This is a genomic window from Ensifer sp. 38_S197 (assembly GCF_056924495.1).
In genome coordinates this window covers 796,659-895,000 of the sequence record NZ_JBXOVZ010000002.1, presented here as the reverse complement: position 1 = coordinate 895,000, position 98,342 = coordinate 796,659, and the positions used below count along the sequence as shown (strand labels likewise).

Below are 98,342 nucleotides of genomic sequence, written 5' to 3'. Positions count from 1 at the left end.
CGACGCCTTGCCCTTGGCTGGGCTATTGCCGTAGTTGCGAACTGTTCGCCCTGCCCGACATGACGATCCATGCAGCGGGGCAGACCAACAAATATGGTTATGCACGTGCCGGCGAATGCGGCCGGCCGCACGCGGCGCCATCATTCATAGAGGGGCGGAGATCCAGACGTGACGACACAGCTTCCTGCGCTTCCGGTTCGCGAGGTGCTGCCCGCACTGGCACATGCACTGACCGCCGGCCCCTCCGCGGTGCTCTCGGCCCCGCCCGGCGCCGGCAAGACCACGCTTGTTCCTCTCTTCCTGCTCGAACAGGACTGGGCAAAAGGCGGCAAGATCATCCTGCTCGAACCGCGGCGGCTGGCGGCGCGCGCGGCGGCCGGCCGCATGGCGGAGCTTCTCGGCGAGAAAGTCGGCGAAACCGTCGGCTATCGCATGCGCCTCGACAACCGCATCTCGGCCAAGACTCGCATCGAGGTCGTGACCGAAGGCGTGTTCGCCCGCATGATCCTTGACGACCCGGAACTCAAGGGCGTCGCGGCCGTGCTGTTCGACGAATTCCACGAGCGCTCGCTCGACGCGGATTTCGGCCTCGCACTGGCACTCGACGTTCAGGCGGCACTGCGCGATGATCTCAGGATCATCGTCATGTCGGCAACGCTCGATGTCGAACGCGTCGCCGAGCTGCTCGGCGGCGCACCTGTCATCGAGAGCCGGGGCCGCAGCTATCCGATCGACATTCGCTATCAGGATCGCGGCGGTGAGAGTGTCGAAGATGCCATGGTGCGTGCCATTGTCGAGGCGCATCGCACGGAAGACGGCTCCATCCTCGCCTTCCTGCCCGGCCAGGCCGAGATCACCCGTGTCGCCACGCGCCTCCAGGATCGCTTCGATGCCGGCACCGCGATCGTGCCGCTTTATGGCAACCTGACCCAGAAAGAGCAGGATGCGGCGATCCGTCCGGCGCCAAATGGTACCCGCAAGATCGTGCTCGCCACCTCGATCGCCGAAACCTCGATCACCATCGACGGCGTGCGCATCGTCATCGACAGCGGCCTGCAGCGCCTGCCGGTGTTCGAGGCGGCGACAGGGATTACCCGGCTGGAAACGGTGCGGGTTTCGCGTGCCTCCGCCGACCAGCGCGCCGGCCGTGCCGGACGAACCGAGCCCGGCATCGCGATCCGTCTCTGGCACAGCGGCCAGACGGCGGCACTTGCCGCCTTCACGCCGCCGCAGGTTCTGGCCAGCGACCTCTCGGGCCTGCTGCTCGACTGCGCCCATTGGGGCGTCAGCGATCCGACGACGCTTGCCTTCATCGATCCGCCGCCGGAAACGACGCTTGCGGAAGCACGGAAACTGCTGAGCGCACTCGGGGCACTGGACGAGGCCGGCGCACTGACGGCGAAAGGTCGCAAGATCCGCGATCTGGCCCTGCCCCCACGCCTGGCGGCGATGGCGGTCGCCGCGGCCGAAGAGGGCCAGGCCGAGGCCGCGTGCCTGCTCGCGGTCATGCTTACCGAACAGGGCCTCGGCGGCAACGGCATCGACCTCGAGGATCGGCTGCGCCGGTTCCGCCAGGAGCGCGGCGACCGCGCCGAAGCCACGCGCAATCTCGCGCGCCGCATGGCGGCCGAGTTGAAGGGCGCACCAAGGTCGAGCGAACCGATCCAGCCGGGCGCCCTGCTGATGCACGCCTTCCCCGATCGCATTGCGCTTCAGCGCGGTGGCCGCGGCCGATACGTGATGGCGAACGGACGCGGCGCGGAAATCCCGGAGACGGAACGGCTGGCGGCCGCGCCGATGCTTGTCGTCGCCGACTTGACCGGCCGGGCCGGCGGCCAGCGGGTGCTGGCAGCCGCCGAACTGACACGTGCCGAGGTCGAGGCGCATATGCCCGAGGCGATCACCCGCGAAGACCAGAGCTTCTTCGACCGACAGAGCCGGCAGGTGCGCGCACGCCGTGTGACGCGGCTTGGCGCGATCATCTTCGAGGAGGCGCCTCTCGCCAGGCCGACCGGCGAAGCCGCCGCGCGGGCGCTTGCCGATGGCGTGCGCCAGCTCGGCCTCGCGGTTCTGCCCTTCTCAAAGGAGGCGATGCAGATGCGCGACCGCATCGGCTTCCTCAACCGCTCGATCGGCGACCCCTGGCCGGATGTCTCCGATCAGGCCTTGCTCGACCGCCTCGACGATTGGTTCGTGCCCTTCCAGCATGGCGTCACCGCGATCGCCGACATCAAGGCGTCCAACCTGTCGGACGGCCTGCTCTCTCTCATTCCGCACGAGCGGCAGCGGGAACTCGCCAGGCTTGCGCCGACGCATTTCGAGGCGCCGACCGGGCAAAGGCACCCGATCCACTATGACGGCGACGAGCCGCTTCTGTCGATTCGCGTGCAGGAGCTCTTCGGCCTCAAAACCCACCCTGCGATCGGCGACGGCCGCCTGCCGCTGCTGCTCGAACTGATTTCGCCCGGACATCGCCCAATCCAGACGACGCGCGACCTGCCCGGTTTCTGGGCGGGCTCCTGGCGCGACGTGCGCGCCGACATGCGCGGCCGCTATCCGAAACATCCATGGCCCGAAGATCCGGCCAATGCGATGCCGACGACACGGGCAAAGCCGCGTGGTACATGAAGCGGCACGATCGACGACCGGAATGCAGGAACGAATGACCACAGTTTCGCTCGAACACAACAACGATCAGACCAGCAACCGAAGCCTGCGCCTGCAGACGCTCGTTCGCCTGCGCTGGCTTGCCGTCGGAGGCCAGTCAATCGCCGTCCTCATCACGGCTTTCTGGCTGCAGTTTCCGCTGCCGCTGATTTCCTGCCTGGTGCTGATCGCGAGCCTCGCACTGGTCAATGCCTATGTAACGCTGCGCTATCCGCCGACGCACCGACTGCAGCCCCCGGCCGCCTTCGCGCTGCTGGGCCTCGATCTCGCGCAGATCACGGGGCTGCTGTTCATCACCGGCGGGCTGACCAATCCCTTCGCACCGCTTCTGTGCGTTCCCGTCATCATCTCCTCGGCGTCGCAGCCGAAATCGCACAGCATCATCCTTGCCGGCCTCGCGGTGATCGCGATCACCGCGCTTGCCTTCTCGCCCTTCCCACTGCCCTGGTATCCCGGCACGGTTCTCCTGATGCCGCGGGTTTTGACCGCCGGCATCTGGTTCGCGATCGTCTCGATGACGGCCTTTGCCGCCTTCTATACCTACCGCGTCTCGCTGGAAGCGAGCGAGCTTTCGGAAGCCCTGACGGCAACCGAACTGGTGCTGCAGCGGGAAAAGCACCTGTCGCAGCTCGACGGGTTGGCGGCGGCGGCGGCACATGAGCTCGGCACGCCGCTTGCGACGATCAGCGTCGTCGCCAAGGAAATGGAGCGCGAACTCGGCAACGACCCGCGTTTCGGCGAGGACGTGCATCTGCTGCGCAGCCAGAGCGAGCGCTGCCGGGATATTCTCAAAAGGCTGACAACGCTCTCCTCCGAGAGCGAGGAACACATGCGGCTGCTGCCTCTGTCCTCGCTGATCGAAGAGGTGATGGCGCCGCATCGCGAGTTCGGCATCCACATCAACCTCATCGAGAAAGGCGACCGCACCACCGAGCCGGTCGGCAACCGCAATGCCGGCATTCTCTACGGGCTCGGCAACCTGCTCGAAAATGCGGTCGACTATGCCAAGAAGGAAGTGACGGTGACCGTGGAACATACGGCCGACCGCGTGAAAGTGACGATCGAGGACGATGGCGACGGCTTCGCCCCGGATATCCTGCAACGCATCGGCGAACCCTATGTGACGCGGCGCCAGAAGGACGACAGCGCCGGCGGCCTCGGGCTCGGCCTCTTCATCGCGAAGACGCTGCTCGAACGTTCGGGCGCGCGCCTACGCTTCGAAAACGGCGGACCGGACAGGCCGGGCGCCCGGGTCAGCGTCGAATGGCCGCGCGCCCTGATGGATACGAAACTGGCGAAATGACATTTCGCAGTTTATTGAACGAGGCTACCGCATAATTTTTTAGATCGGAATCGATTTAGGGGCAAAATTATGCAGTAATTCAAAGTGCTACAGTGACCTTTGCGCGTCTTTTAAGACGCGCGGCGCTGTAGAAGAAACCTATGATCTCGGCGAAAGCGCAAGTTTTCGCTCAAGGATTGCCAGAATGACTGACAAATCGACAGCTTCGCCCAGCACACCCGCACAGGACGCCGAACTGATCGGACCGGACCGCACCCTGCTGCTCGTCGACGACGACGCGCCCTTCCTCAGGCGCCTGGCCCGCGCCATGGAAGCCCGCGGCTTTTCGGTCGACATTGCCGAATCGGTCGCAGAAGGCATCGCCAAGGCCAAGGGCAACCCGCCGAAATATGCCGTCATCGACCTGAGGCTCGGCGATGGCAGCGGCCTCGACGTGATCGAAGCGATCCGCGGGCGGCGCGACGACACGCGCATGATCATGTTGACCGGCTACGGCAACATTGCCACCGCCGTAAACGCCGTGAAGCTCGGCGCTGTCGACTATCTCGCCAAGCCGGCCGATGCCGACGACATCTTCGCGGCGCTCGTTCAGCGCCAGGGCGAGCGCGTCGAGCCGCCGGAGAACCCGATGTCGGCCGACCGGGTGCGTTGGGAGCACATTCAGCGCGTCTATGAGATGTGCGAGCGCAACGTGTCGGAGACGGCACGCCGGCTCAACATGCATCGCCGCACCCTGCAGCGCATTCTCGCCAAGCGCGCGCCGAAGTAAGCGAATCGCCTCAACCGATTCGGGGCTAAAAACCGCTTCACACTTCTGGGATTGCTCTTGATTAGGTGGAGCAATCCTGGTCGGAAAGCCGCTCTGGACGTTTCCTCAATTGCTGCGGGATCAGTCGCGGCCGCCGGAGAGAATGTCGCCGATCGAATCGCCGAGCTCGCCGCTGCGCTCGGCCGCCCATTCGGCCAGCATCAGCCGCTGCGCCGCCGTGCGGGCAAAGAGCTGCAGGACGGATTTGCGTGTGGCCGGCGGCAGCTTGTGCTCGGGCGCCTCGCGAACGATGTGTCCGTCGTAACCGTCGGAAAGCAGCAGGCCACAATCCTCCGGGAAGATGTCCAGCGGCACGCCGGCATGGGTCGCGAAAAACAGCCGGTCGCAATGCTGCCGGTATTCCGGCCATTTGCGGTCGACTCGAAAATCCTCGATCGAGGTCTTGATCTCGACGATCCAGATCTCGCCCTTGGCCGACAGCGAGATCAGGTCGGCGCGCCTTCCGCTCGCGAGCGTCAACTCGGGCAGCACCGAATGGCGGAGTTCGGCAAAAAGCCGCTGCACACCGCGGCGCACCATCATCGCGCGATTCGATTGACGACCGTCAATCAGGGGGTTGTCGCCATGGATGGAGAGGATTGTCATCTGTCCGGGCTCCCTTTGAGCCGGCCATTTTGTTGCAAAAAAGCAAGCGTCATGGAATTTGCACTTTCTAGCCAAATTGTGGCCGCGCAATCTCTTGCATAGCACAAACTAATCGAAAATAACCGGTCTCACTGTTGGTCGCGGCGACCCAGTTTTACTTCGCTTCTTTTTAAGAGACCCCCATGCGCTTCCGCAATGCCTTCCTCTTGTGCAGCCTCGCGGCGACACTGGCCGTTGCCGGCTGCTCGACGACATCGTCCAAGCCCGAGACTGCTGCCAACGAACCTGCTCCCGTAGCGGAAAAGATCGCTACGAATCAGATCTTTAACGGCGAATATGGCGCAGTTGAGGATCACGGCTATGCGCTGCCGGCCATTCCGATCAACAAGGTCGACAGCCGTTACCATCGCCAGATCGTCGACTACACCACCAGCGAACGCCCCGGAACGATCGTCGTCAACACGCCGAATCGCTTCCTGTACTACGTGCTGCCCGGCGGCAAGGCCGTGCGCTACGGCATCGGCGTCGGCAAGGCCGGCTTTGCATGGGAAGGCGAAGCCTACATCGCCTGGAAGCAGGAATGGCCGATGTGGCATCCGCCGAAGGAAATGGCCGAGCGCAAGCCGGAAGTCGCCAAATATGTCGAGGAAGGCATGGGTCCGGGTCTCAAGAACCCGCTCGGCGCCCGCGCGCTCTACCTCTTCAACGATGAAGGCAAGGACACGCTGTTCCGTCTGCACGGCACGCCGGAATGGTCCTCGATCGGCACCGCCGCATCGTCGGGCTGCATCCGCCTGATCAACCAGGACATCATCGATCTTTACTCGCGCGTTCGCCCCGGCAAGAACGCCCGGGTGGTCGTCCAGCAGTAACCGAATCACACCAGCGCATCCGAAGCCGCCGACAGCCGTCGGCGGCTTTTTTCGTCGGCACTCAACCACCATTTGCCGGCATTGCGATGCTGCAACGAAGCGCGTCAGCCACGCACAGTTGCCGTTCGAAAACGCCCTCAAATCAGGGTCGCGAAGACTGGCCGACGTGACGCGGAAAAGTTCAATTTCGACCTGAATTCAGTCCCTTATTAAGTAAGCGTTATCTAAACAATAGAAACAGTGTGCCCAAGAAATTCCGCTCGGGAGGGACTGGCATGCTGATCAAGACCAAGCTTATCGGCGCGATTGCGCTTCTATCATCCATTGCCATCGGCATCGCCACCTACAGCCAGAGCACGCTGTCGAAAACCAGCGGCATGATGGATGCGGTCTATGCTGATCGCATCGTGCCGCTAAAGAACCTCAAGGCGACTTCCGACGCCTTTGCAGTCTCGATCGTCGATGCCGCCCATAAGGTTCGCAACGGCAACGAATCGATGGAGAGCGGGCTTGCCTCGGTCAATGCCGCACGGGAAACGATCAAGTCCAACTGGGATGCCTATGCGGCGACTTCGATGACCGACGAGGAACGGAGACTCGTCGACAATGCACGGAGCCAGATGATCGTTGCAATGGATTCGATCACGGCGCTCACTCAAATTCTGTCCAGCAAGGACCAGAAGGCACTCGATACGTTCGTGCGCGACAAGCTCTACGCGACGATCGATCCGTTGACGGCGACGATCTCCAAGATCTCGGACCTGCAGGTCGAACTTTCCGGCACGGCCTTTGAAGCCAAGCATCGCGAGTTCGAGACGGTGCAAACGCTCAGCATTGCCATCATCGTTCTCGTCATGGCGCTTGCCGCCGCCACCTTCCTTGTCGTGCTGCGCGGTGTCGTCGGACCGCTCGGCCGCCAGATTGCCGCCATGCGCCGGCTGATCGACGGCCACGTCGAGGATGCCGACGAGCCGGTGAACGGCAAGGACGAGGTCGCCGACATGGCCCGCGCCATCCAGTCCTTCCGTGAGGCCGCGCGATCGAATCTGCGACTGCAGGCGGAGGCGGAAGAAACTCGCCGCACCAGCGAGGCAGAGCGCATTCGCGTACAAAGACAGGCGGAACAGGACGCGCAGCAGCGGCTGACGCAAGCGACCGCCGGTCTCGGCGGCGGGCTGCAGCGGCTTGCCAATGGCGATCTCGCCGTCCGACTGCATGAGCCCTTTGCCACCGAGTTCGAGCAGTTGCGGCATGACCTCAACAAGGCAGCCGAACAGTTGAACGACGCGTTGCTGGCCGTCGCCGACAGTGCCGGGAACATCGGCATGGGTACGCGCGAGATCAGCCAGAGTGCCGACGACCTATCCAAACGGACCGAACAGCAGGCCGCGTCGCTCGAAGAGACGGCCGCGGCACTGGACGAGATCACCGCCAATGTCAGCAACTCCTCCAGACGCACGGAAGAGGCGCGCGATGTCGCCGGCGAAGCGAAGACCAGTGCGGCCCAATCCGCCGTCGTTGTCGCCAATGCCGTCGAGGCGATGCGGCGGATCGAAGAATCGTCGAGCCAGATCTCCAGCATCATCGGCGTGATCGACGAGATCGCCTTCCAGACGAATCTTCTGGCGCTGAACGCCGGCGTCGAAGCGGCGCGGGCCGGCGAAGCGGGCAAGGGCTTTGCCGTTGTTGCCCAGGAAGTGCGCGAACTCGCCCAGCGCTCGGCCAAGGCGGCAAAGGAAATCAAGGATCTCATCCGCACATCGAGCCAGGAGGTTGAAAACGGCGTGCGTCTGGTGCGCGACACCGGCGAGGCGCTGCAGACGATCGAGGCGCATGTGATCACCATCAACGAACATATGGCCGCAATCGCCACGTCCGCCCGGGAACAATCTGTGGGGTTGAGTGAGGTCAACACTGCCGTCAACCAGATGGATCAGGTGACGCAGCGGAACGCAGCGATGGTCGAAGAAGCCAATGCCGCCTCCGCCACCCTGGCGCAGGAGGGCACCAATCTGCGTGACCTGATCGGACGCTTCATCCTCACCGGCGAGACGCAGGCAAAGGCCGGATCGAGGCCCCCTGCCCCGGTAGCTGCTCCAGCCGCAATCCGCGACCAGGCCCGGCCCGTTGCCCAGGCAACACGGCGGCCAGCCGCCTATGCAACACAGGGCAACGCCGCGCTCGCCACAGACGGCTGGGCCGAATTTTAGACCCCGGCGGAGACGACTGGGCGGGCGTATCTAAGCCGGGACCGCGCTTGAAAAAAGAGCCGTGCGTTCGCACGAACACACGGCCCTGGTCCGATATTTAGACGCCAGTGGCGAATCAGGCGGCGTTGCGCGCCTTCAACTCCAGCCGGCGGCGATGCAGGACCGGTTCGGTGTAGCCGTTCGGCTGCTCGCGCCCTTTGAGAACGAGATCGAGCGCCGCCTGAAAGGCGATCGAGCCGTCGAAGTTGCCGGCCATCGCCACATATTGCGGGTCGTCGGCATTCTGGCCGTCGACGACGGCGGCCATACGCTTCATCGTATCGACGACCTGGCCCTCGGTGACGACGCCATGATGCAGCCAGTTGGCCATGTGCTGAGCGGAAATGCGCAAGGTCGCGCGGTCTTCCATCAGGCCGACATTGTTGATGTCGGGAACCTTCGAGCAGCCGACGCCCTGGTCGACCCAGCGCACGACGTAACCGAGGATGCCTTGCGCGTTGTTGTCGAGTTCGCGCTGGATTTCCTCCGGCGTCCAGTTCGGGCGAACCGCGACCGGCACCGACAGGATGTCCGAGAGCTTGGCGCGGCTCCGGCTCTTCAGGCTTGCCTGAACTTCGGCAACGTTGACGCGATGGTAATGGGTCGCATGCAGCGTCGCCGCGGTCGGCGACGGAACCCAGGCGGTGTTGGCGCCGGCCTTCGGATGGGCGATCTTCTGCTCGAGCATCGCCGCCATCAGGTCAGGCATGGCCCACATGCCCTTGCCGATCTGGGCATGGCCGGAGAGGCCGCATTCCAGACCGATATCGACATTCCAGTTCTCGTAAGCCGCGATCCAGGCGGCCTGCTTCATGTCGCCCTTGCGGATCATCGGGCCTGCTTCCATCGAGGTGTGGATCTCGTCGCCGGTGCGGTCGAGGAAGCCGGTGTTGATGAAGACGACGCGCTCGCGGGCGGCACGGATGCATTCCTTGAGGTTGACCGTCGTGCGGCGCTCCTCGTCCATGATGCCCATCTTCATGGTGTTGGCGGGCATGCCGAGGGCCTTTTCGACGCGCGCGAAGATCTCGCAGGCGAAGGCGACTTCTTCCGGCCCATGCATCTTCGGCTTGACGACATACATCGACCCTTCGCGGGAGTTCATCCGCCGGCCGCCCTGACCGATATCGTGCAGGGCGATCAGAGCCGTGACCATGGCATCCATGATGCCCTCGGGCACTTCCTTGCCGTCGCGATCAAGGATAGCCGGATTCGTCATGAGGTGGCCGACATTGCGGACCAGCATCAGCGAGCGGCCGGGGAGCGACAGCGTACCGCCGCTTGCTGCCTCATAGGTACGGTCGGCATTGAGGCGACGGATGAAGGTCTTGCCACCCTTGGCAACTTCCTCCTCGAGGTCGCCCTTCATGAGGCCGAGCCAGTTGCTGTAGACGACGACCTTGTCCTCGGCGTCAACGGCGGCGATCGAATCTTCGCAGTCCATGATCGTGGTGATCGCCGATTCGAGAATGACATCGGAGATGCCGGCCGGATCCTCCTTGCCGATCGGCGTGGAGGTGTCGAGAACAACGATCGCATGCAGATTGTTGTGCCGGAGAACGATCTCCGACCGCGCGCCTTGCGAACCGGAATGGCCCGCGAACTGGGCCGCATTGCGCAGCGCCGTGTCCGAGCCGTCCTTGAGCCCGATCGTCAGCGCGCCGCCCGCAACCTTGAGCGAGGTGACGTCGGCCCAACTTCCCTTCGCCAGCGGGGCGCTGGCATCGAGGAAATCGCGCGCCCAGGCGATAACCTTGGCGCCGCGCTTGGGATTGTAGCCGCGGCCCTTTTCCGCGCCATCGGCGTCCGAAATCGCGTCCGTGCCGTAAAGCGCATCATAGAGCGAGCCCCAGCGCGCATTGGCGGCATTGAGCGCATAACGCGCGTTCATGACGGGAACGACGAGCTGCGGGCCGGCGATCGTCGCGATCTCCGGATCGACATCGGCGGTCGAAACGCTGAAATCACCGCCTTCCGGCAGCAGGTAGCCGATATCTCGGAGGAAGGCCTGATAGGTTTCGATGTCGCTGGGTGCGCCGTTCTGCTTGTACCAGGCATCGAGCTTGGCCTGGAGATCGTCACGCTTGGCAAGCAGCGCCCGGTTCTTCGGGGCCAGGTCGTGCACGAGAGCGGAAAACTGCTCGAAGAAATGCTCGGCATCGATGCCGGTGCCCGGCATCGCCTCTTCCACCAGAAAGCGATGGAGACCCGCATCTATCTTCAACCCAAACTTCTCAATGCGGTCCATCTGCCAACTCCTTGAAATAGACGAGAGGAGCGCCACCGCTCCCAACGGATGCGATGAACGCCCCGACATGTGTCGATCTTGCGCCTGAAGCCGATCGCGGACCAGCCCAGACGCATTGCGCGCGTGAAACGGCGGCAGTTTCTCACCAATTCATTCCCTGTCAATTCTGCAAGGATGCGAAGAATTGTTTCCGGAATGGAAAAGATCAGCCGTGGGCGATGCGGGGTCGGCCGCTGGCGGACGCGATGAACCGGGCCTCGATCAGCTTGCGGCTGCCCTCGACTTCCGGTGCGTCTATTTCCTCGCGCAGCAGCGATGCGGGATCGTCCGCTCCATTGGTGCGCGCCGTCTCCAGCGCCACCGCCTCGGCCCGCCGACGAGCGGCACCAAAAGCCTGCTCCTGATCGATAAAGCGTTCACTGGTCCCGGCGCCGTTGACGACGAAGATGCCTTCCTCCGGCATCGTCACAAAGACCGTGACCGTAGCGCTGACCTGGCCGACCACGGCGCCAACGGCATTGGCGACGCCGGCCTCCTCGGGAATGGCGGCTTCCGTTCCGAGCATCTCGGCGATATCAGGGTAATAGACTGGCGCCGAAGCACCGAGGCCGACGAGCGGACGGTCGAGACCGAGCGAGAAACGGACGATGCCCGGCGTGCGGGTAAGCGCGCGGTCGACAGCCTGCGAGACGGCGGGATCAATGGCACCGGCGCCATCTTCGCCAAGGCAGGCCTGCAGGATGACTTCGGAGGATTGCCGCGTCAGCCGGTCGACGATCATCTGCGCCATCGCTTCCGGCGAGGACGCGATGGGTTGGCCGGAGCCGTCGCGCGTGCGCGCCGCAAGCTGAATGCCAAGGTCCGCCGCCTCGAGGTTCCACTGCGATTGCCGGCCAAGCACGTGCATGGCGTCCGACGGCGTGAGACCACAGATATGGACGAGGCCGCGCCCCACCAGGCGATCGAGCGTCGCCTTCTGCGGGGTCGAAACCAGCAGCGTCTCCAGCGCAACGGGCACGGCGCCGATTCGCTCATAAAGCGCCTGCTCCTGCGGCTGCAGGCCGCTCGCGAGATAGTCCGGCAGGCCGGTGCGAACCGCAAATCGGCCATTGTGGCGCCCGCTATGCTGGGCGCGCATCTGTTTTTCGAGCACCGAGATGACAGCGTCGCCATGCAGCGCGGCCGCCAGGCTGAGCGGCATCAGCCGGCGCGGACCGAGGTCGATCTTTGCCTTCAGGCCGCGGTCGTTGATGCGCACTTCCGAATCGCCGCCGAGGCCGTAGGTCCGCATCGCCACCGCCTCGACCATGGTGCGGAAGCCGCCGACAACGGCGCCTTCGGCGTCAAGCCGCGGCCGACCGCCTTCGAGAACCGCGACGTCGGTCGTCGTGCCGCCGATATCGGAAACCACGGCGTTGTCGAGGCCGGTCAGGTGCCTTGCGCCGACGAGGCTCGCGGCCGGGCCGGAAAGGATCGTCTCGATCGGGCGCAGGCGCGCTTCTTCCGCCGAGATCAGGGCGCCGTCACCGCGCACCACCATCATTGGCACGTCAATGCCGCGCGCCTTCAGGAAACCTTCGCAGGAGCCAATCAGCCGGTCGATCATCGACACCAGCCGGGCATTGAGCAGCGTCGTCAAGGCACGGCGCGGGCCCCCGAGCTTCGAAGACAGTTCATGGCTGCAGGTCACCGGCAGATGCGAAACTTCGCGAATACGGTCGCGGACGCGCTTTTCGTGATCCGGATTCCGGACGGCGAAATAGCCGGCAATGGCGAAGGAAGAAACCTGTGCGGCGAGCACCGGCAGGGCAGCGTCGAGCTCACTCATGTCAAGCGGGGTTTCGCCGCCGTGCACATTGTGCCCTCCGGGCAGGAAGATCACCGGATCGGAGCCGAGCGCCTCCAGCAGGCCGTCGCGCTTCAGATCGTCAGGGCCAAAGCCGATCATCACCAATCCGGCGCGGCCACCCTGCCCTTCGACGAGCGCATTGGTGGCAAGCGTGGTCGACAGCGAGACCATGCTGATCGCGGAAACCGGCACTTTCGCCTGATCGAGAACCGCCTCGACCGCGCCGGAAATTCCGACCGCAAGATCGTGGCGGGTGGTGAGTGCCTTGGCCTTGGCGACGACCCCTTGCGTCTCCGAGAAGAGAGCGGCGTCGGTATAGGTGCCGCCGGTGTCGATGCCGAGAAGAAAATGAGAGGTCAATTGGCGCAGTCCGGAATTCGCGCGGGGCGCAAGGCCCCGGGTTCAATGGGGATCGATGCGGTGATATGACATATTTCAAGAGAAAACCATCGTGCCGCAGACATCGATGATCAACTGGGCGACACGGATCAAAAGATCGGGACACCTGCGCATGCTCAAAGGCCGCCGTCTGTCTGTTTTCGTCTGGCTCCTGTCGGCCGCTTTCATCTGGCTTCCGCTGAACCTCGCCCAGGCGCAGGACGCGGAGGAAGAAGAATACAAGCCGCAGCTTCCCGACGTCGCGATCTACAAGGCGATGCTCGACGCCAACAAGCAGACCGGCTGGGTGCAGTTCCGCAACTATGACGACCGGCAGCTTATCTATTTCACCGCCTTGCAGACGATGCATTGCCGGCTATCGGAAATCCGCTATTCGATCAATTCGGACGCGCTCGACCGGCGCTTCCCGCTGGCGAAGTGCAACCCGCAGATCCCCTTCAACCTGCCGGCCGACGAGACGGCGGAGTATGTCTATATCTCGTTGCCGGCGGATACCGCGAAGTCGCTGACGATCCAGGCGGTCTGGGATGATGGCGCCGGAAGCGAGATCGTCGTTTACAAGCCGTGCGACAATGTCGGCGACGCTACTTGCGCCCAGATCAAGACGATCAAGAAACCGTCGAAACAACTGCAACAACCGAAGCCGGCCGATTCGCCGGTGCGCTCGGTCCAGGCGCCGATCCCGGGCAAGACCTTCAGCGAGCCGACACCCTCATCGGCAACCCGCCCCGCGGTTGAGTAGTGAGCCGCTGCACCGGCCAGGGGTTCGTCTCCTCGGTCGGGTCGAAGCGGTAGCGGTGCATCAGCACCGCGAGCGCGATCACTGCCTCCTGCAGGGCGAAGGTGGCGCCGATGCAGACGCGGGGGCCGGCGCCGAAGGGCAGATATTGGTAACGATGAAGCTTCTCACGGTTTTCCGGCAGGAAACGCTCGGGCATGAATGCGCGCGGTTTGTCCCAGTAGAGCACGTGGCGATGCAAGGTCCACGGCATGATCAGCACCGCGATGCCCTTGGGTATACGCACCCGCTCGCCTGACGGAGAGGTCCACTCGTCTTCCTCGATCGCAGCGCGGTTGATCGAAGGCGCCGGCGGATAGAGCCGCATCGCTTCCTCGAAGGCGGCAAGCACATGCGGCATCAGGCCGAGCCATTCGACCGGATCGGCACCGCTCGCGATCGCGGCGTCGATTTCCGCCTCCATCGTCTCGCGATAGGCGGGCGTGTTGGCGATGCAATAGAGCGTCCAGGCGAGCGCGCGGGCGGTCGTCTCGTGCCCCGCACCGATGAAGGTCAGGATATTGTCCTCGATCTCGGCTGTCGAAAGGCCCTGGCTGCCCTCGATCTCCAGGAGCAGGGTCAGAAAATCCTTCGGCGTGCCTTCGGGGTCCGCCGCCATCTTGCGGCGCCGAAGCGCCATGGTCTCGGATACGATCGAGCGAAAACGGTTCATCACCCGCTTGCCGCCGATCCGCGTCGGGCGCGGCACCCATTCCGGCGCCAACAGAATGTCCATCGGATCGACGCGTCCCATGCGGTGCAGGAGTTCCTCGACGCTCTGGACGAACCCGTCCCGCTCGACGGCGACTTCGCCGGAAAACAAGGTCTCGGCAAGGATGTCGAAGGTCAGCTCCGTCATGTCGTTGGCGATGTTGGTCGTGAACGGAGCCGTCTTGGCGCCGGCATAGCGCTCGACGAATGCTTCGGCGCTTCGCAACATCTGGCCGGCGAAACCCTTGGCGTGGCGCGGGGTGAAGACCGGCGCCATGGCCTTGCGCGAACGCTTCCAGACCTCGCCTTCGGCCGTCAGCAGGCCGTCGCGCAGGATCGGCCTGAGGATCAGCCGGCGAACCTTCGACATCTCGTAGTTGCCGACATTGTCGACGAGGATGTGGCGGATGAGACCGGGATCGTTGACGATCAGCGTGCGCTGGGTGACGAACTTCGTCTCGATCCAGGGCAAGGTGTAGGACGGCTCACCCCACAATTCGAGTGGATTGCGTAAGACCGTCCTGATGATCTTCAGGTAGGAAGGGATGCCCACTCGAGGAACGGGAGCCGGCGGTTCGAAGGGCTCCGGACGCATGTCCATGGTGATTGCCTTTCTCGATTGCGCCAATGATTTCAGGTTTTTACGGCGCAATCAAGGAAAGTGCTTCACGTGAATCACAGCAGGTTTTCGAGCTCCGCAAGCTTGTCGTTGACGAGCCAGCCGTAATAGTTTTCCTCCGGCCATTGCGCCTGGCCGCTCTGGATCTTGGCGGCGAGGGCCGCAGCGCGGCCGTCCGGATTACCGACATTGTAGAGCGTCGCGGTGATGCCGGGATTGCCAGAAATATCGAGGCCGGCGATCGACTTGTAGGCATCGATCGAATGGCGGATCGAAGCCGCCATATAGGCGAGCGAGACGTCCGGATCCATGATCGCCTCGTAGACGCCGGCGGCATTGTTCTCGTCGAGACGGTCGTAGCCCGAGGTCTTCGCGACCATGTCGGTCAGCATCAGCGCCGTCAGCGGGTTGATCTGGCCGAGGCCGAAGGTCTGGCCGGCGAAGAAGGGCTGGAAGAAAACGGCGCTGAAGCGGTTGTTCGGGAAGGACTTGCCGCCGACCGATTTGCCGCGGAAGTCATTGTCCCAGACGCGCTCGCGGCAGCTCCAGAGCGCATAGGCGCCCTTCTTGGCGCCACACTCGGAAAATTGCGGCCGGGTTACGAACTCCGCGACCGTCTCGCCGTCATAACCGAACTGGAAGCTGTTGCCGGCGTAGGCAGCCGCCTTGACGTAATAGGACTGCAGCCGGTCGTAGGCGTCGACATTATAGGTGTGCTCGCCGACGATGGCGCCGACCATATGGATCGGCGCGATGCCATAGGCGCGCGACACGGACTTGATCTTGCTGATCAGTTGCTTGTCGGTCGCCAAGAGATCGCGGACTTTCTCGAACTTGGCATCGAAGGAGGTGCGGCCGGCCTTGGTGCGGCGCACGGAAGCGCCGGGAATGCCGGGCTGCTCGACATTGCGGTTTCCCGGCGGAACGGCGGTCGCTGCGATTGTCTGGCTTGCGGTCAGGCAAAACGTGGCGATAGCGAGCATGCAGGCGGTGAAACGCACGATCTCTTCTTCCTGTGAATGGTGGAGGCGGCCTCGGTCGGCGGCGCGGCTCCTACGCCAAGATCATGTCGGAAAAATGCCCGGACCACGATCAATATGCACGTCCGTGTTAGAAAAAATGCAGGCGCCTGTCGAGAGACAGGCGCCTGCATATTCAGGGTTGCGGGCGTTTGCCCGCGCCTTCGACCCAAATGTCACAGGATGTAGCGTGACAGATCGGTGTTGGCGGCGAGATCGCCGACATGCTTGCGCACATACTCGGCGTCGATCGTCACCTCCTGGCCGCCGCGATCGGGCGCGTTGAACGAGATCTCGTCCAGCACGCGCTCCATCACCGTCTGCAATCGGCGGGCGCCGATGTTCTCGACTGTGGCGTTCAACTGCACGGCCACATCGGCGAGCGCGTCGATCGCGTCGTCGGTGAAGTCGAGCTTGACCTCTTCCGTGTCCAGGAGCGCCTTGTACTGTCGGATGAGGCTGGCTTCCGTTTCCGTCAGGATGCGGCGGAAGTCTTCCTTGGTCAGCGCACGAAGCTCGACGCGGATCGGCAGGCGGCCCTGCAATTCCGGCAGGAGATCCGAGGGCTTGGCCACGTGGAAGGCGCCGGACGCGATGAAGAGGATATGGTCGGTCTTGACCGGCCCGTACTTGGTCGCAACCGTCGTGCCTTCGACCAGCGGCAGCAAGTCCCGCTGCACGCCTTCGCGTGACACGCCCGCCCCCATGCCGCCTTCTCGTGAGGCGATCTTGTCGATCTCGTCGAGAAAGACGATGCCGTCGTCCTCGACTGCTCGGACCGCCTCGCGCTGGATCTGCTCATTGTCGAGCAACTTGTCCGACTCGTCATTGATCAGCAGCTCATAGGAAGCCTTGACCGTCGTCTTGACCTTTTTCGTGCGGCCGCCCATGGCCTTGCCGAACATCTCCGAGAGGTTCAGCACGCCGATGTTGGCGCCGGGCATGCCCGGGATCTCGAAACCGCCGGGTGTACCGGTGTCGGCAAGGTCGACCTCGATCTCCTTGTCGTCAAGCTCGTTGGCGCGCAGCTTCTTGCGGAAGGAATCGCGCGTCGCCGGCGAGGCCGTCGCGCCGACCAGCGCGTCCAGCACGCGCTCTTCGGCGTTCTGGTGGGCCTTGGCCTTGACTTCGGCGCGGCGCTTCTCGCGAACGAGACCAATGCCGACCTCGACGAGGTCACGGACGATCTGCTCGACATCGCGGCCGACATAGCCGACCTCGGTGAACTTGGTCGCCTCGACCTTGACGAAGGGCGCGCCGGCGAGTTTGGCCAAGCGCCTTGAAATCTCGGTCTTGCCGACGCCGGTCGGGCCGATCATCAGGATGTTCTTCGGCATCACCTCGTCGCGCAGCTCGTCGCCGAGCTGCTGGCGGCGCCAGCGGTTGCGAAGCGCGATGGCCACGGCGCGCTTGGCGTCCTTCTGGCCGATAATGTAGCGATCGAGCTCGGACACGATCTCTCTGGGTGAAAACGTACTCATCTAGTCCTCTCAAACTCGGTCCGTGTCAGCTCCATCAGGAGCGTGCGACCGGACGCATCTATCCATTCTGCGTAGGGCACGAAGCCGGCCTTGGTGTAGGCACTGACAGCTCTGCGGTTGCCTGCATCGGGGTCGATCACGATTCGCGAAGCGCCGGCGGCAAAGAGCCTTCCGGCGAAGGCTTTCAGGACGAGCGACGCGACACCCCTGCCCGTCATCTCGGGCGGGCCAATGAAGATGTCGACGCCGGGCACATCGGCCGGCAGATCCCTTGCCCAAGGCTCCTCGTCATATTGCGAGGGGGTCCAGGACTGGATGTAACCGGCCGGCTTATCGGCCAGATGGAAGATGAAGCCTTCCACTTCTCCGGTCGCGCAACCTTCGCGGATCAGCTCCACTTCCTTGTCCGGGTCGCCCCACCATTGCCGCACATGCGGTTCGCTCAGCCAGGCATGCAGCATCGAGAGGTGACCATCGGCCACCGGCACGAAGCTGACATGCGGCTGGTCATTCGGCATCCAGCGTCTCCACCACGATATTGTGGTTAGTATAGACGCAGATGTCACCGGCGATCTGCAGCGCCCGCCGGGCGACATCCTCGGCCGATTTGTCGCTGTCCATCAGGGCGCGCGCCGCGGCCAAGGCGTAATTGCCGCCGGAACCGATGGCGATCGTGCCATGCTCGGGTTCGAGAACGTCACCGTTGCCGGTGATCGCCAACGTTATCGACCTGTCGGCAACCAGCATCATCGCTTCGAGGTTGCGCAGATACTTGTTGGTGCGCCAGTCCTTGGCTAGCTCGACGGCCGCGCGCATGAGCTGGTCCGGATATTGCTCAAGCTTGGCCTCAAGCCTTTCGAGCAGCGTGAAGGCATCGGCGGTCGCGCCAGCAAAGCCGGCAATGACGTCGCCCTTGGCGAGGCGCCGCACCTTGCGGGCGTTGCTCTTCATCACGGTCTGGCCGAGGCTCACCTGGCCGTCGCCGGCCATCACCACCTTGCCATCCTTGCGTACCGTGATGATGGTCGTCGCATGCATCGTTCCGTAGGGATTGTGTTCACTCATGAAGATACCTGTCGGCCCCAGACATTTAGGGCGTTTACTTGGGGGCGTTGCGGCTCGTGACACGAGCCTGGTTGCTTGAGGCCTATGTAAGTACGGCAGACACATTTGCAAATGGCAACTGCCGCAGGCGCAATCTTCGTTCGGGGCCCGGTGTCGGATGATTCGAATCGGGCGCTCAAGTTCTGGATATTTGAGCATTTGCCTGATAAGGAGCGGCCCAGATCGCAAGCGAGCGCGAGAGGAGGAGACCGCACGGACTTTCCTCATCGCACTGGCGCATACAGGAGAGCCTGATGGCAGAAGCCACGTCCAGCCGCACCGCACAGGTTTCGCGAAAGACCAACGAAACCGCGGTATCCGTATCGGTCAACGTCGACGGCACCGGAATCGCCAAGATTTCGACCGGCATCGGCTTCTTCGACCATATGCTGGACCAGCTCGCCCGCCATTCTCTGATCGACATGGAGATCAAGACGGACGGCGACCTGCATGTCGACGACCACCATACGGTCGAAGACACCGGCATCGCCATCGGCCAGGCCATTGCCAAGGCGCTCGGAGACCGGCGCGGCATCACCCGCTACGCCTCGCTCGACCTTGCCATGGACGAGACGATGACGCGCGCAGCGGTCGACGTTTCCGGCCGGCCGTTCCTCGTCTGGAACGTGACCTTCACCTCGCCGAAGATCGGCACCTTCGATACGGAACTCGTGCGCGAATTCTTCCAGGCGCTCGCCCAGCATGCCGGGATCACGCTGCACATCCAGAACATCCACGGCGCCAACAACCATCATATCGCCGAGACCTGCTTCAAGTCCGTCGCCCGCGTGCTTCGCACGGCAACCGAAATCGACCCGCGCCAGGCCGGCCGCGTCCCCTCGACCAAGGGGACCCTTGCCTAAGCGGCCAGAGCGGGATGAGGAAAAGTGTGTGCGGTTTTCCGCCCGCATCCCGCTCTAACCTGTTAGAAGCGACCACGTTTATGATCTTGGGTCGAGTCGACCCAAGATCATCGTGATCTAGTCACTGGCTGAACTCATGGCTTCTTACATGATCCTGACCCCACCGGGTGCACGCGCCAATGACGAGCGTGCGCGTTTCGTCGCCGATGGCTTTTCCTGGATGGCCTTTCTGTTTCCGGCGCTCTGGCTTCTCGCCAAGCGGCAATGGATAATCGGAATCGCAGTTGCCGTTCTGCAGATTTCGTTAATCTCGCTCTCGAACGTCGCAGGCGGTTTCCTCGCATCGGTGCTGGTACAGTTCGCGCTGCGGCTGCTCGTCGCGCTCGAAGGACCGGTTCTGGTGGCGCGCAGCCTGACGGCCCGCGACTGGACGCTGCGTTCCATCGTTCCTGCTCCGAACCTGGCGGCGGCCGAAGAGATCTACTTCACGAGCGTGGCTTCGAGCGAGAAGAAGCCGGCCCCACCCTCCCCGGCCGACTGGACCGCACGCAAGCCTTCGAACGGCGGACCCGGTCTCGGCCTTTTTGATACCTACGGAGAACGCTGATGCGCGTCGCCATCATCGATTACGGCTCGGGCAACCTGCGCTCGGCCACCAAAGCCTTCGAACGGGCCGCTCGCGAAGCCGGCATTTCGGCCGAGATCGACCTTACCGACAAACCGGAACAAGTGGCGAGCGCCGACCGCGTCGTGCTTCCGGGTGTCGGCGCCTATGCCGATTGCCGCCGCGGCCTTGCCGCCGTCGACGGCATGGAGCAGGCACTGACCGAGGCCGTGGAACAGGCGGGACGGCCGTTCCTCGGCATCTGCGTCGGCATGCAACTGATGTCCTCGCGCGGGCTGGAAAAAACCATCACGCACGGCTTCGGCTGGATTCCCGGCGACGTCGTCGAAATGACGCCTTCCGACGCGTCGCTGAAGATCCCGCAGATCGGCTGGAACACGCTGAAGCTCAAGCGCGAGCACCCGCTGTTTGACGGCATCCGGGTTGGCGAAACCGGTCTGCATGCCTATTTCGTGCATTCGTACCACCTGGCGGCCGAGAACGCCGACGACGTGGTGGCCGAGGCGGACTACGGCGGTCCGGTCACGGCCTTCGTCGCCAACGGCAACAAGGCGGGCTCGCAGTTCCACCCGGAAAAGAGCCAGGCGCTCGGCCTCGCCCTCATCTCGAATTTCCTGCGCTGGAAGCCCTGAGCTTTCGCACGACTGATTGGACAGACCCATGATCCTTTTTCCCGCGATCGACCTGAAAGACGGGCAATGCGTGCGCCTCAAGCTCGGCGACATGGACCAGGCGACGGTTTACAACCCCGACCCGGCAGCCCAGGCCCGCGCCTTTGAAGAGCAGGGCTTCGAGTGGCTGCACGTGGTGGACCTGAACGGTGCCTTTGCCGGCGAGACGGTCAACGGGGCTGCCGTTGACGCGATCCTCAAGGCGACCCGCAATCCGGTGCAGCTCGGCGGCGGCATCCGCACGCTCGAGCATATCGAAAACTGGCTGTCGCGCGGGCTCGCCCGCGTCATACTCGGCACCGTCGCCGTGCGCGACCCGGCGCTCGTGATCGAAGCCTGCCGCAAATTCCCGGGAAGGGTCGCCGTCGGCATCGACGCCAAGGGCGGCAAGGTCGCCGTCGAAGGCTGGGCGGAGGCCTCCGAGCTCGGTGTCATCGAGCTTGCGAAGAAGTTCGAAGGCGCCGGCGTCTCCGCGATCATCTATACGGACATCGACCGCGACGGCATCCTGACCGGTATCAACTGGGCCTCGACCTTGGAACTCGCGGAGGCGGTTTCCATCCCGGTGATTGCGTCGGGCGGTCTCGCCTCGATGGACGATATCCGCCGCATGGTCGCGCCGGAAGCACGCAAGCTCGAAGGCGCCATTTCCGGCCGCGCACTCTACGACGGCCGCATCGACCCGCAGGAGGCGCTGGACTTGATCCGCGCCGCGAGAAAGGCGTGAAACCATGACCCTCAAAGCCCGCGTTATTCCCTGCCTCGACGTCAAGGACGGCCGTGTGGTCAAGGGCGTCAACTTCGTCGACCTGATCGATGCCGGCGATCCGGTGGAAGCGGCACGCGCCTATGACGCCGCCGGCGCCGATGAGCTCTGCTTCCTCGACATTACCGCCTCCTCGGACAATCGCGAGACGATCTTCGACGTCGTCGCCCGCACGGCCGAGCAGTGCTTCATGCCCCTGACGGTGGGCGGCGGCGTGCGGCAGGTTTCGGACATCCGCAAGCTGCTGCTCGCCGGTGCCGACAAGGTGTCGATCAACACCGCCGCCGTGAAGAACCCGGAGTTCGTCGCGGAAGCGGCCGACAAGTTCGGCAACCAGTGCATCGTCGTCGCGATCGACGCCAAGAAGGTATCGAAGGACGGCGAAGCGGACCGCTGGGAGATCTTCACCCATGGCGGGCGGCAACCGACCGGCATCGACGCGCTCGAGTTCGCCCGCCGCGTCGTCGACCTCGGCGCCGGCGAGATCCTTTTGACCTCGATGGATCGCGACGGCACGAAGAGCGGTTACGACATCGCGCTCACCCGCGCGGTCGCCGACGCCGTTCGTGCGCCGGTCATCGCGTCCGGCGGCGTCGGGACCCTCGACCACATGGTCGCGGGCATCCGCGATGGCCACGCAACCGCCGTGCTCGCCGCCTCCATCTTCCACTTCGGCACCTATAGCATTGGCGAAACCAAGCGCTATATGGCGGAGCATGGCATCGCCATGCGCCTCGACTGAGCTTCAGGATCTTCCATGGCTGATTTCACACTTTCCGATCTCGAAGCCATCGTCGCGACACGCGCGAAGGCCGCGCCGGACGAATCCTGGACGGCAAAACTGGTGGCGAGCGGCCAGCCGAAGGCGGCCAAGAAACTCGGGGAAGAGGCGGTCGAGACGGTGATCGCCGCCATCAGCAACGACCGCGCGAATCTCATCGCCGAAAGCGCCGATCTCATCTATCATCTAATGGTCGTATTGAAGATCGCCGACGTTCCGTTGCAGGATGTGCTGAACGAACTTGCGCGGCGGACGAAGCAATCCGGCCTGCAGGAAAAGGCAAATCGGCAGAATCCATGACGATAGCGGCGAAAGACATCGAAGCGGCCGACCTGCCCGACAACCCGCAGAAGCGGGATTATTCGCCCTATCATTTCTTCACCGCCGAGGAATGGTCGCGCTTTCGCGCCGACACGCCCTTGACGCTGACGGCCGACGAAGTGCAGCGGCTGCGCTCGCTGAACGACCCGGTCGATCTCGGCGAAGTCCGGCAGATCTACCTGTCGCTGTCGCGCCTGCTCTCGACCCATGTGGAATCGTCGCAGATGCTCTTCGAGCAGCGCAAGCGCTTCCTCAGCATGTCGGACGAAACCAAGACGCCCTTCGTCATCGGCATCGCCGGGTCGGTTGCCGTCGGCAAGTCGACCACGGCGCGTATCCTCGCGCAGCTCCTGTCGCGCTGGCCATCGAGCCCGAAAGTCGATCTGGTGACGACGGACGGCTTCCTCTACCCGAATGCCGTGCTTCAGCGCGAAAACATGATGGACCGCAAAGGCTTTCCGGAGAGCTACGACGTCGGGGCGCTCCTGCGCTTCCTGTCGGCGATCAAGGCGGGACAGCCCAACGTCAAGGCGCCCAGCTATTCGCACCTGACCTATGACGTGCTGCCGGATCAGTTCACGGTCATCGACCGCCCGGATATCCTGATCTTCGAAGGCATCAACGTACTCCAGTCGCGCAACCTGCCGGCCGACGGCAAGATCGTGCCGATGGTCTCGGATTTCTTCGACTTCTCGATCTACATCGATGCCGAAGAGAGCCTGATCCACAGCTGGTACGTCAACCGCTTCATGCGGCTACGCGAAACCGCCTTCAAGAACCCGGAATCCTACTTCCATCGCTACGCCACGATCAGCGAGGATGCAGCCCGTGCGATTGCCGAGGGCCTGTGGCACAACATCAATCTGAAAAACCTGCACCAGAACATCCTGCCGACGCGCCCGCGCGCCGACCTGATCCTGCAGAAGGGGCGGAACCACCTGACGGAAAAGGTAGCCCTCAGGAAGCTGTAGGCCATAATTACGCAATTCCGAACGGAAAGCCCGCTTCGCACTTTTCCTGGAATTGCTCTGAGCGTTCGACCGATGGTCAGGGATTGACGCGCCGCAGCGTCAGATTGACCCGGCCGCCATTCTTCAGCAGCGTCGACGTGTTCGGGTAGATCCGGTCGACGCCATGGAAGGCGAGCCGGCCTTCCCCGCCCAGCACCACGACGTCGCCGCTTTCGAGCCGGAAAGACATGGTCTGCCCGCCGCGCTGGTTGCCGCCGACGCGAAAGAGGCAGCTATCGCCGAGCGAGATCGATACGACGGCCGTTTCGAGATCGCGCTCGTCGCGGTCCTGGTGCAGGCCCATGCGGGCCTCCTCGGAATAGAAGTTGACCAGGCAGGCTTCCGGCGTCTTGTTGCTGGCGGAGACCGCTCGCCAGATCTCGAGCAGTATATCCGGCATCGCCGGCCAAGGCCGGCCGGTCACCGGATGCTGAGCCTGGTAGCGATAGCCGCGATCGCGATCCGTGACCCAGCCGAGCGAACCGCAATTGGTCATGCGCACCGACATGGGTTTGCCCGTCTTCGGCATTTCCGGCACGAACAACGGCGCTTCGGCAACGACGAGGCGGATCGCCTCGACGAGCTGCTCCTGCCGGCTTCGGTCAAGAAAGCCTGGAATATGTCTGATTCCTTTCGGGAGCACCTGCATGGATGACAGTCCTCTTATTCGCGGCCGAGAAGCGCTGCCGGTACGCCATAGCGAAGCGGCCAGCCGGCATAGGCGACATCCGTCGGCCCGACGACGTGGTCGATCAGGTTCCAGCGGCCGTTCTGGAAACAGACCAGAGCGGGATAAGGAAAAGTGTGCGCGGTTTCCGCCCGTATCCCGCTCTAACTTAAAAGAACCGATCACGTTTATGATTTGGGTCGCTCCGACCCAAATCATCGTGATCTTGTGCAAACACCGTCCGACCATCCATCATATCGGCCTCGTCGCGCAACCCGGTTTGCGCAAGATCGATCGCGCCGCCGCCAGGACGCTGCGGCTCCACCTGCACGAAGGCCCAGTTGGGCGAGGCGCGCATCGTCGTCACGACGAATTCGACAGGGCCGCGCATCTCCGCCTCGACCGCCGGGCGGATCGCGTCGAGGATCGCGGCACGTTCGGCACTGCCCTTGGCGGGCTCACGGAAAGGCTGTGCCATTGAAGCGCCGGCAAGGCAGAGGCTCGCCAGCGCGGCGATTGACAGGGAGCGCCAGACCGACACGCTCAAGCGGCGTCCAGATCCGGAATGCGCAGAACCTGGCCGGGGTAGATCTTGTCCGGATGCGTCAGCATCGGCTTGTTGGCTTCGAAGATGGCCGTGTGCTTGGCACCCTTGCCCTTGCCGTATTGCGCTTCGGCGATCTTCCAGAGGTTGTCGCCCTTCTTGACGGTATAGAAAACCGGCTCCTTCGCCGCAGCAGGCGCAGCGCCGGCATCGGCGACCTTGAGCTCCGAGGCCTCGACCGCCGAGACACCGAGCGTGTTGCCGACGGCAACGACGGCCTTTTCGAAGACGCTCTGGTCCTTCACGACACCTTTCAGCACGACCTTGTCACCGGCCACTTCGACCTGCACGTCCTTGGTGCCGAGATCGTGGGACGCAAGCTCCTTCTGAACGCTTTCGGCATCCGGAGCATCATCGTCACCGCCGATGCCGAGCTTCTTGCCGGCGTTCTTGATAAAGCTGAAAAGACCCATGAATATCTCCTTTTGCCAAAACACTGCCGATAAGAGAGGGCGCCGCCTGCCAAAGGCAAGGAGCGGCAAAAAAGAAATCAGTCTCCGGCCGGCCGCCCCCGAAGCTTCTTGATCTCACCGCGCCCGGACTTCTCCTTGAGGCGCCGCTCGACGGAGCCACGGGTCGGTTTCGTCTTCTTGCGCGGCGGCGGCGGCGGCTCCGCGGCCTTGAGAATCAGTTCCTTCAGCCGCTCGCGCGCATCCTCGCGGTTGCGCTCCTGGCTGCGAAAACGGCTGGCCTCGATCATCAGCACGCCCTCTTTCGAGGCGCGGCGACCGGCGATCTTCAGCGCATTGGCCTTGATGCGATCGGAGAGAGCCGGCGAGGCCAACACGTTGAAGAACAACTGGACGGCGGTCGACACCTTGTTGACGTTCTGCCCGCCCGGCCCGCCGGCCAGCACGAATTGCTCCGTCAGCTCCCAGCCGGCAATCACGATGTTGTCGTTTATGTAAAGCGGGTCGCTGGCCATGATTCACCTCGCCCCGATCTATGGCACAGAGCGAACCTCTTGAAAATATTACCGCGAAAACGAAAAACCCGGCCGTGGGAGGCCGGGTTTCACGTGAATCATAGCCGACGATCTTTATTCGGCGGCGATTTTCGTGCCGGGAGCCGCGTCGCGAACGCTGCCGTCCACATGGCCCTCGAACTTGGCGAAGTTCGCGATGAACATGTCGACGAGGCGGCGTGCCTGCGCGTCGTAGGCTGCACCGTCGGCCCAGGTCGAGCGCGGATCGAGAATGCCGTCTTCGACACCGGGGACCGAGACCGGAACGGCGAAGCCGAAGTTAGCGTCGGTGCGGAGCTCGGCAGCATTCAGCGAGCCATCGAGAGCGGCGGCAAGCAGAGCGCGCGTCACCTTGATCGGCATGCGGCTGCCGGTGCCGTAGGCGCCGCCGGTCCATCCGGTGTTGACCAGCCAGCAGGTGACGCCGTTCTTGGCGATCAGGTCCTTCAGGAGGTTGCCGTATTCCGACGGATGACGCGGCATGAAGGGCGCGCCGAAGCAGGTCGAGAACGTGGCTTCCGGCTCGGTGACACCTTTTTCCGTACCGGCGACCTTGGCAGTATAACCGGAGAGGAAGTGATACATCGCCTGTTCCGGCGTCAGCTTGGCGATCGGCGGCATCACGCCGAAGGCGTCGGCCGTCAGCATGATGATGGTGCGCGGCTGCGGCGCAGTGCCGGTGGCGCTGGCGTTCGGGATATAGTCGAGCGGATAGGCGATACGGGTGTTTTCCGTCAGCGAGCCATCGTCGAAGTCCGGAACGCGGCGCTCATCGAGCACGACGTTTTCCATCACGGTGCCGAAGCGGCGGGTCGTCGCGTAGATTTCCGGCTCGGCAGCTTCCGACAGACGGATCGCCTTGGCGTAGCAGCCGCCTTCGAAGTTGAAAACGCCCTGTTCGCCCCAGCCATGCTCGTCGTCGCCGATCAGCGTGCGGGTCGGGTCGGCCGAAAGCGTTGTCTTGCCGGTGCCGGAGAGGCCGAAGAAGATTGCCGTGTCACCGGCCGGGCCGACATTGGCCGAGCAGTGCATCGGCATAACGCCCTTCTTGGGCAGCAGGTAGTTGAGAACGGTGAAGACCGACTTTTTCATTTCGCCGGCATAGGAGGTACCGCCGATGAGGATCAGGCCGTTGGTGAAGTCGCAGGCAATGACAGTCTCCGTACGGCAGCCGTGGCGCTCCGGGTCAGCCTTGAAGCTCGGCAGATCGATGATCGTCAGCTTCGGCAGGAAGGAGGCGAGTGCCTCGCGGGCCGGACGGATCAAGAGATTGCGGATGAACAGCGAATGCCATGCATATTCGGTGACGACGCGGGTCGGAAGTGCGTTGTCGGCATCGGCGCCGCCGACGAGGTCCTGCACATAGAGCGACATGCCCTTGGCGTGATCGAGCATGTCCTGGCGCAGCAGGGCAAAATGCTCGGAAGACATTGGCTTGTTGTTGTCCCACCAGATCTGATCGTCGGTGTTCGCATCGCGAACGACGAACTTGTCCTTCGGCGAACGGCCGGTGTGCTGCCCGGTACGGGCGACGAGGGCGCCGTGTGCCGTCAGCTCAGCCTCCCCGCGGCGAAGAGCCTCCTCATAAAGCTCTGCGGCTTCGAGGTTGTACCGAACCTTTTCCAGGTCGATAAAGCCGAGTTTTTCCAAGCCGTTCGCGAGATTGCGAGTGCCGAGTTGCTCCATGGTCAAGCTTCCTTCGTGTTTGGCCATTGGCGTTGAATTTCGCCGGACCATACTTGCATGCTCGCTCAAAAACAAGGCGGCGTCAAAAAAAGAATAATGATTTCAGTATATTAATCGATTTAAAGAAAATTATCGTTTTTTTAATCGGTTGAATTGGACCTGCCAAACACCGATGTGACAGGGCCTATCCTATCGTCACGACAGGTGCTTTTTGCCCTTCGCCACAATTTGTTCCACCTTTATACTCACTAACGCACCCGTGACTCGCGAATGCCGGAGTTTTCGGGGACGAGACCGGCACCTCAAAAGACGGAGTTGAACACGATGCAGACCATCGCGCTTGTCGATGATGACCGGAATATTCTGACGTCCGTATCCATCGCCCTTGAGGCAGAGGGCTACAAGGTCGAGACCTATACCGACGGTGCTTCCGCGCTCGAGGGCCTGCTCGCCCGGCCGCCGCAACTGGCGATCTTCGACATCAAGATGCCGCGCATGGACGGCATGGAGTTGCTGCGCCGCCTGAGACAGAAGTCCGACCTGCCGGTGATCTTCCTCACTTCGAAGGACGAAGAGATCGACGAACTCTTCGGTCTGAAGATGGGTGCCGACGACTTCATTACCAAGCCGTTCTCGCAGCGCCTGCTGGTCGAACGCGTCAAGGCGATCCTGCGTCGAGCCGCAAACCGCGAGGCCGCGGCCGGCAACTCGACAACCACCGTCAAGGCATCCGACGCGCCGTCGCGCTCGCTCGAGCGCGGTCAGTTGGTGATGGACCAGGAACGCCACACCTGCACGTGGAAGAGCGAGCCGGTCACGCTGACGGTGACGGAATTTCTCATCCTGCATTCGCTTGCCCAGCGCCCGGGCGTGGTGAAGAGCCGCGACGCGCTGATGGACGCGGCCTATGACGAGCAGGTCTATGTCGACGACCGCACCATCGACAGCCACATCAAGCGGCTGCGCAAGAAGTTCAAGATGGTCGACAACGACTTTGATATGATCGAGACGCTCTATGGTGTCGGTTACCGTTTCCGGGAGACCGCCTGAGCCACAGGGGCTTGCCATCGCTCCCAGAGTGGCGCATTCAAGGCGGCGCTATGGGAGCATGGCCGACGGCCTCCTTTGAAGCTCGCAGCGATCTCCGCCGTCTTTGGACCGGACCATAGAAGACAGCGACGATGCGACCGGCCCCGGCTGGCAGCGACGTCGTCATCGAACGAACGTGAAGGCAGTCCGCGCGGGAGCGGGACATTTGGTAGAAGTCTTGCAAGGCGACATCGAAGACAGCGACGGGCGTGCGCAGGCGCAGAACGGCCAACGCCGCTGGGCACATCCCTTCACGCTGATTCGTCGGCTCTTCGGCAACGCCGTCTTCTCGAGCCTCACCCGCCGCATCGTCTTCTTCAACCTCGTGGCACTCGTCGTCCTGGTCGGCGGCATCATGTATCTCAACCAGTTCCGCGAGGGCCTGATCGACGCACGTGTCGAAAGCCTGCTGACCCAGGGTGAAATCATCGCCGGCGCGATCTCGGCTTCCGCCTCGGTCGACACCAACTCGATCACCATCGACCCCGAAAAGCTTCTGGAACTGCAGGCGGGCCAGAGCATTACGCCGCTTCCGAGCGACGAGGATCTCGACTTCCCGATCATCCAGGAACGCGTCGCTCCGGTTCTGCGCCGCCTGATCTCGCCGACGCGCACCCGCGCCCGCCTGTTCGATGCCGATGCCGACCTGCTGCTCGATTCCCGACATCTCTATAGCGGCGGCCAGGTGCTGCGCTTCGACCTGCCGCCGATCGAACCGGAATCGACTGGCATCGGCGAAAAGCTCAACAGCTGGCTGAACAAGCTGCTGCAGCCGGGCAATCTGCCGCTCTACAAGGAACCGCCGGGTGGCAACGGCTCGATCTATCCTGAGGTCACCAACGCACTGACCGGCGTGCGCGGCTATGTCGAGCGCGTGACCGAGAAGGGCGAACTCATCGTTTCGGTGGCCGTTCCCGTCCAGCGTTTCCGCGCCGTGCTCGGCGTGCTGCTGCTGTCAACGCAAGCCGGCGACATCGACAAGATCGTCCAGGCGGAGCGCCTCGCCATCATCCGCGTCTTCGGCGTCGCTGCCCTCGTCAACATCATCCTGTCGCTGCTTCTGTCCTCGACGATCGCAAATCCGCTCCGGCGCCTGGCAGCGGCGGCCGTGCGTGTGCGCCGCGGCGGCGCCAAGGAGCGCGAGGAAATCCCCGATTTCTCCTCGCGCCAGGACGAGATCGGCAACCTTTCCGTCGCGCTCCGCGAGATGACGACCGCGCTCTACGATCGGATCGCGGCGATCGAGAATTTCGCCGCCGACGTCAGCCACGAGCTGAAAAACCCCCTCACCTCGCTGCGCAGCGCCGTCGAAACCCTGCCTTTGGCGCGCACCGACGAATCGAAGAAGCGCTTGATGGACGTCATCCAGCATGACGTCCGCCGCCTCGATCGCCTGATCAGCGACATCTCGGACGCCTCGCGGCTCGACGCCGAACTCGCCCGCAGCGATGCCAAGACCATCGACCTCGAAAAACTTCTGGGCGACCTCGTGGACATTTCGCGCCAGGTCCGCAGCAAGAAGAAGACGGTGCTGCTCGACTTCGTCATCGACCGCAAGGACAGCCCGAAGGCCCGCTTCGCCGTCAGTGGCTATGAATTGCGCATCGGCCAGATCATCACCAACCTGATCGAGAACGCCCGATCCTTCGTTCCCGAAGACGGCGGGCGGATCGTCGTGCGCCTCACGCGGTCGCGATCGCGCTGCCTCGTCTATGTCGAGGACAACGGCCCCGGCATCCAGGCGGAAGACATCGACCGCATCTTCGAGCGCTTCTACACCGATCGGCCGGAAGGCGAGGATTTCGGCCAGAACTCCGGCCTCGGCCTGTCGATCTCCAGGCAGATCGCCGAAGCGCATGGCGGTACGCTGAAGGCGGAAAACATCGTCGCGCAGGATGGCCACGTCAGCGGCGCGCGCTTCATCCTGTCGCTTCCCGCCGAGCCGCACGCATGACGGCCGGCTGCGCCAATGTCCACGGCACCGCCATCGTGCTCGGGACGCGCGGCTTCCTGATCACGGGCCCTTCAGGCATCGGCAAGTCCAGGCTGGCGCTTGCATGCATCACGGCCGCACGACAAGCCGGCCACTTCGCGGCTCTCGTCGCCGACGATCGGGTGGATCTGAGCCTGGAACACGACAGGATCGTCGCACGCTGTCCGCCCTCCATTCACGGCCTGATCGAAATCCGTGGCGCCGGCATCAGCAAGATCGAAACCGTGCCTGCCGCGGTGATGGATTGGGCCCTGCTGCCGGTCGGCGCTCCTTTCGACCCGCGCCTGGCTCCGGAAGACGAGAGGCTGCCCTTGCCATTCGGGCGAGCACTGCCGATTGTTCGCGTTCCCGTTGAAGAGGGGGCGCAGGCTCTCAATATTCTGCGCATGCTGATCGCCGAAAAATTGGGTTTCTAGCCCGATTTACCGTCAGTGCGGCTGGTTTTTCAGCATTTTTGGCTTGCACTTCCCCTTTTCCTTGCCAAGATGGCCGCCCCAACAGGTGGACGAAATTGCTGCATTGCGATATCTGGCCATCAGTGAATTGCGTGTGCAGTTGGAGCGAAGATACCCATGATCGGACTTGTGCTTGTCACCCATGGCAAGCTGGCTGAGGAATTTCGACTTGCGCTCGAGCATGTCGTCGGTCCGCAAAAAGCTATAGAGACCGTCTGCATCGGCCCCGAGGACGACATGGACCAGCGTCGACAGGATATCCTCGATGCGGTTACCAATGTCGACGAAGGCAACGGCGTCATCATCCTGACCGACATGTTCGGCGGAACCCCCTCCAACCTCGCCATCTCGGTGATGCGCAGCGGTACCGTCGAAGTGATTGCCGGCGTCAACCTGCCGATGCTGATCAAGCTCGCCGGCGTACGCGGCGAGAGCGACATGGACAAGGCGCTGGTCGAAGCCTCGGAAGCCGGACGGAAATACATCAACGTCGCCAGCCGCGTTCTGAGTGGTAAGTAATGGATCATCGCCCCGACATGTCGCTGACGCGCGAACTGCTGATTATCAACAAGCGAGGCCTGCATGCGCGGGCATCGGCGAAGTTCGTGCAGACGGTCGAGGCCTATGACGCCGAGATTACGGTGTCAAAGGACGGCATGACGGTCGGCGGAACATCGATCATGGGATTGATGATGCTGGCTGCCAGCACCGGCTGCAGCGTATGCGTGACCGCAAGTGGCGCGCAGGCCGAAGAGGCGCTGAACGCGCTCGACGCACTGGTCGCCGACAAGTTCGGCGAGGAGATGTGACTGACAATATAAAGATATAAAGACTTCTTTATATCGATATTGCCCTCTCTCCTGATTCCTGATAGATCGATCGCACTCTCACCGCGTCGCGCAGGCGCGGGAGGCATAATCGCGCCGCAGTTCGGTTGAAGCCATGCGGCTTGAAGAGATCAGCCCGGAGAATTCCATGACCACCACTCAGGACTATATCGTCGCCGACATCGGTCTCGCCGATTTCGGACGCAAGGAAATTGCGATCGCCGAAACGGAAATGCCGGGCCTGATGGCCTGCCGCGAAGAGTTCGGCGCTGCGAAGCCGCTGAAGGGCGCGCGCATCACCGGCTCGCTGCACATGACCATCCAGACCGCCGTCCTGATCGAGACGCTGGTTGCCCTCGGCGCCGACGTGCGCTGGGCGTCCTGCAACATCTTCTCGACCCAGGATCACGCAGCCGCCGCGATCGCCGCAAGCGGCGTTCCGGTCTTCGCCGTCAAGGGTGAAACGCTCGAGGAATACTGGACCTACACGGACAAGATCTTCCAGTGGGCCGACGGCGGCGTTTCGAACATGATCCTCGACGACGGTGGCGACGCCACCATGTACATCCTGCTCGGCGCCCGCGCCGAAGCCGGCGAGAACGTGCTCTCGAACCCCGGTTCCGAGGAAGAGGAAATCCTCTTCGCGCAGATCAAGAAGCGCCTTGAGGCTTCGCCGGGCTGGTTCACCAAGCAGCGCGACGCCATCAAGGGCGTGACCGAAGAAACCACCACCGGCGTCAACCGCCTCTACCAGCTCCAGGCCAAGGGCCTGCTGCCCTTCCCGGCGATCAACGTCAACGACTCGGTCACCAAGTCGAAGTTCGACAACAAGTACGGCTGCAAGGAATCGCTGGTCGACGGCATCCGCCGCGGCACCGACGTGATGATGGCCGGCAAGGTCGCCGTCGTCTGCGGTTACGGCGACGTCGGCAAGGGCTCGGCAGCGTCGCTCGCCGGCGCCGGCGCCCGCGTCAAGGTCACCGAGGTCGACCCGATCTGCGCGCTGCAGGCCGCCATGGACGGCTATGAAGTCGTTCAGCTCGAAGACGTCGTCTCGAGCGCCGACATCTTCATCACGACCACCGGCAACAAGGACGTCATCCGCATGGACCACATGCGCGAGATGAAGGACATGGCGATCGTCGGCAACATCGGCCACTTCGACAACGAGATTCAGGTCTCGGCGCTGCGTAACCTGAAGTGGACGAACATCAAGCCGCAGGTCGACATGATCGAGTTCCCGAAGGGCAACCGCATGATCCTGCTGTCGGAAGGTCGCCTCTTGAACCTCGGCAACGCCACCGGCCACCCGTCCTTCGTCATGTCGGCCTCGTTCTCCAACCAGGTCCTGGCGCAGATCGAGCTCTTCACCAAGGGCGAGAAGTACAAGAACGAAGTCTACGTCCTGCCGAAGCAGCTCGACGAGAAGGTCGCTCGCCTGCACCTGAAGAAGCTCGGCGCCAAGCTCACCGAGCTTTCCGAAGAGCAGGCCAGCTACATCGGCGTGAAGACGCAAGGCCCGTTCAAGGCTGAGCACTACCGGTACTAATCGTTACCCGGGCAATCCACAACATCTTGTGGCCGCGTTCTTGACAAGAGAGCGCGGCCGCTTTTTTGGGCCTCTCCCTTCCCGACGATTCGACTAGGAAGTATGCTCTAACCCATTGATTCGTGATGCCGGTGCGGACCTTGGGCATCGCGGATGGGATGTCTTGTCGATAAGCGGCAAACAGACGGAGACAGACCGGGGATGCAATCGGAACTGACGCAGGCCCTTGACCAGGGCCTCGGTGGAACTGTGCAAGGCGCAACAAGGCCGGCAGCACCCTTCGGGCAGACGGGGATGGCAGCGCCATGAACAGAGACCAAACAGCTATTCCGGGCACCCGCCGCAAGGGCCCGAAGTTCCTGCGCCACCTTTTGGCCGGCACCGCTCTTTTTGCAGCAACGGATGCCCTCGCCCAGGTCGCGCCGCAGAAGGCCAACATCTTCGGCTCCTCGGAAGTCGTCACTTTCTCCGTGCTCATCGGCGTCATTTCCGCGGCGATGATCTCGGCCATCTGGCTGATCCGCCAACGCGGCAACATCGAAGCGGAAAACCGCGAATTGCGCTCCGATCTGTCGGACGCGAACCAGCGCCTTTCACGCTATCAGGCGCTCGTGGCCGATAAGAACCGCCGGATCGTCGTCTGGGACGGACTGCTTGAGCGGGCCGAACTGCTCGGCCAGCTTCCGCCCGAAACCGGCGCGCCGGCAGACGACCGCGAGTTCCTGGCCTTCGGCCGCTGGATCAAGGCGCAATCCGCCGGGGAACTGGAAAAGGCGATCGATGCGCTGCGCACCGAGGCGCGCAGCTTCGACCTGGTGCTCGAAACGCAGCGCAACGAAGTCCTGGAGGCCCAGGGACGGGTTTCGGGCGGGCGGGCTTTCGTACGCTTCATCGCGCTCAACAACATGCGCGCGGAACTCGCCGAACTGAAACTTGAGCACGACCGGCTCAATTCAGCGCTCGTCTCCTTCCGCACCCTACTCGACGCGATCGATCTGCCGGTCTGGCAGCGCGGCACGGATGGCGCGCTCACCTGGGTCAACGAAGCCTATGCCGATGCGGTCGAGGCTCCTGACGTCGCGATTGCGGTCGCCGAAGGGCGCGAGCTGCTTGCGACCGTCGCGCGCGAGAAGATCCGCGCCGTCTCCACTTTCGACACGCCGTTCCGCGACAAGGTTTCGACCGTCGTCAAGGGCAACCGCACCTTCTTCGATGTCGTCGATGCCCGCAGCCCTGCCGGTTCGGCCGGCGTCGCCATCGACGTCTCCGGCATCGAGGCCGTGCGCGAGGAACTCAACCGCACGCTCAAGAGCCATGCCGAAACGCTCGATCATCTTGCGACCCCCGTCGCGATCTTCGACGGCAATCAGCGCCTGCAGTTCTACAATCAGGCTTTCCAGCGCCTGTGGAACCTCGACATCGGCTTCCTGGAGCGCAAGCCGGACAACGGCGAAGTGCTCGACCGGCTGCGGGCCGGCGGCCAGTTGCCGGAACAGCTCAACTGGAAACAATGGAAGGCGAACGCGCTTTCCGTCTATCAGGCGCTCGACACGCAGAGCGACCTCTGGCACCTGCCGAACGGCCAGACGCTGCGCGTCTTCGCCACCGCCCGCCCACAGGGCGGCGCCACCTGGGTGTTCGAGAACCTGACCGAGAAGGTCGATCTCGAAACGCGCTACAACACGCTGGTTCAGGTCCAGGGCGAGACCATCGACCATCTCGCGGAAGGCGTGGCGGTGTTCGGCCCCGACGGTCGCATTCGCCTTTCGAACCCGGCCTTCCGTGCGATCTGGGGCATCAGCGAGGCGGAAGCCAAGCCCGGCACCCATATCCGGGCGATCGAGCAGGCTTGCCTCATCTCCTACGACCAGCCGGACGGGTGGAAGCGTTTCACCCACATCATCACCAGCTTCGACGATGAACGGCCCTCGAGCCGCGGCATTCTCGAGCTTCGAACCGGGCTGATCCTCGACTACGCCGTCATCCCGCTGCCGAACGCGCAGACGATGCTGACCTTCGTCAACATCACCGACAGCGTCCGGGTCGAGCGGGCGCTCACCGAAAAGAACGAGGCGCTGCGCAAGGCGGATGCGCTGAAGAACGATTTCGTGCACCACGTTTCCTACGAGCTGCGCTCGCCGCTCACCAACATCATCGGCTTCGCCGACCTGCTGAAGACGCCGGCCTTCGGCGACCTCAACGAGCGGCAGGCGGAATATGTCGACCACATCGCCACGTCCTCGTCGCTGCTGCTGACGATCGTCAACGACATCCTGGATCTGGCGACCGTCGATGCCGGCATCGTCCAGCTCGACATGTCCGACATCAGTCTCACCGACTTCCTCGATGACATCGCCCACCAGATGGCCGACCGGCTGCTCGAAAGCGGCGTGACGCTCAGGATTACCGCCCCTGACAATCTCGGCCGCATGGTTGCAGACCAGCAGCGGCTGAAGCAGATCTTCGTGAAGCTGCTCACCAATGCCGCAAACTTCGCGCCGGATGGCAGCGCCATCGAGCTGAAGTGCCGCCGCGAGGGCAGCGACTTCATCTTCTCGGTCTCGGACAGCGGCCCCGGAATCCCGCAGGATGTGCTCGACACCGTGTTCAATCGCTTCGAAAGCTATGGCCAGCGCGGCGGCGCAGGTCTCGGGCTTTCGATCGTCGAGAGCTTCGTCAGCCTGCACCACGGCACCGTCTCGATCCGCAGCAAGGAAGGTGAAGGCACGGAAGTGACCTGCCGCATTCCCTCGGCCGAAGTGCCGACGATCGTCGCGGCCGAATGATGTCGACGATCGAGCGCTTCCTGACGGGCGAGGCGGCAACGATCGAGCTCGGCGAAGATCTGGCGCTGGCCCTGAAGCCCGGCGACTGCGTCGCGCTCTCAGGCGATCTCGGGGCGGGCAAGTCGACCTTGGCGCGCGCGTTCCTTCGGGCGCTTGCCGATGACGACGACCTGGAGGTTCCGAGCCCGACGTTCACCCTGGTCCAGACCTATGACCTTCGCATTCCGGTCGCGCATTTCGATCTCTACCGGCTGGCTGATTCCAGCGAACTGGATGAGCTCGGTTTCGACGAGGCGCTATCGCAAGGCATCTGTCTCGTCGAATGGCCGGAACGGGCGGACGACGCTCTCCCCGCCGGCCGCATCACGCTGACGATCGCCCATGAAGGCGATGGGCGCCGCGTCGAAATCTCCGGTCCGGACGAAAAGCTGCAGCGCATCGCCCGCACGCTCGCAATCCGTGACTTTCTCGACCACAACGGTCACCCGAAGGCACGGCGCCGGCACCTGAGCGGTGACGCCTCGATCCGGGCCTATGAGCGCATTTACCCGGCGGACGGTTCCGTTAGCCGGATTCTCATGGACTCGCCGCGGCACAAGCCCGGTCCCATCCTGCAGGACGGCAAATACTACCAGCAGCTCGCGCATATCGCCGAAGACGTCGTTCCCTTCGTCGCCATCGACCAGTTGCTCATTGCACGCGGCTTTGCGGCGCCGGCGATCTACGCCCGCGATCTCGGCCAGGGCATCCTGCTGATCGAGGACCTGGGGTCGGATGGCGTGCTCGATGCGGCGGGAGAGCCGATCGCCGAGCGCTATATCGAAAGCGCGCGACTGCTCGCCCGCCTCCATGCCAAACAGACCGACAAGGAGATCATCGTCGATCCGGCGGTCAGCCACCGCATTCCCGACTTCGACCGGACGGCGATGAAGATCGAGACCCGGCTCTTGACCGACTGGTACCTGCCCTGGAAACGCGGCGAGCCGGCAAGCGACGACGAGAAGCGCGAATATGCCGACATCTGGGATGGCCTGATCGATCTCCTGCAGACCTCCGAGACCAACCTGCTCTTGCGCGACTTCCACTCGCCGAACATCATCTGGCGTGGGGACCGCCAGGGTCTCGCCCGAATCGGCCTCATCGATTTCCAGGACGCGATGATCGGTCCCACCGCCTATGACGTGGCGTCGCTGGTGCAGGACGCACGCGTGACCATCGCGCCTCCGCTCGCCAGCCACATGATGGAAACCTATCTCGCGGAACGGCGCGCAAGCGGTAGCTTCGAGGAGGAGACTTTCCTGCGCGACTGGCACCTGATGTCGGCCCAACGCAATTGCAAGCTCGTCGGCATCTGGGTACGGCTGATGCAGCGGGACGGCAAACCCGGCTATATGAAGCACATGCCACGCACTTTCGCCTATCTTCAGGCGGCGCTCACACATGAATCGCTGAAACCCTTGTACGACTGGTGTATGAAGACCGGAATCCTCGTTTCCGAATCAGCGAACTGACAGAGAAGCAATGTCGATCAGCAATGCGATGGTGCTCGCCGCGGGCCTCGGGACCCGGCTCCGCCCGATCACCAACACCATGCCGAAGCCGCTCGTGGAAATCGCGGGCAAGCCGATGATCGACTATGTGCTGGATCTGCTGGTGGAGGCCGGCATTACCAGGGCTGCGGTCAACGTGCACCATTTCGCCGATCAGATGGAAGGGCATCTCAGCCGGCGGAGCGCGCCCGAGATCCTGATCTCGGACGAGCGCGATGCGCTGATGAATTCCGGCGGCGGCGTGGTGAAGGGGCTGAAACTTCTGCCGGATGGCCCGGTTCTGGTGATGAACGCCGACCTCTTCTGGGTCGGCGAACCCTCTGGGGTACCGAGTAATCTGACGCGGCTCGCCGCAGCCTTCGACGCTGATCGCATGGACATGTTGCTGCTCTGCGTGCGCGACGAGGACACGACCGGGCACAACGGCAAGAAGGACTTTTCGCTCGGCGCCGACGGTAAGCTGACGCGGTACAAGGAAGGCCTGCCGAACCCGGTGGTCTATGCCGGCGCGATCGCGCTTCACTCCCGGCTTTTTGCCGATGCGCCGGATGAGGCCTTCAACCTCAACATCTACTTCGACCGTGCGGCCGAGAAGGGGCGCCTTCACGGCATCCTGCTCGAGGGTCACTGGATGACGGTCGGCACGCCCGAAGCGATCAGCGAAGCGGAAGCAGCGATCCGCCGCCACCAGCCGGGAGGATGAGCGTGAGCGGCCGCCGGTCCAACGTCTTCACGATCCCGCCCGGCCTCCCTTTCCTGAAGACGCTCGCCGAAAGGCTTTGCGACGGTAGCCTGACCCCGGACTTCCGCCACGATCCGGCCGATCCCCTGCCGCTTGCAGGCGTGACGATTTTCGTGCCTACGCGGCGCTCGGCCCGTGTGCTCAGATCCGAATTCGTCGACCTGCTCGGCGGCCGCTCCACCATCCTGCCCACCATCAAGGCGCTCGGCGAGACCGACGACGACAGCGGCTTCTTCGACGCCGAGGTGCCGGCAATCCTCGATCTGGCCCCGCCCCTGCCTGGCACGGCGCGCCTGATCGAGCTTGGACGGCTGATCCTTGCCTGGCGCAACCGGCTGCCGAAGGTGGTGCTCGACATTCATGCGGAGAGCCCGCTGATCGCGCCGGCAAGCCCGGCGGATGCGATCTGGCTCGCGCGCAATCTCGCCGAACTCATCGATGCGATGGAGACGGAAGAACTCGATTGGGACGAGCTCGATCGGCTCGATGCCGGCGAGCATGCGCTGTGGTGGCAGCTGACGCTCGAATTCCTGAAGATTGCCCGCAGCTACTGGCCGGAGCGGCTGGAAGAGCTCAAGCAATCCTCGCCCGCCCGCCACCGCAACGCCATCCTGCAGGCCGAGACGCAGCGCATCGCCGGTGGCAAGATCGAGGGCCCGATCATCATCGCCGGTTCGACCGGCTCGATTCCCGCGACCGCCGCATTGATTGCCGCCGTGCAGAGGCTTCCAAACGGCACGATCGTGCTGCCCGGTCTCGACCAGACGATGAGCGATGCCGAATGGGACATGATCGTCGCCGACTCAGCCCTTGACGGCAGGCCGGACCCGGCAAGCCGCAGCCATCCGCAATACGGCTTCTACCGGCTGCTGAAGCGCATGGGCGTCATCCGGTCGGACGTGACCACCCTGGCCGACGCCGAGACGGACCTCGCCTTCCGCGCCGAGCTCCTCTCGCACGCCCTTCTGCCGGCGAAGGCGACCAATGCCTGGACCGAAAGGCGCAGCAAACTCGATGGCGAATCGCTGCAGGCCGCCTTCAAGAATGCGGCCCTCATCGAGACCGCCAACGAACGCGAGGAGGCCGCTGTCATTGCCGTTGCGCTGCGGCTGGCACTCGAAGGCAGCGAGGATAGCCAGGCGGCACTGATCACGCCGGACCGAAATCTCGCGCGACGGGTCGGCGCCGAGCTTGCCCGCTTCGGTATCGAGGCCGACGATTCCGCCGGCACGCCGCTGTCTTCGACGCCTCAAGGCAGCTTCATGCGCCTGCTTCTGGAGGCTAGTCTGCGGCCCGGCGATCCCGTGCCCTTCGTGGCGCTGCTCAAGCACCCGCTGGCGCGCTTCGGGCTATCGCGTGAGACGATGCGCCAGGGCGCCGACGCACTCGAACGCATGGCGCTGCGCGGCAGCACCGCAACCGTCGATATCCTCGCTCTGGCGCCTCTGCTCGACGCGGCCATTGCCGGCCACAAGGTCGATCGCCACCCGCCGGAATGGCGCGTCGGCATCGGCGCCGAGGAGCTTCAGGCAGCCCGCGACCTGGCGATGAAGATCGGCCTCGCAGTGGCGCCGCTCGCTTCCGCGCTGAGCCGCAGCAAGGACGGTAGCCGTGTTTTCTCGGAGGAATTCACCTTTGCAGACTGGGCGACGCGGACCGGCCAGGTTCTGGAAGCGGCCTCGGCCGACGAGCGCGGCGATCTGAGCGGGCTCTGGTCCGGCGAGGCGGCGGATACGCTGGCGACCCTGCTTCGCGGCATCATCGAAACCGATGGTCAGATGACGGCGGATGGGCCGCAGTGGTGCGATGTCATGGAGGCGCTCGCCGCCGGCGCAGCGGTCAAACCGCGTTCCATGCGCCATCCGCGGGTCTTCATCTTCGGCGCGCTGGAATCACGCCTGCAGAGCATGGATCTGGTGGTGCTTGGCGCCATGAACGAAGGCAATTGGCCCGGCCAGACCGCCAACGATCCGTTCCTGTCGCGCATGATGAAAACGGGCATCGGTCTCGAACCGCCGGAGCGACGCGTCGGCCAGCTCGCACATGACTTCCAGATGGCCTGCGGCACACGGCGACTGATCTTTACCCGCTCGATGCGCCAGGGCGCAGCACCCACCGTCGCCTCGCGCTGGCTGCAGCGCCTGCTGGCGCTTGGCGGCAACCGGCTGGTCGAGGCCTTGCAGGCCAATGGTGCGGACTATCTGACCTGGGCCCGGATGCTCGACGATGGGGGACGGCAGCCGCTTGCCGAACGCCCCGCGCCCAAGCCGCCGGCGGACCTGCAGCCGCGCAAGTATTCCTTCAGCGAGGTCTCGCGGCTGCGGCGCGACCCATATGCGGTCTATGCTCGGCGCATCCTTCGCCTGCATCCGCTGCTGCCGTTCAACAGCGACCCCGGTCCGGCCGAACGCGGCACGCTTTATCACCAGATCGTCGAGCGTTTCGTGCGCTCCGGCGTCGATCTGATGTCGCCCGCAGCCGAAGAGCGGATGCATCGGCTGCTGAACGAGGCCTTCGACGAGGCGCGGCTGCCGACGCATATTGACACGATCTGGCGGCCACGCTTCGCCGCCGTCGGCGCGGCTTTCATCAAGTGGGAGCGGGAACGCGCGCGCTTCATCCGCCGCTCGCGCACCGAGGTTCCGGCATCAATGGAACTGGGCATCGCCGACATGCGGCTGACCGGCATCGCCGACCGGCTCGATATGCTGACCGACGGCAGCGTCGAGATCATCGACTACAAAACCGGCTCCAGCCCATCGGCGACGGAAGCCCGCGTGCTGCTTGACCCGCAGCTCGCCCTGGAGGCGGCGGCGCTCAAGGCCGGCGCCTTCAAGGACATACCGCCGAGCCATCCGCAGTCGCTGCTCTATGTCCGGCTCAAGCCCGGCTCACGCTTCAAGTCGGATGCGGTCAACAATGAAGGCAGCAGGTCGAAGGAGACCAGATCCGCGGACCAGCTTGCCGACGAGTCCCTTGCCGAGCTCAGAAAACTGCTCAGCGCCCTTCTTTCGGGAAAACACGGGTTTGCTTCCCGGCTGATTGTTCAGAAAGAGCGCGATTACGGCGGCGAATATGACCATTTGGCACGCGTAGCCGAATGGTCGACGGCCGACAGCGAGGAGGAGAACGGCGATGAGGGATGACAGCCTCGGCCCCGAGCAGGCGACGCCGCAAGCCTGGCTCGACTGGACCTCGCGCCGGCAGTCGCTTGCCTCCGACCCCGCGCGTTCAGCCTGGGTTTCGGCCAATGCCGGATCCGGCAAAACGCACGTGCTGACCCAGCGCGTGATCCGGCTGCTGCTTGCCGGCTGCCGGCCGTCCGCCATCCTTTGCCTGACCTATACCAAGGCGGCGGCGTCCGAAATGTCGAACCGCGTCTTCGAACGGCTGGCGGAATGGGTCACGCTCGACGACGCGACGCTTGAAAAGCGGATCGAGGCGATCGAGGGCGAGCGGCCAGGCCTCCTGAAGCTGCAGGAGGCGCGCCGCCTCTTTGCCCGTGCGCTGGAGACGCCCGGCGGCCTGAAGATCCAGACGATCCACGCCTTCTGCGAGGCGCTGCTGCATCAGTTTCCGCTGGAAGCCAACGTCGCCGGACATTTCTCGGTCCTCGACGACCGCGCGGCCGCGGTGCTGCTTGCCGATGCGCGCCGCATGCTGCTGACGGCGACGGCAGCCAAGGACGATCCGGAACTGGCGCGCGCCTTTGCCACCGTGCTGGACCTTGCCGACGACACCGGGCTTGAAAAGCTGCTCGCGGCGATCGTCGAAAACCGGACTTCGATCCAGACCTTTCTCGAACATGCCGCCGCGCTCGGCGGCACAGAGGCTGAGCTGCGCAGGGCCCTGAAGCTTACGCCGGATGAAAGCGTCGACAGCGCCATGGCCGCGATCTGGCCGTTGGCGGGACTGAACGGCGCGGCCCTGGAACGATATTTCTCGCTTGCCGCAAGCGTCGGGGGAACAAAGGTGCTCGACTTCGCGGAAGGGCTCCGAACCGTCTCCAAGCTCACCGACGTGACCGAGCGCTATGACGGCCTTCGGCACCTGTTCTTCACCAATACCGGTAAAGCCCGGGCACAATCCACCTTCCTCAACAAGGCGATGCAGCAGGCCGCACCGGATCTCGTAGACCTGGTGGACGAAGCCTACCGCCATGTCGTCGCCTGTATCGATCACATCAGCATTCTCAAGATGTTCGAGGCGACGCTTGCAGCGCTGACGCTCGCCGAAAGGCTCAACGTTGACTACGAGGAGCTCAAGCGACGACGCAGCCAGCTCGATTTCGAGGACCTGATCAATCGCACGGCAGCGCTCTTTGCCCGCGGCGACGTCAGCGCCTGGGTGCATTACAAGCTCGACCAGGGCATCGATCACATCCTCGTCGACGAGGCGCAGGATACCAGCCCGGCGCAATGGACCATTATCCAGGCGCTGGCCGCCGACTTCTTTTCCGGCGAAAATGCCCGCGGCGCCAACCGCACGATGTTTGCCGTTGGCGACGAGAAACAGTCGATCTATTCCTTCCAGGGCGCACGGCCAGAGCGGTTTTCGCATGAGAGCCAGGAAACCGAACGGCGGGTGCGCGACGGCGGCAAGGCCTTCGAGCCCATCCGCCTGCAACTCTCCTTCCGCTCGACCGTCGACGTGCTTTCCGCCGTCGATACCGTCTTTACCAATCCGGCGCATGCACGGGGCCTCAGCGCCCGCAGCGAACCGGTCGTTCATGCTTCGAACCGCATTGGCCATCCCGGTGCGGTCGATATCTGGGATGTGATTGCCGCCGAACCGATGGATACGGACGAGGAATGGACGGCCGCCTTCGATGCGACGCCTGAGAGCGCGCCGGTCAATATCCTCGCCCGGCGGATCGCCGGCGTGTTGGAGAGCTGGATCGAGAAGGAGACCATCGTCGAGAAGGGTGTTCGCCGGCCGATGCGTCCGGGCGACGTGATCGTGCTGGTCCGCAAACGCGACGCCTTCGTCAACGCGCTGACCCGGGCGCTCAAGCGTCGCAACAACATTCCGGTCGCCGGCGCCGACCGCCTGGTGCTCACCAAACATATTGCGGTTCAGGACCTGCTTGCCCTCGGGCGCTTCGTCCTCCTGCCGCAGGACGACCTTTCGCTTGCCGCGCTCTTGAAAAGCCCGTTGTTCAACCTCGGGGAAGACGCGCTGTTCGAACTCGCGGCGCGCCGCAAAGTAGGCGAAAGCCTGTGGCAGCGCCTGCAGGCCGAGGCGGCCGAGGGAATCCTGTTCCACCAGGCGGCAAGGGCGCTGAAAAGCTATGTGGCGCTCGCCAACCAGCTTGCACCGCACGATTTCTATGCGCGCATTCTTGGCGTGCATGGCGGCCGGGCGGCCTTCCTGGCGCAGCTCGGCACCGAGGTCAGCGACATTCTCGACGAGTTCCTCACCTTCGCGCTCGACCAGGAAAGAAGCGGCCTCCCCGGGCTGCAGGCCTTTGTTTCGACGCTGGAAATGGAAGCGCCGACGGTCAAGCGTGAACAGGACAAGGAACGCGACGAAGTCCGGATCATGACCGTGCACGCTGCCAAGGGTCTCGAAGCGCCCGTCGTCTTCCTCGTCGATGGCGGCGGCGCACCTTTCAGCAACCAGCATGTCCCTTCTCTCCGCTTCCTCGAGCTTCCTCGAGCGGATGGCGCAGCCTTGTCCTTGCCGGTGTGGCGGGCTCCGGGCTCGGAGTCAAACTCACTGATCACGGCCGACAGCGAACGTCTGAAGACCCTCGCCGAGGAAGAATATCGGCGCCTGCTCTATGTCGGCATGACCCGGGCCGCCGACCGTCTGGTCGTCTGCGGCTACCGCGGACAGCGGGCCGTCGCCGATACATGGCATGCTATGGTTCAGGCGAGCCTTGCCGGGGACGAAAGCGGCCGCGGCCGTCCGACGACCTTCCATGCCGGCGGCGAGGAATGGTCCGGCCATGCCTGGCGCGAGAGGCAGCTTGAGCGCGACCTTCCCTCGAAGGAAGCGCCCTCGCTGGATGCGAACCGCCCGGCGGCCGGCCTGCCGAAGGCGCTTTCGACACCATTGCCACCGCAGAAGCGCCTGCCACGCCCGCTCAGTCCTTCGGGCGTCGGTATCGCTATCGACGAAGACGACGGCGATGGGCTCGTCGGGTCCGCCCTGTTTTCGGAAAAAGCACCGGCAAATCTCTCGATGTTGCGCGGCGCCATCTTGCACCGCCTGCTGCAGGTCCTGCCCTCCATTGCGGGCGATGATCGCCGCGCCGCAGCCGAGCGCTATCTCGTGCGTTCCGTGCCCCGTTGGTCGCCCGAACAGCGCGCCGCGCTGATTGCCGGTGTCGAGAATGTGCTCGACCACCCCGATCTTAACGCGCTCTTCTCGGCCGGCAGCCGCGCCGAAGTCTCGGTCATGGGCACGCTCACGCTCGGCACGCGCGACCACGCGGTATCCGGGCGCATCGACCGGCTCGCCGTCAGCAACGGGATCGTGACCATTGCCGATTTCAAGACGAACCGGCAGGTGCCGGCTTCGCAGGAGGATATTCCCTTCGCCTACAAGGCACAGCTGGCGATTTATCGCGAACTCTTGCGGCCGCTCTATCCCGGGCACAGATTCCGATGCGTGCTGATCTTCACCGAGGGGCCGGCAATCCACGTCGTTGCCGATCAGGCGCTCGACAGGAGCCTTGAAGACCTCGCGACAAAGTGAGATACCGGATATTGAAAATCCAGCAGCGCCCTCTCACATGAGGCACAACATCTGGATACTGCCATTCCGAACGCAAGGAGCAGCCTATGGCTACTGTAAAGGTCGATACGTCCAATTTTCAGCAGGAAGTGCTGAACTCCGCCGAGCCGGTGGTTGTCGATTTCTGGGCTGAATGGTGCGGCCCGTGCAAGATGATCGCACCGAGCCTCGAGGAAATCTCCAACGAGCTCGCCGGCAAGGTCAAGGTTGTTAAGCTCAACATCGACGAAAATCCGGAACTGGCTGCCCAGTACGGCGTTCGCTCGATCCCGACGCTCGCCATGTTCAAGGCCGGCGAAGTGGCCGACATCAAGGTTGGCGCCGCACCGAAGACGGCCCTTTCCTCGTGGATCTCCACGGCGGTCGCCTAAGACCTTCGCTGACTACCGCAGCAGAAAGCCCGGCATGCCGGGCTTTTTTCTTGTCTTGCATCTGGTACCGGGATGGCGGCGCCGCCTTCGGATCACTTCGGCGGCGTGCCGTTGTCGGCGAGAACGTCGCCCACCAGATAGAGCGAGCCGCCGATCAGGATGCGTGGCGGCGCCGGGTCCTCGTCGACCAGATTGGCAATGATCGTCAGCGCTTCGGCAACGGAAGAGACGGCAGAGGCCTCAAACCCGACGGCAGCCGCATCGCTTGCAAGCGCCACCGGATCAAGGCCTGCGTCGGAACCCCGAATCGGAACGGTGAAGACCTGTTCGGCAAGATCGAGAAACGCCCGGAAATAGCCGACCGGATCCTTGGTATTGATCATGCCGATGATCAGGAAGAGGGGCCGCGATTCGCGTTCTTCGAACGTCGCCATCGCCTCGGCGATCACCTGGCCGGCACCCGGATTATGGCCACCGTCGACCCAGATTTCCGCGTCGGCCGGGCCATAATGCGTCAGCTTGCCGCTGGTCAGGCGCTGCAGGCGTCCGGGCCACTCGACCCCGGAAAGACCTCTCTCGATCGCCGCTTCGGAAACGTCGAAGCCTGCGGCCCGCACCGCACGAATAGCCGCGGCGGCATTTGCATATTGATGGCGTCCCGGCAGTTTCGGCAGCGGCAGATCGGCAAGTCCGCTCTCGTCTTGATAGACAAGGCGGCCGAATTCTTCATGCGCCATGAAGTCCTGGCCGTAGACGAAGATCGGGCAACCGAGCCGCTCGGCCGTCGAGATCAGCACCTCGCGCGCCGTTTCCTCTTCCTGTTGGCCGATCACCACCGGGCAGCCGCGCTTCATGATTCCGGCCTTCTCCGCGGCGATCAGTTCGACCCGGTCGCCGAGATAGGACTGGTGATCGAGCGAGATCGGCATGATGACCGAGGCTGCGGGGCGGACAATGACATTCGTCGCGTCGAAGCGACCGCCGAGGCCTACCTCGACGATCGCGACATCCGCCGGATGCTCGGCGAAGAGCAGGAAGGTGACAGCGGTCAGGATTTCGAAGACGGTGATCTTCTCGCCGCCATTGGCTTCGGCGACGCGGCGCACGGCATCGGCCAGAACGGGATCGCTGACGAGCCGTCCCCTGCCACCCTTGACGCCCAGGCGGTAGCGTTCGTGCCAATTGACAAGATGCGGCGACGTGTGGACGTGGACACTGAGACCGGCGGCCTCCAGGATCGCCCGCGAGAACGCGGTTGCCGAGCCCTTGCCATTGGTGCCGGCGACGTGGATCACCGGCGGCAGGCGGTCCTGCGGATTGCCGAGCGTGGCAAGAAGCCGGGTGATCCTGTCCAGCGACAGGTCGAAGCCCTTGGGGTGGAGGGCAAGGAGTTTTTCGATCTCATAGCCCGCTTCGCTGGCTTCCACCGCTGCCATCTCTTACCCCGCCCCGACAAGCTCGACTGCCAAAGCATCTCCGCGTGGAGATGCTTCATTTTGTTCTATGTAGCTCCGGTTACCCGAGCTTTTTCAAGCGCTTGCCGCAACCGGCAAGGCAGCCGGCTGTGTGCCGCCGTTGAGTTTCGAGGCTTCCGCCGGCTTCTTCATCAGGATCTTCAGAACCCGGGCGAGCGTTGCCGGCAGATCATGGCGCTTGACGACCATGTCGACCATGCCGTGCTCCAGCAGGTATTCGGAGGTCTGGAAGCCTTCCGGCAGCTTCTCGCGCAGCGTCTGCTCGATCACGCGCTTGCCGGCAAAGCCGATTTCGGCGCCAGGCTCGGCCATGTGGATATCGCCAAGCATCGCATAGGAGGCGGTGACGCCACCGGTCGTCGGGTTGGTGAGCACGACGATATAGGGAAGGCCGGCTTCCTTCAGCATGTTGACGGCAACAGTGGTGCGCGGCAGCTGCATCAGCGACAGGATGCCTTCCTGCATGCGGGCGCCGCCCGATGCCGGGAAGATGACCAGCGGGCACTTCTCGGCGATCGCCCTTTCGAAAGCCTTGATGATCGCCTCGCCGGCAGCCATGCCGAGCGAACCACCGATGAAGTTGAACTCGTGCACGACGGCGACGAGCTTGACGCCCTGGACGCGGCCGAGGCCGGCGACGATCGTGTCTTCGAGTTCGGTCTTGGTGCGGCTGTCGCGCAGACGGTCGACATACTTCTTGGAATCGCGGAATTTCAGCGGGTCCTGAGCAACCTTGGGCTGCGGGAACGCCTCATAGATGCCGCCGTCGAACAGGTCCTTCAATCGCGCCTTGGCCGGCATCTTCATGTGGAAACCGGACTGCGGGATGACCCACTTGTTTTCCTCGAGATCGCGGTGGAACACCATCTCGCCGGTTTCCGGGCACTTGATCCAGAGATTTTCCGGAACTTCCCGGCGGCCCAGCATCGAGTTGATCTTCGGCCGAACGTAGTTTGTGATCCAGTTCACTTAGTAACTCCTGAAGATTTCCTTCGGGTTGTGCGCGCTAATATAGGCAATTATTCGGCTGCTGCGAGGCGTGCGGACCGCACGCCTGCCGAGAGCCCTCTGACCAGCGCTTCAACACCCGGAACCGTCGCATCGGTCGCCTTGCCCTCTTCGGTCAGGCTCGACGCGATCTGGTTGACGATCGCCGTACCGACGACCACGCCATCGGCGGATGCTCCGATGGCCCTTGCATGTTCTGCCGTCTTGACGCCGAAACCGACGCAAACCGGCAAGTTGGTGTGCGCCTTGATACGGCCGACGGCACCGGCAATCAACGACGGATCGGGCAGAGCCGAACCGGTGATGCCGTTCATCGACACGTAGTAGACGAAACCCGAGGTGTTTTCGAGCACCTTCGGCAGGCGGCGGTCGTCCGTGGTCGGCGTCGCCAGGCGAATGAAGTTGATGCCCGTCTCAAGCGCCGGAACGCAGAGCTCGTCGTCCATCTCCGGCGGCAGATCGACGACGATCAGGCCGTCGATACCGGCGGCAAGCGCATCCGTCAGGAAGCGGTCGACGCCGTAGATGTAGATCGGGTTATAGTACCCCATCAGCACGATCGGCGTGCGCTGGTCCTCCTCGCGGAAGCGGCGCGCGATCTCGAGCGTCTTGGCGAGCGTCTGACCGCCTTTCAGCGAGCGCTGACCGGCAAGCTGGATCGCCGGACCATCGGCCATCGGATCCGAAAAGGGCATGCCCAGCTCGATGACGTCGGCGCCAGCCTTCGGCAGCGCCTTCATGATCGACACCGACGTCTCGAAATCAGGGTCGCCGCCCATGAAATAGGTGACGAGGACCGGACGTCCCTCGGCCGCAACATCGGCAAATCTCTTGTCCATGCGTGCGGTCATGATCTTACTGCCCCATTCCCAAAATCTTACCGACGGTGAAGATGTCCTTGTCGCCGCGGCCGGAGAGGTTCATCAGGATGATCTCGTCCTTGCCCATCTTCGGTGCGCGCTTGATGACTTCGGCAAGCGCATGCGACGGCTCGAGCGCCGGGATAATGCCTTCGAGGCGGGTCAGCGTCTGGAACGCTTCGAGCGCTTCGTGATCCATGATCGGCACGTATTCGACACGGCCGACATCGTTCAGCCAGGCATGTTCCGGGCCGATGCCGGGATAGTCGAGACCGGCCGAAATCGAGTGGCCTTCCTTGATCTGGCCGTCGCCGTCCTGCAGCAGATAGGTGCGGTTGCCGTGCAACACGCCGGGCGAACCGGCGGTGATCGACGCGCAATGCTCGTCGCCCTCGATGCCCTTGCCGCCAGCTTCGACGCCGACGATCTTGACGCTTTCATCATCGAGGAACGGATGGAAGATGCCGATTGCATTGGAGCCACCGCCGACGGCGGCAACGACGAGATCCGGCAGCCGGCCTTCGGCGGCGAGCATCTGCTCCTTGGCTTCCTGGCCGATGACGGCCTGGAAATCGCGGACCATTTCCGGATAGGGATGCGGGCCGGCAGCCGTGCCGATCAGGTAATAGGTGCTGTCGACATTGGTGACCCAGTCGCGCAGCGCCTCGTTCATCGCGTCCTTGAGCGTGCCGCTACCGGCGGTTACCGGCTTCACCTCGGCACCGAGCAGCTTCATGCGGAAAACGTTGGGCGCCTGGCGCTCGACATCGGTCGCGCCCATGTAGACGACGCAGGGAAGGCCGAAGCGGGCCGCGACGGTCGCCGAAGCCACACCGTGCTGGCCGGCGCCGGTCTCGGCAATGATGCGCGTCTTGCCCATGCGCTTGGCAAGCAGAATCTGGCCGATGCAATTGTTGATCTTGTGCGAGCCGGTGTGGTTCAGCTCTTCGCGCTTGAAATAGATCTTGGCGCCGCCGAGTTCGGCCGTCAGCCGTTCGGCAAAATAGAGCGGACTCGGCCGGCCGATATAATGGGCGCCGAGATGTGCCAGCTCCGCCTTGAAGGCCGGATCGTCCTTCGCCGTGTTCCACTCGTCCTGCAGGTCGAGGATCAACGGCATCAGCGTCTCGGCTACGAAGCGTCCGCCAAAAATACCGAAACGACCGTCTTCATCCGGGCCGCCCCGGTAGGAATTCAACTTTGGCGCCTGGTTCACGTCCTGCTCCCTGACCGTGGCATGCCCGCCTCCGCCTGGCGAACGGCATTGAAAAACGATTCCATGAGCTTCAAATCCTTGACGCCCGGCGCGCTCTCGACGCCGGAGGAGATATCGATGGCGCGGGCGCGGGTCTGCGCCATGGCCTCGCCAATGTTACTGGCGTTAAGACCACCGGAAAGCATGTAATCGACGCTTCCGTCAAGCGCGTCGAGCAGCTTCCAGTCAAAGGAAACGCCGTTGCCGCCGGGCAAATCGGAACCTGCAGGCGGCTTGGCATCGAAGAGGAAGCGATCGGCGATGCCGATATAGGCGTCGATCTTTTCGAGGTCCGAGGCCTCGCGGACCGAAAGCGCCTTCATGACGGGAAGGCCGTACATCGCCTTGACCGTCAGCAACCGTTCCGGGCCCTCGCTGCCGTGGAGCTGCAGGATATCCGGATTGAGCGCCGAGACGATCTCGTCGAACTCGTCGTTGTCGGCATTGACCGTGACGGCAACGATCTTCGCCCGACCGCGAATCCGATCCGCCAGCCGGCCGGCATCGTCAGGCTCGATGTTCCTTGGGCTCTTCGGGAAAAAGATGAAGCCGGTATGGGACGCCCCGAGCGCGACTGCGCGCTCAACCGCTTCCGCGGTGCTCAGCCCGCATATCTTCACTTCGGTTTTCATGAGAAGCGACCTTGCATGAAATGTCGCGCGAGTCGAGCCAAAAACCGACGCGCGGCCTACCAGCCAGCGCCCCCGGCGCCTAAGCCCCGACGGGTGCGCGCCCCTTGCGCGACCGACGGGCTTTCACCATATGCATTTTACCATAACGGAGAGACAGATGCGCCTGTTGCTCGCGCTTATCCTGCCCTGGCTGCAGTTTTTCACGATCGGCCGTCCCTTTGCCGGCCTCATCTGCCTGATCCTGCAGCTCACGCTCATCGGTTGGGTTCCGGCGGCGATCTGGTCGGTCTATGCGCTCAGCCAATACAAGACCGACGAGAAGATCCGCGAAGCGCTGCGCCACCGCGCGTGATCTCCGGCTGCCCGGCTCAGTCGAAGTCGATTGCGTGAAGCATCGTGCCATTGCGGCGGAGCCAGCGCTTGGCATCGTCGGTATCCGGGCACAATTTCCCGCACAGCGCCCAAAAATCAGGCCCGTGATTCATCTCCTGCAAATGCGCGACCTCGTGCGCTGCGAGATAGGCGATGACCTTCGGCGGCGCCATGACGATGCGCCAGGAAAAACTCAGCGCCCCATCTGCAGAACAGGATCCCCAGCGGCTACGCGTGTCCTTGAGCGACAGCGACTTCGCTCGCCGGCCGATGCGACCGGTGTAGATCGCCACCAGACGATCGAGATCCTGGCGGGCCTCTTTCTTGAGAAAATCGACGATGCGCCGCTTCAGATGCTCCTCGCCGCCGCTGACGCGCAACACCGGCTCGTCATCAAGCATGATCGCTTCCGTCAGGCCGCGGATCTTGCCGGTGCGCTCGATGCGATGGGAGATGCCGCGGATGAGGATGGAGCCGCCTTCCTCGATCTGGCTTTCGCCGGAGAAGCGAGCAAGCTTCGTCATCAGCCAGCCCCGATGGCGGCTGAGAAAGGCATTGACCTCGCGCTCCGGCAGACCCTGAGGGATCGTCATCTTCAGTGCCCGACCGCCGGGCTCGATGCGAAGCGTCATGCGGGTCGCGCGCGCGTTCTGCTTGATCGTCAGCGGCAGGGACTTGCCGGCGACCTCGATCTGCCGCGTCGTGGCGGGTGGTGCAGGTTGGATGCGCCGCTTGAAGGAAGGGAACATGCAGGCTTTCTAACCGATTCGCGGGGCTTTCGCCTACAGTGCCGCGAGACGCGAACGGACATCCGGCGTTTCATGTGAAACGCCGGAAAGCATCATCGGGTCAGTGAGCTTCGACAACCGGGCCGGAGCCGCCGTTCTTGCGGTCGCGCATGAAGCGGTCGAACTCTTCCTGGTCCTTGGCACGGCGAAGCTCGCGCACATAGGTGTCGAATTCTTCGCGCATTTCGTCGAGCTTGCGGCGCTCCTCGTCGAGGCGCGCAAGTTCGGCTTCGCGCCAGTCGTCGAAGGCGACGTTGCCGGTGCGATGCGTCCAGTTGGAGCGGCGACCGCCGCGCTTGAATGCGGAGCACATGCCATCCACCGTATCGTTGGCATCTTTCTTGAACGTCTTGAGTTTTTCGCCGAACAGGATGTAGGCGAGCATGGCCAGGCCAAGTGGCCAAAAGACCACGAAGCCGAGCACCATCAGGGCGATGGTCGCGGGCGTCCAATCCGGACGGATCATTGCAGATTGGTTCATCTTCAGGATTCCTCGCAATCATCCGGGCCGCCCATGCGGCCCGATGAAAACGATGTGGGAAGGCGCCCCTGACTGTGCAAGACGCCCTCCCCCCGAATCGGACAAACCCTTGACTCTACGCGGTCAAAACGGCCCGACGGCGAGGTCACGCCGACTTGCCGCCCTTGATGAGCTGCTTCACCGGCTTCACGTGCCGCGAATGCTCGCGGTGGAAGGCGACGATGCGCGGGGCGATTTCGCGGCGGAAGCGCGAACCGTTGAAGACGCCGTAGTGGCCGACATCCGGCTGCATGTAATGCATGCGCATATGATCAGGGATATTGGTGCAGATCGTCTGCGCCGCCTTCGTCTGACCGACGCCGGAAATATCGTCGTTCTCGCCCTCGACGGTCAGCAGCGCGACCTTCCTGATCGCTGTCGTATCGACGCGCTTGCCGCGATGCATCATCTCGCCCTTCGGGAGCGCATGCTGCATGAAGACCACCTGCACGGTTTGGAGGTAGAATTCAGCGGTCAGGTCCATAACCGCGAGATACTCGTCGTAGAAGTCGCGATGCTTCTCGGCGGCATCGCCGTCGTTCTTCACCAGATGCGCGAAGAACTCCTTGTGGGCGATCAGGTGACGGTCGAGGTTCATCGACATGAAGCCGGAGAGCTGCAGGAAGCCCGGATAGACCATGCGCATGAAGCCTGGCTGCGGCCACGGCACCGGCATGATGACATTGTCGCGGAACCATTCGATCGGCCGCTGTTCGGCGAGTTGGTTGACGCCGGTCGGATTGATGCGCGTGTCGATCGGTCCGCCCATCAGAGTCATCGTCGCCGGCGACAGCGGATCGTCGGCCGCTTCCATCAGGGCGACGGCGGCGAGTACCGGCACTGCCGGCTGACAGACGCCGATCACATGGGTGTTCGGGCCCAGGAAGTGGAGCATCTGGATGACATAGTCGATGTAGTCATCGAGATCGAAAGTGCCTTCGCTGAGCGGCACCATGCGGGCGTCGATCCAGTCGGTGATGTAAATGTCGGAATGCGGCAGCAAAGCTTCCACGGTGCCGCGCAGCAGCGTCGCGTAGTGGCCGGACATCGGCGCCACCACCAGAACCTTCGGATCGGCGGCACGCCCCTTGGGCAAGGCGCGCTCGAAATGGATGAGGTTGCAGAAGGGAGCGCGCCAGACGATGCGCTCGTAGACGGAGACGGACGTGCCGTCGACCTCGGTCGCGGGAAGTCCGAACTCCGGCTTGCCATAGCGGCGGGTGGAGCGCTCGAACACTTCGAGCCCGGCGGCAGCCGCACGACCGAAATAGGTGTGCGAGATGGGATTCATCGGGTTGCTGAAGGCAAGCCGCATGGCATCGGCGGCCGTACGCCACGGCGCCATCATTGCATGGTTCAATTCATAGAGCTGGTAGAACATGGGAAGCGTACCCCTTGGTTCAATCAACGACAACGCCGCTCCCGGTCGGACGCAAGCTTGCGATTGTTTGTCTTGGTGTCCGCAATCGCTGCCAGACTACCATTTTTCTTGTGCAGTGCAACATGTATACCCGTGTCACCGCGATACAAGGCCTGAAGCCAGAATGAATCCGGATTCCTGACGATTTGCAAACGAGCTTGTCTGAAACTGCCGGTTTTCCGCTATTTTCGTGCGCTGAGAACCGGATGCCGGGCAATTTCAGGAAAAAACGGCGTCTCCGAAGAGCGAATGGCAGCTCCACTCTCTATGGCGACTCTGTGGCGACGCAGCAATCAGCGATCTCTCACGCGACAGCCACCTTGACGATTGCCTTGACCAGACCCGTCTTTTCTTCCGCCCAGCGCGGGAGATCGACGAGGGCTCCGTCAAGTGTCGTGCGGTGAGTGATCAGGGCCTCGACTGGTACAAGGCCGGAAGCGATCGACGCGACCACATGGTCAAAGTCCTGGCGGGTCGCGTTGCGGCTTCCGATCAGCGTCATCTCGCGCTTGTGGAACTCCGGGTCGGAAAAGCGGATCTCGTCCTTGACGACGCTGACGAAGACCAGCGTGCCGCCATGGGCGACGTAGGAAAAGGCCGCCTGCATCGAGCCACCATGACCAGTGGCATCGAAGACGACGTCGAAACCGTCGCCACCCGTAGCCTCGGCAACGCGCGCCGCTATGTCCGCATCCGCGACAATGCCATTGGCAAGGCCGAGCTTCCGAGCGGCAAAGTCCAGCCGTTCGGCGCTGGTGTCGATCAGCGTCACCTGATGGCCGGCAATGCGTGAGAAGATCGCGGTGCCGAGACCGATCGGCCCTGCCCCGATGACCAATGATCGCGCGCCTGTCGCCATCGCCGCGCGCCGCACCGCATGGGCGCCGATCGCCAGAAACTCGACGGTGGCAGCCGCTTCGGGGGACAGGTCCTGTGCCGGATAAAGATTACCCTCCGGCACGACAATCTCTTCGCAGAAGGCACCATCGGTATGGACTCCGAGTACCCTGATGGCCGTGCAGCAGTTCGGTTTGCCCTTTCGACAGGCAACGCAGTTGCCGCAGGAAAGATAGGGGTTCACCACGACCGGCGTGCCGGGCGCGATCGCCGTGCCGCGACCACCGGAGATGACCGTTGCCGATATCTCGTGGCCCATGACCCTGGGATATTCAAGGAACGGATGCTTGCCGGCGAAGATATGATAATCGGTGCCGCAGATGCCGACATGGCTGACGGCAAGACGCACCCAACCGTCAGGCACGTTGTCCGCCGGCGGACGGTCGACGACCTCCAGGCGGCCGGGTTCGAGGCAGAGCACGGCTTTCATGGCATTTCCCACGGAATGTTCGGAGCCTGCGCCTAGCGGGCGCTGCGGCGCCGGAGTTGGTCGAAATAGACGATGACGATGATCAGAACGCCGGTGATGATGCGCTGCCAGAACGAGTTGACGTTCAGGAGATTGGCGCCGTTGTTGATCGTCGCGAGGATGAAGGCGCCGAGCAGCGGCCCGTGCACCGAACCGACTGCGCCGAACAAGCTGGTACCGCCGATGACCGACGAGGCGATCGCCTGCAGTTCCCAGCCTTCGGCTTGCGTGGCGTTGCCGATGCCGATGCGCGAGGCGAGCAGCAGGCCGACGAAGGCGGCGCAAGTCGAGGAGAGGATATAGGCGAGATAGATGGTGCGGTGGACATTGACGCCGGAGAGGCGTGCGGCCTCGCTGTTCGACCCGACGGCGAAGAGGTAGCGCCCGAAGCGGCTCAGATGCAGGAAGACATAGGCCGGGATCGCCACCACGATCACCATCCAGAACAGGCTGGGCACGCCGAGGAAATCCGCCCGCGAGAAGTTGGTGAAGGCTTCATTGGTGATCGAGATCGTCGAGCCGTTGGTGATCAGCAGGCCGATGCCACGGAGCGAGGTGAGGGTCGCAAGCGTGATGATGAAGGGCGGCAGGCCCATGCGTACGATGCCGAAGGCGTGGAAGGCGCCGATCAGCACTCCGAAGGCAAGCGTGAGCAGGATGGCGGCCCAAAGCGGCATGCCGGCCGCAAGCAGCCAGGCGACGATGACGCTGGTGAAGCCGACCACCGCGCCCACCGAAAGATCGATGCCGGCGGTGATGATGACAAAGGTTTGGCCGACCGCAAGGATCGCCGTCATCGCGCCCTGGCGCAGCAGGTTGCTGATGTTGTTGGGCGTCCAGAAACTGTTGGTGGCGAAGCCCAGCAGCAGCCACAGGAACAGAAGCAGCCCCAAGAGGGTGAGGCCGAACAGAATGCTCACGCCCTTACGTGGCGCCGCGCTGGCACTGCTCTCCACCGTTTCCGCACTCATGATCTTCCTCCCTGCATCCCTCAAGTTTCTTAGATCATGATGATCTTGGTCTATCCGACCAAGACATCATGACGTCTTCATAAGCTGGAGCGGGATGCGGGCGGAAAACCGCTCACCTCATCCCGCTCTCGGCGCTCAAACGCCGATCGCCTGCGTCAGCACTTCCTCATGGCTCGCGGCGCGGTAGTCATGGCTGGCAACCAGCCGGCCGCGCCGGAAAACGTGCAGGCGATCCGCGAGCTCGTAGACTTCAGGCAGATAGGACGAGATCAGGATGATGCCCGCCCCGTTCTCAAGAAGCCGCGCGAACAGGCGGTAGATTTCCGCCTTGGTGCCAACGTCGACGCCGACGGTCGGCTCGTCGAAAATGAAGAGCTTGGCACCGTGGCTCAGCCATTTGCCAATGACAATCTTCTGCTGGTTGCCGCCGGACATGGCGGACGCCAAGACCCGGCGCGAAGGCGTCTTGATCTTCAGGTCGCGGATCTGCCGGTCGGCATTCTCCCGCTCCTGCTGGCCGTTGATCGTCAGCCCACGCGTCAGCCGGCTGAAAACCGGCAGATTGATGTTGAGGCCGATCGGCAGATTGAGGCACAGGCCCTGGTCGCGACGGCTTTCCGGCGCCAGCGCGATACCGAGATCCATGGCGACACGCTCACTGGCGATATCCACCTTGCGCCCTTTCCAATAGACCTCGCCGGCGCTCGGACGATGACGCCCATAGAGGCCGAGCGCAAACTCGCTGCGCCCCGCTCCGATCAACCCGTAGAGGCCGACGATCTCGCCGGCGCGAACGGTCAGCGATACATCCTGGAATCCGGGACCGCTCAAGTCTCGCGTTTCGACGATGACTTCGCCGAGCGGAAAATGCTCCTTGTGATAGATCTGCTCGATCGTGCGGTTGATCATCAACGCGATCAGTTCCGCCTCGTTGGTTTCGCCGATCTTGCGGGTACCGACATGGGTGCCGTCACGCAGCACCGAGACGCGATCGGCAAGCTCGAAGACTTCTTCCATGCGGTGGCTGATATAGACGATGGTCACGCCTTCGGCCTGGAGCCTGCGGATCAGCCGGAAGAGCTGGGCCGATTCTTGCCGGGTCAGATAGGCCGTCGGCTCGTCGAAGATCAGGAACTGCGTGCCGCGCATCGCGGCGCGGGCGGTGGCGACGAGCTGCTGCTGGCCGATCGTCAGACTGCCAAGCACGGCAGCGGCGGGCAGGTTGAAGCCGAGATCGTCGAGTACGCGCTGGGCCGCTTCGGTCATGGCGCGCTTGCGCATCAGTCCGTTGCGGTTGATCTCGTCGCCGAGAAACATGTTGGCCGCCACCGTCAGGTGGGCGCAGAGCACGACCTCCTGGTGCACGGCGTTGATGCCGCGTTCGATCGCCTCGTGTGGCGTGTCGAGCTGGACGGGTTTGCCGCACCAAAAGATCTCGCCGGACGTGCGCTTGATGACGCCGGTCAGAAGCTTGATCAGCGTCGACTTGCCGGCACCGTTCTCGCCGACGATCGCGTGAATCTCACCGGACAGAAAGATCAGCGACGCCGGCTTCAAGGCTTCCACGGCACCGTATTTCTTCTGCAGGGCGCGCAGTTCCAGGATCGGCTCGCCCTTCGGAACCGGATGGCGCGTTGCCACGTGCAGGCCTTCAGTCCTGATGTCGCGCGCCTCTTGCAACTCGGTCATCCGCGCATTCCTCCCATCGCAGAGATCGCTTGCGACCGGTCCTCGTTCCGGTCGCAAGCGGGTGCGGCGGGCAAGCGGCCCGCCGCGGCCGTCGTCACTTGACCTTCGGGTTCAAAAGAGCGTCGATCTTCGGTTCGGCCATATTGGCCTTGGTCACCAGATTGGCACCGGTATCGACATTCTTTTCGACCTTTTCACCCTTGGAAACGGCCAGCGCCGTCTTCACGCCATCATAGCCCATGCGGTAGGGATCCTGAACGACGAGACCGGCCAGAACGCCTTCCTTGAGGAAGCCGACCGTCTTGTCGTCGCTGTCGAAGCCGATCACCTTGATCTTGTCGCCGAGCTTGTTTTCAGCGATCGCCTGGCCGACGCCCTGCGCCATGATCAGGTTGGAGGCGAAGACACCGACAAGATTGGGATTGGCGGTGATCAGGTCGGTCATGATGTTGAGACCGGTGGTCGCCTGGCCGTCGGCATATTTGTCGGCCACGACCTTGAAGCCCGGATACTTCGTCTTGACCTGATCGAGGAAGCCCTCGCGGCGCTGGTCGAGCGAGCCGACGCCCGGAAGACTGGTAATGATGGCGATTTCGCCCTCTTCCTTGCCGGTCATTTCCTTGACCGCCGCAGCAAGACCGTCAGCAGCGATGCGGCCGCCCTGGACGTTGTCGGTGGTGAGGAACGAGGAGAAGGCCTTCGAGTCCGCGCCGGAGTCGATGCCGATGATCGGAACAGCCTTCGCCGCCTCATCGATCGGCTTGCCGAGCGCCTTGAATTCCGTTGGCGAGATGACGACAGCAGCCGGAGCGCCGGCAACCGCGTTCTCGAGAATGCTGATCTGGCCGTTGATGTCGGACTCGGATTGGGCCCCGAGCTCAGGTACATTAACGCCCAGGTCCTTGCCGGCGGCGCGCGCGCCGGCCAGCACGATCTGCCAGTAGAAGGACGTGGTGTCCTTGACGATGATCGGGATCGTCACGTCCTGCGCGAAGGACGCGACCGGCGACATGCCGGCGATCATCGCAGCACCGGCCAGGGCGGTGAAGGCGCGACGGGTAAGACTGCTTTTCAAAATGCTCATCCCAGGTTTCCTCTCAGTGCACCGTGTTCCACTTCTTGGAGGTCGATCGCAGGTGCCGGCTTATCGACCTTTTATCGATAAAAAACATATCTGAATGCTAGTACGACAATTCCGGCTTGGCAAGCTGCCGGAACAGCATTTCAAGCCACAAGGCGGCCGCGTTCCGCTAGACCCGAACCGGCTCGTCTCCGAGCTCCGGCGCGACCAGCGTGAACGGTTCAAAAGCCGCGAAATCCCCCGCGGAAAACCGGTGTTCGGTGAGTGCCATGTTGCGGGTCAGGCTCTCCGGCTTGGCGGTCCCGAGCAGCACGGAGGCAACCATGGGGTGACCGAGGGGAAACTGCATGGCAGGTGCCGCGAGCGGCACATTCATGCCGCGAGCAACCGCCTCCATGGCGCCGACCTTTTGCCGGATATCTTCCGTTGCCGGCATGTAATCGAAATGCGCGCCTTCGACCGGACCTGTGGCCAGGATGCCCGAATTGAAGACGCCGCCGACAACAAGCGAGGTCTGCTTCTTTTCACAGAGCGGCAAGAGTTCGGCGACGGCCGAGCGATCGAGCAAGGTATAGCGGCCGGCCAGAAGGATGCAGTCGATATCGGCGCGGCGCATGACCTCAAGGCAAACCGGTACCTCGTTCACGCCGAGACCATAGGCGGCGATGGTTCCTGAGGATTTCAGCTCCTCCAGCGCCTTCAGGCCGCCCTCCAGCAACTGCCTCATATAGACGGCGTTTCGGGCGGCGCCATGGGTATAGACGCCGATATCGTGCACATAGAGAATGTCGATGCGATTGAGCCCCAGCCGGGCATAGCTGAACTCGACGGAGCGCATGATGCCGTCGTAGCTGTAGTCGTAGCTGACGTCGAAATTGAGCGGCTTCACATAGGAATAGTCAGGCACCTTGCCTTCCGGCACCGGATGAAGGAGCCGGCCAACCTTGGTGGAGAGGACGAAATCATCGCGCGGCTTGTCGCGCAAGAAGTCGCCGACCCGGCGCTCGGCAAGGCCCAGGCCATAATAAGGCGCAACGTCGAAATAGCGCAGGCCGGCGGACCAGGCGGTCTCCAGCGTCGCGACTGCCGCCTCACGGGTGCACTCCCGGTAGAGCCCGCCAAGCCCGGCAGCGCCGAAGCTATATTCGGTCACCGCCAGTTCGGTTCGACCGATCCGTCTCGTCTGCATTCCCCGTCTCCTCCTCCAAGGATGCCAGTCGTTCGGTATTTAGAGCGTCGCCCCCAGATGCCAGGGTACGAACTCGTTGTCGCCATAGCCGAAGAGCTCGCTCTTGGTCTTGCGCCCCGAGGCGGTCTCGACGATCAGGTCGAAGATCTCGCGGCCAAGCCCTGCGATGCTCGCCTCGCCCGAAGCGATCACGCCGCAATCGATGTCCATGTCCTCTTCCATCGCCCTGAACAGCGCCGTGTTGCTGGTGAGCTTGATCGACGGCGCCGGCCGACAGCCGAAACAACTGCCGCGGCCGGTGGTAAAGGCGATGACATTGGCGCCGCCAGCAACCTGGCCGGTCGCCGACACTGGATCGTAGCCGGGCGTATCCATGAAGACGAGCCCGTGCTCGGTCACCCGTTCGGCGTAGCGATAGACGGCGTTCAGCGGTGACCGGCCGCCTTTCGCCACGGCACCGAGCGATTTTTCGAGGATGGTCGTCAAGCCGCCGCGTTTGTTGCCCGGCGACGGATTGTTGTCGAGCGAGGCGCCGTGCATCGCCACATAGTTCTCCCACCAGGCGATCAGTCCATCGAGCTTCATCGCCACGGCTTCGTTGACAGCCCGGCTGCGCAACAGATGTTCGGCGCCGTAGATCTCCGAGGTCTCGGAGAGGATTGCCGTACCGCCAGCCGCCGCAAGGATATCGACCGCGGCGCCAAGCGCCGGGTTGGCGGTAATACCTGATAGCCCATCGGATCCGCCGCATTGCAGGCCGACGACGATCTCGCTCACCGGAACGGCAACGCGACGCGCTTTGCCGACTTCGGCAGCAATTTCCTCGAGAATACCGAGGGCCTTTTCCACCGAACGCCGCGACCCGCCGGCTTCCTGAATGTTGAAGTGACGTTTTTCGCCGCCGGCGCCGCTCTGGCCATAAAGCGTCAACTGGTTGACCTCGCAGCCGAGACCCACCATCAGCACGCCGCCGAAATTGGCGTGGCGGGCGTAGCCGGCGAGCGTTCGGTGCAGGTTGGCCATGCCGTCGCCGGTCGACGACATGCCGCAGCCCTGGTCATGCACGATCGGCACGAACCCGTCGATGCCTTCGTATTTCGGGAGGATGCGCCTGTTCGCCTCCTCGGCGATGGCCCGACAGACAGTGGTGGAACAGTTCACGCTGGCGACGACACCGATATAGTTTCGCGTCGCCGCCCGCCCGTCGCCACGGCGATAGCCCATGAATGTGCGCGCCTTGTCGGCATCGCTTGCTGCTTCCGGCGTTCCCTGCGGGCCGATCGCCAGGCGATCCCGGTCAAAGGCGAGGTTGTGGGAGTGCACATGGTCGCCCGGGGCGATATCGGCGGTGGCCCGTCCGATCGCCTGGGCGTATTTGACGACCGGTTCACCGGCGCGGATGGCGCGGATCGCGATCTTGTGGCCGGCATCGACCTTTGCGGCCGCGCGCGCACCATTTGGCAGTGCGTCCCCGGCGGCAATCGCCAAGGTCGCCACGACGACGTTGTCCTCCGGTGCGAGCAGGATGGTGGACGGCGCAGACACCGATTTCTCCGTGATTGTTAAGGCCTGTTCTTCTGTCTTTTATCTACAATAGACAGATCGTCGTCAATGGGTATTATAGCAAAAACGTCGCTGACGCCGTCGGGCCAACGACCAGGTTGAACGGGAGGAACAGATGTTGACGACAGACGGAGACAAAACCGGATCGCCGCGATAGAGGAGCGTCCCTGACAAACGCAGAGAATTTCGAACCGGCCGGATCTTGCCATGGCAAAACAGAACACCGTCTTCAAGGATGCCTATAACCGCTGCTTGAAGCTTCTGGCGGAAACATCCTCACTGCCCTCCGAGCCGGAGCTTGGGCAGGTGCTCGGCGTCAGCCGCACGACGGTGCGCGCAATCCTCGGCCGCTTCGAAGAACTGCAGCTGATCGCCTGGGACAAGCGCAAGAAGAACGTGCTGCGGCAGCCCCGCCCCGACGACTATTTTCCGACGGAAGAAACCGATTCGCTCGCCGAGATCATCGAGCGCAGTTTCATGCGCCGGATTCTCGCCGGCGGCGCGGAGCCCGGCATGCAGATCAACGAGCTCGAACTGGCGCGAGAGATCGGCACCGGGACGACCAGCGTACGCGAGTTCCTGATCCGCTTCAGCCGCTTCGGCCTGATCGAGAAGCGGCCGAATAGCCACTGGATCCTCAAGGGCTTCACGCGGGAGTTTGCGCTGGAGCTGACGGAAGTGCGCGAGATGTTCGAATTGCGTTCGGCCGCGCGCTTCGTCTCCTTGCCGCACGATCACCCCGCGTGGGAGGAGCTCAAGAAAATCGAGGCCCTGCACCGGGAAATCCTGGCCGATATCGACAACCGCTATCGGGAATTCTCCGAACTGGACGAGCAGTTTCACTTGCTCGTACACAAGGCGTCCAGCAACCGCTTCATCGTCGATTTCTATGACATTATCGCGATCGTCTTCCACTATCACTACCAGTGGAACAAGACGAATGCCCGCCAGCGCAACGCGCGCGCGCTGGAAGAACACCTTGCCTATATCGAGGCGTTGCGCTCGCATGACCCGGCAAAGGCCGAACAGGCCTGCCGGCGCCATCTCCAATCCGCGCGCGAGACCTTGCTTCAATCCATTCCATAGCCAGCTACCGGAGCCACACATGACGACACCGATCGTGCAATTCGGGACCAGCCGTTTCCTTCAGGCCCATGCCGATCTCTTCGTCAGCGAGGCGCTGAAATCCGGTCAGGCGCCCGGGCCGATCACCATCGTCCAGACAACCGGATCCCGGGAACGCGCCGGGCGGCTTGCGGCACTTGCCCGCCCCGAAGGCTTTCCGGTCGTCATCCGCGGCATCCAGGGCGGCGAGCGGATCGACCGGACAGAACAGGTCACCAGTGTAACGCGGGCGCTCTCGACCGCCGAAAATTGGAACGAGATCCGGGAGATCGTTGCCGAAGAGGCGGAGATCCTGATCTCCAATACCGGCGATACGGGCTACCAGGTCGGCGACGACGACCTGGTGATAGACATTCCCCGTTCTTTTCCCGGCAAGCTGCTTCTGCTCTTGAAGGCGCGCTTCGATTGGGGTGCGCGTCCCCTGACGATCCTTCCTTGCGAGCTCGTGTCGCGCAACGGCGATGTGCTGAAGGCGCTGATGCTGCGGCTTGCGGCCGAGCGGGTCAAAGGCAACGCTTTCACCATATGGCTGGACAAGAACGTCGTCTGGGCAAACACGCTGGTCGACCGCATCGTCTCCGAACCGCTGGAGCCCGCCGGCGCGATTGCCGAGCCCTATGCGCTGTGGGCAATCGAAAATCAGCCCGGTCTACGCCCGCCCTGTGCCCATCCGTCGGTGAAACTCGTGGACGACCTGACGCCCTATGAGAAGCTGAAGCTTCACATCCTCAACCTCGGTCACACGGTGCTTGCGGATCTTTGGCTCGAGGAAGGCCGTGACCCGAACGAGACCGTCCGGGAGATCCTCGCCGACGCACGCGTGGCAGCCCGGCTGGACCACATCTATCGATCCGAGGTCATTCCCGCTTTCGCCGCCAAGGGTATGGAGAACGAGGCGATCACCTATGCTGCAGCGACGCTGGAGCGTTTCGGAAACCCGTTCCTCAACCACCGCCTGGGCGATATCGCCAACCATCACCGCGAAAAGATCGAGCGCCGGATCGTCGACCTCCAGCGCTGGAGCCCGGGCGTCTCGATGCCCGAACTCGCCACGATCTCGGATCAGTAGCCGGATTCCTGCTTCTTTGGTGCCGAAGCGACCTCGCCTTGAAACTCCTGGCGCAGCGCCGTCGTCGCGCGAACGAGCGACGTGACGTCCGTGCCGATCGCCATGAAATCGGCGCCGAGCTCGCGGTAGTCGCGCGCCTGCTCGAGGTCGAGCGTCATGATGCCCCTCGCCTTGCCGGCCTTCTTGATGCGCTCAAACGCGTCGGCAATCGCCGCGCGGACCTCCGGATGGCCCGGTTTGCCGAGATAACCCATGTCCGCCGCCAGGTCGGACGGACCGATGAAGAGGCCATCGACGCCGTCGAGCGCGGCAATCTCGTCGATCGCGGCAAGCCCTGCACGGCTTTCGATCTGCAGGATCAGGCAGATCTCGTCGCCGGCGGTTTGGAGATAGTCGCCGATACGGCCGAACTGAGACGCGCGGCCGAGGGCGGCACCGACGCCACGAACGCCATGGGGCGGATAGCGCGTGGCGCGCACCAGTTGCTGCGCCTGCGCCAGGCTTTCGACCATCGGGATCAGCAGGGTCTGCACCCCGGTGTCGAGGATCTGCTTGATCAACACGGTATCGCCGACCGGCAGACGGACCATCGGATGGCTGGCTGATGTCGAGACCGCGCGAAACTGTGCCGACAGCAGCGGGATATCGTTCGGCGCATGCTCGCCGTCGATCAGCAGCCAGTCATAGCCGCTGCCGGCCACCACTTCCGCCGCATAGGGGCTGGCAAGCGCCACCCATAGTCCAAGCTGGAAGCGGTTTTCGCGCAGAGCTGCCTTAAAGGGGTTCTTCGGTGCCGGCATGTCTGTTCTCCTTAAACGCAGCGTGGAACTTCGCCCCCTCACCCGCTTGCCGGTTCCGCTCCCCGTAAACGGAGACAAGACCGCGCCGCCTTGAAATCCCTTTTCTCCGCTCGCGCCGAGAGGGCTGGGGTGTGAGGGCCGACCTCACGCCATCGATAGATTCGACTGCGAAGACTAACGCCTTGCTGGCAAAAGTCATAACCTCCACCAGAGGTGGAGGTTTGAAACGCTGCGCTTGAACCGCTAGAAGCGGTTTTGCTATAAGTTAGTAGCTACGGTTAAAGAGGTCGGCAAAGTCGGAAGCTTTGTCGGCCTTTTCTTGATTGCGGATATAACGTCTGACGACCTGCTCATCATAGCCAGCCGTTGAGACGAAGTACCCTCGCGCCCAAAAGTGATACCCTTTGTAGCGCCGTTTGCGGGCGTATTTGTTGGCCACGTAAAGGGCGGTCTTGCCCTTCAAGAAGCCGACAATGTGCGACACCGAATATTTCGGCGGGATCGATATCAGCATATGCACATGGTCGGGCATAAGATGCCCTTCCTCGATCCGGCAGTCCTTTTGCAGAGCAAGCCGATGCAAAAGGTCACCCAATTCACGTCGCACGTCACCGTAAAGACGTTTCGTTCGGTACTTACTCGCGAAGACCACATGGTATTTGCAGTCCCATGTCGCGTGTGATTGCGATCGTTCATCCATAAAACCTCCGTTCTATGTCTCGGCCAGCCTAGCGGTCCAAGCACGGAGGTCTCTCAATCACAATGTAGAACCCGTCCAGTCCTCCACCGGAGGTGGAGGTTTACTTTGCTTACAAGAAAACCGGCCAAAACACTGGCCGGTTTTCCGCAAGTCGGGTTTTCGCCTGTTTCAGGCAACGCCGCCAAGGCAGACGTATTTGATCTCGGTGAACTCCTCGATGCCGTACCTGGAACCCTCGCGGCCGAGACCGGAGAGTTTCACGCCGCCGAATGGCGCTTCCGCGGTCGAGATCAGCCCGGTGTTGACGCCGACCATGCCGTATTCCAGTGCTTCGGCGACGCGGAACACGCGGGCCAGATCCTTGGCGTAGAAGTAGGATGCGAGACCAAATTCGGTGTCGTTCGCCTGCTCGACCACATCGGCCTCGTCCTTGAAGCGGAAGAGCGGCGCTACCGGCCCGAAGGTTTCCTCGCGCGCAACTGCCATCGCCTGGGTGACGTCGGCCAGGACCGTCGCCTCATAGAAAGTGCCGCCGAGTGTGTGGCGCTTGCCGCCCTGGATCACGCGTGCGCCCTTTGAGGTGGCGTCAGCGATGTGCTCCTCCACCTTCTCCAGCGCCGCCTTGTCGATCAGCGGGCCCAAGATCACGCCCTCATCGAGGCCGTTGCCGATCTTCAGCTTGGCGACCGCCTTGGCGAGCTTGTCGGAGAAGGCGTCATAGACCTTGTCCTGCACATAGATGCGGTTGGCGCAGACGCAGGTCTGGCCGTTGTTGCGGAACTTGGCGATCAGCGCGCCTTCAACTGCGGCATCGAGATCGGCATCGTCGAAAACGATGAACGGCGCATTGCCGCCGAGTTCGAGACCGAGCTTCTTGATCGTGCCGGCACTCTGGCGATAGAGCTCGGCACCAACTTCGGTCGAACCGGTGAAGGTGAGCTTGCGCACGACAGGGTTGGAGGTCATCTCGGCGCCGATCTCGCGGGCGGAACCGGTGATGACGCTGAAGAGACCCTTCGGCAGCCCGGCGCGTTCGGCAAGGATCGCGATCGCAATCGCCGAGAACGGCGTCTGCGCTGCGGGCTTCAGCACCATGGCACAGCCGGCGGCGAAGGCCGGGCCGGCCTTGCGGGTGATCATCGCATTGGGGAAGTTCCACGGCGTGATCGCCGCGACGACGCCGATCGGCTGCTTCATCACCAGGATGCGCTTGTCGGGCTGATGGCCGGGGATCAGGTCGCCATAGATGCGGCGCGCTTCTTCGGCGAACCACTCGACGAAGCTTGCGCCATAGACGATTTCGCCGGTGGCTTCCGCCAGCGGCTTGCCCTGTTCCAGCGTCAGGATGCGGCCGAGATCCTCCTTGTTCTCGATCATCAGCTCGAACCATTTGCGCAGGATGCCGGCACGCTCCTTGGCCGTGCGCGCCGCCCAGCCCTTCTGGGCCAGACGCGCCGCCTCGATCGCTGCCTTGGTTTCCTTGGCGCCAAGCTTCGGCACTCGGCCGATGATTTCGCCGGTCGCGGGGTTGTTCACCTCGATCGCGTTCGCCGCGTCTGCCTCGATCCACTCGCCGCCGACGAGGGCTGCCTGGCGAAACAATGATGGGTCTTTAAACGACATGATCCGTCCTCTCTCAAAATCTACAGAACTTATACAACTTTTTTACTGGAAACGGCAATGACCCACGCGACCGTTTCTGCACTTTCCCGACCCGCGCAGCCTACAGATCGCATGCACGTTTGCGTGCGTCCAACCCGGTTTCATCCGCACCCGTCCTCATGTAGCGTCCGAAACGAATCGAGCCATAGGCGCCGGGGACAGATCAGGCGCTGAAAAGCTGCCGAGGATTTAGAGAACACATAGAAGAGGCATGTCCATGACGGCGACCGACAATAGAAAAGCCGACTATCCCATCGATGCCATGTTCCTTGAGCGCTGGTCGCCCCGCGCCTTCACCCACGAGGAGATCGCGGAACGCGAATTGCTTTCCTTCTTCGAAGCGGCCCGCTGGGCACCTTCGGCAAGCAACCGACAGCCCTGGCGTTTCGTCTACGCCCGCCGCGGGACGGAACACTTCCCGGTACTGCTCGACATTCTCGACGAAGGCAACCAGCGCTGGGCGAAGAACGCGGCAGCGCTTCTGATCGTCATTTCGAGAACCCATAGCCAAGCACAGAATGGCGAAATGCGCCCGGCCTATACCCATGCCTTCGACACGGGCGCCGCTTGGTACAGCCTTGCCTTGCAGGTTTCGCTTTCCGGCTGGCACGCCCATGGCATGGCGGGCATCGACCGCGACAAGGCCATGCGCGTTCTGAACGTTCCCGAACATTACCGGGTCGAGGCCGCCGTTGCGATCGGCCGGCTGGCCGATCCCTCGACGCTGCCTGACGATCTGCGCGCGCGGGAAATCCCAAGCCAACGCAAGCCGGTCAGCGAGTTCGCCTTCGAAGGCCAGTTCAAGGGCGAATAACGAAAAATCCCGGTGCCGCGCGGCACCGGGATCCCAATCGGCAATGATTTTCGGAAAGATCAGATGTCGAGGTTGGCGACGCTCAGCGCGTTTTCCTGGATGAAATCGCGGCGCGGCTCGACCTCGTCGCCCATCAGGCGCGAGAACAGGCCGTCAGCATCGGTCGCATCGGCGACCCGGACCTGCAGCAACGAGCGGACGTTCGGGTCGAGCGTCGTTTCCCAGAGCTGCTCGGCGTTCATTTCACCGAGGCCCTTGTAGCGCTGCATCGACAGGCCCTTGCGGCCAGCCGCGAAAATGGCGTCGAGAAGCGCACGCGGTCCGCTGATCTCCTGCGTGCCGTCGCGGCGACGCAGGACGGGCGGGGCGGCATAGACTTCCTTGAGCTTGGCGGTGAGCTGGTCGATGTAACGGGCATCGGACGAGCCGATCAGCGCCATGTCGAGCACGGCGACTTCCTTGACGCCGCGAACCATGCGCTCGAGGCGGAGACCGCCTTCGGCCGTGACCGCACCGGTCCAGCCGCGTTCGGTTTCCTCGGCGATCACGTCGAGGCGACGGGCAACTTCCGCGGCGACCGCCTCGTAGGCGTCGCGCTGGCCGTTGAGCTCGACATTCAGCGCTCCGGCAATCGCTGCCTGTTCGACGATGGAGCGGTTGTAGCGCGAGTGCAGCCCGTTCATCAGATTGCGCAGGCGGAGCGCGTCGTTGATGACTTCGCGCAGATCCTGGCCGGCGCGAACTTCGCCCGATTCCAGCTCCAGCGTCGCTTCTTCCAGGCCCATCGTGATCAGGTAGTCTTCCAGCGCCTGCTCGTTCTTGAGGTACTGGGCCGACTTGCCGCGCGTCACCTTATAGAGCGGCGGCTGGGCGATATAGAGATGGCCGCGCTCGATCAGCTCCGGCATCTGACGGAAGAAGAAGGTGAGCAGCAGGGTGCGGATATGGGCGCCGTCGACGTCGGCGTCCGTCATGATGATGATCTTGTGGTAGCGCAGCTTGTCGGCGTTGAACTCGTCCTTGCCGATCGAGGTGCCGAGCGCGGTGATCAGCGTGCCGATTTCCTGGCTCGACAGCATCTTGTCGAAGCGGGCGCGTTCGACGTTGAGGATCTTGCCGCGAAGCGGCAGGATCGCCTGGTTTTCGCGCGAACGGCCCTGTTTGGCGGAGCCGCCTGCCGAGTCCCCTTCCACCAGGAAGAGTTCGGACTTGGCCGGATCGCGCTCGGAGCAGTCGGCAAGCTTTCCGGGCAGCGACGAGATGTCGAGCGCACCCTTGCGGCGCGTCAGTTCGCGGGCCTTGCGGGCGGCCTCGCGGGCAGCAGCCGCTTCGACCACCTTGCCGACGAGGATCTTGGCTTCGCTCGGATGTTCCTCGAACCAGGTGCTGAGCGCTTCGTTGACGAGGCTTTCGACCACCGGACGCACTTCCGACGATACCAGCTTGTCCTTCGTCTGCGACGAGAACTTCGGGTCCGGAACCTTGACCGAAAGAACGGCCGTCAGGCCCTCGCGGCAGTCCTCGCCCTGGAGCGTGACCTTTTCCTTTTTCGTGATGCCCGAGGAATCCGCGTAGGAGGTAACCTGCCGCGTCAGCGCCGCGCGGAAACCGGCCATGTGGGTGCCGCCGTCGCGCTGCGGGATGTTGTTGGTGAAGCAGAGCACGTTTTCGTGGTAGCTGTCGTTCCACCACATGGCGACTTCGACGGTGATGCCGTCCTTCTCGCCACGAATGGCAACCGGCTTATGCACCAGCGGCTTCTTGGCACGGTCGAGATAGGCGACGAAGGCTTCAAGGCCGCCGTCGTACATCATCTCGTCCTGGCGAATGTCGGAATGGCGCTTGTCCGTCAACATGATGCGGACGCCGGAGTTCAGGAAGGCGAGTTCGCGCAGACGGTGTTCCAGGGTCGAGTAGTCGAACTCGGTCTTGGAGAAGGTCTCGGCGCTCGGCAGGAAGGTCACTTCGGTGCCGGTCGCGTCGCCTGCGTCCCCGGTCACCGCAAGCGGAGCATCGGCGACACCGTGAGTAAAGCTCATCTCGTGGATCTTGCCGGAACGGCGGATCTTCAACTTCAGCGAAACCGACAGCGCGTTGACCACCGACACGCCGACGCCGTGCAGACCGCCCGAGACCTTGTAGGAGTTCTGGTCGAACTTACCGCCGGCGTGCAACTGGGTCATGATGACCTCGGCCGCCGAGACGCCTTCCTCCTTGTGGATGGCGGTCGGGATACCGCGGCCGTTGTCGGTCACCGTCACCGATCCGTCCGGATTGAGCGCCACCGTGACGATGTCGGCATGACCGGCGAGCGCCTCGTCGATCGCGTTGTCGACGACTTCGTAGACCATGTGATGCAGACCGGAGCCGTCGTCCGTGTCGCCGATATACATGCCAGGCCGCTTGCGCACGGCATCCAGGCCCTTCAGCACCTTGATGGAATCGGCACCATATTCGGCGCTGGCGCCGGTTTCGGTCTCAGGAATATCGGTCATTCAGCTACGGGTCTTTCCAGGTTCTTCGGACATGGTGATTCGTTGCGAATCACGTCTCGGACGCCTCGTGGACTATAGAAAATTTGTCCACGGTTCCAAATCCCGGACCGCCAGGCAGCGGCCGGAAACAGGCATTCATCCCCTGTCATTATCAGGAAATGTGGCTTTTTCCAAAACATCTTCCAGGGCGCGGATCGTCTCTGGCGACAAAGCGCGGATTTGCTCGCTGAGCCGGTTGGCAAATGCCGTGTGCTCCGGCGTCAGGCCCGACGTGTCCAGCACGACTTTCGGGGCGGAGACGTTGGCGATACGGAACAATTCCTCCGCCTCATCCCAGATGACGTTGAAATAGCCTGCCACCCGCTGGAGAAAATCGAAACTCGGCGCACCGCGCTTTCCGTGTTCGAGCGCTGAGAGATAGGCGGCAGAAACGTTGAGCGCCGCCGCCATCTGTTTCTGCGACACGCCCTTCCTGCGCCTGAGTTCGCGCAGCGCCTCGCCGAAGGGCGTCATATCGCGCTCCCGCGGGTACGGGCCAATCGAACGTAGAGAGCGCCTTCTCCGCCATGGTTGCGGGCAGCCTGCTCATAGGAGGAGATCAGCGGCCGGAACTCAGGCAGGGAGAACCAAAGCGGCACAGCCCGTTTCAAAGCGCCGTCGCTACCGAACGAGGTGCCCTTACCGGTAATGACGAGCACATGGCGCAGCCCCCGCTCATGCGCCCTCAGAAGAAACTGCAGCAGCAAGCCATGCGCTTCGCTCTGGATCATGCCGTGCAGGTCGATCCGCGCCTCGAGTGTCAGGCGCCCCTTGGCAAGCTTGCGCTTGACCGGCTGCTCAAGCGGATGATGCACTTTCTCGCCCGGCCTTTTCGTCAGCGTGATGCCCGGCGGCTCGACGGTACCGGTCGGTTTCTGTTGCTGCTTGGCTTTCGGTTCTTCCTGCGGTTTTGGCTGTTCGTCCTCGGCCAACATCTCCATCAGGTCGTCGAGCCGGCCCGGCATCGGTCTCGTCGAGCGGGCAACCTTGCCCCAGAGAATGCGATCTTCGGACGAAAGCTTCTTTTCCTTAGGCATGGCCGTATCGTGCCGCGGCAGCCCTGGGAACAAAGACATAAAAATCCGCCGCATTGCGGACTGCGCCGGCCCGTTCGCCAGCCTCGAAGCCGGAACCGGTGAAGATGTCACCGCGCGCCGGCCCAACGATCGCCGAACCCGTGTCGAGCGCCAGCATCAGGCGCTGGAAGGGCTTTCCGTCGTCGAGGCGCGTCAGGCTCTCGCTCGCGATATAAAAGGGCACGCCGAAAGTGTGGATCAGGCGATCCACCGCCAAGGAACGTCCCGGCTCGAGCGAAACCTTGGCAGCGGCGATCGGACCCAGGTGCTCGTCCTCGACCGCGGCCTCACGGAAGAAGATGAACGACCGGTTGTGCCAGAGCACTTCATCGACGTCGTCCGGGTGCGCCTCCAGCCAGGCACGGATGCTCATCATCGAGACGGTCGCGGCATCGATCTTGCCGCGCTCAATTAGCAATTTGCCGACCGGCGAGAAATAGTGTCCGGTCTTGGCAGCATAGGTCACGCGACGGCGCGAACCGTCCGGGAAAACGAGCCGCGCAGCACCCTGCACATGCACGAAAAAAACATCGACCTTGGATTTTGCATAGGCAATTTCCAGGCCGCGGCCAGTCAAATAGCCCTGTTCGATGGCCCGCCTGTCCGGATACTCGCTGATCCGGTCACCGTCAGAAAGGCCAAAGGCGAAATAGGGATCCATGCCGTCGGGTCGGTTGCTGTCATCGATATCGACCAGGTCGTCCGGCCGGCGATAAAGCGGATAACGATAGGTTTCGTTCGCTTCAGCACGGACTTCGATTTCCGGTTCGTAGAACGCGGTCACGAATCCGGAACCGGCGTCCGGGCCGATCAGAAACGGCACGAAGTGCTTCTCGAAAAATGCCCGCGCGCCTTCAGCCGTATCGATGTCCGCCGACGAGGCCGAGAGAGCCGGCATCAGATCATCGACCGAGATCCCGAGCGAACCGGTGCGATAGGGCTTGACCGTCGAGACGTGCTTCTGACAGCGGCGCATCGCCTCGATCACCTTGGTCGGGTTGTCGTCCCGCCAGCCGGGAAGATCGTCGAAACTGACGGGTTCAAGTCGAAAGGACATGGCAGCCCCGCCCGCTCAGTTTTCGGATTCGGTGGCGATTAGCTTCCAGTTTGGATCCCGCGAACGGATGTCGCGCGCAAAGGTCCAGAGATCGTTGACCTCGGCAACCGACTCGGCATCGCCGTCGATCAGGCCACCCTGCTTGTCATAGGTCGCCGAAATCAGCTGGCTGACGATGCGCACCGTGATGTTTTCTTCGCTGTCCTTCACTTCGGCGTGAATGATGTCCGCCTTGTCGATGCCGACAAAGGTGGACTTGACGACTTCCCCCTTGCGCTCGCGGTCGGTGATCGCCGCGTCGAAGCCTTCATAGACCTCGCGGGACAGCAGGTTCTTCAGCGTCTTGCGGTCGCCGTCAGCAAAAGCCATGACGATCATCTCATAGGCCATCTTCGCGCCGTGGACGAATTCCTTGGGATCGAAGCTCGGATCAGCGTCGCTCAGCGATCGAAGCTGGGTATTCAGTGTCGTACCCGCCTTGGCGAAGGTATCGATCGATTCGTATCGCCCCGCTTCTTCGTCCGCGTTCTCGCGTCGCGGCAACTGTACGACTTTGCCCTTGTCACCGCTTTCCGGCCCCTGGCTCATGTCACGCGGCGAGTAGGGATCGAACGGCGGCCGTTCGTTTCCTGTCCGGCGGCCCAAGACGCTGCGCAGCTGCAGGAAAATGACCACCGCGGCGATCAGGAAAAAAAACGTGATGAAGTCGAAGGAGCCCATTTCCACCCGGAACCGCTGTTAGATTTTCTCGTGGCTATTTCCATATAGTCCGCAAGAATAGATCATTCAAATGGCGATGTCCGCACCCTTACGGCGCCGAGCGTCTTTTAAGATGCGCAAAGATCGCTGTGGTACCTCGGAGTTGCTGCATGCTTTTGCCTGATATCGGAGACGATTTGAGGAAACATGCGGTAGAAGGGGATGTGATACCAGGTTTCATTTTCGGGCAGCATTGATGCGATCATTTCTTATTCCCCTCGTCATCCTCGGGCTCCCGCTCGCCGAGATCGCCGGTTTCGTCGTCGTCGGCCGAGAGATCGGGCTTTTGATGACGCTGCTTCTGGTGCTTGCAAGCGCATTTGTGGGTGTGATCCTGCTCAGAGTCCAGGGATTTACCGTCATCCGCAGGATGCAGGATGCCACCCGCACCGGCAGCGATCCGGGCCGGGAGGTGATCGGCGGCGCCTTGCTTTTCGTCGCAGCGATCCTGCTCATCGTGCCGGGCTTCGTCAGCGACGTGATCGGGCTCCTCCTGTTTCTGCCCTTTGTCCGGAATGGCGTGGCCGCCTACCTGCGCAAGCGGATGACGATCCTGACCGCGGCATCCGGGGCGAACTGGTACCCACAAAACGACCCGCGGGAGCCACGGCCCTCGCCACGCGTCATCGACCTCGACGAAGGCGAATTCTCGCGGACGGACGACGAGGATCCGCCGCAAAATGGCGATCGCCATCGCCCCTAACCAAAAAATGCGCAAACGGCACTCCGTCGCCCACATTCTGGAGCATATTCCCGGCTTCTCGGTTTGGAGCAAAGGCACACGTATCCGGCCGAACGCGCCGAGTCCGCAGGGTTGTAAGCCCTAGGCCGAAATGCTAGATGGCCTCACCGAATTGATGTCGAGGAACCCTTATGACGACTGATACCGCATCCAACGGCAACGGCAGCGCGCAGCAGAGCCCGTCGCTGAACATCCTCGCCCAGTATATCAAGGACCTTTCCTTCGAAAACCCGGGCGCTCCGCGTTCGCTGCAGGCTCGTGACAAGGCGCCGTCGATCAACATCAACGTCAATGTCAACGCCAACCCGCTCGCAGAGAACGATTTCGACGTCGTTCTGTCGCTGAATGCCGAAGCCAAGGACGGCGAACGCGTTCTCTTCAACGTCGAGCTGGCCTATGGCGGCGTCTTCCGCGTTGCCGGTTTCCCGCAGGAGCACATGCTGCCGCTGCTCTTCATCGAGTGCCCGCGCCTGCTGTTCCCGTTCGCGCGCCAGATCGTTGCCGACGCGACACGCAACGGTGGCTTCCCGCCGCTGATGATCGACCCGATCGACTTCGCGCAGATGTTCGCGCAGCGCATGGCCGAAGAAAAGGTCCGTGCCCAGGTTTCGAACTCGAACGAAACCGCGAACTGATCGAAATCCAGAACGCTGGAACAAAGAAGCCCGGCTCATGCCGGGCTCAGACCGCTGACAAACCCGTCGATATTTTCGGCGGGTTTTGTTTTTGTTTGTGGGGGGCATCGAGCGAAGGTGGCCGGTCGGGTTCGAAGGGCACGAGCGCGGCGGCTTGGCTCACGCCAGCGCTGGTTTCGGCGCTTTGGTCAGCGCCAAGGCGATCTTCTTGATGTTCTGGGCGGCTGCGGCCAGCAGGCATTGGCATGTGACTTTGACGAGGCCGCGGAAGCGGGCACAGCGGTGGCCATGCAGTTGCTTGGCGTCGGCGAAGGAGCGCTCCACCGTCTCCTTGCGCCGCTTGTAGACCGCCTTGCCCCAAGGGGTCAGCCGGTGGGCGTCGGTGCGCTCGCGCGCGTCGGCCCAGACATGGCGGGTGACGGTGCGCACGGCCTTGACGTTGCCGGTGCAGGAGGCCAGCAGCGGGCAGTCGCAGCAGGTTGTGGGATCGGAGGTATAGTGGCGGTAGCCGTTGCGGTCGGTGGTGGCGTAGGTCAGAAGCTGACCCTCGGGGCAGCGGTAGCCATCCTGCCCGTGGTCGTAGACGAACTTCGACTTGCGCATCATGCCGGGCCTGGGCGGCGTCGGGTTGCGGTAGCCGGTGACGCCGTGGATGGCGCGGTCTTCCAGCCCCCTGGCGATACCGGCGGTGGCATAGCCGGCATCGAGCCCGACCGCCCCAACCGCGAAGCCGAAGCGGTCGCGTTGGCGGTCCAATCGGTTGAGATAGACGATCGAATCGTGCACGTTGGCCGGTGTGGCAAAGGTGTCGGTGATGATCGCGTGGCGGCCGTCCACCGTGCGGTGATCGAGATAGAAGAAGCCCTTCGGCTTGTCCTCGCGCACCATGTAGCCACTGTCGGGGTCGGTGCGCGACACCTTGGTCTCCTTCACCTCGGGTTCGCGCTCTTTCTCCTTCAACGGCTTCTGGCCGTGCAAGGCGCGTTCCGCATCGATCGCCCGGTCGAGATCGGCCCAGTAGTCGGAGCGCGACTTCTCGATCATCTACAAATCGTATTTACCCTTGTTGGCATTGGCCTTCAGATGGGTCGAGTCGGTATAGAGCACCGTACCATCGACCAGCCCATGGGCGATCGCTTGGCTGACGATGTGGTCGAAGATGTCTTGCGCCACCGACGTATCGTTGAAACGCCGCCGCCGGTTCTGCGACAGCGTCGAGGCGTCGAACACCCCAGCGGTCAGCTTCAGCCGCAGGAACCAGCGATAGGCGACATTGACCTCGATCTCGCGCACCAGCTGGCGCTCGGAGCGGATGCCGAACATGTAGCCGATGAACAGCGCCTTGAACATCAAGGTCGGATCAAGCGGCGGACGACCGTTGTCGGCGCAATAAAGCCCGGCAACCCGATCATGGATGAAGGAAAAGTCGATCACCGCATCGATCCGACGCAGCAGGTGATCCTTCGGGACCAGCTGCTCCAGCGTCACCATCTCAAGCGCGGTCTGTTCGGGGCCGGGTTTCTTCAACATGACCCAAGGAATCAAAAACCCCCGGCAAACGCCAGGGGTTTGTCAGCAGTCTGAGCCCGGCTCATGCCGGGCTTTTTTGATGCCCGTTATTCCTGGGGTTCGTATTTTGCCCAGATTGCCTTGGCGCCGATCTTCGCAATCAGCGCGGCGTGCGCCGCAAGATCGTCCTCCGACAGCCGGCTCGGCAGCGGACGCGGACGCTGACTGATGACAATCGGCGCATCGTCGAGTTCGATCGACTGCCCCGCCGATTTCGTCGAGACAAGGCCGAGCGCAGCCTGCCGACCGCCGATCATCTCGATATAGACTTCGGCAAGCAGTTCGGAGTCGAGAAGAGCGCCGTGTTTCGCGCGGTGTGAATTGTCGATGCCGTAACGACGGCAAAGCGCATCGAGCGAGTTCGGCCCCATCGGGTGCTTGCGGCGAGCAAGCGCCAAGGTGTCCGTCACCCGATCGACGGCGATTGGCGGCAATCCCAGACGGGCGAACTCGGCGTTGACGAAGCCCATGTCGAAGGTGGCGTTGTGCGCGACCCAACGCGCATCTCCGAAGAAATCGAGGATCTCGTCGACGACATCGGCAAAGGGCGGTTTGTCCTTCAGGAATTCGTCGGTGATGCCGTGGATGGCGAGCGCATCCGGGTGAACCTTGCGGCTGCCGGGATTGATGAAAATGTGCAGCGTGCGGCCGGTCGGAAACTGATTTTCGAGTTCGACACCGCCGATTTCGATCACGCGGTCCTCGCGATTGTCGAGGCCCGTCGTTTCCGTATCGAAGATGATCTCACGCATCCGTGTCTCCGTTGTTGGCTGCGAGTTCGTCGACGACGGCCTTCACCTGGCTGCGGGTGACGTCGAAACTGTCGCTGGTATCGATGATGTAGTCGGCGCGTTTACGCTTTTCGCTGTCGGGCACCTGCCGTGCAAGGATCATCGCGAGTTTTTCCTCGGTCATTCCCGGGCGCTTCAACGCTCTTTCGCGCTGGAGTTCGGCCGAGCAGGTGACCACCACCACGCGGTCGACCCGCTTTTCCGCGCCCGTTTCAAACAGCAGCGGAATGTCCAGGACGACAAAAGGCGCGGCCGCGTTTTTCGTTAGGAACTCCTGCTCCTTCTTGTGCACGAGCGGATGGACGATGGCCTCAAGTTCGGGCAGCCGTCCAGGCGCCTCCATGAGCTGGCGTGACAGTTCTGCGCGATCGACCTCGCCGTCTTTCGTCGTTCCGGGAAAGGCGGCTTCGACCGGCGCAACCGCCTCGCCGCGATAAAGTTCGTGCACGACCTCGTCGGCATCGTTCACCGGAACGCCGAAATCACGGAACATCTGGGCCGTCGTCGACTTGCCCATGGCGATCGATCCTGTCAGACCGAGGATAATCATCAGTGCCTTTCCATGTCATCGATGATGAGTTGTCGAAGCGCGGCATCGACCGTCGGCCGACAGCCAAACCAGAGCTCGAAGCCGGGCACGGCCTGATGCAGAAGCATGCCCAGACCGTCGACGATCGCGAAACCTTGCGCCTCCGCCTGGGCCAGGATCGGCGTCTTCAGCGGAACATAGACAATATCCGTCACGACGGCGCTGGAAGCCATGACGCCGAAATCGATCGCCGGCGCTTCGCTGCCATCCATGCCAAGGGAAGTGGTGTTGATGAACAGGCCTGCGCCCGCCATCACCTCCTTGAGCGCGCCCATAGGATGCGCTTCGACCGATGGTCCGAAACGATCGGCGAGCTCCTTCGCCCGCTCGACCGTCCGATTGACGACATGGACCGTCTTGATGCCGCGATCACGGACCGCCTGGATGATCGCGCGGCTGGCGCCGCCGGCGCCGAGGACAACGGCGGTCGACGTCTTGTCCCAACCGACGGCCCGCTCATCGAGATTGGCAACGAAGCCGCGGCCATCGGTGTTGGTGGCGCGAACCTCTCCGTCTTCAACCCATAGCGTATTGGCGGCGCCGAGCTCCTGGCTCAGCTCATCGGGTCTATCCGCCAGGCGACAGGCGAGTTCCTTGTGCGGGATGGTGACATTGCCGCCGCAGAAGCCGGATGTTCCGTCCTTGAGGCTTGCAATGAAGGCGGCGAAATCGTCCGGCTTGACCTCATAGGCGCGGTAGCTGCCGGGCAGTCCGAACTGTTTCAGCCAATAGCCGTGGATAAGCGGCGACCGGGAATGCTTGATCGGGTAGCCGGTGACGAAGGCGTGGTTAACAAATGTTTCACGTGAATCACGCATCGATCGTTCCCAGTTCACGAAGTTTGGCGAGCAGCGGCAGCATCGGAAGACCGAGGATGGTGAAATAGTCGCCCTCGATCTTTTCGAAGAGCTGGATCCCCTCGCCTTCCAGCTGATAGGCGCCGACACTCGAAAGTGCCTTTTCGCCGACACGCTCCAGGTGGCGCCTGACGAAGTCTGCCGTCAGCGGCCGCACGGTCATATGAGCGGACGAGACGTGCCGCCAGACAACCTCTTCGCCGCGCAGAAGCACGATGGCGCTGTTCAGGCGATGGGTCTTGCCGGACAGCGAAAGCAGATGCTGCGCCGCCTCCGCCATGTCCCTCGGCTTGTGATAGACCCGCTCTTCCAAGGACATGGTCTGGTCCGAGCCGATCACCAGCGCGTCGTCGAAATGCCTGATAACGTCGCGCGCCTTTGCCTCCGCCAGCGCGAGCGCCACGGTTTCGGGTGCAGCACCGGCATCTTCGAGCGGCTTTTCCAGCGCACGCTCATCGATCTTGGCTGCCTTCGCCACGAAAACGAGGCCGGCATTTTCCAGGAGCGCACGGCGAAACGGGCTTGCCGAGGCCAGGACGAGCAAAGGATTCATCAAGCAGGTTCCCGTATTGTTCGATTCGGGTAGATCACGTGATTTTGGGGTCGGCTCGACCCAAAATCATAAACGTGATCGATTTTTACAAGTGAGAGCGGGATGGCGGGCGGAAAACCGCAAACACTTTTCCTCATCCCGCTCTAACGCAGACGCGGACGCAGGGCAACGATAGCGGCCGCTGTTTCCTCGATCGAACGGCGGGTAACATCGATGACCGGCCAATTGTTGCGGGCGCAGAGTGACCGGGCATATTTCAGTTCCTCGGTAATCGAGGCCTTGTCCGTATATTGATCGCCGTGGAACCCTTGCGTCGTTCCCAGCACCCGATGCTGGCGCACTTGTGAAATGCGGTCGGCGGTAGCGATTAGGCCGACGACAAGCGGCTTCGTCGCCTCCATCAATCTGTCAGGCAACGGCACGCCCGGGACGATCGGAATGTTGGCGGTCTTGATGCCGCGGTTGGCGAGATAGATGCTCGTCGGCGTCTTCGATGTCCGGCTGATGCCGACGAGAACGACATCGGCCTCGTCGAAATCGGCGGGCAACTGACCGTCGTCGTGGTCCATCGTAAAGTTGAGCGCATCGATACGGGCGAAGTATTCGGCATCCATTACATGCTGGGCGCCGGAGCGACGGCGCGAGGGCGATCCCAGATAGGACTGGAAGAGGTCGATGATCGGGTCGAGCACCGAGACACAAGGGACGCCCATGTCGCGGCAACGCCGGTCGATGACATCGGCGAGTTCGCGGTCGACAATCGTGTAGAGCACGATGCCGGGCGCGCCATCGATCGCGTCGAGAACCTGCATCAACTGTTTGCGGTTGCGGATCAGCGGATAGACATGTTCCAGCGCATGGGAACTCTGAAATTGAGCGGCTGCGGCGCGCCCAGCGGCGATCAGAGTCTCGCCGGTCGAGTCCGAAATCAGGTGAAGGTGGAAGTAGTTTTTCTTGTTCTCCACGCAATTCTCCTGGTGCTGTTGATAAGCCGGGATGAAGAACAGCTAACGACGCGGTGCCGATCCAGGCAAGTGGAAAACAGCCGACTTATTCACAATTGGCGCAGCCGCGGAAAATGCTCCGCGGCAAATGTGGAAAAGACTCGCGGCGATGACAAAGTGTCACGCGTATCAACCGTTTGTCCACAAGCCCGGCCAAAATCTCTGCGCCGCTAATCGACTGAATCAAAAGGCCTTTATTCGCCTATCTGCACTGTTTTTTCAGATGGCGCGGTTGTTGTCCCGGCGCACGTCATCCCGATCCGCAACCGTGGACAAGTTGGTGCGTTGTTTTAATCCTTGATACCCACCGACTCTAAGAAATAGAAACCTTCTAAATATCTTTGATTTTAGATTGGGAGAGATGATCCGTGACCGAAACGCGCAGAAAGGTTCTGGAGGTTTTGGCAGGGAAGACGGTGTCTCCTCCTCCGATCTGGCTCATGCGCCAAGCCGGCCGCTACCTGCCGGAATACAGGGCAACGCGGGCAAAGGCCGGAAGCTTCCTCGATCTCTGTTACACGCCGGATCTCGCAGTCGAGGTGACGCTGCAGCCGATCCGTCGATATGCTTTCGATGCCGCCATTCTCTTCTCCGATATCCTGGTCATTCCGGATGCTCTGAAACGCAATGTGCGCTTCGAGGAAGGTCATGGGCCGCGAATGGATCCGATCGATGTCGACGGCATCCTTCGCCTGAAGCCTGAGGGCATCGCTGAGCACCTCCAGCCGGTCTTCGAGACGGTGTCGCGGTTGCGCGACGAACTCCCCGGAGAAACGACGCTGCTCGGCTTCTGTGGCGCTCCCTGGACGGTTGCGACCTATATGATCGCCGGACACGGAACACCGGACCAGGCCCCTGCCCGTCTCTTTGCCTACCGCAACCCGGAAGCCTTCGATCACCTGCTGTCTTTCCTTGCGGATGTCTCGGCCGATTATCTCGTGCGGCAGATCGATGCCGGCGCCGATGCGGTGCAGATCTTCGATTCCTGGGCGGGGGTTCTCGGCGAGGAAGAATTCGCCCGTTATGCGGTCAAGCCGGTTCGGCGGATGATCGCTTCGGTCCGGGCGCAACGGCCGAACGCGAAGATCATCGCCTTTGCGAAAGGCGCCGGTCAGTTGCTGAAGACCTATCGCCAGGCGACGGGCGCCGATGCCATCGGCCTCGACTGGACCGTGCCGCTTTCCTTCGCGAAGGATCTGCAGAAGGAGGGGCCGGTGCAGGGCAACCTCGATCCGATGCGGGTCGTTGCGGGCGGCGCGGCGCTCGAGGAAGGCATCGACCGTATTCTCGATGCGCTTGGCCATGGACCACTGATCTTCAACCTCGGCCACGGCATCACGCCGCAGGCCGATCCGGACCACGTCTCGGCGCTGGTTGCCCGGGTCCGCGGAGCGAAATGATGGCGGAGAAGCAGACCGATCAGGCGCCCGGCAACAGGGCTCGGCTAAGAGCAGCGATTGCGCTCAGCGCTTTCGCAGCGCTTCTTGTCGGTCTGTTCGTCTGGCAGCCGGATGATCTCTATCTCTGGATCAAGGCGCTGCACGTCATCGCAGTCATGTCCTGGATGGCGGCCCTTCTCTACATGCCACGCCTCTTCATCTATCACACGGACGCCGAGCCGGGCTCGGCGCAGTCGGAAACCTTCAAGATGATGGAGATGCGGCTCCTGAAGGTCATCATGAACCCGGCGATGATGATCTCCTGGGTGCTCGGGCTCTACCTCGCCTGGAGCGTCTACGGCTTCCAGGGCGGCTGGCTGCATGCCAAGCTCCTGTTCGTGGTGCTGCTGACGGGTGTCCATATGCGCTTCAGCCGAGCCGTTCGCGAATTCCAGCGTGACGAAAACAAGCACGATGCGCGCTATTGGCGGCTGATGAACGAGGCCCCGACACTGCTGATGATTCTCATCGTGATCATGGTCGTGGTGAAGCCGTTCTGAATTTAATCGATTTGTGGTTTGCAATAGTCGTTTCTAATTTGCGACAGCCCCTTGCGGGGTTTCACGTGAATCGCTATTTTCTGCCATCTCCTCTTCATGGCTTGTGACAAAGACAAGAGCCTGCCTCTTCCAGCCGCAGCTCCCCAACGAATACTCGCCATCTCTCCATTACCCATACCAAACATGGATCCTTCATGGCTGAAATGAAGCTACAAGAACTCAAGAACAAGACGCCGACCGATCTGCTCGCCTTTGCCGAGGAGCTCGAGGTCGAAAACGCCAGCACGATGCGCAAGCAGGAGCTGATGTTCGCGATCCTCAAGATGCTTGCCGCACAGGACATCGAAATCATCGGTGAAGGCGTCGTTGAAGTCCTGCAGGATGGGTTCGGCTTTCTCCGTTCCGCGAATGCAAACTACCTTCCCGGTCCCGACGACATCTATATCTCGCCTTCCCAGATCCGCCGATTCTCCTTGAAGACCGGCGACACGGTCGAGGGTCCGATCCGCGGACCGAAGGAAGGCGAACGCTACTTCGCCCTGCTCAAAGTCAACACCATCAATTTCGACGATCCGGAAAAGATCCGTCACAAGGTTCACTTCGATAACCTGACGCCGCTCTATCCGAACGAGCGCTTCAAGATGGAACTCGACGTTCCGACGTCGAAGGACCTCTCGGCCCGCGTCATCGACCTGGTGGCGCCGCTTGGCAAAGGCCAGCGTGGCCTGATCGTCGCACCGCCGCGCACCGGTAAGACTGTTCTCCTGCAGAACATCGCCCATTCGATCACCGCCAACCATCCGGAATGCTATCTGATCGTTCTCCTGATCGACGAGCGTCCGGAAGAAGTGACGGACATGCAGCGCTCGGTAAAGGGCGAAGTCGTTTCGTCGACCTTCGACGAGCCGGCAACCCGCCACGTCCAGGTTGCCGAAATGGTGATCGAAAAGGCGAAGCGCCTTGTCGAACATGGCCGCGACGTCGTCATCCTGCTCGACTCGATCACCCGCCTCGGCCGCGCCTACAACACGGTTGTTCCGTCATCGGGCAAGGTCCTGACCGGCGGTGTCGACGCCAATGCCCTGCAGCGTCCGAAGCGCTTCTTCGGTGCCGCCCGTAACATCGAAGAAGGCGGCTCGCTGACGATCATCGCGACTGCGCTCATCGATACCGGCAGCCGCATGGACGAAGTCATCTTCGAAGAATTCAAGGGTACCGGTAACTCGGAAATCGTGCTCGACCGCAAGGTGGCCGACAAGCGCATCTTCCCGGCGATGGACATCCTCAAGTCCGGTACGCGTAAGGAAGACCTGCTGGTGCCGCGCCAGGATCTGCAGAAGATCTTCGTACTCCGCCGCATTCTGGCGCCGATGGGTACGACCGACGCGATCGAATTCCTCATCGACAAGCTCAAGCAGACGAAGAACAACGGCGACTTCTTCGACTCGATGAACACGTAAGACGCGGTCGATATCCGATATCAGAGACCGGCCGACCTACTCGGCCGGTTTTGTATTCCAAAAAGCTTAGCCGGATTCACATCAGACATCGATTCGGTTTCGCAACAATCCGGATCATCTGGATCTCGATGCCGCGATTGCTTTCGGCTGATTCACGTGAAACATGCCGATGCCATGCAACTCGCGCGTAGCAGCACCTTGATATTTCAACGCCGTTTCGGCATAAGCTCCCCCCACCCGTTGAGATATAGTTTTCATTCTGCGTGAGCCTGCTCCGCGAAATCAAACGATCCGGTCCCGAACTTCGACGATCCCTATTGTTTCGACCAGCGAAGCGCATAGCTGCTCTCGTGGTATTTCAGGTGAGCCAATGACAGCGATGCACACGATATATGGGCTTTCCAGCGGGGCTCTGCCCGCTGGCGTCGCGGTTGTGCGTGTCAGCGGCCAGCACACTGCGGCGGTCCTACAGGCATTGTGCGGCGACGTGCCGCCGCCGCGGACAGCGACACTCAAGTCGATTCGGACCCGCAACGGTCTTGTGATCGATAGCGGCCTAGTTCTCTATTTTCGCGGACCTGCCTCCTTCACCGGCGAGGATTGCGCCGAGTTTCAGATCCATGGCGGCCGCGCTGCAGTGAACGCCCTGCTCGAAGAACTCTCCCAGTTCGAGAGCTTGCGGCACGCCGAAGCGGGCGAGTTTTCGCGGCGCGCCTTCCAGAACGGTAAGCTGGACTTGGTGGAAGTCGAGGGCCTCGCCGACCTGATCGTTGCCGAGACCGAAATGCAGCGCCGCCTGGCGATCGAACATTCGGGCGGCGGGCAATCGAAGGTGTACGCGGCCTGGGCGAAACGCCTCACGCATGCGCGGGCGATGATCGAGGCCGAACTCGATTTTGCCGACGAGGACGATGTGCCGGGTTCGGTGAGCGACCGCATCTGGCAGGACATGTCGATGCTGGCAAAGGAGATCGCTGCCCACATCGCTGATGCGCCGCTCGCCGAGATCATCCGCGACGGGTTGAAGATCGTCATCGCCGGTGAGCCGAACGCCGGCAAGTCGAGTTTGCTCAACGCACTGGCGCAGCGGGATATTGCCATCGTCACGGAAATCGCCGGGACCACGCGCGACGTGCTCTCGGTCGACCTTTCATTAGCCGGATTCTCCGTCAAACTCTATGACACCGCGGGGTTGCGTGAAACCGACGAACGCGTCGAGCAAGAGGGTATCCGTCGCGCACGAGAAGTTATCGAGCGGGCGGATCTGATCCTCCTCCTGTCGGAGTCCGTGGGCGGTTTTGAGTCTTTGTCCGAAATTGCCGCTGACGGCATGCCCGTCTTGCGAGTGGCAACAAAGATCGATCAGCCGGACCGGCGGTGGTCTCCCGATGCGGCCGACGTTTTCATCTCGACCAGGACGGGTGAAGGCATGGATCGCCTATTGGATGCGATCGCCAGACATCTACCCGACCTCAGCGGCCGGACCGCACTCGCTTTGCCGTCGCGGCGCCGCCATGTCGATAGCCTGCGGCAAGCGCTGCGGGCGATCGAAGCGAGCTTGGCGGGGGAGCATTATGGTCTCGACATCCGAGCTGAACAGCTTCGTCTTGCAGGGGATGCCATCGGGCGAATTACCGGCCGGGTGGATGTCGAGAACCTTTTGGATGTGATATTTTCCGAATTCTGTATCGGAAAATAGTCTGTGGAAACAACGATGCAACGTTTGCGAGTCCTTCGTTGTGTTTCACGTGAAACGATTCGTGCCGGCGCGAAGCGCTGCTGGCTTGGAGATATGAACAATGATCCAGTATGACGTCATCGTCATTGGCGGCGGCCACGCGGGCTGCGAGGCGGCAGCAGCGGCTGCGCGTCTCGGCGCCAATACTGCATTGATTACCCACAAGGCGTCGACCATCGGCGTAATGTCCTGCAACCCGGCGATCGGTGGATTGGGCAAGGGTCATCTGGTGCGAGAGATCGACGCGATGGATGGCCTGATGGGCCGCGTCGCCGACGCTGGCGGCATTCAGTTTCGCCTCCTCAACCGGCGCAAGGGCCCCGCTGTTCGAGGTCCGCGCACCCAGGCCGACCGGCGCCTCTATCGCGAAGCCATGCAACGCGAGATCGCCGCCATCGCCAACCTCACGGTTATCGAGGGCGATGCGTTCGACCTCGTCGAGGCCGACGGAAAAGTCAGCGGCGTCGTGATGAAGGACGGGCGCTCGTTTGTATCAAAGTCCGTGGTCTTGACGACTGGCACTTTCCTGAAGGGTCTGATCCACATTGGCGATCAAAAGATCCCGGCCGGCCGCGTTGGCGAAGAACCATCGGTTGGTCTTTCCGGGACTCTGCTGCGCTATGGTCTGAAGCTCGGTCGTTTGAAGACCGGCACGCCGGCACGCCTCGATGGACGCACGATCGACTGGGGTCGTGTCGGGAGGCAGGGGCCGGACGAGGATCCTGTGCCCTTCTCCTTTATGACCGACTACATAGTTAACCGCCAGATTGATTGCGGTGTGACGCGCACGACGGAGGCGACGCACAAGATCATCGCCGACAATATCGGCAAGTCGGCCATGTATTCGGGTCAAATCGAAGGTGTCGGTCCGCGTTATTGCCCGTCGATCGAAGACAAGATCGTTCGCTTTGGCGAGCGTGACGGTCATCAGATCTTCCTGGAGCCGGAGGGCCTCGACGATGACACCATCTATCCGAACGGGATTTCGACGTCGCTGCCTGCCGATATCCAAGAGGCGTTCATTCGAACGGTTCCCGGGTTGGAGAATGTGACGATCCTGCAGCCCGGCTATGCCATTGAGTATGACCATGTAGATCCGCGTGAATTGAATGCGACACTGGCGGTGCGCAAGATGCCTGGTCTGTTTCTGGCGGGGCAGATCAACGGAACGACCGGCTACGAGGAAGCTGGCGCGCAAGGATTGGTCGCCGGTTTGAATGCTGCTTTGCTTGCGACCGGACGGCCAGAGGTGATCTTCAGCCGCACCAATTCCTATATCGGCGTCATGATCGACGACCTGACGTCGCGCGGCATCACTGAACCCTATCGCATGTTCACGTCTCGCGCGGAGTACCGCTTGTCGCTCCGCGCCGACAATGCCGATGCGCGTCTGACACCGTTGGCGATGGAGCTCGGCTGCATCTCCGACGCGCGCCGTGATCGGTTTGTCGACTGGCGCGCTCAGTTCGATGACGGCCGGGAGCTGTTGAAGAGCCTTTCGGTGACACCGGCGGAAGGCAATCGCCATGGCCTCAAGCTGAACCAGGATGGCCAGCGGCGCACTGCCTTTGAGATCCTCTCCTATCCGGAGCAGTCGATCGCTGCCCTGCTGCCGATCTGGCCGGAGCTGTCGTCGATTGGCTCGCGGGTAGTCGAGGCGCTGGAGATCGATGCTGCCTATGCCGTCTATATGGACCGCCAAGCGGCGGACATAGCCGGCATTCGTCGGGAGGAAAATCTGGTCATTCCCGACGGCTTTGACTTCGACAAATTGTCGGGTTTGTCCAATGAGCTGAAGCAGAAGCTGAAGCAGCAGGCACCGCGAAATCTGGCGCAGGTGATGAAGGTCGACGGCATGACGCCGGCCGCGGCGTCGCTGATTCTTGCCTGGTTGAAGCGCCAGAACGGAACCGTAGAACGCGAAGAAAAGGCAAGTGCACAATGAAAACGACTCCCGTCGATGTGTTGAACGGACTGCGTGTTTCACGTGAAACGAATGAACGCCTGGAGCATTTTGCCCGCCTCTTTCAGAAATGGGCGAAGTCGATCAATCTCGTGGCGCCCTCAACGATCGAGGATCTGTGGCGCCGTCATATCGTTGACAGCCTGCAGCTTGCGCAACTGTCGCCCGAGCCAAAGACTTGGGTCGATCTCGGCAGCGGTGGCGGCTTTCCGGGTGTCATTACGGCGATCTATCTCTCGGAGTTCGCTGACGGCTGGGTGCATCTCGTCGAAAGCAACAACAAGAAGGCCGCATTTTTGCGAGTCGCTTTGGCCGAAACGGGCGCACGTGGCTCCGTTCATCCGATTCGGATCGAAGAAGCTGGAAAGGTGATTCCGCAAGCCGACGCAGTTTCGGCACGCGCATTGGCCGATTTGACGCTGTTGCTCGACTATTCGGCGCCGTGGTTGCTGGCCGATGAGCGCAAAACGGTCGCCTACTTCCACAAAGGGCGGGATTACCAGCGTGAAATTGACAAAGCCGTTGGCCGCTATCAATTCGATCTGGTAAAACATCCAAGCGTCGTCGAGCCGGATTCTGTTGTGCTCGAGATCGCAAATCTGTCACGCAAGGTTCAGTGATCGGCGAGCGGAAATATGTTTGGCGCAAGAAATCGGATCATCACAATCGCAAATCAGAAGGGGGGAGTCGGTAAAACGACGACCGCCATCAATCTGGCTACCGCTTTGGCGGCGATCGGCGAGCGCGTCCTCATCGTCGATCTGGATCCGCAGGGCAATGCCAGCACCGGTTTGGGTATTCAGCGGCGGGATCGAAACCTCTCGTCCTACGAGCTGATGATGGGATCCCATGGGATCGGCGAGATTGCGCAGCAAACCGCCGTCCCGAACCTCTCGATCGTGCCTTCGACGATGGATCTTCTCGGTGTCGAGATGGAAATCTCGCAGCAGGCGGATCGGGTTTTCCGGTTGCGCAAAGCTTTGGTTAGCCCGGCGGCGATGGAATATTCCTATGTGCTCGTCGATTGCCCGCCGTCGTTCAATCTGCTGACGATGAATGCCATGGCGGCCGCGCACTCCGTGCTGGTGCCGTTGCAGTGCGAATTCTTCGCATTGGAAGGTCTCAGCCAATTGCTGGAAACAGTGGACCAGGTTCGCCGATCCGTAAACCCGTCATTGGATATCCAGGGCATCGTGCTGACGATGTTCGACTCGCGCAACAACCTCGCCCAGCAGGTGGTCAGCGATGTCAGGACCCATCTTGGCGACAAGGTCTATCACACGCTCATCCCGCGCAATGTTCGCGTTTCGGAGGCGCCATCCTACGGCAAGCCTGCGATCCTCTACGATCTGAAATGTGCCGGAAGCCAAGCCTATCTGCAGTTGGCATCGGAAGTGATTCAGCGCGAGCGCCAGCGCAAGGCGGCATAATCATTTCGGTAGCGTAATTTAAATCGGGTGACAATATGAACGACGATAGCTCGAAGAGACGGCTTGGTCGCGGACTGGCGGCGTTGATCGGTGAGATGGATCAGCCGCTGCAGAGCGGCGCCGCAGCCCCTGCCCCGGTCAACCCGGATCGGCGGGTCCCGATTGAGTTCGTGGCGCGCAACCCGCGCAACCCGCGCCGTCAATTCGATGAGGCCGAACTCCAGGATCTCGCCAATTCGATTCGCCAGCACGGCATCGTTCAGCCCGTTGTCGCCCGCACCGTTGGTGTCGACCGATATGAAATCATCGCCGGCGAACGCCGCTGGCGGGCCGCACAGTTAGCCGGATTCACCGAAATCCCGGTAATCATTCGCGACGTCGATGATCGGACGGCGCTGGAGATCGCCATCGTCGAAAACGTTCAGCGCTCGGATCTCAACCCGCTTGATGAGGCGCTTGGCTATGAGCAATTGATTGCCGAGCACGGTTATACGCAGAACGATCTCGGCGAAATCATCGGCAAGAGCCGCAGTCACGTCGCCAACAGCCTGCGGCTGCTGAAACTGCCGGAACCGGTACGCGACATGCTGTCTGAGGGTACGCTTTCCGCGGGTCATGCGCGCGCGCTCATTCCCACGTCGGATCCGGCGACGCTGGCCCGGACGATCGTCGCCAAGGGGCTTTCGGTGCGTGATGCCGAGCGCATGGCTCAAAACGATATCCGCGCGCAGAACGATCCGAATTTCGGCAAGACAGCGCGTCGCGACGAAAAGGATGCGGATACGCTGGCGTTGGAACGCACCCTGTCGGATAGCCTTGGCCTCGAGGTCACCGTCAACCACAAGGCGTCTGGCGGCCATCTCCGCATCGCCTATAAGACGCTCGACCAGCTCGAGGAAATTTGCCGCCTGCTTGAGCGCCGGTGAGACAAGCGGCATTTTCAGAACGACCGAAAGGCGCGCCTTGTACGCAAAGCGCGCCTTAATCTATTGATTCACTTAATCTTTCTGTCTTACTTGGCTTCGTGGAGACGCGTGGGGACGCGGAGGCATCCATGCGGGGCATATTTGCCGGTTAGGAAGTGATGGAACCGAGCGACTGCGTCAGGGCTCAGTTCCCTTTGCGTCACCCGCTTCAACGCCGTGCGGATTGCACGGCGATCGCCATGAGATTCTGTAAGACCAGGCTTTCTTCCAGGCTGGCGCGGCTGCGGCTTTGAAAGATCGTCGTCTGAAGACGATTGAGTTCACGGCGTATCGCCGGCGCCGTCCATTGCTTCAAGGCGGCTTCGACGATCGGCTTGCGCCGGAAATGCAGGCCGCGGCCGAGCGTGGCGATCACCTGCCCTGCCTGCTGGCGACTGGCATCCATTTCCGCACGCATCACGTCGAGCTGCTGGAACTGTCTTAGGCAGGCCTGCAGCACCAGAAACGCCGGTGTTTTCGACGTGGTGATCTTCTGCATCGCGTGCAGCAGACCGTCGAGATCGCCCTTCAGCACGGCGTCGACCGCATCGTCAACGGAAATGGCGCTGGCGTCGCCGACGATGTCGAGGACGTCCTCTTCGTCGACAGCCGTCTTGCCGCGGCAATAGAGGGCGAGCTTGCGCAGTTCGTTGCGTGACGCCAGGCGATCGCCGCCAAGTGCCTCCAGCAGGCGCGCACGGGCAGCCGGCGTGATTCCCAGTTTCTCGTCGCCGAGTTCCTTGTCGATCAAGGCCTGGAGGCCACGAATGTCGTCGCTGTAACAGGCGATGCAGGCGACAGAGCGGGCCGTTTCGCCGATCTTGCGGAGTGCGGCACCCTTCTTCAGGTCACCGGCCTCGACGATCACGTAGCTTCCGGACGGCGGTTCGGCGGCCAGAAGCTGCATCGCGTCGACGAGCGATTTCTCGTTGGCCGCACCCCGCACCCAGATGAGCTTGTCGCCACCGAAGAGGCCGATGGAATTGACCTCATCGAGCAGCCGGCCCGGCGATTGCGTCAGTTCGCTGACATCGAGTTTCAGGACGGAGAAGGGATCATCCAGCGGCACGCCGCAACGCGCGGCGAGCGCGGACGCACGCTCTGAGACGAGCCCGCGATCGGGCCCGTAGAGAATGAACAGCCGGTAGACCCCGGCGGACTTCTGGAGGAAGGAGTCGAATTCGTGCGACTTGACTTCGCTCATCCCGACACCGACTAGCGGCTGAGGGCCGCGGCGATATCAGCCCGGATCAGCTCGGCCAGTTCCTTTGCTGCGCGGTTTTCGCCGTCGCGGACGGCGCGCAACTTGGCAAATTCCTGGACCGGGAAGTCGACGAGCGCGACCGCCGTACGATTGCCGGACTTGATTGTCTCGCCCGTGCCGATCTTCGTCAGGTTGTAGTCCGCCTTGACAACGATGCGTCCTGCGCTGGCCCGGTCCACTCGGTCCTTGTCTTGGTCATAAAGCACGCCCATGGCGCGGGTCGTGACCTCAAGTGCCAGGTGATACTGCGGGTTTACCGGTTCGCCCTGCCCGCCCGCCACAAGGAAGATCAGGGCGTTGCGAACTTCCTGTTCCACGCGGTCGTCGGCATCGGAGATCTCGATGGCCGCCAATGCCGTCGACGTGCCGACAGGATCGGAATAAAGCGGTCTGACCTGGCAGCCGGCGAGCGCGGTCAGCAAAAGAACACCTGCCAGCATCGGGATCGACCGGATGCGGGAGCCAGCTCTATCAGACAACGACATTGACGATCCTCTGGGGCACGACGATGATTTTCTTGGGGCTGCTGCCGTTGAGCGCAGTCTTGACGGCGTCAAGCGCCAGGACGGCGCTTTCGATCGCACTCTGATCCGCATCGCGGGCGATTGTCAAATCGGCGCGCTTCTTGCCGTTGATCTGCACCGGAAGGGTGATTTCGTTCTCGACGACCAGCGCCGGGCTGAAAGCCGGCCAGCCGCGTTCCGCAATCAGCCCCTCGCCGCCGACTTCGCGCCAGCATTCCTCGGCAAGGTGCGGCGTCATTGGCGCGATCAGGTTGATCAGGATCGTCGTGGCGTCCTTTACGGCGCCGGCGAGTGCCGCATCCGCCTTGCCGGCGGCGACCTGGGTCAGCGGCGCGGCAAGCGTGTTCACCAGTTCATAGATACGCGCCACGGCTTTGTTGAAGGCAAGCTTGTCATAATCCGCCTCGACGGCGCGCAGCGTCTTGTGAGCGGCCTGCGAAACGGCAAGCGCTTCGCCTTCAGACGCCGGTGCGGCGTCGATCACGCGCAGCTTTTCGGCCGCCTCGCTTATCAGGCGCCACACGCGCTGGACGAAGCGATGCGATCCCTCGACACCGGCTTCCGACCAGATGACGTCCCGATCCGGGGGCGAATCGGAGAGAACGAAGAAGCGGGCTGTATCGGCGCCGTAGGAAGCGATGATGTCGTCGGGATCGACGACGTTCTTCTTCGACTTCGACATCTTCTCGATCGAGCCGATGGCAATTTCCTCGCCGGTCTCCAGAAGCACGGCGCGGCGGCGTCCGTCGATCTCTTCGATGCGGATCTCAGCCGGCGTAACCCATTCGCGCTGGGCGCCCTCGCCGCGGCTATAGGTTTCGTGCACGACCATGCCCTGGGTGAACAGACCCTTGAACGGCTCATCGATGGCGACATGGCCGGTTGCCTTCATCGCGCGGGTGAAGAAGCGCGAATAGAGCAGGTGAAGGATCGCGTGTTCGATGCCGCCGATATATTGATCGACCGGCAGCCAGTGGTTGGCGGCCTTTGGGTCGGTCGGATTGTCTTCCCAGGGTGCGGTGAAGCGCGTGAAATACCAGGACGAGTCGACGAAAGTGTCCATCGTGTCCGTCTCGCGCCGGGCATCCTTGCCGCAGTGCGGGCAGGCGACGTGGCGCCAGGTCGGGTGACGGTCGAGCGGATTGCCCGGCTTGTCGAAGGTGACGTCCGGCGGCAGCACGACAGGCAGATCGGCTTTCGGAACCGGCACGACGCCACAGTCGTCGCAATGGATGACCGGGATCGGGCAGCCCCAATAGCGCTGGCGCGAAATGCCCCAGTCGCGCAGGCGGAAGTTCACCTTGCGCTCGGCGCGCGGCGTACCGCTGAACGTTTCCTTTTCCAGCTTCGAAGCGACCGTCTCGAAGGCTTCTTCCGTCGACAGGCCGTCAAGGAAGCGCGAGTTGATCATTACGCCGTCGCCGATATAGGCCTCGTCGCCGATCGCAAAGGTCGCGGCATCGCCGTCCTTCGGCATGACGACAGGGACGACCGGCAGGCCGTATTTGCGGGCGAAATCGAGGTCGCGCTGGTCGCCGGAGGGGCAGCCGAAGATGGCGCCCGTGCCGTAGTCCATCAGCACGAAGTTGGCGACGTAGACCGGCAGCTCCCAGCTCGGATCGAGCGGGTGCTTGGCGCGAATGCCGGTATCGATGCCCTTCTTTTCTGCCGTTTCCAGCGCGGCAAGCGACGTGCCGGCGCGGCGGCATTCCTCGCAGAATGCCTCGACCTCCGGATTGGTGGCTGCCACCTGCCTGGCCAGCGGATGGTCGGCTGCGATCGCCAGGAAGGAGGCGCCGAAGAGCGTATCCGGTCGAGTGGTGTAGACGGTGAGCTCGGTCGCGTCACCAGCGGTACCGTTTACGAGTTCCCAACGCAGCGACAGGCCTTCTGAACGGCCGATCCAGTTCTTCTGCATCAGGCGCACCTTCTCCGGCCACTGATCCAGCGTGTCCAGCGCGTCGAGCAGTTCCTGGCTGAAGTCGGTGATGCGGAAGAACCATTGCGTCAGTTCGCGCTGTTCGACCAGTGCGCCCGACCGCCAGCCGCGGCCGTCGATCACCTGCTCGTTGGCAAGCACGGTGTTGTCGACCGGGTCCCAGTTGACCTTCGACTGCTTGCGGTAGACGAGGCCTTTCTCCAGGAAGTCCAGGAACAGGTGCTGCTGGCGCTGGTAGTAGGCGGGGTCGCAGGTCGCAAATTCGCGGTTCCAATCGAGCGACAGGCCCATGACCTTGAGCTGCGCCTTCATCGAGGCGATGTTCTGGTAGGTCCAGGTCGCCGGATGCACCCCACGTTCCATGGCGGCGTTTTCGGCCGGCATGCCGAAGGCGTCCCAGCCCATCGGATGCAGCACGTTGAAGCCGCGGGCACGCTTGTAGCGCGCCACCACGTCCCCCATGGTGTAGTTGCGCACGTGGCCCATATGAATGCGGCCCGACGGATAGGGGAACATCTCGAGCACGTAGTACTTCTCGCGCGGATCGTCGTTCTCGGTCTGGAAGACCGCGTTCTTTTCCCATTCCTGCTGCCAACGGGGCTCGGCATCACGCGGATTGTATCGTTCGCTAGACATGTCTTTTCGATGTTCCGGAAGTTCTGCGGCGCATCGGCGCGCGCCTCATGATAGTTGGGGTGACCTTCACCACGAAACCGCCTGACGGTCAAGTTTTTGAAGGGTTTGCCGCGACACTTTGGCGGATTTGAGCCTGCCGGTGTGCCCCTGGCCTTGGCAAGTCGGCCAAGTTTGCCTAAGCCGCTTGGTCAGTGGTTTGATAGTTCCTTGTCGGAGAACAGGTCGATGGAAGTCCAAGAGCGGTTGCAGGAAGTCGTGAGCCGGATTCGGGTCGCGGAGAAGACTGCCGATCGCGCCAAGGGCGCCGTTACGCTGGTCGCGGTTTCCAAGACCTTCGACGCCGACGCCGTCCGGCCGGTGATCGCGGCGGGCCAGCGGGTCTTTGGCGAAAACCGGGTGCAGGAAGCGCAGGGCAAGTGGCCGGAGCTGAAGGCGGAGACATCCGACCTCGAACTCCACCTGATCGGCCCGCTGCAATCGAACAAGGCGGCCGAGGCCGTGGCCCTGTTCGACGTCATCGAGACCGTCGATCGCGAGAAGATTGCCCGCGCGCTTGCTTCAGAGACGCAGAAGCAGGGCCGGAACCTCAGGTTCTACATTCAAGTCAACACCGGGCTCGAGCCGCAGAAAGCCGGCATCGCACCGGAAGAGACGGTCGCTTTCGTCGATCTCTGCCGCCGCGAGCTTGGTCTTCAGATCGAGGGGCTGATGTGCATTCCGCCGGTCGAGGAAAACCCCGGCCCGCATTTTGCGCTGCTTGCGAAGCTCGCCGCCGCCTGCAAGCTCGACAAGCTGTCGATGGGCATGTCCGGCGATTTCGAGACGGCCATCCAGTTCGGCGCCACCAGCGTTCGCGTCGGTTCGGCCATTTTCGGCGCGCGCTGACGACAGCGCGTTGAACGTTCCATCTCGTTGTTTTTGCACAATTCCGAACGCCAAACCCCTTCACGCTGTCGCTGGAATTGCTCGAGCGCGACGCATACCGCTTTCGTCGGGGTTCCCCTGCCCACTCATTAGCCTATCCTTGTGCACGAGGAGGCCGGACATGTCCGGCAACATGCATAGGGAGGAACGGAAATGGCGAGTCGCTATTCCGAAGTGTACGCCGCCTGGAAGGCGGATCCGCAGGGTTTCTGGTCTGGTGCCGCCGACGCCATCGATTGGTTCAAACGTCCGCAGCGGACCTTTGATGCCGAGCGTGGCACCTACGGGCACTGGTATGCCGATGGCCTGACGAATACCTGCTACAACTGTCTCGACCGTCATGTCGAAGCAGGGCGCGGAGAGCAGATTGCCTTCATCTATGATAGCCCGGTCACCGGTCGGGTCGAGCGCATTTCCTATGCGGCACTGCTCGCCGACGTGAAGGCGCTGGCCGCCGTCTATCGGAAGCTCGGTGTTGGCAAGGGCGACCGTATCATCATCTACATGCCGATGATCCCGCAGGCGGCGGTTGCCATGCTTGCTGCCGCCCGGATCGGCGCCGTCCATTCCGTGGTCTTCGGCGGTTTTGCCGCCAACGAACTGGCGGTGCGCATCGACGATTGCCAGGCGAAGCTCGTGGTCTCCGCAAGCTGCGGCATCGAACCCGGCCGGACCGTCGCCTACAAGCCGCTGCTCGATGCGGCGCTGGAGATCGCCACCCACAAGCCGGTGCATTGCCTCGTCTTCCAGCGCGAAATGGCGGAAGCCGCCATGACGGAGGGACGCGACATCGACTTCGCTGCGGCGCTGGCCGCGGCGAAGCAGGCGGGCGAAGAGGTCGAATACACACCCGTCGCCTCCACCGATCCGCTCTATGTGCTTTACACCTCAGGCACGACCGGCCAGCCCAAGGGCGTGGTGCGCGACAATGGCGGCCATATGGTCGCGCTCAAATGGTCGATGGAGAATTTCTTCGGCGTGCAGCCGGGCGAAGTGTTCTGGGCCGCCTCCGATATCGGCTGGGTCGTCGGCCACTCCTATATCGTCTATGGGCCGCTCCTGAATGGCAGCACCTCGATCCTGTTCGAAGGCAAACCGGTCGGAACACCCGATCCCGGAACCTATTGGCGGATTATTGCCGAACACGGCGTCGTGGTGATGTTCACGGCGCCGACGGCGCTGCGGGCGATCCGTAAGGAGGATCCCGACGCTTCCCATGTCGGTCGCTACGACCTGTCGCGGTTCCGTGCGCTGTTCCTTGCCGGAGAGCGGGCGGACCCTGATACGATCCGCTGGGCCGAGAAGGCGCTTGGCGTGCCCGTCATCGATCACTGGTGGCAGACGGAGACCGGCTGGCCCGTGGCCGGCAACCCCATGGGCCTCGGCCTGTTGCCGGTCAAATACGGTTCGCCGTCCGTTCCGCTGCCGGGATATGATGTCCAGATCCTCGACGATGCCGGGCATCCGGTCGGCCCGGGGACACTCGGCAATGTCGTCGTGAAATTGCCGCTGCCGCCCGGCTGCCTGCCGACGCTCTGGAATGCCGACCATCGCTTCCGCTCGGCCTATCTCGATGAGTTCCCCGGCTACTACAAGACCGCTGATGCCGGTTATCTCGACGAAGACGGTTACATCTTCATCATGGCGCGCACCGACGACATCATCAATGTTGCCGGTCACCGCCTCTCGACCGGGGCGATGGAGGAAGTCTGCGCCAGCCATCCCGATGTCGCCGAATGCGCCGTCATCGGCATCGCCGACGATCTGAAAGGCCAGGTGCCGGCCGGCTTTCTGGTGATCAACTCCAATGTTTCCCGTGAAACGTCGGAGATCGAGCGCGAGGTGATCAGCCTCGTGCGCGAGCGTATCGGGCCGGTGGCGGCGTTCCGGATGGCGATCTGCGTCAAGCGGCTGCCGAAGACGCGCTCGGGCAAGATCCTGCGGTCAACGATCCAGAAGATCGCCGATCGGCAACCCTGGAAAATGCCGGCGACGATCGACGATCCGCTTATCCTCGACGAGATTACCGTGGCCTTGCATGGCCGGGGAATCGGTATCTAGAGGCTTTCTGAGCCGGCTTATGATGCGAGAGCCGTGGTGCCCGCATCAAGACCTGGCAACCATCGCGAACCAGTCGCTGAAGGCCGACACCGCCTTTGAGCGCGTGGTCTTGGTGATGAGAAAATAGCTTTCGTTTTCGAGCGTGGCGATATCGGAGAGGATCACGAGATCGCCGCTCTCGATTTCGCGCCGGAACACTTCGACTGGGCAAAGTGCCACGCCATGGCCGGCGACGACGGCCGTCGCGAGCAGGTTGAAGTCCTGGAAGATCGGACCCCGCAAGGTTTGCCCCGCCGTCACCTCTGCTTTGGCGAACCAATCGCGCCAGCGCGAGATTGTCTCGTCATGCAGCAGATCGGCGGAAGCGATCGCCTGCGCGGTCTTCAACTCCCCTTTCCGTTCGATGTAGCGTGGGCTGGCAACCGGCCGGTTGATTCGTGAAAACAGCCGGTCTGAGCGCGTCCCTAAGCTTGTATCGGAGCCGAGGGTAATGAGGATGTCGCAGCCGGTTTCGCGCAATTGCTGCTCGGCCATGGCGTAGACGACCTTGACGTCGACTTCCGGGTGATCGCGGAGAAACGCTCCGAGTGCCGGTATCAGCCAGCGCGTGGCGATCGACGGAATACAGGCGACGCTCACTTGCGCCTTGGCATTCAGCCGCAGCAACTCCGTTTCCGCGGTGATGCGCTCGAATGCCGATGTCAGCGTTGCTGCGAGGCTCTCGGCTTCCGCCGCCAGCCGCACACCACGCTTCTCCCGCACGAAGAGCGGCCGGCCGAACCATTCCTCCAGCAGGCGGATCTGATGGCTGACGGCCGCATGCGTCACGTGCAGTTCGTCCGCTGCGCGGGAGAAACTTGCCAAACGCGCCGCGGCTTCGAAGGCGCGCAGCATGCTAAGTGGCGGCAGTGTCATCTGTAAGATTTCCTCATCTATTCCGTGAGGAATCGTCGTTTGATCGGCTGCCGATGTCAACGGATACTGGCTTCATCGCGGGAATAAGCGGGAAGCTTGCCCGGAAACATTAGAAATCTTTACAGATGGAGAGACCCATGTTCGTGCGTAGCCTGCAGCAGGTCGAAGCAACCAATCATTTCGTCGAATGGGGCAGCGGCACCAGCCACCGCTTGCTTACCGAGAAGGATGGCATGGGTTTCACCGTATGCCACACGGTCGTGCGTGCTGGCACCGTATCGCTGC

Annotated in this window: 86 protein-coding genes and 1 pseudogene (1 of these 87 only partly in view); 42 read left to right on the top strand and 45 right to left on the bottom strand. The window is 62.6% G+C overall.

Features of this window, described 5'->3' with window-relative positions; translation table 11 throughout:
- Positions 1-168: 168 nt before the first annotated feature.
- From hrpB to AC1Z3V_RS17420, 3 genes are all read left to right on the top strand, one after another.
- Positions 169-2,628 carry an ATP-dependent helicase HrpB gene (gene hrpB / locus AC1Z3V_RS17430; protein ID WP_483500665.1) on the top strand — a complete coding sequence of 820 codons (2,460 nt, stop codon included), beginning with the start codon at positions 169-171 and terminating at the stop codon, positions 2,626-2,628.
- A 34-nt stretch (positions 2,629-2,662) separates the two neighbouring features.
- Positions 2,663-3,970 (top strand): ActS/PrrB/RegB family redox-sensitive histidine kinase, encoded by a 1,308-nt coding sequence (locus AC1Z3V_RS17425; protein ID WP_429818696.1) that lies wholly within the window; start codon positions 2,663-2,665, stop codon positions 3,968-3,970.
- A 184-nt stretch (positions 3,971-4,154) separates the two neighbouring features.
- On the top strand, positions 4,155-4,739 hold the full coding sequence (locus AC1Z3V_RS17420; protein WP_057252080.1) for an ActR/PrrA/RegA family redox response regulator transcription factor: 585 nt from the start codon (positions 4,155-4,157) through the stop codon (positions 4,737-4,739).
- Positions 4,740-4,859: 120 nt separating this feature from the next.
- Here AC1Z3V_RS17420 and AC1Z3V_RS17415 read toward each other — a convergent pair whose 3' ends face one another.
- Positions 4,860-5,384, bottom strand: a complete 525-nt coding sequence (locus tag AC1Z3V_RS17415; RefSeq protein WP_483500662.1) for an MmcB family DNA repair protein — start codon at positions 5,382-5,384, stop codon at positions 4,860-4,862.
- A gap of 182 nt (positions 5,385-5,566) precedes the next feature.
- Here AC1Z3V_RS17415 and AC1Z3V_RS17410 point away from each other — a divergent pair, with 182 nt between their 5' ends.
- Positions 5,567-6,256, top strand: coding sequence for a L,D-transpeptidase (locus AC1Z3V_RS17410; protein WP_472952347.1), 690 nt, complete (start codon positions 5,567-5,569; stop codon positions 6,254-6,256).
- Between the two features lie 275 nt (positions 6,257-6,531).
- A complete protein-coding gene (locus tag AC1Z3V_RS17405) occupies positions 6,532-8,466 on the top strand; it encodes a HAMP domain-containing methyl-accepting chemotaxis protein (RefSeq protein WP_483500660.1) in 1,935 nt (644 codons plus the stop codon).
- Between the two features lie 115 nt (positions 8,467-8,581).
- Here AC1Z3V_RS17405 and AC1Z3V_RS17400 read toward each other — a convergent pair whose 3' ends face one another.
- Positions 8,582-10,753, bottom strand: a complete 2,172-nt coding sequence (locus tag AC1Z3V_RS17400; RefSeq protein WP_483500658.1) for a malate synthase G — start codon at positions 10,751-10,753, stop codon at positions 8,582-8,584.
- A 205-nt stretch (positions 10,754-10,958) separates the two neighbouring features.
- Positions 10,959-12,962, bottom strand: coding sequence for a hydantoinase/oxoprolinase N-terminal domain-containing protein (locus AC1Z3V_RS17395; protein WP_483500656.1), 2,004 nt, complete (start codon positions 12,960-12,962; stop codon positions 10,959-10,961).
- 151 nt (positions 12,963-13,113) lie between these two features.
- Here AC1Z3V_RS17395 and AC1Z3V_RS17390 point away from each other — a divergent pair, with 151 nt between their 5' ends.
- On the top strand, positions 13,114-13,743 hold the full coding sequence (locus tag AC1Z3V_RS17390; protein WP_483500654.1) for a hypothetical protein: 630 nt from the start codon (positions 13,114-13,116) through the stop codon (positions 13,741-13,743).
- Here AC1Z3V_RS17390 and AC1Z3V_RS17385 read toward each other — a convergent pair.
- The 5 genes from AC1Z3V_RS17385 to hslV form a co-directional block, all read right to left on the bottom strand.
- Positions 13,697-15,091, bottom strand: coding sequence for a cytochrome P450 (locus AC1Z3V_RS17385; RefSeq protein WP_483500652.1), 1,395 nt, complete (start codon positions 15,089-15,091; stop codon positions 13,697-13,699). The genes AC1Z3V_RS17390 and AC1Z3V_RS17385 overlap by 47 nt on opposite strands.
- A 74-nt stretch (positions 15,092-15,165) precedes the next feature.
- Positions 15,166-16,110, bottom strand: a complete 945-nt coding sequence (locus AC1Z3V_RS17380; protein WP_483500650.1) for a DUF1402 family protein — start codon at positions 16,108-16,110, stop codon at positions 15,166-15,168.
- 194 nt (positions 16,111-16,304) lie between these two features.
- Positions 16,305-17,609, bottom strand: a complete 1,305-nt coding sequence (gene hslU / locus AC1Z3V_RS17375; protein WP_483500648.1) for an ATP-dependent protease ATPase subunit HslU — start codon at positions 17,607-17,609, stop codon at positions 16,305-16,307.
- Positions 17,606-18,127: a GNAT family N-acetyltransferase gene (locus AC1Z3V_RS17370; RefSeq protein ID WP_483500646.1), complete on the bottom strand. Its 522-nt coding sequence runs from the start codon at positions 18,125-18,127 to the stop codon at positions 17,606-17,608. The genes hslU and AC1Z3V_RS17370 overlap by 4 nt, the downstream gene beginning before the upstream one ends.
- Positions 18,117-18,674, bottom strand: a complete 558-nt coding sequence (gene hslV, locus AC1Z3V_RS17365; protein WP_483500644.1) for an ATP-dependent protease subunit HslV — start codon at positions 18,672-18,674, stop codon at positions 18,117-18,119. The genes AC1Z3V_RS17370 and hslV overlap by 11 nt, the downstream gene beginning before the upstream one ends.
- Positions 18,675-18,967: 293 nt before the next feature.
- On the opposite strand from hslV, the gene hisB reads away from it, so the two are divergent.
- The 7 genes from hisB (at position 18,968) to coaA (ending at position 23,711) form a co-directional block, all read left to right on the top strand.
- On the top strand, positions 18,968-19,576 hold the full coding sequence (hisB, locus tag AC1Z3V_RS17360; protein WP_483500642.1) for an imidazoleglycerol-phosphate dehydratase HisB: 609 nt from the start codon (positions 18,968-18,970) through the stop codon (positions 19,574-19,576).
- Between the two features lie 136 nt (positions 19,577-19,712).
- Positions 19,713-20,183, top strand: coding sequence for a DUF2628 domain-containing protein (locus tag AC1Z3V_RS17355; RefSeq protein ID WP_483500640.1), 471 nt, complete (start codon positions 19,713-19,715; stop codon positions 20,181-20,183).
- Positions 20,183-20,833, top strand: coding sequence for an imidazole glycerol phosphate synthase subunit HisH (gene hisH / locus AC1Z3V_RS17350; RefSeq protein WP_483500638.1), 651 nt, complete (start codon positions 20,183-20,185; stop codon positions 20,831-20,833). Before AC1Z3V_RS17355 ends, hisH begins: the two co-directional genes overlap by 1 nt.
- A 28-nt stretch (positions 20,834-20,861) precedes the next feature.
- Positions 20,862-21,599, top strand: coding sequence for a 1-(5-phosphoribosyl)-5-[(5-phosphoribosylamino)methylideneamino]imidazole-4-carboxamide isomerase (gene hisA, locus AC1Z3V_RS17345; RefSeq protein ID WP_483500636.1), 738 nt, complete (start codon positions 20,862-20,864; stop codon positions 21,597-21,599).
- A gap of 4 nt (positions 21,600-21,603) precedes the next feature.
- Positions 21,604-22,380 carry an imidazole glycerol phosphate synthase subunit HisF gene (gene hisF, locus AC1Z3V_RS17340; protein ID WP_483500634.1) on the top strand — a complete coding sequence of 259 codons (777 nt, stop codon included), beginning with the start codon at positions 21,604-21,606 and terminating at the stop codon, positions 22,378-22,380.
- Between the two features lie 15 nt (positions 22,381-22,395).
- Positions 22,396-22,719: a phosphoribosyl-ATP diphosphatase gene (locus AC1Z3V_RS17335; RefSeq protein ID WP_429818731.1), complete on the top strand. Its 324-nt coding sequence runs from the start codon at positions 22,396-22,398 to the stop codon at positions 22,717-22,719.
- On the top strand, positions 22,716-23,711 hold the full coding sequence (gene coaA, locus AC1Z3V_RS17330; RefSeq protein ID WP_483500632.1) for a type I pantothenate kinase: 996 nt from the start codon (positions 22,716-22,718) through the stop codon (positions 23,709-23,711). The genes AC1Z3V_RS17335 and coaA overlap by 4 nt, the downstream gene beginning before the upstream one ends.
- 76 nt (positions 23,712-23,787) lie before the next feature.
- Here the strand turns inward: coaA and AC1Z3V_RS17325 are convergent, their stop codons facing one another.
- The 5 genes from AC1Z3V_RS17325 to AC1Z3V_RS17305 form a co-directional block, all read right to left on the bottom strand.
- A complete protein-coding gene (locus AC1Z3V_RS17325; RefSeq protein WP_483500630.1) occupies positions 23,788-24,399 on the bottom strand; it encodes an alpha-ketoglutarate-dependent dioxygenase AlkB family protein in 612 nt (203 codons plus the stop codon).
- Between the two features lie 187 nt (positions 24,400-24,586).
- The gene (locus tag AC1Z3V_RS17320) at positions 24,587-24,958 is read right to left on the bottom strand and encodes a hypothetical protein (protein WP_483504106.1); all 372 of its coding nucleotides are present in this window, start codon (positions 24,956-24,958) and stop codon (positions 24,587-24,589) included.
- A gap of 2 nt (positions 24,959-24,960) precedes the next feature.
- Positions 24,961-25,434, bottom strand: coding sequence for a peptidoglycan-binding protein LysM (gene lysM / locus AC1Z3V_RS17315; RefSeq protein WP_483500628.1), 474 nt, complete (start codon positions 25,432-25,434; stop codon positions 24,961-24,963).
- Between the two features lie 77 nt (positions 25,435-25,511).
- A complete protein-coding gene (arfB, locus tag AC1Z3V_RS17310) occupies positions 25,512-25,946 on the bottom strand; it encodes an alternative ribosome rescue aminoacyl-tRNA hydrolase ArfB (RefSeq protein ID WP_173517987.1) in 435 nt (144 codons plus the stop codon).
- Between the two features lie 114 nt (positions 25,947-26,060).
- Positions 26,061-27,671, bottom strand: coding sequence for a phosphoenolpyruvate carboxykinase (locus tag AC1Z3V_RS17305; RefSeq protein WP_483500626.1), 1,611 nt, complete (start codon positions 27,669-27,671; stop codon positions 26,061-26,063).
- A 324-nt stretch (positions 27,672-27,995) separates the two neighbouring features.
- Here AC1Z3V_RS17305 and chvI point away from each other — a divergent pair, with 324 nt between their 5' ends.
- The 12 genes from chvI to trxA all read left to right on the top strand — a co-directional run bounded on the left by chvI (position 27,996) and on the right by trxA (position 45,774).
- Complete coding sequence (chvI, locus tag AC1Z3V_RS17300; RefSeq protein ID WP_429818741.1) at positions 27,996-28,721, top strand: two-component system response regulator ChvI; 726 nt, start codon at positions 27,996-27,998, stop codon at positions 28,719-28,721.
- A 205-nt stretch (positions 28,722-28,926) separates the two neighbouring features.
- Positions 28,927-30,714 carry a stimulus-sensing domain-containing protein gene (locus AC1Z3V_RS17295; protein ID WP_483500624.1) on the top strand — a complete coding sequence of 596 codons (1,788 nt, stop codon included), beginning with the start codon at positions 28,927-28,929 and terminating at the stop codon, positions 30,712-30,714.
- Entirely contained in the window at positions 30,711-31,169 is a 459-nt protein-coding gene (locus tag AC1Z3V_RS17290; protein WP_483500622.1) for an HPr kinase/phosphorylase, read from the top strand. Before AC1Z3V_RS17295 ends, AC1Z3V_RS17290 begins: the two co-directional genes overlap by 4 nt.
- Positions 31,170-31,325: 156 nt before the next feature.
- Positions 31,326-31,727 carry a PTS sugar transporter subunit IIA gene (locus AC1Z3V_RS17285; RefSeq protein ID WP_065774303.1) on the top strand — a complete coding sequence of 134 codons (402 nt, stop codon included), beginning with the start codon at positions 31,326-31,328 and terminating at the stop codon, positions 31,725-31,727.
- Complete coding sequence (locus AC1Z3V_RS17280) at positions 31,727-32,017, top strand: HPr family phosphocarrier protein (RefSeq protein WP_336171437.1); 291 nt, start codon at positions 31,727-31,729, stop codon at positions 32,015-32,017. Before AC1Z3V_RS17285 ends, AC1Z3V_RS17280 begins: the two co-directional genes overlap by 1 nt.
- 166 nt (positions 32,018-32,183) lie before the next feature.
- On the top strand, positions 32,184-33,584 hold the full coding sequence (ahcY, locus tag AC1Z3V_RS17275; RefSeq protein ID WP_429818749.1) for an adenosylhomocysteinase: 1,401 nt from the start codon (positions 32,184-32,186) through the stop codon (positions 33,582-33,584).
- Positions 33,585-33,889: 305 nt separating this feature from the next.
- Positions 33,890-36,370, top strand: a complete 2,481-nt coding sequence (locus tag AC1Z3V_RS17270; RefSeq protein ID WP_483500620.1) for a PAS domain-containing sensor histidine kinase — start codon at positions 33,890-33,892, stop codon at positions 36,368-36,370.
- Complete coding sequence (gene tsaE / locus AC1Z3V_RS17265; RefSeq protein WP_483504105.1) at positions 36,370-37,881, top strand: tRNA (adenosine(37)-N6)-threonylcarbamoyltransferase complex ATPase subunit type 1 TsaE; 1,512 nt, start codon at positions 36,370-36,372, stop codon at positions 37,879-37,881. Before AC1Z3V_RS17270 ends, tsaE begins: the two co-directional genes overlap by 1 nt.
- A 10-nt stretch (positions 37,882-37,891) precedes the next feature.
- On the top strand, positions 37,892-38,623 hold the full coding sequence (locus AC1Z3V_RS17260) for a nucleotidyltransferase family protein (RefSeq protein WP_483500618.1): 732 nt from the start codon (positions 37,892-37,894) through the stop codon (positions 38,621-38,623).
- Positions 38,620-41,808 (top strand): double-strand break repair protein AddB, encoded by a 3,189-nt coding sequence (addB, locus tag AC1Z3V_RS17255; protein ID WP_483500616.1) that lies wholly within the window; start codon positions 38,620-38,622, stop codon positions 41,806-41,808. The genes AC1Z3V_RS17260 and addB overlap by 4 nt, the downstream gene beginning before the upstream one ends.
- On the top strand, positions 41,798-45,364 hold the full coding sequence (gene addA / locus AC1Z3V_RS17250) for a double-strand break repair helicase AddA (RefSeq protein ID WP_483500614.1): 3,567 nt from the start codon (positions 41,798-41,800) through the stop codon (positions 45,362-45,364). Before addB ends, addA begins: the two co-directional genes overlap by 11 nt.
- 86 nt (positions 45,365-45,450) lie before the next feature.
- Entirely contained in the window at positions 45,451-45,774 is a 324-nt protein-coding gene (gene trxA, locus AC1Z3V_RS17245; protein WP_057252049.1) for a thioredoxin, read from the top strand.
- Between the two features lie 92 nt (positions 45,775-45,866).
- On the opposite strand, the gene AC1Z3V_RS17240 is transcribed toward trxA, so the two are convergent.
- The 5 genes from AC1Z3V_RS17240 to AC1Z3V_RS17220 all read right to left on the bottom strand — a co-directional run bounded on the left by AC1Z3V_RS17240 (position 45,867) and on the right by AC1Z3V_RS17220 (position 51,004).
- On the bottom strand, positions 45,867-47,210 hold the full coding sequence (locus AC1Z3V_RS17240) for a bifunctional folylpolyglutamate synthase/dihydrofolate synthase (RefSeq protein ID WP_483500612.1): 1,344 nt from the start codon (positions 47,208-47,210) through the stop codon (positions 45,867-45,869).
- Positions 47,211-47,303: 93 nt separating this feature from the next.
- Complete coding sequence (gene accD / locus AC1Z3V_RS17235) at positions 47,304-48,218, bottom strand: acetyl-CoA carboxylase, carboxyltransferase subunit beta (RefSeq protein WP_429818763.1); 915 nt, start codon at positions 48,216-48,218, stop codon at positions 47,304-47,306.
- Between the two features lie 50 nt (positions 48,219-48,268).
- A complete protein-coding gene (trpA, locus tag AC1Z3V_RS17230; RefSeq protein ID WP_429818766.1) occupies positions 48,269-49,108 on the bottom strand; it encodes a tryptophan synthase subunit alpha in 840 nt (279 codons plus the stop codon).
- A gap of 4 nt (positions 49,109-49,112) precedes the next feature.
- Positions 49,113-50,333 (bottom strand): tryptophan synthase subunit beta, encoded by a 1,221-nt coding sequence (gene trpB / locus AC1Z3V_RS17225; protein ID WP_483500610.1) that lies wholly within the window; start codon positions 50,331-50,333, stop codon positions 49,113-49,115.
- Positions 50,330-51,004, bottom strand: a complete 675-nt coding sequence (locus AC1Z3V_RS17220) for a phosphoribosylanthranilate isomerase (protein WP_483500608.1) — start codon at positions 51,002-51,004, stop codon at positions 50,330-50,332. Before AC1Z3V_RS17220 ends, trpB begins: the two co-directional genes overlap by 4 nt.
- A 157-nt stretch (positions 51,005-51,161) precedes the next feature.
- Here AC1Z3V_RS17220 and AC1Z3V_RS17215 point away from each other — a divergent pair, with 157 nt between their 5' ends.
- On the top strand, positions 51,162-51,356 hold the full coding sequence (locus AC1Z3V_RS17215) for a YqaE/Pmp3 family membrane protein (RefSeq protein ID WP_034801662.1): 195 nt from the start codon (positions 51,162-51,164) through the stop codon (positions 51,354-51,356).
- A 16-nt stretch (positions 51,357-51,372) separates the two neighbouring features.
- On the opposite strand, the gene AC1Z3V_RS17210 is transcribed toward AC1Z3V_RS17215, so the two are convergent.
- From AC1Z3V_RS17210 to AC1Z3V_RS17170, 9 genes are all read right to left on the bottom strand, one after another.
- Positions 51,373-52,125: a M48 family metallopeptidase gene (locus AC1Z3V_RS17210; protein WP_483500606.1), complete on the bottom strand. Its 753-nt coding sequence runs from the start codon at positions 52,123-52,125 to the stop codon at positions 51,373-51,375.
- 100 nt (positions 52,126-52,225) lie between these two features.
- Positions 52,226-52,645 carry a DUF2852 domain-containing protein gene (locus AC1Z3V_RS17205; RefSeq protein WP_173517969.1) on the bottom strand — a complete coding sequence of 140 codons (420 nt, stop codon included), beginning with the start codon at positions 52,643-52,645 and terminating at the stop codon, positions 52,226-52,228.
- A gap of 145 nt (positions 52,646-52,790) precedes the next feature.
- Positions 52,791-54,065: a polyhydroxyalkanoate depolymerase gene (phaZ, locus tag AC1Z3V_RS17200; RefSeq protein WP_429818777.1), complete on the bottom strand. Its 1,275-nt coding sequence runs from the start codon at positions 54,063-54,065 to the stop codon at positions 52,791-52,793.
- Positions 54,066-54,408: 343 nt separating this feature from the next.
- A complete protein-coding gene (locus AC1Z3V_RS17195; RefSeq protein WP_483500604.1) occupies positions 54,409-55,431 on the bottom strand; it encodes a zinc-binding alcohol dehydrogenase family protein in 1,023 nt (340 codons plus the stop codon).
- A 32-nt stretch (positions 55,432-55,463) separates the two neighbouring features.
- Positions 55,464-56,441, bottom strand: a complete 978-nt coding sequence (locus tag AC1Z3V_RS17190; RefSeq protein ID WP_429818781.1) for an ABC transporter permease — start codon at positions 56,439-56,441, stop codon at positions 55,464-55,466.
- Between the two features lie 135 nt (positions 56,442-56,576).
- The gene (locus AC1Z3V_RS17185; RefSeq protein WP_483500602.1) at positions 56,577-58,130 is read right to left on the bottom strand and encodes a sugar ABC transporter ATP-binding protein; all 1,554 of its coding nucleotides are present in this window, start codon (positions 58,128-58,130) and stop codon (positions 56,577-56,579) included.
- Between the two features lie 94 nt (positions 58,131-58,224).
- On the bottom strand, positions 58,225-59,214 hold the full coding sequence (locus AC1Z3V_RS17180; protein ID WP_247959324.1) for an ABC transporter substrate-binding protein: 990 nt from the start codon (positions 59,212-59,214) through the stop codon (positions 58,225-58,227).
- Between the two features lie 166 nt (positions 59,215-59,380).
- Positions 59,381-60,400 carry an aldo/keto reductase gene (locus tag AC1Z3V_RS17175; protein WP_483500600.1) on the bottom strand — a complete coding sequence of 340 codons (1,020 nt, stop codon included), beginning with the start codon at positions 60,398-60,400 and terminating at the stop codon, positions 59,381-59,383.
- A 39-nt stretch (positions 60,401-60,439) separates the two neighbouring features.
- Positions 60,440-61,945: a UxaA family hydrolase gene (locus tag AC1Z3V_RS17170; protein WP_483500598.1), complete on the bottom strand. Its 1,506-nt coding sequence runs from the start codon at positions 61,943-61,945 to the stop codon at positions 60,440-60,442.
- Between the two features lie 225 nt (positions 61,946-62,170).
- Between AC1Z3V_RS17170 and AC1Z3V_RS17165 the strand changes: the two genes are divergently transcribed.
- A complete protein-coding gene (locus AC1Z3V_RS17165) occupies positions 62,171-63,049 on the top strand; it encodes a GntR family transcriptional regulator (protein ID WP_429818790.1) in 879 nt (292 codons plus the stop codon).
- Positions 63,050-63,068: 19 nt separating this feature from the next.
- The gene (locus tag AC1Z3V_RS17160; RefSeq protein WP_483500596.1) at positions 63,069-64,157 is read left to right on the top strand and encodes a mannitol dehydrogenase family protein; all 1,089 of its coding nucleotides are present in this window, start codon (positions 63,069-63,071) and stop codon (positions 64,155-64,157) included.
- Here the strand turns inward: AC1Z3V_RS17160 and hpaI are convergent.
- The 3 genes from hpaI to gabD all read right to left on the bottom strand — a co-directional run bounded on the left by hpaI (position 64,151) and on the right by gabD (position 67,280).
- Positions 64,151-64,957, bottom strand: a complete 807-nt coding sequence (gene hpaI, locus AC1Z3V_RS17155) for a 4-hydroxy-2-oxoheptanedioate aldolase (RefSeq protein ID WP_483500594.1) — start codon at positions 64,955-64,957, stop codon at positions 64,151-64,153. The genes AC1Z3V_RS17160 and hpaI overlap by 7 nt on opposite strands.
- Positions 64,958-65,222: 265 nt before the next feature.
- On the bottom strand, positions 65,223-65,657 hold the full coding sequence (gene tnpA / locus AC1Z3V_RS17150; RefSeq protein WP_483500592.1) for an IS200/IS605 family transposase: 435 nt from the start codon (positions 65,655-65,657) through the stop codon (positions 65,223-65,225).
- Between the two features lie 168 nt (positions 65,658-65,825).
- The gene (gene gabD, locus AC1Z3V_RS17145; RefSeq protein WP_483500590.1) at positions 65,826-67,280 is read right to left on the bottom strand and encodes an NADP-dependent succinate-semialdehyde dehydrogenase; all 1,455 of its coding nucleotides are present in this window, start codon (positions 67,278-67,280) and stop codon (positions 65,826-65,828) included.
- A 256-nt stretch (positions 67,281-67,536) separates the two neighbouring features.
- Between gabD and AC1Z3V_RS17140 the strand changes: the two genes are divergently transcribed.
- Positions 67,537-68,133 (top strand): nitroreductase family protein, encoded by a 597-nt coding sequence (locus AC1Z3V_RS17140; RefSeq protein ID WP_483500588.1) that lies wholly within the window; start codon positions 67,537-67,539, stop codon positions 68,131-68,133.
- Positions 68,134-68,192: 59 nt separating this feature from the next.
- Here the strand turns inward: AC1Z3V_RS17140 and gyrB are convergent, their stop codons facing one another.
- The 5 genes from gyrB to AC1Z3V_RS17115 form a co-directional block, all read right to left on the bottom strand.
- On the bottom strand, positions 68,193-70,628 hold the full coding sequence (gene gyrB, locus AC1Z3V_RS17135; RefSeq protein WP_483500586.1) for a DNA topoisomerase (ATP-hydrolyzing) subunit B: 2,436 nt from the start codon (positions 70,626-70,628) through the stop codon (positions 68,193-68,195).
- Between the two features lie 135 nt (positions 70,629-70,763).
- Positions 70,764-71,141, bottom strand: coding sequence for a helix-turn-helix domain-containing protein (locus AC1Z3V_RS17130; RefSeq protein WP_429818803.1), 378 nt, complete (start codon positions 71,139-71,141; stop codon positions 70,764-70,766).
- Positions 71,138-71,704 carry a Smr/MutS family protein gene (locus AC1Z3V_RS17125; protein ID WP_429818805.1) on the bottom strand — a complete coding sequence of 189 codons (567 nt, stop codon included), beginning with the start codon at positions 71,702-71,704 and terminating at the stop codon, positions 71,138-71,140. The genes AC1Z3V_RS17130 and AC1Z3V_RS17125 overlap by 4 nt, the downstream gene beginning before the upstream one ends.
- On the bottom strand, positions 71,697-72,800 hold the full coding sequence (gene mltA / locus AC1Z3V_RS17120) for a murein transglycosylase A (protein ID WP_483500584.1): 1,104 nt from the start codon (positions 72,798-72,800) through the stop codon (positions 71,697-71,699). The genes AC1Z3V_RS17125 and mltA overlap by 8 nt, the downstream gene beginning before the upstream one ends.
- A 15-nt stretch (positions 72,801-72,815) precedes the next feature.
- Positions 72,816-73,520, bottom strand: a complete 705-nt coding sequence (locus tag AC1Z3V_RS17115) for a Tim44/TimA family putative adaptor protein (RefSeq protein ID WP_429818888.1) — start codon at positions 73,518-73,520, stop codon at positions 72,816-72,818.
- Between the two features lie 235 nt (positions 73,521-73,755).
- Between AC1Z3V_RS17115 and AC1Z3V_RS17110 the strand changes: the two genes are divergently transcribed.
- Complete coding sequence (locus tag AC1Z3V_RS17110) at positions 73,756-74,262, top strand: FxsA family protein (protein ID WP_483500582.1); 507 nt, start codon at positions 73,756-73,758, stop codon at positions 74,260-74,262.
- 170 nt (positions 74,263-74,432) lie between these two features.
- Positions 74,433-74,936, top strand: coding sequence for a protein-export chaperone SecB (gene secB / locus AC1Z3V_RS17105; RefSeq protein WP_429818811.1), 504 nt, complete (start codon positions 74,433-74,435; stop codon positions 74,934-74,936).
- Between the two features lie 159 nt (positions 74,937-75,095).
- Here the strand turns inward: secB and AC1Z3V_RS17100 are convergent.
- The 6 genes and pseudogenes from AC1Z3V_RS17100 to AC1Z3V_RS17075 all read right to left on the bottom strand — a co-directional run bounded on the left by AC1Z3V_RS17100 (position 75,096) and on the right by AC1Z3V_RS17075 (position 80,260).
- A pseudogene (locus AC1Z3V_RS17100) lies at positions 75,096-76,466 on the bottom strand (IS1182 family transposase).
- Positions 76,467-76,552: 86 nt separating this feature from the next.
- Positions 76,553-77,257 (bottom strand): DNA polymerase III subunit epsilon, encoded by a 705-nt coding sequence (dnaQ, locus tag AC1Z3V_RS17095; protein WP_483500581.1) that lies wholly within the window; start codon positions 77,255-77,257, stop codon positions 76,553-76,555.
- Entirely contained in the window at positions 77,250-77,846 is a 597-nt protein-coding gene (gene coaE / locus AC1Z3V_RS17090) for a dephospho-CoA kinase (RefSeq protein ID WP_483500580.1), read from the bottom strand. The genes dnaQ and coaE overlap by 8 nt, the downstream gene beginning before the upstream one ends.
- Entirely contained in the window at positions 77,846-78,703 is an 858-nt protein-coding gene (locus AC1Z3V_RS17085; RefSeq protein ID WP_483500578.1) for a shikimate dehydrogenase, read from the bottom strand. The genes coaE and AC1Z3V_RS17085 overlap by 1 nt, the downstream gene beginning before the upstream one ends.
- Complete coding sequence (locus AC1Z3V_RS17080; protein ID WP_483500576.1) at positions 78,696-79,295, bottom strand: Maf-like protein; 600 nt, start codon at positions 79,293-79,295, stop codon at positions 78,696-78,698. Before AC1Z3V_RS17080 ends, AC1Z3V_RS17085 begins: the two co-directional genes overlap by 8 nt.
- A 143-nt stretch (positions 79,296-79,438) precedes the next feature.
- Positions 79,439-80,260, bottom strand: coding sequence for a pyruvate, water dikinase regulatory protein (locus AC1Z3V_RS17075; RefSeq protein WP_429818822.1), 822 nt, complete (start codon positions 80,258-80,260; stop codon positions 79,439-79,441).
- Positions 80,261-80,667: 407 nt separating this feature from the next.
- Here AC1Z3V_RS17075 and hemE point away from each other — a divergent pair, with 407 nt between their 5' ends.
- The 8 genes from hemE to AC1Z3V_RS17035 all read left to right on the top strand — a co-directional run bounded on the left by hemE (position 80,668) and on the right by AC1Z3V_RS17035 (position 89,755).
- Positions 80,668-81,699, top strand: a complete 1,032-nt coding sequence (gene hemE / locus AC1Z3V_RS17070; protein WP_483500574.1) for a uroporphyrinogen decarboxylase — start codon at positions 80,668-80,670, stop codon at positions 81,697-81,699.
- Positions 81,696-82,238, top strand: a complete 543-nt coding sequence (gene hemJ / locus AC1Z3V_RS17065) for a protoporphyrinogen oxidase HemJ (protein ID WP_429818826.1) — start codon at positions 81,696-81,698, stop codon at positions 82,236-82,238. The genes hemE and hemJ overlap by 4 nt, the downstream gene beginning before the upstream one ends.
- A 194-nt stretch (positions 82,239-82,432) precedes the next feature.
- Positions 82,433-83,698: a transcription termination factor Rho gene (gene rho / locus AC1Z3V_RS17060; protein WP_089044254.1), complete on the top strand. Its 1,266-nt coding sequence runs from the start codon at positions 82,433-82,435 to the stop codon at positions 83,696-83,698.
- A gap of 370 nt (positions 83,699-84,068) precedes the next feature.
- Complete coding sequence (gene mnmE / locus AC1Z3V_RS17055) at positions 84,069-85,397, top strand: tRNA uridine-5-carboxymethylaminomethyl(34) synthesis GTPase MnmE (RefSeq protein WP_483500572.1); 1,329 nt, start codon at positions 84,069-84,071, stop codon at positions 85,395-85,397.
- A 100-nt stretch (positions 85,398-85,497) separates the two neighbouring features.
- Positions 85,498-87,381, top strand: a complete 1,884-nt coding sequence (gene mnmG, locus AC1Z3V_RS17050; RefSeq protein WP_483500570.1) for a tRNA uridine-5-carboxymethylaminomethyl(34) synthesis enzyme MnmG — start codon at positions 85,498-85,500, stop codon at positions 87,379-87,381.
- Positions 87,378-88,019, top strand: coding sequence for a 16S rRNA (guanine(527)-N(7))-methyltransferase RsmG (gene rsmG / locus AC1Z3V_RS17045; RefSeq protein WP_483500568.1), 642 nt, complete (start codon positions 87,378-87,380; stop codon positions 88,017-88,019). Before mnmG ends, rsmG begins: the two co-directional genes overlap by 4 nt.
- Positions 88,020-88,034: 15 nt before the next feature.
- On the top strand, positions 88,035-88,829 hold the full coding sequence (locus AC1Z3V_RS17040; protein ID WP_429818834.1) for a ParA family protein: 795 nt from the start codon (positions 88,035-88,037) through the stop codon (positions 88,827-88,829).
- A gap of 35 nt (positions 88,830-88,864) precedes the next feature.
- Positions 88,865-89,755, top strand: coding sequence for a ParB/RepB/Spo0J family partition protein (locus AC1Z3V_RS17035; RefSeq protein ID WP_483500566.1), 891 nt, complete (start codon positions 88,865-88,867; stop codon positions 89,753-89,755).
- A 208-nt stretch (positions 89,756-89,963) separates the two neighbouring features.
- Here AC1Z3V_RS17035 and holA read toward each other — a convergent pair whose 3' ends face one another.
- From holA to leuS, 3 genes are read right to left on the bottom strand one after another with little or no spacing between them, the layout of a single operon-like run.
- Entirely contained in the window at positions 89,964-90,998 is a 1,035-nt protein-coding gene (holA, locus tag AC1Z3V_RS17030; protein WP_247959342.1) for a DNA polymerase III subunit delta, read from the bottom strand.
- A gap of 11 nt (positions 90,999-91,009) precedes the next feature.
- Positions 91,010-91,543 (bottom strand): LPS assembly lipoprotein LptE, encoded by a 534-nt coding sequence (gene lptE / locus AC1Z3V_RS17025; protein ID WP_483500564.1) that lies wholly within the window; start codon positions 91,541-91,543, stop codon positions 91,010-91,012.
- Positions 91,530-94,157, bottom strand: a complete 2,628-nt coding sequence (gene leuS / locus AC1Z3V_RS17020) for a leucine--tRNA ligase (RefSeq protein WP_483500562.1) — start codon at positions 94,155-94,157, stop codon at positions 91,530-91,532. The genes lptE and leuS overlap by 14 nt, the downstream gene beginning before the upstream one ends.
- A 225-nt stretch (positions 94,158-94,382) precedes the next feature.
- Between leuS and AC1Z3V_RS17015 the strand changes: the two genes are divergently transcribed.
- Positions 94,383-95,042 carry a YggS family pyridoxal phosphate-dependent enzyme gene (locus AC1Z3V_RS17015; RefSeq protein WP_483500560.1) on the top strand — a complete coding sequence of 220 codons (660 nt, stop codon included), beginning with the start codon at positions 94,383-94,385 and terminating at the stop codon, positions 95,040-95,042.
- 192 nt (positions 95,043-95,234) lie between these two features.
- Complete coding sequence (locus tag AC1Z3V_RS17010) at positions 95,235-97,142, top strand: propionyl-CoA synthetase (protein WP_483500559.1); 1,908 nt, start codon at positions 95,235-95,237, stop codon at positions 97,140-97,142.
- A 45-nt stretch (positions 97,143-97,187) separates the two neighbouring features.
- On the opposite strand, the gene AC1Z3V_RS17005 is transcribed toward AC1Z3V_RS17010, so the two are convergent.
- Positions 97,188-98,057: a LysR substrate-binding domain-containing protein gene (locus AC1Z3V_RS17005; protein WP_483500557.1), complete on the bottom strand. Its 870-nt coding sequence runs from the start codon at positions 98,055-98,057 to the stop codon at positions 97,188-97,190.
- A gap of 137 nt (positions 98,058-98,194) precedes the next feature.
- Between AC1Z3V_RS17005 and AC1Z3V_RS17000 the strand changes: the two genes are divergently transcribed.
- Positions 98,195-98,342: the start of an ectoine synthase gene (locus tag AC1Z3V_RS17000; RefSeq protein WP_429818851.1), read on the top strand. It continues 239 nt past the right edge of the window; only the first 148 of its 387 coding nucleotides appear in the window; it begins with the start codon at positions 98,195-98,197; the stop codon falls past the right edge of the window.

What these genes read in the sequence shown, in the direction of transcription:
- AC1Z3V_RS17425 (WP_429818696.1), top strand. Translation starts at nt 2,663, where the DNA reads ATGACCACAGTTTCGCTCGAACACAACAACGATCAGACCAGCAACCGA.
- AC1Z3V_RS17420 (WP_057252080.1), top strand. Translation starts at nt 4,155, where the DNA reads ATGACTGACAAATCGACAGCTTCGCCCAGCACACCCGCACAGGACGCC.
- AC1Z3V_RS17415 (WP_483500662.1), bottom strand. Translation starts at nt 5,384, where the DNA reads ATGACAATCCTCTCCATCCATGGCGACAACCCCCTGATTGACGGTCGT.
- AC1Z3V_RS17410 (WP_472952347.1), top strand. Translation starts at nt 5,567, where the DNA reads ATGCGCTTCCGCAATGCCTTCCTCTTGTGCAGCCTCGCGGCGACACTG.
- AC1Z3V_RS17405 (WP_483500660.1), top strand. Translation starts at nt 6,532, where the DNA reads ATGCTGATCAAGACCAAGCTTATCGGCGCGATTGCGCTTCTATCATCC.
- AC1Z3V_RS17400 (WP_483500658.1), bottom strand. Translation starts at nt 10,753, where the DNA reads ATGGACCGCATTGAGAAGTTTGGGTTGAAGATAGATGCGGGTCTCCAT.
- AC1Z3V_RS17390 (WP_483500654.1), top strand. Translation starts at nt 13,114, where the DNA reads ATGCTCAAAGGCCGCCGTCTGTCTGTTTTCGTCTGGCTCCTGTCGGCC.
- AC1Z3V_RS17385 (WP_483500652.1), bottom strand. Translation starts at nt 15,091, where the DNA reads ATGGACATGCGTCCGGAGCCCTTCGAACCGCCGGCTCCCGTTCCTCGA.
- hslU (WP_483500648.1), bottom strand. Translation starts at nt 17,609, where the DNA reads ATGAGTACGTTTTCACCCAGAGAGATCGTGTCCGAGCTCGATCGCTAC.
- AC1Z3V_RS17370 (WP_483500646.1), bottom strand. Translation starts at nt 18,127, where the DNA reads ATGCCGAATGACCAGCCGCATGTCAGCTTCGTGCCGGTGGCCGATGGT.
- hslV (WP_483500644.1), bottom strand. Translation starts at nt 18,674, where the DNA reads ATGAGTGAACACAATCCCTACGGAACGATGCATGCGACGACCATCATC.
- hisB (WP_483500642.1), top strand. Translation starts at nt 18,968, where the DNA reads ATGGCAGAAGCCACGTCCAGCCGCACCGCACAGGTTTCGCGAAAGACC.
- AC1Z3V_RS17355 (WP_483500640.1), top strand. Translation starts at nt 19,713, where the DNA reads ATGGCTTCTTACATGATCCTGACCCCACCGGGTGCACGCGCCAATGAC.
- hisH (WP_483500638.1), top strand. Translation starts at nt 20,183, where the DNA reads ATGCGCGTCGCCATCATCGATTACGGCTCGGGCAACCTGCGCTCGGCC.
- hisA (WP_483500636.1), top strand. Translation starts at nt 20,862, where the DNA reads ATGATCCTTTTTCCCGCGATCGACCTGAAAGACGGGCAATGCGTGCGC.
- hisF (WP_483500634.1), top strand. Translation starts at nt 21,604, where the DNA reads ATGACCCTCAAAGCCCGCGTTATTCCCTGCCTCGACGTCAAGGACGGC.
- AC1Z3V_RS17335 (WP_429818731.1), top strand. Translation starts at nt 22,396, where the DNA reads ATGGCTGATTTCACACTTTCCGATCTCGAAGCCATCGTCGCGACACGC.
- coaA (WP_483500632.1), top strand. Translation starts at nt 22,716, where the DNA reads ATGACGATAGCGGCGAAAGACATCGAAGCGGCCGACCTGCCCGACAAC.
- AC1Z3V_RS17325 (WP_483500630.1), bottom strand. Translation starts at nt 24,399, where the DNA reads ATGCAGGTGCTCCCGAAAGGAATCAGACATATTCCAGGCTTTCTTGAC.
- lysM (WP_483500628.1), bottom strand. Translation starts at nt 25,434, where the DNA reads ATGGGTCTTTTCAGCTTTATCAAGAACGCCGGCAAGAAGCTCGGCATC.
- arfB (WP_173517987.1), bottom strand. Translation starts at nt 25,946, where the DNA reads ATGGCCAGCGACCCGCTTTACATAAACGACAACATCGTGATTGCCGGC.
- AC1Z3V_RS17305 (WP_483500626.1), bottom strand. Translation starts at nt 27,671, where the DNA reads ATGGAGCAACTCGGCACTCGCAATCTCGCGAACGGCTTGGAAAAACTC.
- chvI (WP_429818741.1), top strand. Translation starts at nt 27,996, where the DNA reads ATGCAGACCATCGCGCTTGTCGATGATGACCGGAATATTCTGACGTCC.
- AC1Z3V_RS17290 (WP_483500622.1), top strand. Translation starts at nt 30,711, where the DNA reads ATGACGGCCGGCTGCGCCAATGTCCACGGCACCGCCATCGTGCTCGGG.
- AC1Z3V_RS17285 (WP_065774303.1), top strand. Translation starts at nt 31,326, where the DNA reads ATGATCGGACTTGTGCTTGTCACCCATGGCAAGCTGGCTGAGGAATTT.
- AC1Z3V_RS17280 (WP_336171437.1), top strand. Translation starts at nt 31,727, where the DNA reads ATGGATCATCGCCCCGACATGTCGCTGACGCGCGAACTGCTGATTATC.
- ahcY (WP_429818749.1), top strand. Translation starts at nt 32,184, where the DNA reads ATGACCACCACTCAGGACTATATCGTCGCCGACATCGGTCTCGCCGAT.
- AC1Z3V_RS17270 (WP_483500620.1), top strand. Translation starts at nt 33,890, where the DNA reads ATGAACAGAGACCAAACAGCTATTCCGGGCACCCGCCGCAAGGGCCCG.
- tsaE (WP_483504105.1), top strand. Translation starts at nt 36,370, where the DNA reads ATGTCGACGATCGAGCGCTTCCTGACGGGCGAGGCGGCAACGATCGAG.
- AC1Z3V_RS17260 (WP_483500618.1), top strand. Translation starts at nt 37,892, where the DNA reads ATGTCGATCAGCAATGCGATGGTGCTCGCCGCGGGCCTCGGGACCCGG.
- addB (WP_483500616.1), top strand. Translation starts at nt 38,620, where the DNA reads ATGAGCGTGAGCGGCCGCCGGTCCAACGTCTTCACGATCCCGCCCGGC.
- addA (WP_483500614.1), top strand. Translation starts at nt 41,798, where the DNA reads ATGAGGGATGACAGCCTCGGCCCCGAGCAGGCGACGCCGCAAGCCTGG.
- trxA (WP_057252049.1), top strand. Translation starts at nt 45,451, where the DNA reads ATGGCTACTGTAAAGGTCGATACGTCCAATTTTCAGCAGGAAGTGCTG.
- AC1Z3V_RS17240 (WP_483500612.1), bottom strand. Translation starts at nt 47,210, where the DNA reads ATGGCAGCGGTGGAAGCCAGCGAAGCGGGCTATGAGATCGAAAAACTC.
- trpA (WP_429818766.1), bottom strand. Translation starts at nt 49,108, where the DNA reads ATGACCGCACGCATGGACAAGAGATTTGCCGATGTTGCGGCCGAGGGA.
- AC1Z3V_RS17220 (WP_483500608.1), bottom strand. Translation starts at nt 51,004, where the DNA reads ATGAAAACCGAAGTGAAGATATGCGGGCTGAGCACCGCGGAAGCGGTT.
- AC1Z3V_RS17215 (WP_034801662.1), top strand. Translation starts at nt 51,162, where the DNA reads ATGCGCCTGTTGCTCGCGCTTATCCTGCCCTGGCTGCAGTTTTTCACG.
- AC1Z3V_RS17210 (WP_483500606.1), bottom strand. Translation starts at nt 52,125, where the DNA reads ATGTTCCCTTCCTTCAAGCGGCGCATCCAACCTGCACCACCCGCCACG.
- AC1Z3V_RS17205 (WP_173517969.1), bottom strand. Translation starts at nt 52,645, where the DNA reads ATGAACCAATCTGCAATGATCCGTCCGGATTGGACGCCCGCGACCATC.
- phaZ (WP_429818777.1), bottom strand. Translation starts at nt 54,065, where the DNA reads ATGTTCTACCAGCTCTATGAATTGAACCATGCAATGATGGCGCCGTGG.
- AC1Z3V_RS17195 (WP_483500604.1), bottom strand. Translation starts at nt 55,431, where the DNA reads ATGAAAGCCGTGCTCTGCCTCGAACCCGGCCGCCTGGAGGTCGTCGAC.
- AC1Z3V_RS17190 (WP_429818781.1), bottom strand. Translation starts at nt 56,441, where the DNA reads ATGAGTGCGGAAACGGTGGAGAGCAGTGCCAGCGCGGCGCCACGTAAG.
- AC1Z3V_RS17185 (WP_483500602.1), bottom strand. Translation starts at nt 58,130, where the DNA reads ATGACCGAGTTGCAAGAGGCGCGCGACATCAGGACTGAAGGCCTGCAC.
- AC1Z3V_RS17180 (WP_247959324.1), bottom strand. Translation starts at nt 59,214, where the DNA reads ATGAGCATTTTGAAAAGCAGTCTTACCCGTCGCGCCTTCACCGCCCTG.
- AC1Z3V_RS17175 (WP_483500600.1), bottom strand. Translation starts at nt 60,400, where the DNA reads ATGCAGACGAGACGGATCGGTCGAACCGAACTGGCGGTGACCGAATAT.
- AC1Z3V_RS17165 (WP_429818790.1), top strand. Translation starts at nt 62,171, where the DNA reads ATGGCAAAACAGAACACCGTCTTCAAGGATGCCTATAACCGCTGCTTG.
- AC1Z3V_RS17160 (WP_483500596.1), top strand. Translation starts at nt 63,069, where the DNA reads ATGACGACACCGATCGTGCAATTCGGGACCAGCCGTTTCCTTCAGGCC.
- hpaI (WP_483500594.1), bottom strand. Translation starts at nt 64,957, where the DNA reads ATGCCGGCACCGAAGAACCCCTTTAAGGCAGCTCTGCGCGAAAACCGC.
- tnpA (WP_483500592.1), bottom strand. Translation starts at nt 65,657, where the DNA reads ATGGATGAACGATCGCAATCACACGCGACATGGGACTGCAAATACCAT.
- gabD (WP_483500590.1), bottom strand. Translation starts at nt 67,280, where the DNA reads ATGTCGTTTAAAGACCCATCATTGTTTCGCCAGGCAGCCCTCGTCGGC.
- AC1Z3V_RS17140 (WP_483500588.1), top strand. Translation starts at nt 67,537, where the DNA reads ATGACGGCGACCGACAATAGAAAAGCCGACTATCCCATCGATGCCATG.
- gyrB (WP_483500586.1), bottom strand. Translation starts at nt 70,628, where the DNA reads ATGACCGATATTCCTGAGACCGAAACCGGCGCCAGCGCCGAATATGGT.
- AC1Z3V_RS17130 (WP_429818803.1), bottom strand. Translation starts at nt 71,141, where the DNA reads ATGACGCCCTTCGGCGAGGCGCTGCGCGAACTCAGGCGCAGGAAGGGC.
- AC1Z3V_RS17125 (WP_429818805.1), bottom strand. Translation starts at nt 71,704, where the DNA reads ATGCCTAAGGAAAAGAAGCTTTCGTCCGAAGATCGCATTCTCTGGGGC.
- mltA (WP_483500584.1), bottom strand. Translation starts at nt 72,800, where the DNA reads ATGTCCTTTCGACTTGAACCCGTCAGTTTCGACGATCTTCCCGGCTGG.
- AC1Z3V_RS17115 (WP_429818888.1), bottom strand. Translation starts at nt 73,520, where the DNA reads ATGGGCTCCTTCGACTTCATCACGTTTTTTTTCCTGATCGCCGCGGTG.
- AC1Z3V_RS17110 (WP_483500582.1), top strand. Translation starts at nt 73,756, where the DNA reads ATGCGATCATTTCTTATTCCCCTCGTCATCCTCGGGCTCCCGCTCGCC.
- secB (WP_429818811.1), top strand. Translation starts at nt 74,433, where the DNA reads ATGACGACTGATACCGCATCCAACGGCAACGGCAGCGCGCAGCAGAGC.
- dnaQ (WP_483500581.1), bottom strand. Translation starts at nt 77,257, where the DNA reads ATGCGTGAGATCATCTTCGATACGGAAACGACGGGCCTCGACAATCGC.
- coaE (WP_483500580.1), bottom strand. Translation starts at nt 77,846, where the DNA reads ATGATTATCCTCGGTCTGACAGGATCGATCGCCATGGGCAAGTCGACG.
- AC1Z3V_RS17085 (WP_483500578.1), bottom strand. Translation starts at nt 78,703, where the DNA reads ATGCGTGATTCACGTGAAACATTTGTTAACCACGCCTTCGTCACCGGC.
- AC1Z3V_RS17080 (WP_483500576.1), bottom strand. Translation starts at nt 79,295, where the DNA reads ATGAATCCTTTGCTCGTCCTGGCCTCGGCAAGCCCGTTTCGCCGTGCG.
- hemJ (WP_429818826.1), top strand. Translation starts at nt 81,696, where the DNA reads ATGATGGCGGAGAAGCAGACCGATCAGGCGCCCGGCAACAGGGCTCGG.
- rho (WP_089044254.1), top strand. Translation starts at nt 82,433, where the DNA reads ATGGCTGAAATGAAGCTACAAGAACTCAAGAACAAGACGCCGACCGAT.
- mnmE (WP_483500572.1), top strand. Translation starts at nt 84,069, where the DNA reads ATGACAGCGATGCACACGATATATGGGCTTTCCAGCGGGGCTCTGCCC.
- mnmG (WP_483500570.1), top strand. Translation starts at nt 85,498, where the DNA reads ATGATCCAGTATGACGTCATCGTCATTGGCGGCGGCCACGCGGGCTGC.
- rsmG (WP_483500568.1), top strand. Translation starts at nt 87,378, where the DNA reads ATGAAAACGACTCCCGTCGATGTGTTGAACGGACTGCGTGTTTCACGT.
- AC1Z3V_RS17040 (WP_429818834.1), top strand. Translation starts at nt 88,035, where the DNA reads ATGTTTGGCGCAAGAAATCGGATCATCACAATCGCAAATCAGAAGGGG.
- AC1Z3V_RS17035 (WP_483500566.1), top strand. Translation starts at nt 88,865, where the DNA reads ATGAACGACGATAGCTCGAAGAGACGGCTTGGTCGCGGACTGGCGGCG.
- holA (WP_247959342.1), bottom strand. Translation starts at nt 90,998, where the DNA reads ATGAGCGAAGTCAAGTCGCACGAATTCGACTCCTTCCTCCAGAAGTCC.
- lptE (WP_483500564.1), bottom strand. Translation starts at nt 91,543, where the DNA reads ATGTCGTTGTCTGATAGAGCTGGCTCCCGCATCCGGTCGATCCCGATG.
- leuS (WP_483500562.1), bottom strand. Translation starts at nt 94,157, where the DNA reads ATGTCTAGCGAACGATACAATCCGCGTGATGCCGAGCCCCGTTGGCAG.
- AC1Z3V_RS17015 (WP_483500560.1), top strand. Translation starts at nt 94,383, where the DNA reads ATGGAAGTCCAAGAGCGGTTGCAGGAAGTCGTGAGCCGGATTCGGGTC.
- AC1Z3V_RS17010 (WP_483500559.1), top strand. Translation starts at nt 95,235, where the DNA reads ATGGCGAGTCGCTATTCCGAAGTGTACGCCGCCTGGAAGGCGGATCCG.
- AC1Z3V_RS17005 (WP_483500557.1), bottom strand. Translation starts at nt 98,057, where the DNA reads ATGACACTGCCGCCACTTAGCATGCTGCGCGCCTTCGAAGCCGCGGCG.